We start from the raw sequence: 115,343 nt of genomic DNA, 5'->3' as shown, positions 1-115,343 counted from the left end.
CGATGGCGACCGCAGCGACGCATACACCCTCCGTCCGCGACCGGGTGTCGCCCGAGGAATGGCAGGCGCGCGTCGATCTGGCCGCGGCGTACCGGCTGGTCGCGCTCTACGGCTGGGACGACCTGATCTTCACCCATCTGTCGGCGCGGGTGCCGGGGCCGGAGCATCATTTCCTCATCAACCCGTATCAGCTGATGTTCGAGGAGATCACCGCATCGTCGCTGGTGAAGATCGACATGGACGGCCGCCCGGTGGGCGAGACGCCGTACATGGTCAATGCGGCCGGGTTCGTCATCCACAGCGCGATCCATATGGGCCGCGCCGATGCGGTGGCGGTGCTGCACCTGCATACGCCGTACGGCCAGGCGGTGTCGGCGATGGACGAGGGGCTGCTGCCGCACACGCAGACCGCGATGATCGCCCGCCACGATGTCGCCTATCACGCTTATGAAGGCATCGCGACCGAGCTGGAGGAGCGCGACCGGCTGGTCGCCGACCTGGGGACCAAGAATGCGATGCTCCTGCGCAATCATGGGACGTTGACGGTGGGCGAAAGCGTGGGTCAGGCGTTCCTGCGGATGTATTTCCTGGAGCGGGCGTGCGAGGCGCAGGTCCATATGCTGTCCGCCGGGCGGGCCGCGCTGAACACACCGCCGCAGGGGACACCGGAAAAGGTACAGGGCCAGTCGGGTGGGCCGGGCATGAAGATGCTGGCCGACCTGCTGGCCTGGCCCGCACTGCTGCGCAAGCTGGACCGGATCGACCCGGGTTTCCGGGACTGACGCCTGATCCCGACGACGACGCCCTATGAAGGAACCTGCATGTCCCCGATCACGACCCGCCGCGAGGGCGACATCCTGGTCGTCACCTGCCAGAATCCGCCGGTCAACGCACTGGGCCATGCGGTGCGCAACGGGCTGATGGCCGCGATCCTGGAGGGGGCGGGCGACGATGCGGTGCGCGCGCTGGTGCTGCGCTGCGCCGGGCGGACGTTCTTCGCCGGCGCGGATATCACCGAGTTCGGGCAGGAGCCGGTGTTCCCGCTGCTGCCCGAACTGGTGGAGGTGATCGAGGGCAGTCCGAAGCCGATCGTGGCGGCGATCCATGGAACCGCGCTGGGCGGCGGGCTGGAAGTGGCGATGGCGTGCCATTACCGGGTCGCGGCGCGCGCCGCGAAGCTGGGCATGCCCGAGGTGAAGCTGGGGCTGCTGCCCGGCGCGGGCGGTACGCAGCGGCTGCCGCGGCTGGTGGGCGTGGCGGATGCGCTGACGATGATCGTCGGCGGCAGCCCCGTGTCGGCCGAGCGCGCGCTGGAGATCGGGCTGATCGACCGGATGACCGATGCGGCGGAGCCGGCGGCGGATGCGCTGGCGTTCGCGCGCGACGTGGCTGGCCTTGCCCCGCCGCGCGCGTCGGAGAAGACGGATCGGATATCCGGGGCGGTGCGCGATCCGGCAATCTTCGACCGGTTCAGGCAGGCGCACGGCCGCCTGTTGAAGGGGCTGCAGGCACCCGAGGCGTGCATCGCGGCGGTGCGGGCGGCGGTGGAGATGCCGTTCGCGGACGGCCTGCTGCGCGAACGCGCGCTGTTCCGCGAACTGATGGACGGCGATGAATCGAAGGCGCAGCGGCATTATTTCTTCGCGGAACGCGCGGCAGGAAAGATTGCGGGGCTGGACCCGGCGATCGTCCCGCGTGCGATCGACCGGGTCGGCATCGTCGGCGCGGGCACGATGGGCGGCGGGATCGCTCTGAACTTCCTTTCGGCCGGGCTGCCGGTGACGTTGGTCGAGCGCGAACAGGCGGCGCTGGACCGCGGTGTGGCGACGATCGGCCGCAACTATGCCCGCAACGTCCAGTCCGGCCGGGTGACGGAGGCGGACGCCGCGGCCGCGCTGGCGCTGCTGACCCCGACGCTGGCGCTGGCCGACCTGGCGGACAGCGACCTGGTGATCGAAGCGGTGTTCGAGGACATGGGCGTGAAGACCGCGCTGTTCGCCGAACTGGACCGGATCGTGAAGCCGGACGCGATCCTGGCCTCGAACACCAGCTATCTCGACATCGATGCGATCGCCGCAGCGACGGCGCGGCCCCAGGCGGTGGTCGGGCTGCATTTCTTCTCGCCCGCCAACATCATGCGGTTGCTGGAGGTGGTACGCGGCGCGCGGACGGCACCGGTGGTGCTGGCGACCGCGATGGCGCTGGCGAAACGGATCGGCAAGATCGCGGTGGTGGCCGGCACGTGCGACGGGTTCATCGGCAACCGCATGCTGAAACCGCGACAGGACCAGGCGAACCGGCTGGTGCTGGAAGGGGCCAAGCCGTGGGACGTCGATCGCGTGCTGACCACATTCGGTTTTCCGATGGGGCCGTTCCAGATGGCGGACCTGGCCGGGCTGGACCTGGGCTGGGCGGCGGGGGCATCGCGTGGCGAAACGCTACGCGATGCGATGTGCGAGGCGGATCGCCGCGGGCAGAAGAACGGCCGCGGCTTCTACGACTATGATGCCGATCGGCGGGGCACGCCGTCGTCGGAAACAGAGGCGATCATCGCCCGCTATGCCGAGAAGCGCGGTACGCCGCAGCGCACGATCGGCGATGCCGAGATATTGGAGCGGCTGCTGTATCCGATGGTGAACGAAGGTGCGCGGATACTCGAGGATGGCATCGCGCAGCGGGCGTCCGACATCGATGTGGTGTGGGTGAACGGCTACGGCTGGCCGATCCGGACCGGGGGACCGATGTTCTGGGCCGACCTGATCGGGCTGGACACCGTGGTCGCGGGGCTGGAACGCCATGCGGGCGTGCTGGACGCGCGTGGTCCGTCTGCGATGCTGGCCGCACTTGCCGCGCGAGGTGGGCGACTGACGCGCTAAAGGTCGTCGGATCATGGGAACATCCGGCGGCGGGCCGCGCTGTTCCTCGCAGAGACCAGACGGGAACCAGCGCATGACCATCGACGCCCAGACCTTCATCGACGCCCTCCGCACGTTGGAGGAAGGAAGCGACGCCGGACCGATCGCGGCGCTGTTTGCGGATGATGCGGAGATTTCCAACCCGCTGGTCGAACATGGCGGAAAGGACGGTGCGGCGGCGTTCTGGACCGCCTATCGCGGGACGTTCGACACGATCCGGTCGGAATTCCGGAACGTCGTGCAGGGCGACAAGATCGCCTTGCTGGAATGGGTGAGCGAGGGCCAGGTGGACGGAAAGGACGTCCGGTACGGCGGGGTCAGCGTGTTGGAATTGTCAGAAGATACGATCGCCGCGTTCCGGACCTACTTCGATCCGTCGCAGATCGGTCGGGCCGTCAAGGCCGACGTCGGATAAGGTAGCGCCAGCCGGTCAGCGGCCGCGGGCCGGCGTCCCGTTGCTCAGGACTTTATCGATCGGGCAATCGAGCCTTATTCGACCGATCTCCGCCTTCAGCAGGTCGATGGGATTTGCGCATCGGTAGACCGGAACCGACTGTCCGAGGTGCGGGAAATACGATCAGCGCGGTTCGTATATCCGCCGGTCTACCTTTGCTGCGTTTCAGGCGGGCAGGCGTCATCGGCCCTGCCTCGCCCCGCCATTCCTATCTCGTCCTTTTCGCCAATTGATACCGCCGGTTGTTTCAGGTGTGTGGTCAGGCGGCGTCGATCCACAGGCGCGAGAGAGGGTATGAACGGAATGGAAACCCCCCTGCGGAGCGCCCGCGGCGTGCCAGCGGCGGCAGAAAGGCCGGGTGATATCTTTTGCGGACTGATGCTCGCGTCGCTGCTTTCAACCGTTTTGTGGCTGCCCTTGCTCTGGGGCCTGGGGCTGTTCGACTGAACCGCGACGCAGGGCCAGGCGGCATTTGGCTTGACGGGGATGCGCCGCACCCGTCATCGCTATGCCCATGATCGCACCGACCGCCGCGGCCGAGCTGGCCCATACGATACAGTTGGCGACCGCACCGGTCTTCCTGCTGACCGGGATCGCCGCGTTCCTGAACGTCATGGTCGGGCGGCTTGCGCGCGTGGTGGACCGCGCCCGCGCGCTGGAGACCCGGTTCACCCCCGTCGGCCATGCGGACCATGACCGACAGGTTTGGGAATTGCGCCTGCTCGACCGGCGGATGCGCGTCGTCAGCGTGGCCGTTTCGCTTTGCACGGCCAGCGCGGCGCTGATCTGCGGCGTGGTGGCCGGGCTGTTCTTCGCACGGTTGATCGGGATCGGTTTCGCCCGGACGATGGCGATCATATTCGCCATCGCAATGCTGATGGTGATCGGCGGGCTGACGATGTTCCTGTTCGAGGTGCATCTGTCGATGAAGAGCATCAAGATCCGTCACGAACTGCTGGAACGCGGCAAGACACGGGGCATGCGCTGGTGGTGATGACCCTCGCGACCGAGCGCCGGCTGCTGCAGGCGGTGGCGGCGCTGGCGTGCATCGTTCCCTTGACGGTCGGTGGCGAAAGCGTGTGGCGCGGCGTGGTGTATCTGAAAGGTGCGCCGATCCCCGTACCGCCCGACCTGGACAGTCATTTCCGCTATGTATCGGGTATCTTTCTGGGCCTCGGATTCGGTTTTGCCTATGCGATCGCGGCGATCGAGCGGCGGACCGCGATCTTCCGGATGTTGGGCCTGATGGTCGTGCTGGGCGGGCTGGCGCGGCTGTTGTCGCTGGTCGAGGTCGGGGTGCCGTCGGGCGGGCATCTGTTCGGGCTGTGCATGGAACTGGGCGTCGTCCCGTTGCTGATGCTGTGGCAGCGGCGGGTCGCGCGGCGGTTCCGGGCGAGCGTTCCGGTCGGTTCCAGGACATGACGGCTTCCGCCTGAACGATGTACTGATCCGTGCGTGGGGTTTCCGACAAGCTCGAACCAAAACGAACCGGAGGATGATCCCCTTGATACGGGCAAGCTCTAGCGGATCGCGGCGGGAACCGGCTCGGGCGAACGGAGCGCGGGGTCGGCCGCGGGATTGCCCGCGACCAGGGCGTCACCGCCGAGGACGCGGTAGAGCGTCACGAGATTGTCGGCGCGGGTAAGCCGCGTCGTGACCAGCTGCTGCTGCGCACTGTACAACGTGCGTTGCGCGTCCAGGCTGTTCAGGAAAGTACCGATACCGCCGCGGTAGGAGCGTTCCGACAGGTAGTAATTATCCTGCGCCGCCGCCGTCAGGTCGCGCCGCGCCGCCAGTTCGCGGTCGATGGTGCCGCGCCGGGCGAGCGCATCGGACACTTCGCGGAACGCGGTCTGGATCGTCTGTTCGTAGGTCGCGAGAGCCAGTTGCTGCTGCGCGCGGGCATAAGCCAGATTGCCGCGATTGGCCCCGCCGTCGAAGATCGGCACGGTGACGGTGGGTGACGCGTTCCAGTTGAACGCACCGCGGCTGAACAACGAACCGAGCGCGCCGCTGGCAAGGCCTGCGATGCTCGTCAGGCTGATCGACGGGAACAGCGCGGCACGCGCCGCGCCGATCCGGGCGTTGGCGGCACGCAGGTCATATTCCGACTGGACGACGTCGGGGCGGCGCAGGAGGATGTCGGAGGAAAGGCCGGCCGGCACCTCCGCCAGCAGGCCGTCGACGCTTTCGATCGACGCGGGCAGCAATGTAGGATCGACCGGCGCGCCGACGAGCAGGGTGAGCGCGTTGACATCCTGCGCCAGCGACGTCGTAAGTGCGGCGGTGTCGGCGCGTGCGGTGAACAGGATCGTTTCGGCCTGGCGCAAGTCGGTGCGCGGTGCGATGCCCCCCTGCAGCCGGGCGCGGGTCAGCGTGACCGAGCGGGCGGCGCTCGCCTCCGTCGCGCGGGCGATCGCCAGCAGGCTGCGGTCGGACCCATAGGTGAGGTAGGCGCTCGCCACCTCCGCCACCAGCGAAAGGCGGGTCGCGCGGGCGGCGGCCTCCGTCCCGAAATAGGTGGCGAGCGCGGCGCGGCTCTGCGACCGGATGCGGCCGAACAGGTCGATTTCGAACGCGCTGATTCCGGCGTTGACCGAATATTGGTCGTAGAAACCGCTACCGCCGCCGTTGGTGACGACGCCCGTGCCATTCCCGGTGCCGACCCCGCCAGTGCCAGTACCGGTCCCGTCGGGGCCGATGCCGCCCGTGCCCGTGCCGATGCCACCCGTACCGATGCCTTGGCCGAGGCCGGACGCGCCGCGGGAGCCATTGTCGCCGAACTGGGCGCGCGCGGTGCCGTCGATCTGCGGAAACAGCGCGGATCGTTCGACCCGGTAGAGCGCGCGTGCGGAGACGACGTTAGCGGCCGCGATGCGCAGGTCGCGATTATTGACGAGCGCCTGCGCGATCACGGCTTGCAACTTCGGATCGCGAAAGACATCCGTGTAGGACAGTGCGGGCAATGTCGTTTCGGTGCGACGCAGATAGGCGTCGCCGACCGGCCAGCCGGCGGTGACGGGGGCGGGCGCGCGTTCGTAGCGCGGTTCCAGGCTGCACCCGCCGGCGATCAGGCAGGCGAGCGGCAGCAGGGCGGCGGCGGTACGGGTCATGCAGGCTCCGGCTTTGCGGCGGCGGGCGGCGCGTCCGGGTCTCGATCGGACCGATCGTGGGTCCCGGTTCCGGTGTCGGCGGAGGCGCCGTGCTGCGGCCCCTTGAACACCCGCCGGACCAGCACAAAGAACAGCGGCACGAAGAAGATCGCCAGCACGGTGGCGGTCAGCATGCCGCCGATCACGGCAGTGCCGATCGCGACGCGGCTCTGCGCACCGGCCCCGGTCGATATGGCCAGCGGCAACACGCCGAAGATGAACGCCAGGCTGGTCATCAGGATCGGGCGGAGGCGAAGCCGGGCGGCGTCGATCGCGGCGTCGAAGGGCGACTTGCCGGCGCGCTCGGCCTGTTCGGCGAATTCGACGATCAGGATCGCGTTCTTGGCGGACAGGCCCATGGTGGTGAGCAGCCCGACCTGAAAATAGACGTCGTTCTCCAATCCGCGCAACGCGACCGCGATGACCGCGCCGACCAGGCCGAGCGGGATGACGAGCAGAACCGAAAAGGGAATCGACCAGCTTTCGTACAGGGCCGCGAGGCAGAGGAAGATGACGAGGATCGACAGGCCGTAGAGCAACGGCGCCTGGCCCGACGACAGCCGTTCCTGATAGGACAGGCCGGCCCAGGCGACGGACGTGCCGGGCAGGGTAGCGGCGATCTGGATCATCCGTTCCATCGCGTCGCCGGACGAATTACCGGGTGCGGCCTGCCCCTGGATCTCGTAGGCGGGCAGGCCGCTGAACCGGACGAGTGTCGTAGGCGCCTGCGACCAGCTGGTCGTGGCGAAGGCGGAGAAGGGCGCCATCTGGCCCGATGCGGTGCGGACGAACCAGCCGTCGAGATCGCTGGGCGAGGCGCGGTAGGGGGCGTCGCCCTGCACGTAGACGCGCTTCACGCGACCGCGATCGACGAAGTCGTTGACATAGACGCCGCCCCACGCGGCGCTGAGCGTCCGATCCACGTCGGTCTGCGCGATGCCGAGCGCACCGACCTTCGCCTGATCGACGGTGACCTGGAGCGTGGGCACGTCCTCCAGTCCGCCGGGGCGGACCGCGGCGAGGGTGGGATCGGCGGCGGCGGCGGCGAGCAGCTTGTCGCGTTCGGCCTTGAACTGCGCCTGCGGCATGCCGGAAGCGTTCTGCAATTCCATCGTGAAGCCGTTGGACTGACCCAGCCCCTGCACCGACGGCGGGGTGAGCGCCACGAATTGGACATCGCGGATCAGCGGCGCGACGCTCTTCGTCGCGCGTTCGGTAATTGCCTTGGCGGCGTTCTCGCTCCCCTTGCGATCGTCCCATGGGGCCAGCTGGACGAAGCCCTGGCCGACATTCTGGCCGGACCCGCCGAACCGGAAACCGGAAATGGTGAAGATGCCGGCCGCATTCGCCTTTTCCGAACCCAGGAAATAATCCTCGATCGATTTCGCGGCGGCCAGCGTGCGCGGCTGCGTCGCCCCGGGGGGCAGGGTGAACTGGATGATCGCCGACCCCTGGTCCTCGGTCGGCAGGAAACCCTGCGGCAGTTGCACGAACATCAGCGCCAGCACCGCGACGATACCGGCATAGCCCAGCATCGCGATCCGGCTGCGCGCGATGACGGCCTTCACGCCGCCGACATAGCGCCGGGTGGTGCGATCGAACATCGTGTTGAACCAGTTCGCGAATTTCGCGAACCAGCCCGCCACGCGGTTGCGCGGCTTTTCGTCCGTCTCGCGGCGGTGCTTGAGCAACGTGGCGGTGAGCGCGGGGGTGAGGACGAGTGCGACCACGACCGACAGGATCATCGAGGAGATGATCGTGATCGAGAATTGCCGGTAGATGACGCCGGTGGAGCCGCCGAAGAAGGCCATCGGCATAAAGACCGCGGACAGGACGAGCGCGATGCCGATCAGCGCGGTCTGGATTTCCGCCATCGACTTGATCGTCGCGTCGCGTGGGGAAATGTCGGGTTCCTCGTCCATCACGCGTTCGACATTCTCGACCACCACGATCGCATCGTCGACCAGCAGGCCGATCGACAGCACCAGCCCGAACAGCGTCAGCGTGTTGATGGAATAGCCGAACAGCGCGATGACGCCGAACGTGCCGAGCAGCACGACAGGCACCGCGATCGTCGGGATCAGCGTGGCGCGCCAGTTCTGGAGGAACACGAACATCACGACGATGACGAGGATGATCGCCTCGATCAGCGTCTTGACCACTTCTTCGACCGACAGCTTGATGAACGCCGTGCTGTCGCGCGGGAAGGTATAGCGATAGCCGTCGGGGAAGTTCTTCGACTGGCGGATCACCTCCGCCTTCACCAGTTCGGCGGTCTTGAGCGCGTCTGCGCCGGGTGCCAGCTGGACCGAGATGCCGGACGCGGGGTGGCGGTTGAACCGGCTGAGCGCATTGTAATTCTCCTGCCCCAGCTCGACCCGCGCGACGTTGGAGAGCAGCACCTTCGATCCGTCGGTCTGCGTCTTGACGATGATGTTGCGGAACTGTTCCGGCGTGGTCAGCCGCGTCTTGGCGGTGACCGTAGCGTTCAGCATCTGCGTGACGGGCGAGGGCGATCCGCCGATCTGGCCGGCGGCGACCTGCGCGTTCTGCGCCTCGATCGCGCTGATGACGTCGGACGGCATCAGCGCATAGGAACTCAAGCGATAGGGGTCGAGCCAGACCCGCATCGCATATTGCGCGCCGAACACGTTGGTCGCGCCGACGCCGGGAATGCGGCCGATCGGATCCTGCAGGTTGGCGACCAGATAGTCGGAGATATCACCGTTCGAGCGCCGGTCGGTTTCGTCATAGATCGATGCGAGCAGCAGGAAGTCGCTGTTCGATTTCGTGACGGTCAGGCCCTGCTGCTGCACCTGTTGCGGCAGGCGGGGCAGTGCCTGCTGGACCTTGTTCTGGACCTGGACCTGCGCGATGTCGGGATCGGTGCCCTTGTCGAAGGTGACCGAGATCGTGACCTGGCCCTCGGAACTGGATGTCGACTGGAAATAGATCAGCCCGTCGATGCCGGTCAGCTGCTGTTCCACGATCTGCGTGACGCTGGATTCCAGGATCGCGGCGGACGCGCCGGGATAGGTCGCGCGGATGCTGACCTGCGGCGGGGCGACGTCGGGATATTGTTCGATCGGCAACGTCAGGATCGCGCCGACGCCGGCCAGCATGATGACGATGGCGATGACCCAGGCGAAGATCGGGCGATCGATGAAGACGCGACTTATCATGCGCGTCAGGCGCCCTTGGACGGGTCGGCAGCCGCGGGGGTGGCCTGAGGACGGGGTTTCGACCCCGCCGGTACGGGCCGTATGCTCTGATCGGGTTTGAGCCGGCCGAGCCCCTCGACGATCACGCGGTCGCCGGGGCGCAGGCCCGCGGTGACGAGCCAGTTGCTGCCGACCGTGCGCGTGGTCTGCACGGTGCGCATCACGGCCTTGTTGCCCGGCCCGACGAGGAAGACAGTGGCCTGCCCCTTCGGATCGCGCGCGACGCCGGCCTGCGGTACGAGGATCGCATCGGTGTCGCTGCTCTGCGCCAGGATCGCGCGGACATACATGCCCGGCAAAAGGAGTCCGTCGGGATTGGGGAAGCGCGCACGCAGCGTGACGGTGCCGGTATTCTGGTCGACCGTGACCTCCGCGAACTGGACGGTGCCGGTGCGGCCATAATCGCTGCCGTCCTCCAGCTTCAGACGGACGGTGCCGCTGGTCGGCACGACGCCGCCGGATGCCAGCGCGCGGCGCAGCATGAGCAGTTCGGCGGACGATTGCTGGATATCGACGAAGATCGGGTCGAGCCGCTGGATGGTGGTGAGCGGATCGGCCTGCGACGCGGTGACAAGCGCACCGGTGGTGAACAGCGACCGGCCGATCCGCCCGGTGATGGGGGCGGGAACACGGGTGAAGGCGAGGTTGATCTGCGCGGTTTCCAGCTGCGCACGGTTCTGCGCGATGGCGGCGCGGGCCTGCGCGGCGGTGGCGGCGGCGTCGGTATAGTCCTGCTGTGCCACCGCCTCGATCCGGGCAAGCGGCGCCAGGCGATCCGCCCGGACCCGCGCGGCGGCCTCCGTGGCGCGCGCGCTGGCGACATTGGCCTCCGCCTCCGCCGTGGCGGCGCGGTAGAGCCGCGGGTCGATCTGGTACAGCGTCTGACCCTGTCGGACGATCGTCCCCTCCGTGAACAGCCGCGCCTTGATGACCCCCGAAACCTGCGGGCGGACCTCCGACGTTTCATAGGCCGACGTGCGCCCGGCGAGTTCGGCGACGAGCGGGACCGTCTCGGTGCGCACGACCACGAAGCCGACTTCCGGCACCTTGGGAGGGGCCTTCGCCGGTTCCTTCGATCCGCAACCGGGTAATGTCAGACCGGCCAGGGCCAGAACGGCAAGCATGCAGAAGGGTGGGGAAGCGGAGACGCCCCCGGCGCGCGAAACAGTCATGGTCGCAAGCATGGGTTTCCGCACCATCCGGGTCAATCGAAGTTCGGTTTCAGCGCTGACATAAAGCGGCCGAGCCGGCCGGTTGCCTGAACGCGGGCGAAAGTTCGTGAAGTCGTCACAAATAGCACGTCAAGCACAGTGCAATAGAAGTTCGAATACCGTGCAGAACAGATCTTTGAAACTAGGCGGGCCGGCGCTATCGCAGCATGGCCGCGACCACGACCGGCCCGCAAGAAAACGGGCCGCGCTCCGGGGGGGGAGGATGCGCGGCCCGCAATCTATGTCCGGTCCGAGGGGGGGTCGGAAGGGACATGATGCGAAGCGCATGAAATCCCGTCCGGTTCCGGCGGGCGTGATTTTTTTACGGGGATCGGATGCTCGCCTTTGGCGGCAGCACGCTGTACCGCGGCGCGACCCCCATATAGCTGGACCATGCCGCATGACCGACCGTCCGACCGGACGCCCCGACCGCCGGACCTTCGCGATCATCTCGCACCCCGACGCCGGCAAGACCACGCTGACCGAGAAGCTGTTGATCGCGGGCGGCGCCATCCACCTGGCGGGCGAGGTGAAGGCGCGCGGCCAGACGCGGCGCGCGCGATCCGACTGGATGAAGATCGAGCAGCAGCGCGGCATATCGGTGACGTCGTCGGTCATGACGTTCGAATATGACGGGCTGACGTTCAACCTGCTCGACACGCCGGGGCACGAGGATTTCAGCGAGGATACGTACCGCACGCTGACCGCGGTCGACAGCGCGGTGATGGTGATCGACGCCGCCCGTGGTATCGAGGCGCAGACCCGCAAGCTGTTCGAGGTGTGCCGGCTGCGGTCGGTGCCGATCATCACCTTCGTCAACAAGGTGGACCGCGAAGGGCGGTCGCCGTTCGACCTGATGGACGAGATTGCCGATCAACTCGCGCTGGACGTCGCGCCGATGATGTGGCCGGCGGGGTTGGGGGGTGAGTTCGAGGGGCTGTACGACGTCGCGGGCCAGCGGATGCTGTTGCCCGAGGGGCGGGTGGAGTCGGTCGACGGGCTGGACGATCCCAAACTGGACATGATGCTGTCGGAGCGGGCGGCGGCGCGGTTGCGCGAGGAAGTGGAGCTGGGCGTCGGCGGCTATGCCGCGTTCGACCGCGACAAATATCTGAGCGGCGACATGACGCCGGTGTATTTCGGATCGGCGCTGCGCGATTTCGGCGTGCCGGAGCTGATCCACGCGCTGCGCGATCTGGCGCCGTCCCCGCGGCCGCAGCCGGCGGACCCGGCGCCGATCAGCCCGGACCAGGACGGCGTCACCGGTTTCGTGTTCAAGGTGCAGGCCAACATGAACCCGCAGCACCGTGACCGCGTCGCGTTCATGCGACTATGTTCGGGCAAGTTCCGGCGCGGCATGAAGCTCAATCAGTCGGGCACGGGCAAGGCGATCGCGGTGCATTCGCCGATCCTGTTCTTCGCGCAGAGCCGCGAAGTGGCGGACGAGGCGTGGCCGGGCGACATCATCGGTATTCCCAATCACGGTACTTTGCGGGTGGGCGATTCGCTGGCCGAGGGTACGCCGGTGGTGTTCACCGGGCTGCCGAACTTCGCACCCGAGATCCTGCGCCGCGTACAGCTCATCGATCCGACCAAGACCAAGCAGTTGCGAAAGGCGCTGGACGACCTGTCCGAGGAGGGGGTGGTGCAGGTGTTCCACCCGGCGATCGGATCGCAGATGATCGTCGGCGTGGTGGGACAGCTGCAGCTGGAAGTGCTGATCAGCCGGCTGGAGCATGAGTACAAGGTCGATGCAAGGCTGGAGCCGTCGCCGTGGGACACCGCGCGCTGGATCGCGACCGATGCAGCGCCGGACATGGCCGCGTTCCAGTCGCAGCATCGCAGTGCCATGGCGACGGACCGCGACGGGCAGCCGGTGTTCCTGGCGAAGGATCTGTGGGATCTGAACTTCGTCAGCGGTCGATCGCCGACAGTGCGGTTTTCGGCGACCAAGGAGCGGGTTTAGGTCGGGTTGGTTCGACCTGACCCCTGACCCGTCCATGCCGAGCGAAGTCGAGGCACTCGCCCGAGCGTAGCCGAGGGGCGCTGTTGGCTTCTCCACTACGCTCAAAGGGTCCCTCGACTTCGCTCGGGACGGACGGTTTTGTGACAAGGTTCCGTAACATAATCTTCCGGCCATCGCGGTAGCAGGGGCGGTCACCCGAAAATTGCTGCACTGCAACGGAACAAACCGCGAGGCCAGCGTTCCTCCCCTTATGAACGACCCGCTTCCCCCGCCGCCCATCGACCTGATCGATGGGGCGAGCCTGTATCTCGATTTCGACGGGACGCTGGTTGAGATCGCCGAAACGCCCGATGCGGTCGTGGTGGAGGCGCGGGTGCCGGCGCTGCTGTCCGCGTTGTCGGTGCGCCTGGACGGGCGGCTGGCGCTGATCAGCGGGCGGGCGATCGACGGTCTGGCGGCATTGGTGCAGGTGCCGGGACTGGCGATCAGCGGCAGCCACGGTGTCGAGACGCTGTGGGGAGACGGGCGGCGCGACGGGCCGGCGCGGTCGGCGGGGCTGGACGTGGCAGTCGATGCGGTGCGTGCCTTTGCCGCCGCGCGCGACGGCGTGCTGGTGGAGGAAAAGCCGTTCGGCGTGGCGTTGCATTACCGCGGCGATCCGGCCGCGGCGGACGACGCACATGCGCTGGTGATGGCGCTGGCGGGCGACGCCGGGCTGGACGTGCAGACCGGCAAGATGGTCGTGGAGCTGCGCCCGGCCGGGGTCCACAAGGGGCACGCCCTGCGACGATTGCATGCCGAGGCGCCCTTTGCGGGGCACCGCCCGCTGTTCGTGGGTGACGACGATACGGACGAGGCGGCGTTCGTGGCGGCGGCCGGGCTGGGCGGCTGCGGCATATTGGTCGGGCCGCCGCGGGCCACCGCGGCACGATACCGGTTGGATGATGTGACGGCGGTGCGCCGCTGGCTTGGGGACATGCGATGACGAACGTGAAGACGAACCTGGACCTGTGGCCGATCGGCAATTGCCAGGTGTCCGCGCTGATCGACGATCGCGGGCGGTTCGTATGGGGGTGCGTGCCGCGGGTCGACGGCGATCCGCTCTTTTCCACGCTGATCGGCGGGGACGGGGCGGAGCGCGGCTATTGGGCGATCGATCTGGAAGGGGCGGTGAAGACGAGCCAGGCCTATATCCGCAACACGCCGGTCCTGGTGACACGTCACAAGGACGCGGACGGCAACGCGATCGAGGTGGTCGATTTCTGCCCGCGGTTCGAACAGGTCGGGCGGACCTATCGGCCGGTCGCCTATGCCCGCGTCGTGCGGCCGGTGGCCGGCGTGCCGCGGATCCGCATCAGGCTGCGCCCGACGCACGACTGGGGGACGGAGCCGGTCGAGACGACGAGCGGCTCGCACCACATCCGGTACCTGACCAACCCGCTGACGCTGCGCCTGTCGACCACCGCGCCGGTCGGGCGGATCGAGGCGGAGACGGTGTTTCGGTGCGAGCGACCGCTGCACCTGTTCCTGGGGCCGGACGAGAGCTTTTCCGGTGATATCGGCGCGACCGTGGACCAAATGCTGGAACGGACGATCGCGGAATGGCAGGGCTGGGTCCGTGGCCTCGCGACGCCGGTGGAATGGCAGGACGCGGTCATCCGGTCCGCAATCACCCTGAAGCTGTGCCAGCATGAGGAAACCGGGGCGATCGTCGCGGCGCTGACGACGTCGGTGCCCGAACATGCCGGGTCGGAACGCAACTGGGACTATCGCTACTGCTGGGTGCGCGACGCCTATTATACGGTGCAGGCGCTGAACCGGTTGGGCGCGCTCGACGTGCTGGAGGCGTATCTCGAATATCTCCGCAATATCGTGGGCGAGGCCGAGGGCGGCCATATCCAGCCGCTGTACGGCGTGCTGGGCGAGGCGAAGCTGGAGGAGCGGCTGGCGCCCGGCCTGCCGGGCTATCGCGGGATGGGGCCGGTGCGGGTCGGCAACCAGGCCTATGAACAGATCCAGCATGACGCCTACGGCCAGATCGTGCTGTGCAACGTGCAGGCGTTCGTGGATCGGCGGCTGTTCCGCATGGCGGGCATCGAGGATTTCCGCGCGCTGGAAAAGGTGGGCGAGCGTGCGTGGAAGTTCCACGACCAGCCCGACGCCGGACTGTGGGAGTTGCGCACCCGGCAGTCGGTCCACACCTATTCGGCCGCGATGTGCTGGGCCGCGTGCGACCGGCTGGCCAATGCGGCGCACGCGCTGAACCTGGAGGATCGCTGCCGCTTCTGGCAGGATCGGGCGGACAAAATCCGCGCCACCATCATGGATGCGGCGTGGCGCGAAGACACGCAGCGGCTGTCGGCGACCTTTTCCGGCGACGATCTGGATGCCAGCCTGATCCAACTGCTCGACCTGCGGTTCCTGACGCCGGACGATCCGCGCTTCCTGTCCACGCTGAATGCGGTGGAGGCCGGGCTGCGGCGCGGCAGCCACATGCTGCGATACGACAGCGAGGATGATTTCGGGCTGCCCGAGACGGCATTCAACGTCTGTACGTTCTGGCTGATCGAGGCGCTGCATTTCACCGGGCGGGAGGCGGATGCCCGCGCGCTGTTCGACGAGATGCTGGCACGGCGGACGGGGGCGGGGCTGCTGTCCGAGGATATCGACCCGGTCACCGGCGAATTGTGGGGCAATTACCCGCAGACCTATTCGCTGGTCGGGTTGATCAACTGTGCCGTCCTGCTGTCGAAACCATGGAGTGCCGTGCGATGAGCCGTCTGGTCGTCATATCGAACCGCGTGTCCGCCCCGACCGGGTCGCATTCCGGCGCGCAGGGCGGGCTGGCCGTGGCGTTGCAGGCCGCGCTGCAGGAACATGGCGGGATCTGGTTCGGCTGGTCGGGCGAACGGACCGACGCCTATACCGGCGAGATCAACTATACCGAAGGGTATGGCGTCACCACCGCGACGATCGACCTGGAAGACCAGGATATCGAGGAATATTATGACGGCTATGCCAACCGCACTTTGTGGCCGCTGTTCCACTACCGCATCGATCTGGCCGAATATGAACGTGGGTTCGCCGATGGGTATCAGCGCACGAACGAGCGGTTCGCGGACAGCGTCCGGCCGCTGATCGGCGAGGGGGACGCCGTCTGGATCCAGGATTATCACATGATCCCGCTGGGCCAGGAACTGCGCAAGCGGGGGGTGACGAACCGGATGGGGTTTTTCCTGCACATCCCCTGGCCGCCGCGTCGGCTGCTGTCTACGCTGCCGCATGCCGCCGAGCTGGCTCAGACGTTGTTCGCCTATGACGTGGTCGGGTTCCACACGCGCGAATGGCTGGAGAGTTTCCAGGATTTCGCGACGAAGGAGCTGGGTGCGACGTTGGGCGCGGGCGGCGTGTTGACGCTGGGCGACCGGACGGTGACCGCGATCGCATGCCCGATCGGCATCGACACGACCGAGTTCGTGGAGGCATCGCGCGGGGTGAATGCGCGGCTGGCCTATCGCCGGATGCGCGACAGCGCGGACGGGCGCGATATGATCGTGGGCGTCGACCGGCTGGATTATTCCAAGGGGCTGGAGGAACGGTTCCTGGGCTATGAACGGTTCCTGGTCGAGCATCCGGAACAGCGCAAGGAGGTGTTCCTGCTGCAGATCGCGCCGCCCAGCCGGGCGAGCGTCGAAAGCTACCGCAAGATCCGCAGCACGCTGGACGCGATGTCGGGGCGCATCAACGGGGCGTTCGCCGATACCGACTGGGTGCCGATCCGCTACGTCAATCAGGGCTATCCGCGCGACGTGCTGGCCGGCATCTACCGCGCCGCCCGGATCGGGCTGGTGACGCCGCTGCGCGACGGCATGAACCTGGTCGCCAAGGAATATGTCGCGGCGCAGGACCCGGAGGATCCGGGCGTGCTGATCCTGTCGCGCTTCGCCGGTGCGGCCGAACAGCTGACCGACGCGGTGCTGATCAACCCGTACAGTGCGGAGGAGATGTCGGACGCGATATCGATGGCGCTGGCGATGCCGCGCGCGGAACGGATCGAACGCTGGCGCGCGATGATGGATGTTGTCGAGCGGGAAGACGTGCTGTGGTGGCGCGACCGGTTCGCCGCAGCACTGCTGGCGGCGTGACTGGCATCAGTGCGACGGGTGGCGTCGGATCGCGCTGACGCCAGTTTGATTCACGCCGCAACGCTTCGTCCCGAGTAGGGACCGAGCCTGTCGAAAACACTGCGCAGGGTTCTCGACCGGCTCGAACCAAACAGGTCAGTCGGCGGCGCGATCAGGTCGCGTCATGGTTCGGGGACATGGCGTCACAAACAATGTGGCGCCCTCAGAACGCGTTGCGGTGGACGAGTACCTTGGCCGTGGCGACCAGGATGCGGATATCGCGCGCCAGCGTCCAGCCGTTCAGATATTCGAGGTCGGCCTGCAACCGGTTGACGAGGTCGATCCGCTCCAGCGTCGCGCCGCGGAACCCGCGGACCTGCGCCAGACCGGTCAGGCCGGGCTTGCTGGCGTGGCGGTGCCAGTAACGCTGGTCGACTTCCCAGAACAGCTGGTCGCCGGCCAGCGAGCCGAGCGCGTGCGGACGGGGGCCGACGAAACTCATGTCCCCTTTCAGAATGTTGAGCAACTGCGGCAGTTCGTCGATGCTGGTCTTGCGGATGATGCGGCCGACGCGGGTGATGCGGTCGTCGTCGCGCGATGCGGACCGGTTGCCGCTATGGTCGAGCAGCGCGGTCTTCATGCTGCGGAACTTGTACATGTTGAACAGGCGGTTGCCGCGGCCCAGCCGTTGCTGGACGAACAGCACGGGCCCACGGTCGTCCAGCTTGATCGCGATGGCGGTGGCGACCAGCACGGGCATGATCGCGACCATGCCGACCACCGCCAGGACAACGTCCAGCAGACGTTTCAGGACGCGGTTGGGCAGGCTGAGTGCGCCGGACGACACGACCAGCGTGCCGGACCCGGCGAAATAGCCGGTGCCGAGCGTGCCGAGCCGGGCGATGTCCGGATCGACGATTTCCCCCAGGATGTTCGCGCCCTTCAGCGCCATCGCCCAGGCCAGCCGGCGATCTTCCGCACAGGCGACCACGACGCGGTCGGCATGCTGCAGAAAGCGGCCGAGCCGATCGAGCATTAGCGGATCGCGGGCATCGGGGACCAGGCCGGCGACGGCGGCATCGACCAGCAGCACGCCCGGTTCGGCCGGTGCCTGCGCCCCGTCATGGATCATCACGATGCTGAGCGGCGAGGCGCCGTAGGCCCGGCGGGCGAGCCGATCGAAGATCATTCGTCCGACGATCAGCGCGAGCATCGAGACGGCGATGCCGATGCTGAACGCGATCCGCGAATAGTCGCCCGCACCGCGCAGGTAGAAGACGAGGAACGTCACCGCCGCGATGGCGATCATGAACGCGCTGAGCGCACGGCCGATGCCGTAGCGCCGCCGGACGAGCGCGCCGACGGAATAGGCGTCGTTGTTGACCGCGATCGCCAGGAAGATCGGTGCGACGACCTTCAACAGGTAGAAGCCGTTCGGCGCGAACGGCGTGTCGAACCGCAGGATGTTTGCGATGATGAAGCCAATCAGGATCGCACCGAGATCGACCGCCATCATGCCGAGCATCAGTTGCAGGCGCAGCCGTTCCTTCCGGCGCGGCATCAGCGGGCGCAGATAGCCGCCCCATTCCGGGTCCGATGCCGGTTCCTGTCCGGTGGGCTGCTGCTCCATGGTCAGGCGATCCACCGTTGGCCCGACGCGCGAGGGGGGCCGGGTTGCGGGGCGCCGTACGATAGAAGATCTGCCCTGCGTTTCATGCGGTCGTCATCCGTTCGCGCGTCCGGGGCGGTCCCGGGACGCTGCGTCCCGTTCCGTCGGGGATGGGTAGCGCGGACGGTGAAAATGGCAATATCAAAGCCGTGCCGCAGGGACCAACTGCCGCCCGGGATCGATCGGACGTTTTGTGCCATCAGCCCGCGGTGCCACGGTCGAGCAGGATATCGAGGGTGGCCCGCGCGATCCGGGTTTCCAGCCAGGCATCGGGCAGATGCGCGGGCCCGTCACGTTCAACCCGCTGCCATGCGGCGGCGAGCAGCGGGAAATCGAGCGTCCCGGCGATGCCGGCGATCCGGTGGGCCAGCGTGGCGATGGTCCTGCCTTCGTCCACGGCACAGGGATCGTCGGCCGTCAGCACGGCGGCGAGCCTTGCCCGGAAACGGGTCATGAGTGCGGCGACGCCGGCCGCGCCGACCAGCGGGGCCAGCCGCGCGACCGGGTCCGGCGGGGCGACGCCGCTGCGCGATGCACCCGCGATCCGCGCGTGCAGCGCCGCATCCGACGGTGGCGGATCGCCGGACGCGGTCGTGAGGACGGGCAGCGCCCCGCGCGGCGGGGGAAGGCGTCTGATTCGCATCGCCAGACTCGCGCCGTCCGGCCCGGACAGGTCGCCGAGCAGCCAGAGCAGGTCGTAATCGCGGGTTGCGGCATGGGCGACGGCGGCCGCGCCGTCGGTGACGGTGGTGAGTATCCAGCCACGATCCGCCAGTAGCATGACGGGCCTGGCGGCATGCGATCCGTCCGCCGTGGCGATCAGTATCGCATGACCCAACGGAATCGGAGGAAATGATTCCATATCCTGTCCCGCCTTCGGTTCGCCGCATCACTGCGAAATTAGACCTTTGTCTAACGTCTATGCCGTCGACAGACGGGCAGTATTCCGCGACTAAGACTGTGGTACGCTAACAGGCGGCATGGTGATATTGGGCAATAGAGGTAGTAATATCGCGTGGCAACATCGCGTATCCTCATAGCGGACGATCATCCCCTGATCGGTGATGCGTTGCACCTTGCCATTTCGGCACGGCATCCGGACCACCGGGTCGACATCGTCAGCAGCGTCACGGCGGCAGAGGCGGCTTGCCGCGACACGAAGGGGGTCAGACTGGTCCTGCTGGACTACCGCCTGCCCGACAGCGATGGCTTTTCCGGATTTTTCCGGTTGCAGTATCTGCTGGGTGACGTGCCGATCGCGATCATATCGGGGTTCGGCGACGCGAAGATCGTCGAGGCCGCCCGCGTACTGGGCGCACAGGGTTTCCTGTCGAAGACCCAGCCGCTCGACGTGCTGGCCGATCTGGTCGACCGGATGTTGCGGGGGGAGCGCGTGTTTCCGCCGGCGACCCGCCCCGCGCATGAGATCGAGGTGGCGCGCGAACGGCTGGAGACGCTGTCGTCCGCCCAGCGGCGCGTGCTGCTGGCGCTGGCGCGCGGACATCTGAACAAGCAGATCGCACAGGAACTGGGCGTGTCCGAAGCGACGATCAAGGCGCATCTGACCGCGATCTTCCGCAAGCTGGGCGTCCTGAACCGAACCCAGGCGGTGCTGTCCATCCAGCCGCTGCTGCGGACCACGGAGCAGGCCGGGTAGCGTGTCGGCGCCGCGCATCGGGTGACCGGCGGCATGGCCGGGCGATGAACGAGTCGTAGTTTGCGGTTCACGCAACCGTTTTGCCGAACCACCTGTTCTCCCGTCACTATCCACAACAAGCTGGAACAGACCCATGCGCAAGTTCATCGTCGCAGCCACGCTGGCCGCCATCGCCGTCCCCGCCATCCCGGTCGTGGCGCAGAGCCGTGAATATCGCGAGGACATCCGCGATGCCCGCCGTGATCGTCGCGACGACCTGCGCGACGCGGACAGCCGCAAGGACGTGCGCAAGGCGAACAAGGAATATCGCAAGGACGTACGCCAGGCCAACCGCGAGGAATGGCGCGAGGGTCAGCGGTACGACTATAACCGTCCGCCGCAGGGTGGCCGCTATTATGCCGACCGCTACTATCGTTCGGGCAACCAGTATCAGGCGCGCCGGCTGAACAGCAACGACCGGGTCTATCGTGGCCAGAACGGCAATTATTACTGCCGCCGCAACGATGGCACGACGGGTTTGCTGATCGGCGCGCTGGGCGGTGGCGTGCTGGGCAACCTGATCGCGCCGGGCGGATCGAACACGCTGGGCACCCTGCTGGGTGCGGGTGGCGGTGCCTTGGTGGGTCGTGGGATCGACCGGAACAATGTGCAGTGCCGCTGAGCGCCACTGGGTCAGGCCTAGCCTGACCCTGAGAGCGCAAAGCGCGGCCGGCGGGCTTTAGCCCGACCGACAGCACGGGCTTTGCCCGGGACCCCTTCCTTCCTTCTTTCGGTTGCGGCCGGGGGATAGTCGGGAGGGGTTTCTTTTTACGCTCCATCCTACCCCAAGCCACACCCCCTCTCCCAACCCTGTCCCCGCGGGGGAGAGGGCTTTCTTGTCCCACCCAGCCCCCGCGCATTCCCAAGCCTTTGCCCCTTACGCGCCCACCTGCTATCGCGGCGGAGACCCAATACTCCCGCCCAAGATCGGCCCCGCGTGACCCCACTTTCCTCGATCCGCAATTTCTCGATCATCGCGCATATCGACCATGGCAAGTCGACGCTGGCCGACCGCCTGATCCAGCGCACGGGCGGCCTGCAGGACCGCGAGATGACCGCGCAGGTGCTCGACAATATGGAGATCGAGAAGGAGCGCGGGATCACGATCAAGGCGCAGACCGTGCGGCTCGACTACACCGCCAAGGACGGCAAGGCCTATGTCCTGAACCTGATGGACACGCCGGGCCATGTCGATTTCGCCTATGAGGTGAGCCGGTCGCTGGCGGCGTGCGAGGGCGCCTTGCTGGTCGTCGACGCCGCGCAGGGCGTCGAGGCGCAGACGCTGGCCAATGTGTACCAGTCGATCGAGCACGACCACGAGATCATCCCGGTCATCAACAAGATCGACCTGCCCGCCGCCGAGCCGGAAAAGGTGAAGGCGGAGATCGAGGACCTGATCGGCCTGTCGACCGAGCATGCGGTGCTGGCGTCGGCCAAGTCGGGGATCGGGATCGACGAGATCCTCGAGGCGATCGTGGCGCATATTCCGCCGCCGAAGGGCGACGCGGCGGCGCCGCTGAAGGCGATGCTGGTCGACAGCTGGTACGACCCGTATCTGGGCGTCGTCATCCTGGTACGCGTGATCGACGGGGTCCTGAAGAAGGGCCAGCAGATCAAGTTCATGGAGGCGGGCACCGTCCATCTGATCGACCGGGTGGGAGCGTTCCGGCCGAAGATCGACGTGCTGGCGGAACTGGGACCGGGCGAGATCGGCTTCATCACCGCGCAGATCAAGGAAGTGGCGCAGACCGCGGTCGGCGACACGATCACCGATGCCAAGCGACCGACGGCGGAGGCGCTGCCGGGGTTCAAGCTGGTGCAGCCGGTGGTGTTTTGCGGGCTGTTCCCGATCGATGCGAACGATTTCGAGAAGCTGCGCGACAGCCTGTACAAGCTGCGGCTGAACGATGCGTCCTTCTCGTTCGAGATGGAGACGTCGGCGGCGCTGGGCTTCGGCTTCCGCTGCGGGTTTCTGGGGCTGCTGCATCTGGAGATCATCCAGGAGCGGCTGACGCGCGAGTACGACCTTGACCTGATCACGACCGCGCCGTCGGTCGTGTACCATATCAACCTGGCGCACGGCGCGGGGATGACCGAACTGCACAACCCGGCCGACATGCCCGATCCGATGAAGATCGACACGATCGAGGAGCCGTGGATCGAGGCGGTGATCTACGTGCCCGACGAACATCTCGGGTCGATCTTGAAACTGTGCCAGGACCGGCGCGGGATCCAGAAGAACCTGACCTACGTGTCGGGCCGCGCGCAACTGACCTACGAACTGCCGCTGAACGAAGTGGTGTTCGACTTCTACGACCGGCTGAAGTCGATCAGCCGCGGCTACGCGTCGTTCGACTATCACCAGATCGGGTACCGCGAGGGCGACCTCGTCAAGATGAACGTGCTGGTGAACAACGAGCCGGTCGACGCGCTGTCGATGATCGTCCACCGTTCCGCCGCCGAGGCCCGCGGGCGGCATATGTGCGAGCGGCTGAAGGACCTGATCCCGCGGCACATGTTCAAGGTGCCGATCCAGGCGGCGATCGGCGGCAAGGTGATCGCGCGCGAGACGATCGCGGCGCTGCGTAAGGACGTGACCGCCAAATGCTATGGCGGCGATGCGAGCCGGAAAAAGAAGCTGCTGGAGAAGCAGAAGGAAGGCAAAAAGCGGATGCGGGAATATGGCAATGTGTCGATCCCGCAGGAGGCGTTTATCGCGGCGCTGCGGATGGGGGATGAAGGCTGAGCGCCACGGGAACAGCATGGCTGTTTCCGAGAGCGCGAAGCCCAACCGGCGGGCGCCGAGCCCGGCCGACGACGTGGGCTTTGCCCACGGCCTTTGTTGTTTGTTTCTTTGGGTTTATTCTAAGGCGAGGACCTTTCCAGCCTAAAACCCTCTCCCCAACCCTCCCCCCGGAAGGGGGAGGGGGCTTGGTCATGCTTGCGATGATTGAGTGCGTCTGACTTCATGTCGGGACAGGGCGGCCGCAAGCTCTCCCGTCAGCTCGTCAGTAACCGCGCTTCTTGGCCTTGTAGTAGGCGTAGCCGGCACCGGCGGCGGCACCGATGATCGGGCCGATGAACGGCACCGGGATCGCGATGACTGCGCCGATGGCGGCGGATTTCGCCATGCTCTTGCCGAGGGTCTTGTCTGCCATCCGAGGGTCCTTTGTTCATGGTCCGCCGATTTGCGGCGTCGGACATGGGAACGATTGGCCGGCAGCGAGGGTCCGTGGCCCCACGGGTTTGTTGTCGCCCCCTCCCGACAAGAAGGGGCGACCAGATCCTTACTCCGCCGCAATCCCGGCGTGGCCGAACATGTCGCCGATCGCGACATCCTCGTTCGCGACGGGCAGGGCCGCACCGGCGACCTTGCGGCGATCGAACGAGTCCCACACGTCGTTCCACTGGCCACGCGTCGCGGCCTTGGAATATTCGGTTGCGCGAGCTTCGAAGAAGTTCGCATGCTCGACGCCGTTCAAGAGCGGGGCGAGCCAGGGGAGGGGATGCTCCTCGATCATGTAGATCGGCTTCATGCCGAGCTGACCCAGCCGCCAGTCGGCGATGTAGCGGATATATTTCTTGATATCCTTGGCCTTCATGCCCTCGACCGGGCCCATTTCGAAGACGAGGTCGATGAACGCGTCCTCGATCCGGACGGTCTTCTGGCACATGTCCATGATGTCGTCGCGGACTGCCGGCGTCAGGCACTGGCGTTCGTGGCAGAAAGCGTGGAACAGCTTGATGATGCCTTCGCAGTGCAGGCTTTCGTCGCGGACCGACCAAGTGACGATCTGGCCCATGCCCTTCATCTTGTTGAACCGCGGGAAGTTCATCAGCATCGCGAACGAGGCGAACAGCTGAAGCCCCTCGGTGAAGCCGCCGAACATCGCGAGCGTGCGGGCGATATCCTCGTCGCTGTCGACGCCGAACGTGTCGAGATAGTCGACCTTGTCCTTCATCTCCTTGTACTGAAGGAAGGCGTTATAGTCACTTTCCGGCATGCCGATCGTGTCGAGCAGATGGCTGTAGGCGGCGATGTGGACCGTCTCCATGTTGCTGAACGCGGTCAGCATCATCTTGATCTCGGTCGGCTTGAACACGCGGCCATACTTTTCGTGGTAGCAATCCTGCACCTCGATGTCGGCCTGCGTGAAGAAGCGGAAGATCTGCGTGAGAAGGTTGCGCTCATGATCGCTGAGCTTCTGCGCCCAGTCGCGGCAATCCTCGCCGAGCGGCACTTCCTCCGGCAGCCAGTGAAGCTGCTGCTGGCGCTTCCAGAAATCGAATGCCCAAGGGTACTCGAACGGCTTGTAGACACGGGAGGCGGAGAGAAGGGACATGGCGGTTCTTTCTGATGCGGACTGACGGACTAGAACAAGCTCAACTCACGGATTGCCGGATTATTGGCAGGCGAGGCACTCGTCATAGTCCTTCACGTCCAGTTCGATCTGGCGGAGGTCGATGCTGTTGTCGGCTTCCACCCCACCGGCGAAACCGGCGCGCTGGATGCTCTTGGAACGAAGATAATAGAGCGACTTGATGCCGAGTTCCCAGGCGCGAAAGTGGAGCATGAGCAGGTCCCATTTCTCCACGTCGGCAGGGATGAACAGGTTCAGGCTGGTCGCCTGGTCGATATAGGGCGTCCTGTCGGCGGCGAGTTCGAGCAGCCAGCGCTGGTCGATCTCGAAGCTGGTCTTGAACGTGTCCTTTTCCTCGGCCGAGAGGAAATCGAGATGCTGGACCGAGCCGCCCAGTTCCAGGATGCTGTTCCACACCGCGTCGCTGTTCTTCGACTTGGTCGCGAGCAGCTTTTCCAGATATGGGTTCTTGATCGACCAGGAGCCCGACAGCGTCTTGTGCGTGTAGATGTTGGCCGGGATCGGTTCGATGCAGGCGCTGGTGCCGCCGCAGATGATGCTGATCGACGCGGTGGGCGCGATCGCCATCTTGCAGGAGAAACGCGCCATCACGCCCTGGTCGGCGGCATCGGGGCAGGCACCGCGTTCGATCGCGAGCTGCATCGAGGCTTCGTCGGCCTGTGCGGAGATCTGCTTGAACATCCGCATGTTCCAGCTCTTCGCCATCGCGCCTTCGAACGGCACGCCGCGTGCCTGGAGGAAGCTGTGGAAGCCCATGACGCCGAGGCCGACCGAGCGTTCACGCTCCGCGGAGTAGCGCGCGCGCTCCATTTCCGGCTCGGCGCGGTCGATATAGTCCTGCAGGACATTGTCGAGGAAGCGCAGCACGTCCTCCACGAACCGCTTGTCGCCGTTCCACTCGTCCCACTTTTCCAGGTTGAGCGAGGAGAGGCAGCAGACCGCGGTGCGATCGCGGCCGAACTGGTCGCGCCCGGTGGGCAACGTGATTTCCGAGCAGAGGTTGGAGGTCGAGACCTTCAACCCGACGTCGCGCTGGAACTTGGGCATCGCGCGGTTCACCGTGTCGGCGAACACGATATAGGGCTCGCCGGTCTGGAGCCGCGTTTCGACGAGCTTCTGGAACAGCGAGCGGGCGTCGACCTCGGCGCGCTTGCTGCCGTCCTTCGGGCTGACGAGGTCGAAGCTGGAGCCCGACCGGACCGCCTCCATGAAGGCGTCGGTCAGCAGCACGCCGTGATGGAGGTTCAACGCCTTGCGGTTGAAGTCGCCCGAGGGTTTGCGGATTTCGAGGAATTCCTCGATCTCCGGATGGCTGACGTCGAGATAGCAGGCGGCCGAACCACGACGCAGCGAGCCCTGGCTGATCGCGAGCGTAAGCGAGTCCATGACGCGCACGAACGGGATGATGCCGCTGGTCTTGCCGTTCAGACCGACCGGTTCGCCGATGCCGCGGACATTGCCCCAATAGGTGCCGATGCCGCCGCCGCGCGAGGCGAGCCAGACATTCTCGTTCCACGTCTCGACGATGCCTTCGAGGCTGTCGGGGACCGAGTTCAGGTAGCAGGAGATCGGCAGGCCGCGACCGGTGCCGCCGTTCGACAGCACCGGCGTCGACGGCATGAACCACAGACGCGAGATATAGTCGTAGAGCCGCTGGGCGTGCGGCTGATCGTCGGCATAGGCCGAGGCGACGCGGACGAACAGATCCTGGTAGCTTTCGCCAGGCAGGAGGTAGCGGTCCTTGAGCGTATCCTTGCCGAAATCGGTCAGCAGCGCGTCACGGCTGTGATCGATCGTGACGACGTGAAGTTGCGGCCGGGCGCCCTGCTGCGAAACGGAGGCCGCCGGCGCATCCTGCGCGGGGCGTTCGTCCGCCAAGGGCGCCGTCGCGGTCTCGTTCGAAGAGGCGAAATCCATTATAGTCCCCGATTTATCCACAGCTTTGTTCACTAGAGATCGTGTCGGAAGGCTGAACGACGCACTAGGTCTTGTGTTTCCATGGCTAAACCGCCGCGCGCCGCAGATCAATCGGCCGAACTGTCCAAGGCCCCCGCGGAAACGGCGCGACGCGGCGGATTTCCACGCTTTCCGATCCTGTCAATCGGCCGAAAAATATATGAAGCGCACCGGAAGATCGTGGCGATTGGCGCGGCCGGTCGCGACGCGGTAAGGTGCTGCCACCATATCTGGGGAAGCGCCTGTCCATGATCACCATCCGCGAAGCCGACCTGATCGAGAGCGTCGCCGACGCGCTGCAATATATCAGCTACTACCATCCGATGGATTATATCCGCGCGCTGGGGGCGGCGTATGAGGCGGAGCAGGGCCCGGCGGCCAAGGATGCGATCGCGCAGATCCTGACCAATTCGCGGATGTGCGCGGAGGGGCATCGCCCGATCTGCCAGGATACCGGCATCGTCACGGTGTTCGTGAAATGGGGGCAGGATTGCCGGCTGGAGAGCGCATCGTCGTTGCAGGCGGTGATCGACGAGGGGGTGCGGCGCGCCTACCTGCACCCCGAGAACCGGCTGCGCGCGTCGATCGTGGCCGACCCGGCGTTTTCGCGGAAGAACACCAAGGACAATACGCCGTCGGTCGTGAACGTGGAGATGGTGCCGGGTGCCACCGTCGAGGTGACGGTGGCGGCCAAGGGCGGGGGATCCGAGAACAAGAGCAAGTTCGCGATGCTGAATCCGTCGGACAGCATCGTCGACTGGGTGCTGGAGATGATCCCGAAGATGGGCGCCGGCTGGTGCCCGCCGGGGATGCTGGGGATCGGCATCGGCGGCACCGCGGAAAAGGCGATGACGCTGGCCAAGGAATCGCTGATGGGCGACATCGACATGGCGACGCTGAAGCTGCGCGGCCCCGCCAACGAAACCGAGGCGATGCGGATCGAGATCTTCGACAAGGTCAATGCGCTGGGCATCGGCGCGCAGGGGCTGGGTGGGCTGTCGACCATCCTGGACGTGAAGATCGAGAGCTGGCCGACGCATGCGGCGTCCAAGCCGGTCGCGATGATCCCGAACTGCGCGGCGACGCGCCACGCGCATTTCACGCTGACTGGCGCGGGGCCGGTGTATCTGGAGACGCCGAACCTGGACGACTGGCCGAAGGTGGAGTGGACGCCGTCGAAGGAGTCGATCCGCGTCGACCTCGACACGCTGACCCCCGCGGTGGTGGCGACGTGGAAGCCGGGCGACCGGCTGCTGCTGAACGGCAAGATGCTGACCGGGCGCGATGCGGCGCACAAGCGGATCCAGGACATGCTGGCCAAGGGCGAGCCGCTGCCCGTCGAGTTTGCGGGCCGCGTGATCTATTATGTCGGGCCGGTGGATCCGATCGCGGGTGAGGTCGTTGGCCCGGCCGGCCCCACCACCGCGACGCGGATGGACAAGTTCACCGCCATGATGCTCGACCAGGGGCTGCTCGCGATGATTGGCAAGGCGGAGCGCGGGGTGGCCGCGATCGAGGTGATCCGCGAACGCAAGTCCGCCTATCTGATGGCGGTGGGCGGTGCGGCCTATCTGGTGGCACGTGCGATCAAGGGCGCGAAGGTCGTCGGGTTCGCAGACCTGGGCATGGAGGCGATCTACGAATTCGAGGTGCGCGACATGCCGGTGACGGTGGCGGTCGATGCGGAGGGGGTGAGCGTCCACCACACCGCGCCGCTGGTCTGGCGCGAGAAGATCGCGCGGATGGCGTTGGAGGGGGTCTGAGGTTTGTGTCGGGCTTGTCCTCGACCGAAGGGCGATCCCGGCTTTCGCCGGGATGAGTTACTCCCTTCTACGTCATCCCAGCGCAGGCCGGGATATCGCTTCGGTCGGACGACCTGCGCTCCGGACCACAGCCGGAAATACACCCCGCCCATGACGCGTTCCGGATCGTCGCGGCCGTCCGTGGCGTGGCGGCCATCCCCTTCGACCGCGAAATAGCCGAACGGCAGCCATGGCAGTTCGACCGCCGCGAACGCGCCGTAGTCGACCGACGTCTCATCGCCGCCCAGCCGGGTGCCGCCGACATAGTCGCCGGTGGCACGGATGCTGCGGGCTTGGGCGACGCGTGGGGCATGGCCCGGCCGGCGCGACCCATTTTGCGATATGGTGTGGCAGGCGCAGCGATCGGTGGCATGGACGCCGATGTGCCCCGGTGGCGGACCCGACCCGGTGGCGGGGCGTTCGTGCCCGACGGAGAGTGCGAGGATGGGTGTATGCAGCGGATCGGGAAGCGATTGGCGACCGGGCTTTTGTTCGCCGTGGTCGGGTTGTGCCTGGCGGTGGTGATCGTGCCGCGGTTCCTGGACCGGATTTATTATCGCGGGCCGGCGAGCGACCATTTCGACGGCGCGCGCTTCTTCAACCCCGGCGATCCGGCGGCGGGCGGCCGGCGGTCGGGGTCGATGCTGCGGTTCATGACCGGGCGGGATCGCGCGCCGTGGCCCGCAACGGTGCCGGTGACGCCGGGCCGCGCGCTGGCCGCGCTGACACCCTGCCCGGCGCGGACCGGCGGCGTGGTGCACGAGGCATGGGCGCAATGCGTGCCGGCGGCGGCGATCGATCCGCAGCGGATGGCGGTGACGTGGGTCGGCCATGCGACCGCGCTGATCCAGACGCAGCGGCTGGCGATCCTGACCGATCCGATCTGGTCCGATCGCGCATCGCCGGTGGGGTTTGCCGGGCCGAAGCGGGTCCGTGCGCCGGGCATCGCCTTCGACGACCTGCCGAAGATCGACGTCGTGCTGATCAGCCACAATCATTACGACCATCTGGACCTGCCGACGCTGAAGGCGCTGTGGGCGCGCGACAAGCCGCTGATTGTGACATCGCTGGGCAATGACGCCATCCTGCGCAAGGCGGGCATCCCGTCCGTGACGCGCGACTGGGGCGGCAGCGTGGCGGTGACGCCGGCGGTGTCGGTGGTGGTGGAACGCGTCCATCACTGGGGATCGCGGTTCGGCGTGGACCGCAACCGTGCGCTATGGTCCGGCTTCACGATCCGCCTGCCGGGCGGAAACGTCTTCTTCGCGGGGGACACGGGCTATGGCGACGGCAGCTGGACGCGGGAAGCGGCGGCGCGCGGCCCGGTGCGGCTCGCCATCCTGCCGATCGGCGCGTACGAGCCGCGCGGCCTGATGCGGGACGCGTATATGAACCCGGCGGAGGCGGCGGCCACGTTCCGCACGCTGGGCGCCCGCACCGCGCTGGGCGTGCATTGGGGGACGTTCCAGCTGACTGACGAGGCGATCGACGCGCCGCCGCGCGCGCTGACGGCGGCGTTGACGGCGGCCGAGCGGACGCGGTTCCGCGTGACGGAGGCCGGCGTACCCTGGGAAGTGGAATAGGCGCCCAGCCCAATGTGCGGCGTCTGGCGTTATCCGCCGTGCGCGTGCAGCATCCGGGGGGATCGTAGGAGGCCGGGTGATGCTGGGGGCGGCGCTGGGGATGATGGCTGGGATGGCCGCGGTCGCGATGGTCGTGCCGACGCCGCCGGCCCGGCCTGTCGCGGAGGCGGAGATCGTCGTCATCGCGCGCAAGCTGCGCACGGTCGGCATCGATTATGCGGTGCGCGGCCGGAGCCTCCAGCGGTGCGACATCACGCTATCAAGCGGCGATGTGCGGCTCGACCGGATCATGTGTTGCGATGCTGAGCGCCTGTGGGGAGACCGGGCGAGGTTCGCTGTCGCGGGCCAAATCCTGCGTGAACCGGCGAGTTGATTCGCTGGAGGACGGGAATGCGGTGCCCGTACCTGCGCCGGTGCTGGCGGCAACCCCGCCCGTACGCGGCCCGGTCACGATACGGACGGATCCGCCGCGACCGAACCCGATCGGGACGCCGGTGCGGCCACCGGACATCGTGGTCAGGGCCCGCAACCGTGCGGACGACGCGATCGAGATCGTCGGAAGACGTCCCGTCGTCGTAGCCGGGCTTTGGCAATTCGAACATGGGCCGCAGATCACATACGAAGCGCCCGAGGATGGCGACCAGAAGCGCATTCCGCCGACGATGACACCCGGGTTCATGACGAGGCACTGCATCGCCGATGTAAAGGTCGAGCAGGCGATTCGTCGCATGCTGGGCGACGACCCGGATCGTTCGCGGGAAAGGGGCTGTTCGCTGTTGCGAATCCGCATTGCGGAGGGACGGCTGAACGGTCGCCGCCAATGCGGCGGCATCTTCGGACAGGCCGACCGGACGGTCCGCGGTGTCCTGTCTCCGCCGACGCTCGACGTGCGTGGCTATGACGTCGTCACGTCGTCCCGTACGAATATGACCGGTGAAATGCGGTGGCGGATCCTCGGCCGGCGGATCGCGGCCTGCGCGGGCTGATCCGGCCGATCAGAACAGCCCGAGTGCGGCCACCTCCTCCGCGGTCAGGTCGATGCCGAAGACCAGACTGAGCCGCATGCGGTACACGCGCGGGTCGGTCAGGTCGGTGGTGATCGCCTCCGTGCCGTTGCGGCGGCGGTAGTGGCGGTCGGTCAGGCTGGCGAAGCCGCGCGGCAGGACGATGCTGACGAGCGCCATCGTCGTGAAGCGGTGGTCGGGCACGGTCGCGATGTGGTGGTTGCACTGCGCGATGTCAGCGGGCCAGACGCGGTCTTCGGTGAAACTGTACTGCCGGATCGGGCCGCCGCCGGCCTGCGGCACGCCGCGTGCGTCGGTGGCGTGCAGATCGCCGTCGCGCGTCGTGATCCAGCCGTGGACCGGGTCCGCGTAGAGACGGTGGACCGCGCCGTCCGGGCTGGTGGCGGCGGCCCCGTCGCGCAGCGGCATGGGCGGCGTGTACGCGCCGCCGAACCCGGCATCGGCGATCCAGGGTCCGTCCGGCAGGTCGACCAGCAGCAACTGGTGCGTGCGGGCGGGGACCGCAGCGTCGGTCGCGTCATCGGGTACGCCGAGCCAGACGCGGGCGAGCAGCGGGCGGACGACGAAGCCGAGCGCGGCGAGGGCGGCGGCGAACAGCTGATTATGTTCGAAGCAATAGCCGCCGCGCCGTGTCCCCACGAGCTTGGCGAAGATCGCGTCCGGCGCGACGGAGACGCCGCGGCCGAGCAGCACGTCGAGATTTTCGAACGGGATCGTCATGCGTTGCGCGCGCTGGACGGTGGCCAGCCCGTCGGCATCGGCCAGCGGCGGTTCGGCAAGGCCGATGCGCGACAGATAGGCGGGCAGATCGAACGGCGTATCGGTCATGGGCATTTGGGTCCGGCATGGGTGGCGACCTGATCCGCGACGATGCGCATCGGCCCTTTCGGCGTGGTGCCGGTCATCGTCATGTGCAGCGTGAAGCCGGCCGGCGTGTAGATGCCGGCCCGGACGATGCGAAGCGGCGCGCCGTCCTTTTGCGGGCAGAGCATGACATGATCGATCCGCCCGCCCGCCGCCACGGCGCGTTCTACCTGGCATCTGGCGTCCGGCTTCGGCACCAGCAGCGCGGCGATTCCGCCCTGCGCCTGCGCGGGGAGCAGGCATTTTTTCTCCGTCTGCGATCGGCCGCGTAGCATGCGGAGCATGAAGGCGGGCGTGCCGGGAATGACGAGGTCGACGCCGGTCGATTTCACATCCCAGCGCCCCGGCGCGATCGGCTGCGCAGGCAGGGCCGCAGGGGCGAGCAGAAGCATGGAGAGCAGGAGCGGGCGGGCGGGGCGGTGGGCCATGCCCCCACCCATGTCGCGGGACGGGCGACGAGACAAGAAAAACCCCGCGCGCCCCGGGGGAAGGGGGCGGCGGGGCCGAGGTGTTCGGTTCAGGGGATCGCGACGCTTTGCGCGCCTTGCGAACTGGGTAGGTCGGTCCGGCCGGTGATGTCGGCCGCCTGAGCCGACATTGGCACCGAAAAGGTTAATATTTCTGCTGCCGTTCGTAGAGCGATTTATAATGCTGGATCCGGGTGACGCGCAGGCCGGGCATGCCCGAACGATCGACCGCGCGCTGCCACCCGGCGAATTCCTCAAGGCTGAGCCCGTAGCGGTCGCAGACCTCGTCCACCGACAGCAGCCCGCCAGAGACCGCAGCCACGACCTCCGCCTTGCGGCGCACGACCCAGCGCGTCGTCTGCGGCGGCGGCAGGCTGTCCACCGTCAACGGTTCGCCGAGCGGGCCGATGACCTGTGCCGGTCGGATCTTCTGGTTCTCGATCATCACTACCTCAGAACGCTGGGCCTGTCGGGGGAGGCCTCACTCTCAATATTGCCGGTGTAAAGTGCGGGGATATAAGGAAGACTAAAATGGGAAGGTAAAGGCGACGGTCAGTTTTGTTTATCGTCGGTCAGGGTTTCTGCGGCGGAAACTTGATGGACAGGGCGGCATCGAAACTGCCACCCAGTGCCGCTGCCGCCCGCACCCAACCGGGTTCGCACAGCATCAGCACCACCAATGCGGCATCGCGCGACGGAAAGGCGGTGGTCGCATGGGCGATGCGTTCGGCCGCCATCGCGGTGACGCCGCGTGCCTGCGCCGCCGCGAGTCCGGCCACCACCGCGTGGTAGTCAAGCGTCGCGTCATCGCGCGGGCGGGCGCGGCTGCGCCGGTGAAAACCAAGGTCCATCCGCTGTCCAAATGGTGGTGCCGAACACCCTCTTAACCCGGCATGGTTTCGCAGAAGTAAAGGGCGGGGTCCCGATCACGCAGAAAATGCGCTATGGCCCGTCAATGGACGGAGAATTTCAACTGGGTGAAACCCTGCGCGGTCGGCGGATCGTGGTCGCGATGTCGGGCGGCGTCGACAGTTCGGTCGTGGCGGCTCTCGCCAAGGCGACCGGGGCGGAGACGATCGGCGTCACGTTGCAGCTGTACGATCACGGCGCGGCGGTGAAACGGGCGGGTAGTTGCTGCGCCGGGCAGGATATCCGCGATGCGCGCGCCGTGGCCGACCGGCTGGGCATCGCGCATTATGTGTTCGATTATGAGAGCCGGTTCCGGGACGACGTGATCGCCGATTTCGCGGACGAATATGCCCGCGGCCGCACCCCCATCCCGTGCGTCCGGTGCAACCAGGGGGTAAAATTCACCGACCTGTTCGGCATCGCGCGCGAGCTGGGCGCGGATTGCCTGGCGACCGGCCATTATGTGCGCCGCGTGATGGCGAACGGCGGCGCGCAGCTGCACCGTGCGATCGACCCCGCGCGCGACCAGAGCTATTTCCTGTTCGCGACGACGCAGGCGCAGCTCGACTATCTGCGCTTTCCGCTGGGCGGGATGCCGAAGGCCACGGTTCGCGCGATCGCGGCGCAGAACGGGCTGACCGTCGCGATGAAGCCCGACAGCCAGGATATCTGTTTCGTGCCCGACGGGGACTATGCCGGCATCGTCAAGCGGCTGCGCCCCGAAACGGCGGAGGCGGGCGAGATCGTCGACATGGACGGCCGCGTGCTGGGCCGGCACCGCGGCATCGCGCATTTCACGGTGGGGCAGCGCCGTGGGCTGGAGATCGGCGGCAGTCCGTATCCGCTCTACGTCGTGCGGCTGGAACCGGACGCGCGGCGCGTGGTGGCGGGGCCGCGCGCGGCGCTGGCGGTTGCGGGCGCGCGGATCGAGGATCTGAACTGGATCGGCGGCGACCATGCCGGGCCGTTGCTGGCCAAGGTGCGGTCGATGGCGAAACCGGTGCCGGCGTGGCTGGACGGCGACCATGTGCGGTTCGAACTGCCGGAATATGGCGTGTCGCCGGGGCAGGCGGCGGTCTTTTACGGCGGGGAACGGGTGCTGGGCGGTGGCTGGATCGCGGAGACGCAGGCGGCTGTGCAGGCGGCCTGACGGGCGGCGCGTCTCCACCCGTCCCGGCCGGTCCAGCCATTGCCGCAATGGGATTGACGAACGGCCGATGCCGACGCATCGCACGCCGGACACGCGAGCGATGACGGAGGCTCCCATTTCCCTTCCCCGTGACCGCGCGCAGACGATAGCAACGCGGGACATCGACCGGGTACGATCCGGCATGCGCATGCTGAACGAATGGCTGGCGGTGGGCGCGGCCGGTGCGGTCGGCTGGCCGTGGCTGTTGAAGAGCCTGGGTGATGGTGGCCCGACGGCGCGGGCGGCGTTGCTGGCGCGGACCGGGCTTGACGATGCGGCGCTGCCCGATCTGGGTAGCTGGCGCGCCGACGCGGATTTCCTGAACATCATCGCGGCCGAAATACTGGACCGGCGGCCGCGGACGGTGGTCGAACTGGGCGGCGGTACCAGCACGCTGGTCGCGGCGCACTGCCTGGACCAGATCGGCGGCGGACGACTGGTCAGCATTGACGGCAGCGAAGAATTTGCGGGCGAGACCCGCCGGCTGGTGGCGACGCGTGGGCTGGACGCGGAGGTGCGCGCAGCCCCGTTGGACTATCAGGACAATGGCTGGCCGGGAGCGTGGTATGCGCCGGTGCCGCTGCCGGACCGGATCGACCTGTTGATCGTCGACGGACCACCATGGTTCCTGCACCCCATGGTGCGTGGTGCGGCAGCGACGTTGTTCGACCGTATCCCCAGCGGCGGCACCGTTCTGCTCGACGACGCGGCCCGGCCGGGCGAGCGGTTGGTGGCGCGTCGCTGGAAGCGTGAATGGCCGGACTTCACGTTCGAACGGGTGAACAACACCGCCGGTACGCTGGTGGGACGTCGTCGGTAGGGGGATGATAGGGCGGAGGCAGGCACTTGCCTGATTTCCCGCTCGATCGGTCTGTACCTACATACAAACCTGCGCTCCAACCCGGCCGCTGATCGTTGGCACAGGTCGCGGACAGATCAGTTCAACTCCGATCAAGTTATGCGACTGAAGCCCAGGTCATCATGGTCTGATAATCTGGGCTTGATCACCCCTCGCCAGCCGTAGGTTCTGTTTCAGGGTTTTGGCTTGGGCTGGATGGGATCCGGGGTGGTTGTTGTCGCCGGCGGAGTGGCGGTCGTTGTCTGCGGATCGTTCGTTCCAGTTTCGAGCGAGTCCGTGGTCGCATCCGTGTCGCGCTCAACCGGTGCGGTTTCGATGGGCGGTCCGGCGGTCACGCTGTTCATAGTGGCGCTTTCGGAGGCGTTGCCGACCGGCGGCGTGGTCGCAACCTGCGCCATGGCGACGACCGGAGCGATAGCGATCAATGCGCCCATCAGATGACGGTTCTTCATGGGAAAATCCTTTCCGAGAATATCCGTGTGCTCAACGTCCGGAGAGAAGGTCAGTCGCTCGGTTCGTCCGTATATCGGTTCCGCTCGGCTCGAATATAACGCGGGCGTGGCGTTTCAGCCTACTTGCCCGCGGTGCAGCAGTTTCTGGTCGGCCAGGACAAGCGCCATCATCGCCTCCACCACCGGTGCGGCGCGGATGCCGACGCAGGGGTCGTGGCGGCCAGCGGTGGCGATTTCGGCGGCGGCACCGGTGCGGTCGATCGTTTCGACGGGCGTGAGGATGGACGATGTGGGTTTCAGCGCGACGCGGATCACCACCGGCTGCCCGGTCGCGATGCCGCCCGCAATGCCGCCGGCATGGTTTGCCAGGAACAGTGGCCGGCCGTCGGCGCCGGGGCGCATTGCATCGGCATTGTCCTCACCCCGCGACCGGGCGGCGGCGAACCCGTCGCCGATCTCGACTCCCTTGACCGCGTTGATGCTCATCATCGCGGCGGCGAGCTCACCGTCGAGCTTGGCATAGAGCGGCGCGCCCCAGCCGGCCGGAACACCCTCCGCGACGCATTCCACGACCGCGCCCAGCGAGGACCCGGCCTTGCGCGCCGCGTCGACCAGGACCTCCCAACGGGCGGCGGCGGCGGGATCGGGGCAGAAGAAGGGGTTGCGGTCGATCTCCGCATCGTCATGCGCGGCCCGATCGATCACGTCGCCGCCGATCTCGGTCAGGTAGGCGCGGATCCGGACCTCCGGTATGACGACGCGGGCGACGGCCGCGGCGGCGACCCGCGCGGCGGTTTCGCGTGCGGACGACCGCCCGCCACCGCGCGGGTCGCGGAAGCCGTATTTCGCGTCATAGGCATAGTCGGCATGTCCGGGCCGGTAGGCGACCGCGACATTGGCATAGTCCTTCGACCGCTGATCGACATTCTCGATCATCAGGCTGATGGGCGTACCGGTGGTGTGCCCATCGAACACGCCGGACAGGATGCGGACCGTGTCGGGTTCACGGCGCTGCGTGGTGAAACGCGATGTGCCGGGGCGGCGCTTGTCCAGCCACGGCTGGATGTCCGCTTCGGACAGGGCCAGGCCGGGGGGGCAGCCGTCGACGACCGCGCCCAGCGCCGGGCCATGGCTTTCGCCCCAGCTGGTATAGCGGAACATACGACCGAAAGTGTTGAAGCTCATGGTTTCAGCCCTGTTTCCTCCGGGAGAGCGGAGCAACGATGGGTCAAGCCGCAACCGTTTCACGAGGCCTCCCCGTCGGCCCCTCTCCCCGACCCTCTCCCCGACCCTCTCCCCGGAGGGGAGAGGGAGTTTGGTCACGCCAGCGCGATGTCAGGGGCGTCTTCGGCCTTCATGCCGATGACGTTGTAGCCCGCGTCGACATGGTGGATCTCGCCGGTCACGCCGGATGCGAGGTCGGACAGCAGGTAGACGCCCGCGCCGCCGACATCCTCGATCGTCACGTTGCGGCGGAGCGGGCTGTTCAGCTCGTTCCATTTCAGGATGTAGCGAAAATCGCCGATCCCGCTGGCGGCCAGCGTCTTGATCGGGCCGGCGGAGATCGCGTTGACGCGGATCTTTTCCGGCCCGAGGTCCATTGCCAGATATTTCACGCTGGCTTCCAGCGCGGCCTTGGCGACACCCATGACATTGTAGTGCGGCACGACCTTTTCCGCGCCATAATAGCTGAGCGTCAGGATCGACCCGCCGTCCGGCATCATCGCGCGTGCGGCGCGGGTGACCGCGACGAAGGAATAGGCCGAGATGTTCATCGTCGTCAGAAAATTGTCGAGGCTGGTATCGACATAGAGCCCACGCAGCTCGTTCTTGTCCGAAAAACCGATCGCGTGAACGAGAAAGTCGATGGTGGGCCAGCGTTCGGCGATCTGCGCGAAACTGGCGTCCAGCGCCGCCATGTCCGCGACGTCGCAATCGACGAGAAAGTCGGACCCGACCTCTTCGGCCAGCGGGCGCACGCGCTTGAGGAGGGCGTCGCCCTGGTAGGTGAAGGCCAGTTCGGCCCCCTGCGCGCGCAACGCCTTGGCAATGCCCCATGCGAGCGACCGATCATTGGCCAGCCCCATGATCACACCGCGCTTACCATCCATCAAACCGGGCATCGTCACTCCTTCGTCGTCACGCAACGGACGGCGGTCCCTCTATATCCGGGACGACCGTTTCCGCCAGTGCCGCATTGAGATGCGCCCCGACCACGATCCCGAGCCCGACCGTCCAGAAGAAGAACAACGCCACGATCGTGCCGGCAAGCCCGCCATAGGTCGGTTCGTAACCCCCGAGCGAGGCGAGCAGCATAGGCAGCAGCGCCGTGGTGCCCAGCCACCATATGGTGACCAGCAGCGCGCCGGGCCATTTCGGGCAGCTGCCGTAGCGATATTTGGACGGGGTGAGCGTCAGGAACAGCAGGTAGAGCGCGCCGAACATCAGCGCGGCGGGCACGAGCCGGGACAGGCCGACCCAGCCGGCGATATCCTGCGCCCATGGCAGCAGGCGGTAGATGAACTGTTCCGCCGCGGTCAGCACGCCCTGCGCCACGAACGAGATGAGCGCGAGCATCACCGAGCCGATGATGATCGCGACCGATCCCAGCCGGTAATGCCAGAAGGGCTGGCTGGACGTGGTGCCGTAGGCGCGGCGCAGGATGTCGCGGATCGTTTCGATGAACGAGCCGACGGTCCACAGCCCGACGAACGCGCCGAGCCAGAGCAGCGAACCGGTGCGCGCCTTCAGCACCTGCACGATCGGATCGCGCAGCAGGTCTGCCACGCCGTTGGGCAGGGTTTCGAGAAAGGAATTGACGGTGCGCAGGCCGTCGTCGCTGCGCCCCAGGATCGACGCGACGGCCAGCGCCACGATGAAGAAGGGGAACAGCGTCAGCAACGCCAGATAGGCGATGTTGCCGGCATGGATGAAGCCATCGGAATAGACGCCGATACCGACCCGTTTCAGCACCTCGAACGGATAGGTGCCGGGCCGGACCTTGTCGACCTGACGACCGAGGGTGTGGCGGCGGCGCGCGCGGGCCTCCGGCGATTCGGGCGAAACGTCGCCGAGCGACTCCGATGGGTTGCCTTCCGCCGGCTCGGTTGTCCTGCTGCGGTCCGTCACGCGTGTCCCCTCAAGCTTTCCGCAGTCGCGCAGGTGTATGGCGCTATACGCCCAGAGCGGCGCGCGGGTTGCGCGTGTGCGTTTCGCGCCGGCTTTCGGCGAACGCGATCAGTTCCGCGTCGTCCGCCGGCAGATCGACGGATAGCGTTACATATTGATAGCCCCGGCCGCCGCCCTTCTTGTGAAAGCCGCGCTCCTTCAGCCGCAGCGTCTTGCCCGACGTCGATCCCTTGGGCACCGAGAAGTTCACCGGACCGTCGACGGTGGGGACCCGGACGGTGGCGCCCAGCACCGCTTCCTCCAGCGTGACCGGCAGGGTCATGCGGATGTCGTCGCCGTCGCGCGTGTAGAAACGGTGCGGATCGATCGCGATCGTGACGATCGCGTCGCCGATGCCGCCAGGGCCTTCCTCGCCCTGGCCGGACAACCGCATCGGCTTGCCATCGACTGCATCGACGCTGAGCTTCAGGTCGATCGCCTTGCCGGTGGACAGGGTGACGCGTTGCGGGGCGAGCGATGCCGCATCCTCGAACGATACGGACAGGCGGTAGGCCATGTCCGCGCCCTTGGCCGGCGGCGAGCGGCGCGCGCCGAACCCGCCGGCCGGGCCGCCGGGGCCACGCCGGCCGCCGAACAGCCCTTCGAAGATATCGCCGAAATCACCGGCCTCCGGCGCGGCACCACCATAGCCGCCGGCGGTACCGGGTCGGCGCCCGCCCTGACCCTGGCCGCCGAACGGACTGCCGCCATAGCCGAACGCGGCCTTGGGCTGGCCGTTCTCGTCGATCTCGCCACGGTCATATTGCGCGCGCTTGTCCTTGTCGGACAGCAGGTCGTAGGCCTGCGTGATTTCCGAGAACTTCTCCGACGCCTTCGGATTGTCGCGATTGCGGTCGGGATGCAGCTCCTTGGCGAGCTTGCGATACGCCTTCTTGACGTCCGCCTCGCTCGCGCCGCGTGCCACGTTCAGCTTTGAATAAAGATCCGCCATGCGCCCCTTTCGCGCCCTTTCCGGGAAACGCCAACTGTTGCCGATATGTCACGCTGCAAAATGGGTGTGCTTCTTGGTCGTGCAAGGGCAAACTGTCCCGCCGCGGCATGATCGTCGGGGTCGAAAAGCGCCGACGGTTCGGATATGGCGATGGGCATGTCCACCGACCCGCATGCGCTGTTCGATATCTGGCTGGCCGATGCCACCGCATCCGAACCGAATGATCCGCAGGCGATGTGCCTGTCCACCGTCGCCGCCGACGGCCGACCGTCCGCGCGGATGGTGTTGCTGAAGGGGCATGATGCGGGGTTCGTCTTCTACACCAACCTGGAAAGCCGCAAGGCGGGCGACCTGCTCGCGACCAGGGTCGCGGCGCTGACGTTCCACTGGAAATCGCTGCGCCGGCAGGTGCGGATCGAAGGCGCGGTGAGCTGCGTGTCGGACGCGGAAGGCGACGCCTATTTCGCGACGCGCGGCCGTGATTCGCAACTGGGGGCGTGGGCGTCCGATCAGTCGCGCCCGCTCGACCGGCGCGAGACGTTCGACGACCGGTTCGAGGAGATCAAGGCGCGGTTCGACGGCGGCCCGGTGCCGCGCCCGTCGCACTGGTCGGGATATCGCGTGACGCCGGACCGGATCGAGTTCTGGCAGGACCGGGCGCACCGGCTGCACGAACGGCGGCTGTTCCGGCCGGACGGGCAGGGCGGCTGGACGGAAGGACTGCTATACCCATGACCCGGGCGAACGGCAGACTGACGTCGCGCGCGGCGCTGGCGAGCGTCGCGGTCGCATCGGCGCTGATGGTGCTGAAGGCGTTCGCCGCGTGGCATACCGGGTCGGTCGCAATGCTGGGGTCGCTGGCGGACAGCGGACTGGATCTGCTGGCGTCGCTGGTGACGCTGTACGGCGTACGGCTGGCCGCGACGCCGGCGGACGACGACCACCGCTTCGGCCACGGCAAGGCGGAGGCGCTGGCCGCCTTGTTCCAGGTTGCGCTCATCACCGCATCGGCGGCGGGCATCGGCTGGCGCGCGGTGGTCAGCCTGAACGGCGTGCAGGCGACCGACGATGCGGGGTTCGGCATCGCCGTGTCGGTGGTGGCGATCGTCGCGACGTTCGGGTTGCTGGCCTATCAGCGGCGGATCATCGCGCAGACCGGATCGGTGGCGATCCGCGCCGACAATGTGCATTATCAGTCGGATCTGCTGTTGAACCTGTCGGTGATCGGCGCGCTGGTGCTGGACCAGTATTTCCGCGTGAAGGGGGCCGACCCGCTGTTCGGGATCGCCATCGCGCTGTGGCTCGCATGGGGCGCGTTCCAGGCATCGAGCCAGGCGATCGACCAGTTGATGGACCGCGAATGGCCGGAGGCGGAGCGCGACGCGTTTCTTGAAGTGGCGGCGCGCCACCCGGAACTGCGCGGGATCCATGATTTCCGGACACGGCGATCGGGATCGCACGACTTCGCGCAGTTTCACATGTGCGTGGCGCGCGACATGACCGTGGCCGACGCGCATGACGTGATGGACGCGGTCGAGGACCGGATCCGCGCGGCGTTCCCCAAGGTCGAGATCCTGATCCACCTCGACCCCGAGGGGCATATTGACGAGCCGGACAATCCGCTGGTCGAGGCGGACGTGACGCCGCCGTGGTTCGGCAAGCGGCTGGGCGTCTGATCGCGGCAGACCCGCCGACCCGACACAGGAGAGATCGCCATGCCCCGTTTCACGCAGGTCGACGCCTTTGCCGACCGGCCGTTCACCGGCAACCCTGCGGCCGTCATCCCGCTCGATACGTGGCTGCCCGACACTGTGCTGACCGCGATCGCGGCGGAAAACAACCTGTCCGAAACCGCGTTCCTGCTGGCGACGCCGGGCGGCCCGGCGGACCATGAACTGCGCTGGTTCACGCCGACGAGCGAGATCGCGATGTGCGGCCATGCGACGCTGGCGGCCGGGCATGTGCTGCTGGGCGACGACCTGTCGCTGACCCACGTCCGGTTCGCGACGCGGCAGGCGGGTGTGCTGGAGGTGCGGCGCGCCGACGACGGCTATATGCTCGACCTGCCGGCAACCGGCATGACGGCGGCGACGGCAGGCGATGTTCGGGTGGCACCACTGCTCGCGGCGCTCGGCGTTGTGGATGCGCCGGTGTTCTTCTCGGCTCCGCCGGTGCAGGAAACCGCGGTGATCCTGTTGCCGGACGAGGCGGCGGTGCGCGCGCTGGCCCCCGACATGAAGGCGCTGGCGGCCATCCGCCTGATGGCGATCTGCACCGCGCCGGGCGACCGCACCGACATGGTCAGCCGGGTGTTCGTGCCGGCCTGGGGCGTTGACGAGGATCCGGTGACGGGTTCGGCGCATGCTGCGCTGGCACCCTGGTGGTCGGCCCGGCTGGGGCGGCCGGAGACGACGGCGCATCAGGCGAGCGCGCGCGGCGGCGACATGCGGTGCCGGGTGGCGGGGGACCGGGTCGTGCTGACCGGGCGGTGCGTGACGGTGATCGAAGGGGTCTTTGCGGTTTGAAACCCTTCTCCCTCTCCCCTGCGGGGAGAGGGGCTTGGCCTGAGCTGAAGTCGTCGCCTGCAAGAGTTGCTGACCGGGTGTGTCGCGAACTACGCTGTTTCGTTCTTGAATGGGCAGCCGCCAGGCCACGCCCCCTCTCCCGACCCTCTCCCCGTCGGGGGAGAGGGCTTCAGCTTACCGCCGGCTGATGCAGGCGCCAGCCGACCCAGAAGATCGCGGCATAGACCGCCAGCGCGCGGAAGCCGCCGGGCACGCCCGCAAGATAGGTCGCGCCGAGCAGCAGCGCGCCCACCATCGCGGCGATCTGCATCTGCGGACCGTAGAGCCGTTCGACCAGCATGCCGAAGACATAGCTGCCTGCAACCGCATTGGCTGCCAGCCAGATATAGGAATTCTGCGTATCGAGCGTTCCGGCGAACGGCATCTTCACAGTGGCGAAACCGCGCATCGATACGGGGAAGCAGTCCGCCGCGAGGTGAAAGCCGATGCCCAGCGCCAGACCGGCGGCAACCGGATGCAGCCGGCGATCGGCCAGGCAGACCAGCACGATCAGCATGCTGTGCGTCACCGCGCTGCGATGGCGCAACAGCGGCAGGAACTGGTCCGTATCCGGAAAGGTCAGCCCGGCCAGCGCCGCCAACGCCAGTGCGCCGGTCCCGCCCACCGGGCCGGGCATGAACCAGCAACAGGCCAGCGCCGACACCAGCAGCAACAGCGACGTGATCGCGTCAGTCCTGGAACGGATCGCGGACGAGGATGGTGTCGTCGCGTTCCGGACTGGTCGACACGAGCGCCACCGGGCAGCGAATCAACTCCTCGACGCGGCGGATATACTTGATCGCTTGCGCCGGCAGGTCGGCCCAGCTGCGCGCGCCGGCGGTCGATTCGGACCAGCCCTCGATCGTTTCGTAGATCGGCTTCACGCGCGCCTGATCGTTCGGGTGCGGCGGGAGATAGTCATAGTGCCGGCCGTCGAGATCATAGCCGGTGCAGATGCGGAGTTCCGCGAACCCGTCGAGCACGTCGAGCTTGGTCAGCGCGATGCCGGTAATGCCGGACACGGCGGCGGACTGCCGGACGAGCACCGCGTCGAACCAGCCACAGCGGCGCTTGCGGCCGGTGACGGTGCCGAATTCGTGGCCGCGCTCGCCCAGCCGCGTGCCGGTCTCGTCCTCCAGCTCGGTCGGGAACGGGCCGGAACCGACGCGCGTCGTGTACGCCTTGACGATGCCCAGCACGAAGCCCGGCGCGCTTGGGCCGAGGCCGGACCCCGACGCGGCGGTGCCGGCGACCGTGTTGGACGAGGTGACGAACGGGTAGGTGCCATGGTCGACATCGAGCAGCACGCCCTGCGCGCCTTCGAACAGGATGCGCTTGCCCTGCGCGCGCGCCTCGCCCAGCGTCCGCCAGACGGGGCTGGCGAAGGGCAGGATGACGTCGGCGATCTCGGCCAGGTCCGCGAGCAGCCGGGCGCGGTCGATCGGGGCCTCGCCGAACCCGGCGCGCAGCGCGTCGTGATGCGCGAGCAGCCGGTCGAGCTGCGGCCCGAGATCGTCCAGATGGGCGAGATCGCAGACGCGGATCGCGCGGCGGCCGACCTTGTCCTCGTACGCCGGGCCGATGCCGCGGCGGGTGGTGCCTATCTTCCCGGCGCCCGACGCATCCTCGCGCAGCCCGTCCAAGTCGCGGTGGAACGGCAAGATCAGCGGGCAGGTTTCGGCGATCTGGAGGTTGTCCGGGGTGATCGCCACGTCCTGCGCGGCGAGCTTCGCCACCTCGTCGCGGAAATGCCAGGGGTCGAGCACGACGCCGTTGCCGATGACGCTGAGCGTGCCGCGGACGATGCCAGAGGGGAGCAGCGACAGCTTGTAGACCTTGCCGTCCACGACCAAAGTGTGGCCGGCATTGTGACCGCCCTGGAACCGCACGACGATGTCGGCGCGTTCGGCCAGCCAGTCGACGATCTTGCCCTTGCCTTCATCGCCCCACTGGGCGCCGATGACGGTGACGTTGGCCATGCTCGGTGAGTCCTGTTCGTTGCCGGGTGCCCGCCCGTTCTGTTGCTGCGGGCAGAAGTAAAGCCGCGCCTTAGAGCGGTTCGGCGATCGCGCCAACCATGCGGTGCGTGCACCCGGCGGGCGTGTCGGCATCGGTCAGCGCGGCGACCGTGACCCAGCCTTCGGCGCGGAGCGCGCGGGCGGCGGCGGGATCGGACCCGAGCGGCACGAAGACGCGGCGCGAAGGTTCCTGCCCCAGCCCGGCATCGACCAGCGGATCGATGTAGAGCGAGAAGCCGACCGCAGGCTCGGCCGTGCCGTCGGCCTGCAGGATGGCATAGGATCCGCCGCGACCGACCTCGCCGCGCAAGCCTCCGGCGAACAGCGAGAAGCCGATCAGGCTCTGATATTCAAAGCCCTGCCGTTCGGTGGGATCGAGCGTGAAGGCGACGCGACCGTCGAGCGCGGTGGTGATCGCGGCGATCGCGGCGATCCGCTGGTCGAGGATCTCCCAGCGGCTGAGCGTGCGCAGCCGGGCGAGTGCCGCGGGCAGCGGACCGGCGGCCTGGAGCAGCGGCAGATAGTCCGCCGCGCCGATCCCCGCCAATGCGCCGGCATCCTTCGCGTCGAGCGCGTCGCGGAGCCGGCCGAGCTGGTCGGGGGCGACGGGCAGCGGGCCGGCGGCGAGCGTTTCGACCAGGTCGGGCAGCGTCAGGTCGATCGTGATGTTGGTAACGCCCGCGGCCTCCAGCGCCTCGATCGCGACGCGCAGGATTTCGACGATGGCAGGGACCGCGGCGGTGCCGATCAGCTCTGCGCCGGCCTGCGTCAGTTCGCGTTCGGGCCGCAGCTGCGTCGCGCGGAGCTTCAGGACGGGGCCGCCATAGGCGAGACGGAGCGGACGCGGGCGGTGACCCATGCGGGTGGCGGCAATGCGCCCGACCTGGCCGGTGATGTCGGGGCGCAGCGCCAGCGTGCGTTGCGACACGGGATCGACGAAGCGCAGCAGATCCTGCCGGCGCGCCGACTTCAGCCGGCCGACCAGTTCCTCCTCATATTCCGCGAGCGGGGGGGAGACGCGGTCGTAGCCGTGCCGCCCGATCGCCACGATGACGCGGTGGAGTAGGCGCGATGCCGCCTCCGCATGGGGCGGGAGGCGGTCGCGAAGACCTTCGGGGAGGAGGCCGTTGGTCATTTAATATCCTTCGGGCGTAGCAACCCTTCTCCCCAATCCTCTCCCCGGAGGAACGAGGGGGCCTGTCGTGTTCCGCCTTCCTGCCCCCTCTCCCCAACGGGGAGAGGGTTGGGGAGAGGGGGGGACGCAAGAGCTGCCAGTATGGAGTCGAGAACGCCCTCGCGGTTCCCCATCACGTCGGCATTGGTTAAGCGGATCACGCGGTAGCCCTGCGCCTGGAGAAACTCGGTTCGGGCGGCGTCATACGCCACTTGGGTCGCATGTGTATCCCCATCCAGTTCGATTGCCAGTTTTTGGGTGCGTGCCGCGAAGTCGAGGATGTACGAGCCGACTGGGACTTGGCGAGTGAACTTTGTGCCGGACAGGCGGCGGGCGCGGAGGAGTTTCCAGAGCGCCTGTTCCGGCGCGGTCTGGTTCGTGCGGAGCTGTTTGGCGCGGTCGGTCAGCGTCTCGGTGCGCTTCACCGTTGCTTCCCTCTCCCAACCCTCTCCCCGGAGGGGAGAGGGCCTTTCGGTAGCGGTTAGAACCGCAGCGTCTTTGCCACCTTCACGCCCGGCAGTGCCTTGACCTGGGCCAGCACGTCCTCCGACAGTGCGGAGTCGACCGAGAGCAGCAGGACCGCTTCGCCGCCGGCGGCGCGGCGGCCTAGGTGGAAGGTGCCGATGTTGATGCCGGCCTCGCCCAGCGCGCCGCCGAGGCGGCCGATGAAGCCGGGGGCGTCTTCGTTCACCACGTAGAGCATCGTGCCGGCGAGGTCGGCTTCGATCTTCACGCCGAAGATCTCGACCAGTCGCGGGGCGGCGTCGGCGAACAGCGTGCCGGCGACGGAGCGGTCGCCGTGCGGGGTGGAGGCGGTGACGCGGACCTGCGTGGAATAATTGCCGTCGCGGTCGTGGCGGATTTCGCGCACGTCGAGCCCGCGTTCCTTGGCCAGCGACGGCGCGTTCACCATGTTCACCGTGTCGGAATAGACCCGCATCAGCCCGGCCAGCACCGCACCGGTGATCGGCTTCTGGTTGAGGTCGGCGGCCGCACCCTCGGTCTCGATCGCGACCGCGGTGATCTCGCCCTCAAGCTGGCCGACGAGGCTGCCGAGCCGTTCGGCGAGCGCCATGTAGGGCTTGAGCTTGGGGGCTTCCTCCGCGGACAGGCTGGGCATGTTCAGCGCGTTGGTGACGCCGCCCGACATGAGGAAATCGGCCATCTGTTCGGCGACCTGGATCGCGACGTTGACCTGCGCCTCCGTGGTCGATGCGCCGAGATGCGGGGTGGAGACGAAGTTGGGCGTGCCGAACAGCGGCGATGCCTTGGCCGGTTCCTCGACGAACACGTCGAGTGCCGCGCCGCCGACCTGGCCGCTGTCCATCGCCGCCTTCAGGGCGACCTCGTCGATCAGGCCGCCGCGCGCGCAGTTGATGATCCGGACGCCGCGCTTGGTCTTGGCGAGCGCTTCGGCCGACAGGATGTTGCGCGTCGAATCGGTAAGCGGCGTGTGGAGCGTGATGAAGTCGGCGCGGGCGAGCAGTTCGTCGAGCGTGACCTTCTCGATCCCGAGTTCGATCGCGCGTTCGGGGGTTAGGAACGGATCGAACGCGACGACCTTCATTTTCAGCCCGCGCGCACGGTCCGCGACGATCGAGCCGATGTTGCCCGCGCCGATCAGGCCGAGCGTCTTGGATGTCAGCTCGACACCCATGAAGCGGTTCTTCTCCCACTTGCCGGCCTGCGTCGATGCGTCGGCTTCCGGAAGCTGGCGGGCGAGCGCGAACATCAGCGCGATGGCATGTTCGGCGGTGGTGATCGAGTTTCCGAACGGGGTGTTCATGACGACGACGCCGGCGGCCGAGGCTGCCGGAATGTCGACATTGTCAACGCCGATGCCGGCGCGGCCGACGACCTTGAGGTTCGTCGCGGCGGCCAGGACCTCCTTGGTCACCTTGGTCGAGGAGCGGATCGCGAGGCCGTCATAGCTGCCGATCATGGCGATCAGCTCGTCCTTGGTCTTGCCGGTGATCTCGTCGACCTCGACCCCGCGTTCGCGGAAGATCTGGGCGGCGCGGGGATCCATTTTGTCGGAGATGAGGACTTTTGGCATAGGGTTTCTGCCTTCTGCTCCCTCTCCGCGTTCCAAGAAGGGCTTGGGGGGGAGAGGGTCGGGGAGAGGGGAATGACGGGGAGGGCGGGGGCTGCCGGTGGCGTTGCTCCCCTCTCCCAACCCTCTCCCCTGGAGGGGAGAGGGCTTTAGACGTGTCAGGCCGTCGCTTGCGCGTAGGCCCAGTCGAGCCAGGGGCCGAGCGCTTCGATGTCGGCGGTGTCGACGGTGGCGCCGCACCAGATGCGCAGGCCGGGGGGCGCGTCGCGGTAGGAGCCGAGATCGTAGGCGGCGTCTTCCGCCTCGAGCAGGCTGACCATCTTCTTCTCGATCGCGGTGGCCGCGTCGTCGGACAGGCCGGCGAATTTAAGGCACACGCTTGTGTTTGAACGGATCGCCGGGTCGGCGGCGAGATGTTCGATCCAGGGCGTACGCTGCACCCAGGCGTCGAGCGCCGCGGCGTTGCGGTCGGCGCGTGCGAACAATTCGGGCAGGCCGCCGATCGACTGCGCCCATTCCAGGCTGGCGATATAGTCCTCGGTCGCGAGCATCGAGGGGGTGTTGATCGTCTCGCCCTTGAACAGGCCTTCGATCAGCTTGCCCTTGGCGGTCAGCCGGAAGATTTTCGGCAGCGGGCGGTCGGGCACGTAGCTTTCGAGTCGTTCGACGGCGCGCGGGCTGAGGATCAGCATGCCGTGGCCGCCCTCCGACCCCATGACCTTCTGCCAGGAGAAGGTGGTGACGTCGCACTTGGCCCAGTCGATCGCCTGCGCGAAGACCGCGGAGGTGGCGTCGTTGATGGTCAGCCCGGCGCGGTCCGCGGCGATCCAGTCGCCGTTCGGCACGCGCACGCCGGATGTGGTGCCGTTCCAGGTGAAGACGAGATCGTGCGACGGATCGATCGCGGCCATGTCGGGCAGTTCGCCGTACGGTGCCTTGACGACGACCGGATCGATCTTGAGCTGCTTGACCGCATCGGTCACCCAGCCTTCGCCGAAGCTTTCCCAGGCGGCGACCGTGACGGGGCGTTGGCCCAGCATCGTCCACATCGCCATTTCGACCGCACCGGTATCGGACGCGGGTACGATCGCGATGCGGTAGTCGGCAGGGACGCCGAGAATTTCGCGGGTGAGGTCGATCGCCTTGGCGAGACGCGCCTTGCCGATCTTGGACCGGTGCGAGCGGCCGAGCGATGCGGTGGCGAGTGTATCGACGGACCAGCCGGGCGGTTTCGCGCAGGGACCGGACGAGAAAAACGGACGCGCAGGTGCGGCGTCGGGACGTGCAGTCATATAGTCTCTCCTCACAGAGAGCACGCGCCGCGTTGGGGCGGCGTGGCCCGTCGCGGGGTTTAGGGGCTGGGGTGGGGGAGTCAAGCGTGTCGGGCTTGTTGGTGCAGTGCCAATGGCCCCAAAAACCAGTGGTCCGATCTAACGGATCCCCGCGGACGCGGGGATCCAGGTTGGTTTGCGGCGGTGAGGTTCGGGGTGGGTTCAAGCTGGACCCCCGCGTCCGCGGGGGAACGTGCTTGGTACGGCGATGTCCGTCGCAGAGTGCGGGGGGCAGTGGTGCGTGTGCGGTTTGCCGGGATTGGCTGTTTGGGGTGAGGCTCGGTCTTCTCAAGCCACCGCCCCTCTCCCCAACCCTCTCTCCGGCGGGGAGAGGGCTTTTCCGTGGCGACTGTGTCGGGCTGTGCATTTGTAAGGAAGTATGTCTCGGGGCGGTCGGGGGTCGCTTGGGGGTTCCTCGGTGGGCTAGATGCGGTCGATTGGTAGCGAGGAACCCCAAGTGACGGCACCCGGTCTGTTCAGAAGCTGGCGCAGCGACCTGCCCGCATCGATCGTGGTGGCGCTGGTCGCGTTGCCGCTGTGCCTGGGCGTGGCGCTGGCATCCGGGGCGCCGCTGTTCGCGGGGTTGATCTCCGGTGTGGTCGGCGGGATCGTCATCGGGTTCGTCAGCCGGTCGCCGTTGTCGGTCAGCGGGCCGGCGGCCGGGCTGACCGCGATCGTGCTGACCGCGATCGAGGCCGCGCCGAGTTACCAGACCTTCCTGCTGGCGGTGCTGCTGGCGGGCGTCATCCAGATCGGTTTCTCGCTGACCCGCGGTGGCGTGCTGGCGGAATTCGTGCCCTCGTCGGTCATCACCGGCATGCTGGCCGCGATCGGCATCATCCTGATCCTGAAACAGTTTCCGCACGCGATCGGTTATGACGGCGATTATGAGGGCAGCTTTCGCTTCTTTCAGGAGGACGGACGCAACACGCTGTCCACGATCGCCTACACCATTCGCGAAGAAGTGCTGGTCGGGCCGGCCTGGATCGCGCTGATCTCGATCATCTTCCTGTTCTGGTGGGAAAAGGCCAAGCCGAAGGACGGTCCGTTAAAGCTGCTGCCCGGGCCGCTGGTGGTGGTGGCGTTCAGCATATTCGCCAACATGGCGCTGTACCGGTTCGCCCCGCAATATGCGGTGCAGCAGACACATCTGGTGAACGTGCCGGTGGTGGCGTCGGCGCGCGAATTCCTGGGGCTGTTCCAATTGCCGGATTTCACCGCGATCGGATCCGGGTTCGTCTGGACGACCGCATTGACCGTGGCAATCGTCGCCAGCCTGGAATCGCTGCTGAGCGTGAAGGCGGTGGACGAGATCGATCCGAAGCGGCGCGTGACCGACAAGAACCGCGAACTGCTGGCGCAGGGTACGGGCAACATCGTGTCCGGGCTGCTCGGCGGCATCCCGGTGACGTCGGTGATCGTGCGCAGTTCGGCCAATGTGGGCGCGGGCGCGGACAGCCGGCTGTCGACCATCCTGCACGGATTCTGGCTGCTGCTGAGCGTCGTCGCGATCCCGTTCGTGCTCAACATGATCCCGCTGGCGGCGCTGGCGGCGATCCTGATCCAGACCGGGTACAAGTTGACCAAGCCGGCCCTGTACTGGCAGCGGTACAAGCAGGGATACCGCCAGTTCGTGCCGTTCTTCGTCACGGTGGTGGCAATCCTGTTCACCGATCTGCTGGAAGGTATCGCGATCGGGCTGGTCGTCGGCTTCGTCTTCGTGATCGCGCGCAATTTCCGGCAGGTCATCAGCTATGTCGAGACGCCGGAGGCCTGCATGGTGCGGGCGCGCCGTGACCTGTATTTCATCCACAAGCCGCAGTTGCAGGCGGCGCTGGAACGGGTGCCGGACGGGCGCGACGTGCTGATCGACCTGTCCAGCACCAGCTATGTCGACGACGACAATATCGACATCATCAACGCATTCATCAAAGGCGCGCCCTATCGCGACATCGCCGTGCTGGTGAAGGGCGACCTTTCGGGGCGCAGCGCGCGGCAGATCGATGCCCCGCTGAAAGAGGTGCGGTTCGCATGAAGGAAACCCAGCAACTGATCCTGGCCAACATGGCCTGGGCCGCCGAACAGCATGAGTTCGACCCGGAATTCTTCACGCGCCAGATGAAGGGGCAGCGGCCGGAATTTCTGTGGATCGGCTGTTCCGACAGCCGGGTCGCGCCGGACCAGATCACGCAGGCGCCGCCCGGCGGGCTGTATATCCACCGCAACATCGCCAACCTGGTCCATGTCGAGGACCTGAACCTGATGGCGGTCCTGCAATTCGCGGTCGAGACACTGGAGGTGAACGACATCATCGTGTGCGGCCATTATGGCTGCACCGGGATCATCGGTGCGCTGGACACGAGTGCGACGGGGCCGATCAGCGACTGGCTGGCCAATGTCCGGACGGTCCATGCCGACCACCGGGCCGAAATCGACGCGATGCCGGATCGCGAATCGCGGGTGAACCGTCTGGTCGAATATAATGTCCGGGCGCAGTTGCTGCATCTGGCCGCCACGCCGCCGGTCGCCGCGGCGTTCGCCGCCGGGCGCAAGCTGAAACTGCATGGCTGGGTCTACGACCTGCGCGACGGGTTGCTGAAGCCGCTGATGGATATCGACGCGCAGAGCGACCTGGATGCGCTCGCCAAGCTGGAGCGGGTGCTGCTGTAGCTCTTTGGCGGTTGCGGGGCGGCGCTGATCTGCTGGCGGGCGCAGCAGGATGACGGGGGCGGGAGTGCGCTTCCCGTCAACTTTGCAGCGTCGACCCGCCATCGCGATGGGCTGGCATGGTGGCAGGGTTCGCGGTAGGAGCGCCGGCCATCCATCCGAGCGGGATCGCACGCTTATGACATTCGCGGACCGGCCAGCGGCGCTGGGGCTCGATTTCGGTACCACCAACAGCGTGGTCGCGCTGGCGGGCACGGCGGGGACCGCCGACCTGATCGGCTATGCGGACCGTGGTGCGGTGTTCCGTTCCGCGCTGTGTTTCTGGCAGGACGCGGGCGCGCGTGGCGGGCTTGCCGTGGAGGCGGGGCCGTGGGCGATCGACGAATATCTGGAGGATCCGCAGAACAGCCGGTTCCTGCAATCGTTCAAGTCGGTGGCGGCCAGTGCGAGTTTCGAGACGGCATCGGTGTTCGACCGGCGATACAGGTTCGAGGAACTGGGCCGGACGTTTCTGGACCGGCTGGTGACGCATGGCGGTTCGCGGCTCGACGCGCCGTTGCCCGATCGGATCGTGGTCGGGCGGCCCGTGGAATATGCGGGCGCGCGCCCCGACCCCGCCTTGGCGCGGACGCGGTACGACGCGATGTTCGCAGGGTTCGGCGGGGCACGCGCCGGTGCCGGTGCCGTCCATTACGTGTACGAACCGCTGGGGGCGGCGTTCAGCTATGCCACGCGGTTGACGCACGCCGCGACGATTCTAGTTGCCGATTTCGGGGGCGGAACGAGCGATTTCTCGGTGGTGCGGGTCGCCGCACCCGGTGCCGCGCGGCGGTGCGCGCCGCTGGGCCATGCCGGTATCGGGATCGCCGGCGACCGGTTCGACTACCGGATCGTCGATCGGCTGGTCCTGCCGATGCTGGGGAAGGGCGGGCAGTACCGCTCGTTCGGCAAGCTGCTGGAGGTCCCGCGGAGCTATTATGCCGATTTTGCCGACTGGTCGCGGCTGGCGCTGATGCGCAACCGCCGGACGCTGGACGAACTGGCGAAGCTGGCCAAGGCGGCGGTCGATCCAGCCGCGATCGAACGGATGATCGCCGTGATCGATCACGAACTGGGCTATACGCTCTACGATGCGGTAGGGGCGTGCAAGCGCGCCCTGTCGACCGCGGAGAGCGCGCCGTTCCGGTTCCACGGCGGCGGCATCGACATTGAAGCGGTGGTGACGCGCGAGGCGTTCGAGGGCTGGATCGCCGAGGATCTCGACCGCATCGCGGCCACGATCGACCGGGCACTGGCGGAAGCGGGCGTGCCGGCGGACGCGGTCGACCGGGTTTTCCTGACCGGCGGATCGTCGCTGATCCCCGCGGTGCGCGCATTGTTCGACGCGCGGTTCGGCAGCGACCGGATCGCGACCGGCGGCGAACTGACGTCGATCGCTCATGGCCTCGCGCTGATCGGGCAGGAAGAGGATCTGACCGCCTGGGCGGCGTGACGCGGAATTCAGGTCGGGTTCGGTTTTATCCCGCCGTCACCCGCCATCCTGGACTTGCAGCCGAAAGCCGGCGCTTCACACGCAGCGCGCCCGACGCGGTAATCCGTCCCGAGGTTCGACGCCGCGGATGATTATGGCTGGTCGATCCTTAGTTCGGACCGGCAAAGCCCGCGTGTGAGGCGGCGTCGCTATGTTTGTTGACCTGGATTACCGAGGTCGTCCGGAACGTGGGGTGGTGGATCGGGGTGCGGCTCCCATATCTGTACCGCACGGTTGCCCGAGCATTGTGCATCCAGTTTCCAAGGATCTTGCCATGACCATTACCGCCCACGGCTATGCCGCGCAGGCCCCCGCCGCGCCGCTTGCGCCCTTCAGCTTCGAACGTCGCGATCCGCAGCCGAACGACGTCGCGATCGACATCCTGTTCTGCGGCGTCTGCCATTCCGACCTGCACACCGCGCGCGGCGAATGGGACGGGACGCTGTACCCCTGCGTTCCCGGCCACGAGATCGTCGGCCGCGTGGCCGCCGTCGGCAACGATGTCTCCAAGTTCACAGCCGGCGATATCGTCGGTGTCGGCTGTATGGTCGACAGTTGCGGCCAGTGCCCGTCCTGCACCGACGGAGAAGAGCAATATTGCGAGACGACGGGGTTCGTCGGCACCTATAACGGGCCGGACCCGGTGTTGGGCGGCCATACGTTCGGCGGCTATTCCGACCATATCGTCGTCGATCAGGGGTTCGTCCTGAAGATCGGCCATGACGAAAAGGATCTGGCCGCCGTTGCGCCACTGCTTTGCGCGGGGATCACCACCTATTCGCCGCTCAAGCACTGGAAGGTAGGACCGGGGCAGAAGGTCGGGATCGTCGGGTTGGGGGGCCTTGGCCATATGGGCGTCAAGATCGCGGCTGCGCTCGGGGCCGAGGTGTATGTCTTCTCCACGTCGCCGAACAAGCGCGACGACGCCAGGCGACTGGGCGCGACCGACCTGATTGTGTCCAAGGATGCGGACGCGATGGCGGCGCATGCCAACAGCTTCGACTTCATCCTGAACACGGTGGCGGCGAGCCACGACCTGGACGCGTTCACCGCGCTGCTGAAGCGCGACGGCACGATGACGCTGGTCGGCGTGCCCGAGCATGCGCATCCGTCGCCGTCGGTCGCCAACCTGATCTTCAAGCGGCGGGCGATTGCCGGATCGCTGATCGGCGGCATCGCCGAGACGCAGGAGATGCTCGATTTCTGCCAGGCGCACGGTTTGACCGCCGATATCGAGATGATCGATATTGCCGATATCGAGACCGCCTATGCACGAATGGTGAAGAGCGACGTCAAATATCGCTTCGTCATCGACCTGGCATCGTTGAAGACGGCAGCGTGAGGATGGCGGGGCCGGACCGGTGATGGTCCGGCCCCTTGCCCGTCTTTGGACGACGGGCCATGGAACCGTGCGGAACGGGAGGTAGCGATGCCGGGTGTTGGGTCGGAACGGGTGCAGCGCGTGCCCAATCGGTTGGTCGATCTGCGGATCGCCAAGGCGTTCCTCGACCCCGACGACTGCGCCTATCTGATCAGGGCGATCGATGCGGGGCGGCGGCCCTCGACCATCGCGGACGATGGCGGGGAGCCGGCGTTCCGGACGAGCGAAACCTGCGACCTGGACCCGCGCGATCCGCGTATCGGCGGGATCGACGCGAGGATCGCGGCGCTGCTGTCGATCGATCCGGCGCACGGCGAACCGTTGCAGGGGCAGCGTTACGCCGTCGGTCAGGAATTCAAGGCGCATACCGACTATTTCGAACCGGACGGGATCGATTATCACCGGTTCTGCGCGGTTGCGGGGCAGCGGACCTGGACGGCGATGATCTACCTGAACGAACCGGAGGAAGGCGGCGCGACGCGGTTCAAGACGATCGACAAGATGCTGCGGCCGGAAACGGGCAAGCTGGCCTGCTGGAACAATCTGGGCGCCGATGGGCGCGTGAACCCGGCGACGCTGCACCACGGGATGAAGGTGCGGCGGGGGGTGAAGTATATCGTGACCAAGTGGTTCCGCGAGCGACCCTGGGGATGAGCTTGGTGGGTCGGCACGCATGTTCTGAGCGGCCTCCGGAGAGGCGCGCTCAGGGGGATTGGTAGGTTTGGAGTTTGACGGCTTGGACGCCGGCTGAATGTCACGATCCTGTTCGGTTCGAGCCTGTCGAGAACTGGCACAGGGTTCTCGACAAGCTCGAACGGATCAGAAACTGAGCCGACTTAAGAAGGTTATCCCGCAGTTCGAGGCGCGTCTCGCCGCGTAGCCGCACAGTCTGCCGAGCGTGGGCGGGACTATGGCACTGACGTCCGGCTACGTTCTGGGTAAGTGGTGGATGTTCTCTCGTAATCGACCGTCAACCCAACGAACGCCGGAACTATTATCACTACGGACGAGTCTGACCCGACCGTAGTGATAATGGATCCTGACTTCCGTCAGGATGACGGTGGGAGCATGGCTCGTCGCCCGATGGGTATCGCGGCCGTCCCGCACGGCATCCCAGGGCTGAGCCGGGATGCCGCGCGATGGAACGGGGGTCAGTCCTAGAACTTCACCCCGACGCCGAGCGAGAAGGTGCGGCCGAGGTCATACTGGTTGATGAGGATGCGGCGATCGCCGAAGTCCTGCGATTCGCGGTAGTTGGTGCGCAGGAGGTTGCGCCCTTCCGCCTTGAATTCCAGCTGGGCGCCGTAGAATTCGAAACCCTGGCGGGCCACGAAGTCGAGCCGGATGCCGGGCCGTTCGACCAGGTCGGGCAGGCGGACGCCGGAGCTGACCGGGCCGCGGTTGGTGACGCGGTCGCTGGCATAGTTCACCAGCAGGGTCAGCTGCGACAGCTTTGCGGTATCCTCGACCCCGATCTGGAAGTTCACGAGGTGATCCGACTGGCCCACGAGGGCCGCGCCGTCGCGGAACAGCAGGTTCGCGGTCTGGAAGCGCGGGACGCCGCTTGACTGGATCGGGTCGGGGACCTGTTCGTCGCCGGCCTTGATCTTGGACTTGGTGTAGGAATAGTTCGCGACCAGGACGAGCCGGCGCGTGGCGAAGAGCGACCCGCCGAGACCGTCGAGCGGGATATATTTCTGGAACTCGACCTCGCCGCCGTAGAGCTGCGCCTCGGGTGCGTTCGAGAAGCCGGTCTGGAGACGGCCGTCGGACGTGAAGGTGGCGATCGCCTCGACCGGGTTCTTGATCTTCTTGAAGAAACCGGCGGCGCTGAACCGCTGGTCACGCGCGAAGAACCATTCGTACCGCGCCTCTGCGTTGTAGAGCTGCGAATCGACCAGCAACGGGTTGCCGATGAACTGGCGATCCGATTCGAAATCCTGGTAGATCTGCGGGGCAAGTTCGCGGAACTGCGGGCGGGCCAGCGTCTTCGATCCGTGCAGGCGGAGCTGCATGTCGGGGACGAAGTTCCACGTCACGGTGGCGGCGGGCAGCCAGTAGTTGTTGTCGAGATTGGTGGGTATCGACACCGCGCCGATCGGCCGGACCGTTTCGAGCGCGGTTTCGTAGCGAACACCGGCCGTCGCGCGCAGCGTGCTGCTCGCCTCCACCTCGGCCTGGACATAGCCGGCATGGACGCGCAGCGACGCCTCATATTCGGCCGCACCCTGCGCCGTCGACGTGTTCTGCAGCGTGATGCCATATTGCTGGATCGTGGCGTCGGACAGCAGGAAGTCGGGCCGCAGCTGCGACACTGTCTGGTTCAGCGGCGCGGCGTTGGGGCCGATATAGCGGAACGTGAAGCGGCTGGAGGTCCGGTCCGTGTCGTTATAGGCATAGCCGGCCGAAAGGCGGATCGGTGTCGCGCCGGTGATCTTGTAGCTGAGATCGGCGGCACCGCTCCAGAGGTCTTCGTTCAGGTTGCTGAAGGCGACCGTGGCGGACTGGTTGCCGCTGAGGCTGTTGACATAGTCCTTGGCCAGCACATTGTCATATTGGTACACAAACGCGCGCTCGTAGGGCGACTTGCGGAACGTGTTCGCATAGCTACCGCGGAGATCGACACCGAAATCGCCGAACTTGAACTCGCCCACGCCCTGCGTGGTGATGAGCTGGCGTTCGAAGAAATTGGTGTTCTGTTCGATCACGGTCGGGATGCCGGGGATCGCGGGGATGTTGACGTCCGTACCGGCACCGAGCCGGCTCTGCTTCAGCGTGTCGTGGATATACACGTTGGTGAAGCGGACGCGGTGATCGCCGAATTCGCCGCCGAGCCCGAGCAGGCCGTTCACGATCACGCGGTTGTCGGTCAGGACGGTGCGGAAGTCGCGCTGGGCATTGCCCTGCTGATCGTCGGTGGCCTGCTGGATCGCGTTACGCGTGCGCCAGCCATTGTCGATGCCGCCGGACAGCACCATGCCGATGCGGCCGCCGTCAATGTCCTTGGCGGTGCCGAAGTTCAGGTCGCCCGAGAAATTGGCGGGCACGTCGGTGTTGCGGCGGAGCAAGGTGGTGCGCGCGTTCGACAGGTTCAGGATCTGCGCGGAACCGAGCGAGGTGCCGTTGCGGCCGGCATCCTTGATCGCCTGCGGAACGTTGCGTTCGCCGTCGTCATAGCCGAGAAAATCGGTGTCGCTGCCATAATAGGTGTAGCCGAGGCGGCCGGTCGTCTCGGTATCGACGCCGAGCGACGTGCCGATCGAGAACGTCGTCTTTTCGGGAACGGCGCGGGTGGTGAGGTTGATGACGCCGCCACCGAATTCGCCGGGGTAGTTCACCGAATAGCTTTTCTGGACCAGCGCGCTCGCCACGATGCTGGTCGGGAAGATGTCGAGCGGCACGACGCGGCGCAGCGGTTCCGGCGACGGCAGCGGCGACCCATTGAGCAGCGACGAGGAGTAACGATCGCCCAGTCCGCGGACGTAGACGAAACCGTTGCCGACGAGGCTGAGCCCAGTGACGCGCTGAAGCGCGCCGGCGATGTCGCCTTCGCCGGTCCGCGCGATATCGGCCTGCGACAGGACCGACAGCACCTGCGACGTGTTGCGCACGACATTGGGGATGTAGCGGCCGGTGACGACGATTTCCTCGCCATCGGCGGGCGCCGTGGCGGACGGACGATTGGCACCGCCCGGCGTGGAGATTTCGACGTCTTCCTCGATCTGCGCGGCGCTCTGCGGATCCGCGGCGGCGGGCGTGGCCGGTGCGCTGGACATGGCAGGGGTCGACGACTGGCCACCGCCGCCCGACGCGGTCTGCGCCAGTGCGGCGGGCGACACGAACGTCGATGTGAGGAGAAGAAGGGTTCCGTAGGCGAGCGGCTTGGTCATCGTGGGCATCCTGTCCAGATCAGATATGCGCAAGGGCGGGCGACGCTTTCACGCCGCCCGCCCCGCGTTCAGCGCAGCTCAGGTCGTCGGAAGGGCCGTGCAGGCGCTGCTGCTCGCGCCGAACTGGGCGCGGTTGGAATTGCAGCTCCAGCCGCGGAACCAGCCGTCATTGGCGTCGCGGACCGCGCCGATATAGTTCGTCGACACGAAGAAGGACGAACCGGTGGGGTTGAGCGTGGCGGCGTTGAAGGCCGGACGTGCGGTCTCGTTGGCGCCGTTGACGTAGAGGCCGGCCAGCGTGGAGGTCGCCATCTGCAGGTTGTTGCTGCCGGCGTTGAAGAACGTCCCCTGCTGCGCATTGGTGATCGTCACGCCGCTCTGCGTCGTTTCGGCGAACGGTGCGGCGCAGGCGAAGCTGACCGAGTTGAACACGGGCGGGCCCTGGTCCTGCAGTTCGGTGTTGGCCGGACGGATGGTCGACGGGTTGGCCGCGTCGTTGGAGGCGACGGTGTTGAGGCAGGCCGTGGGGCTGACGACGACGCCGTTGACGAAGGTGAAGTCGGCACCGCCGCGCAGGCGGATCGCAGCGTTCGTCGCGGTCGAAGTGTGGATGAAGGTGAAGTTCGCCAGACGGCCGAACTGACGTGGCAGGGCGTCTTCGCTACCGTTCGAGTCGATTTCGATCGCGTAGTTGTCGGTCTGCGTGTTGTTCGGCTTCTGCGCCGCGATCACGAACTGGATGAAGCCCTGATAGCCGACGTCGGTGTCGAGCGAGTCGTCGTCCGCGCCGGTCAGCAGCAGGTAGCGCATGTTCACACGGCCGCCGAACACCTCGATCCCGTCATCCGAGCTGTTGTGGATCTGGACGTGGTCGATCGTCGTGCCCGAACCGACGCCGCCGAGTGTCAGGCCCTGCAACTCGTTGTTCGGGCTGATGACCGTGCCGGAGTAGCGGATCTGGACGTAGCGGAACACGCCGCTGGAGTCTGTTGCGACGTTGCCGCCGTACAGCGCGTTGCCAGTGCCTTCGACGACGTTCTCGCAGTTTGCGGCACCGCCGGCGACGCCCGCCAAGTTGCAGTTACTGATCGGGGCGCGGCCGGCCATGATGATGCCGCCCCACTGGCCCTGCGAATCGTCGGTCGTTAGGCCGCGGACATTCTGTTCCGACGTGAAGATGATCGGCAGCGATTCGGTGCCGTCGGCCACGATCCGCGAGCCGCGGTTGACGACCAGATAGTCGTTGTCCGAGTTCGTGGTGTTGGCATAGACGAGCGCGCCCGGCTCGACCGTCAGCGTCGCGCTGGCGCCACCGGTGGCGTTGCCCGCACCGCCGACGTCGACGCCGACGTCGACGCGGCTGTTGATTTCATAAGCCGTGCCGGCGCGGCGCGGCAGCGTGAGCGCGCCGGTGACCAGGCCGGGGATGCGGCAGGAGCGGTAGGCACCGATGACGCCGACGTTGGTGGTGCCGGTGGGGCAGTCCGCGGCAGGCGTGCCGGCCGTGGGGGTCGGCGTCGGGGACGTGGGGGTCGGCGTAGGCGTGGGCGTGGGCGTCGGGGTGATGATGACACCTTCGCCGGGCGATGCGACGTCATCGGCACCGCAGCCGGCCAGTGCCAGTGCGGATCCGAGCAGCAGGATGGACTTGAAGGATGTCATGATCGGCCCCTTTAGGTGTTCACGTAGCGGACGACGGGCCACCTCACACATGCGGGTTCCTCTGGTCGTTGCCGTGGTGCCTAGAAGCGGTTCGTGATGCTAATGTTACAGTGTCGTGCGACGAATGTGACAGCCGCGGTGCGACCATCGAACGGGCTAGCGGGGCTGGACCTGCAGTTCCTGCGTCTGGCCATCGCGGCGGATGCGGAACACCACGGTGCTGGAAATTGCGGCTTCCCGCGCCAGCGTCGCGATTTCGGCCGGGCCGTCGAACGCGCGGCCGTTGATGCCGGTGATGATATCGCCGGGTTTCAGCCCGGCCTTCGCGAACAGGGGTGGCATGGCGCGCACGGTATAGCCGCGGTGGACGCCGTCCGCCCCGGGGGTGAGCGCCGACTGGTAGACCATCGATTCGCGCAGTTCCGATGCGGAGGCCGGCTGTGCCACGGGCGCGGGCGGTGGCGGCGCGGCGGCCATGACGGTGGCGGGGCCGGGATCCGCCTTCGCGGCGGCCTCCGACTGCAGCGGCATCCAGAAGCGGGTGGCACCGGCGGTGAAGGTCGCCCGGTCGGCCGCCACGCCGGTCAGGCGGGTGCCAGGGACGACGTCGGTCCCGGTGGCGACGATGCCGCGCGTACCATCCGCCCGCGTGACCAAGATGCTGCCACCGCCGCCGCGCGTGGCGAAGGTGGCGTTGACCGACAGGCCGGGCACGCTTCCGCGCAGGATGGCGGTGGGCTGTGGGGGCGATGGCGGGGGGGCAGGCGGCAGGGGCAGGGTCGCCGGAGGCGGGACGGGTTCGGGGAGCGGCGGGAGCGACGCGGCCGGCGACGGTTCCGGTGCAGGTTCGGATACCGGAGCGGCGGCGTAAACCGCGATCGCCAGCAGCGCGACCAGGCCAGCGCCGATCGCGACGCGCCGACGGGTCGCGGGGTCCGCCGGCAAGCGGTTTGTCGGAAGGATGCGCGCCACCGGGGCGACGTATGACGTTATGATGACCGAACGGTGACGGGCGCCACGTCGCGATCCGGCCGGGCCGCGGCGGTCAGCACGCGGGACAGGATGCCGCACCACCGGTCGATGCCCGGTCGGTCGGCCAGCAGATCCTGCCGCACCTCGAATTCGACATAGGGCAGCCCGGCGGCGAAGGCGTGGCGCGGCACGCTGTAATCGATGCGGTCCATCTTGTACGGTTCGTTGTCGCCGACGGTCAGCAGCGGGTCGGATTTCAGCAGCGCCAGCACGCGACGTGCGAACCGGTCATTCGCGCCGTCGTGCAGGATGCCGACATGCCAGGGGCGGGGCACGCCGCCCATGACAGGCGTGAAACTGTGCAGCGCGACAAGGATGGTGGGCTGGCCGGCGGCGGTGCGGCGCACGATCTCGGCGGCGATCGCATCCTGATAGGGGGCGTGGATTTCCGCCACGCGGGCGGCGCGGGCGGCATCGTCCAGCCCATGATTGGCGGGGACGGGCGTGCCGTCGCTGACCGGCACGACGGCGTTGGGCGTGGCGCACGGATCGGGCGCGCGGTTGCAATCGATCACGAGCCGGGAATAGGCCTGTTCGATCCAGACCGCATCCAGATGCCGCGACATCTGGGCGCCGAGCACGCCGATCCCGATATCCCAGCCGATGTGGCGCGCGCGTTCGGCGGCGGACACGCCCAGGTCACCCAGGCTTTGCGGGATGGCGTTTCCGGCATGATCGCCTATCAGGAGGAACGGGGCGCCCCCGGACGGGTTGTGAACGATGACCGGCCGCGGATCGTCCGCGGACAACAGGGTATTCCATGCAGTCGTCGCCACGTCAGATCCCGCCATATCCGATCCCTCCACGTCCGATCCGTGTGCCATGCCGTTCCTGACCATCGCGCATAGCACCCGATATGCCTATCGCCAGCCCGTATCGTTCGGCGAACATCGCATCATGGTGCGCCCGCGCGAAAGCTATGACCAGCGGTTGATCGCGGCGCGGCTCGATATCACGCCCGAACCTGCCGAACTGCGCTGGATCCACGACGTGTTCGGCAATTCGGTGGCGATCGCACGGTTCGACCGCCGGGCGCGCGAGCTGCGGTTCGACAGTGTGGTGCGGATGGAACACAGCCCGGTCGTCGATGGCCTGGTGCAGGTCGAACCCTATGCCCGCGCATTCCCGTTCACCTATTCCAGCGAGGACATGCCGGACCTGCTGCGGTCGATCGAGCGGCAGCATCCGGACCCGGAACGGATCGTGGACAGCTGGGCCCGCGGCTTCGTGTCCGACGACCGGCGGACCGACACGGCCGGCATGCTGGCCGAGATGACCGCGACGATCCGGCGCGAGTTCACCTATGTTCCGCGGTACGAACAGGGGACGCAGACGCCGATCGAGACGTTGCGCACCCGACAGGGGACCTGCCGCGACTATGCCGTGCTGATGATGGAGGCGGCGCGCGCGCTGGGCTTCGCGGCGCGGTTCGTATCCGGTTATGTCTACAGCCCGTCGCGCGGCGAGGGCCGCGTGGGCGGCGGGAACACGCATGCGTGGGTCCGCATCTTCCTGCCCGGATCGGGCTGGGTCGAATATGATCCGACCAACGGCATTGTCGGCAATCGCGGCCTCATCCGCGTCGCCGTGGCGCGCGATCCGATGCAGGCGGTGCCGCTGTCCGGCAGCTGGGCGGGGTTTCCCGGCAGCGATACCGGCATGACCGTCGACATCGGTGTCGATCTGGACGACGATGCGACACTCGCAATCCCACATGCGCCCAAGGGAGACGTGCCACCATGCTGATCCGCACCGGTTACGACATCAGTTTCGCCGCGAACCGGCCCACGCCGATGATGGCGATGCTGAGCATCCACCCCTCGCGCAGCCGCGACCTGACGACGCCGCACCGGATCACGTCCGACAAGCAAGTGCCGATGTACGATTATGTCGACAGTTTCGGAAATGTCTGCACGCGCCTGACGATCCCGGCGGGCGGGCTGACGTTGTCCGCGGATTTCGTCGTCGAGGACAGCGGCCTGCCGGACCGGGTGGTGCCGGACGCGCCCCAGGTGCCGGTGGCCGAGTTACCCGACGATATCCTGCTGTTCCTGCTGGGCAGCCGATATTGCGAGACGGACCGGCTGTCGAACACGGCGTGGAACCTGTTCGGCAACACGCCCCCCGGCTGGGCGCGGGTGCAGGCGATCGTCGAATTCGTGCATGGCCATATCGAGTTCGGATACCATCACGCGCGGTCGACCAAGACGGCGTGGGATGCTTTCCAGGAAAAGCGCGGCGTCTGCCGCGATTTCGCGCATCTGGCGGTCACGCTGTGCCGGTGCATGAACATTCCGGCGCGCTACTGCACCGGATATCTGGGCGATATCGGCATCCCGCCGGTCGAAGGCCCGATGGATTTCAGCGCATGGTTCGACGTCTACCTGGGCGGCGAATGGTACACGTTCGACGCGCGGCACAACCGGCCGCGGATCGGCCGCATCCTGATGGCGCGCGGCCGCGACGCGACCGATACCGCGCTGACCACGGTATTCGGACCCGCCACGCTCAGCCGGTTCGACGTCCATACCGACGAAATCACCGCGGAAGGCCAGGCCGGTGGCAGCTAACCCGTTGCTGGCCGATTGGGATACGCCGTTCGGCGCGCCCCCGTTCAACGCGATCCGGCCCGCGCATTTCCTGCCCGCGCTGGAGATCGCGATGGCGGAGAAGATGGCCGAGATCCGCGCCATCGCCGACGCGACCGGCCCGGCGACGTTCGATAGCGTGATCGCCGCGCTGGAACGGTCGGGCGCGGCGCTGTCGAGGGTGCGGCGCGTGTTCTGGACGCTGTCGTCCGCGCACGGCGAACCCGGCATCCGCGCGATCGAGGCGGAGATATCGGCGCGCATGTCGGCGCATGGCACGGCGATCGACCATGATCCGGCGCTGTTCGCGCGGGTGGCCGAAGTGTGGCGAGGCCGCGCGACGGCGGGACTGACCGCCGAGCAGATCCGGTTGACCGACAATGTCTATCACGGGTTCGTGAATGGCGGGGCCGGGCTGGCGCCGGCGGACAAGGCGCGGTTCGCGGCGATCGACGCGCGGCTGGCGGCGCTGTCCGTGGCGTTCGGGCAGAATGTGATGGGGGCGGCGGGCGACTGGTCGTTGCTGACCGAGGCGCATGAGGTCGGCGGCCTGCCGCAGGCGGTGTGCGATGTGGCGGCGGCGCGCGCGGCGGCCGAGGGCATGGCTGGTCGATACCGCTTCACGCTGGACCGCGGCGATTTCGAAACGGTCACGACGTTCGCGACCGACCGCGTCTTGCGCGAAACGATGTGGCGTGGCTTTACCCAGCGCTGCGACGGCGGCGCGCACGACAACAACCCGCTGGTGGCGGAGATCGTCGCGTTGCGGCGCGAAAGTGCGGCCTTGCTGGGCCATGCGACCTATGCCGACTACAAGCTGGCGGACAGCATGGCGGCGTCGCCGGATGCGGCACACGCGCTGCTGATGCGATTGTGGGAACCGGCGCGGGCCAAGGCGATCACGGAGACCGCGACGCTGCAATTGCTGGCCGACCGCGACGGCGTGACGATCGCGCCGTGGGACTGGCGGTTCTATGCCGAACAGGTCCGGCGCGAAGCCTATGCGCTGGATGCCGGAGCGGTGCGCGCGTTGCTGAGCGTGGACGGCGTGCGGGATGCGGCGTTCGACGTGGCGGGGCGGCTGTACGGGCTGCGCTTCGTGGAGCGGCCGGACATCGCGGTCTACCACCCCGACATGCACGCCTGGGACGTGCGCGATGCGGCGGGCGAGGCTGTCGGGCTGCTCTATACCGATTATTTCGCGCGGCCGACCAAGCATGGCGGCGCTTGGATGGGGTCGCTGCGCGTGCAGGAGCGGATCGATGGGCCAGTGCTGCCGATCGTCTATACCGTCGCGAATTTTTCCAAGGCACCGGTGGCGGCGGACAGTCGGGTGTCGCTGGACGAGGCGCGGACGCTGTTTCACGAATTCGGCCATGCGCTGCATGCGCTGCTGTCCGACGTCACCTATCCCAGCCTCGCCGGGACGGCGGTGGCGCGCGACTTCGTCGAATTTCCCAGCAAGTTCATGGAGCACTGGATCGTGGCACCGGAGGTGCTGCGCGGGTTCGGTATGGACGACGCGATGATCGCGGCGATCGGTGCGGGCGACGGGTTCGGGCAAGGCTTCTCCACGGTCGAACTGACCGGATCGTCGATCGTGGACCTGGCGCTGCACCGCGCGACCGGTCCGGTCGATGCGGCGGCGTTCGAGGCGGAGATGCTGGCCACGTTGAGGATGCCGGATGCGATCGTGTTGCGGCACCGGTTGCCGCATTTCACGCATGTCTTCGACGGTGGCTATGCGGCGGCCTATTACAGCTATCTCTGGGCCGAGGTGCTGGACGAGGATGCGTTCGACAGCTTCGCCCAACCGGGTCGGTTGTTCGACTGGACGCTGGCGAAGCGGTTCCGCGACGAAGTGCTGGCGCGTGGCGACAGCCGCGATCCGATGGAGTCCTTCGTGGCGTTCCGCGGGCGGACGCCGGATGAGGCACCGCTGCTGCGCCAGCGGGGACTGGTGGGGTAGGCTTTTTCTTGGCCCCTCCCCTTCAGGGGAGGGGGTTGGAATGGGGCTGACCTCGTCATTGCCGCCATGCTGTCGGTGCGGTGCTGTTGCCCCCACCCCAACCCCTCCCCTGAAGGAGAGGGGCTTACTGTTGCGTTCGCGACGAGATCCCGCTCACGACAGTCGTCATCTCGGCGGAGGCCGGGATAACGGTTTGGGGCTGGTTGTAAGCGGTCTCTACCGGCCGAGCATCGTCTCCGCACGGACGACGCGATCGAACGTCTCGGCATCGACAAGGCCCGACGCCAGTGCCGCCTCACGCAGGGTCTGGCCTTCGTGGTGCGCGGTCTTGGCGATCTTCGCGGCGTTATCGTAGCCGATTTCGGGGGCGAGCGCGGTGACCAGCATCAGCGAGCGGTCGAGCAGCGCGGCGATGCGATCGCGGTCCGGCTCCAGTCCGTCGAGCGCGCGCAGGCGGAAACTGTCCATGCCGACGCTGAGCAGGTCGATCGAGCGGAGGACCGCAGCGCCGATCAGCGGCTTGAACACGTTAAGTTCAAGATGCCCCTGCAACCCGCCGATCGTCACGGCCATGTGATTGCCCATGACCTGCGCCGCCACCATGGTCAGCATCTCGCACTGGGTGGGATTGACCTTGCCCGGCATGATCGAGCTGCCGGGTTCGTTTTCGGGCAGGTGCAGTTCGCCGAGGCCGCAGCGCGGGCCGGAGCCGAGCAGGCGGATGTCGTTGGCGATCTTGGACAGCGACACGGCCAGCACGTTCAGCACGCCGGACAGTTCGACCAGCGTGTCGTGGCTGGCGAGGGCTTCGAACTTGTTGGGTGCGGTTTCGAACGGCAGACCGGTGAGGTCGGCGAGTTCGGCCGCGACGGCGGGGCCAAAATTGGCGGGCGCGTTCAGGCCGGTGCCGACCGCGGTGCCGCCCTGCGCCAGACGGTGGAGGCGCGGAAGGACGGCCTCGACCCGCGCAATGCCGTCGGCGATCTGCTGGGCGTAGCCGGAGAACTCATCGCCCAGCGTCAGCGGAGTCGCATCCTGCAGGTGGGTGCGGCCGATCTTGACGATGGCATCCCAGGCCTGCGCCTTGCGGGACAGTTCGGCGTGGATCGCGTGCAGCGCGGGCAACAACGCGTCGTGGACGGCGCGCGCGGCGGCGATATGAAGCGCGGTCGGGAAGCTGTCGTTCGACGACTGGCCCTGGTTAACGTGATCGTTGGGGTGGACGGGGCTCTTGCCGCCGCGTGTTCCGGTCACGACCTCGTTGGCGCGGCCGGCGATCACCTCGTTGACGTTCATGTTGGACTGAGTGCCGGATCCGGTCTGCCAGATTACCAACGGGAATTCGTCGTCCAGCTTGCCGCCGACGATTTCCGTGGCGGCGCTCTCGATCGCGTCGGCGACGGCGCCGTCCAGGCCATGGAGCCGGTTGACACGGGCGGCCGCCTGTTTGACGAGCGCCAGCGCGTGGACGATGCCGATCGGCATGCGTTCCGGCGCGCCGAACGGGAAATTGGCGATCGACCGTTCGGTCTGTGCCCCCCAGTAGCGGTCGGCGGGAACTTCGATGGGGCCGAAGCTGTCGGTCTCGGTGCGGGTCTGGCTGGTCATGCCAATGAAGCGTTCGGGGGCGGGATGGGTTGCATCCTGCTGGTGGTGTCGGCCCGGCGCTGGTGCCTGCGATCCTGGATCAAGGTGCTTTTCGGGAGGACGACGGGCAGGTTGTGCTGCCCGATCGACCGTCATCCTGACGGACGTCAGGATCCATTGTCACAGCGGTCTTGGCTGGCGCTGACGACGTCGTGATGGATGCCGACGTTCGCTGGAGTGACGGTTGGCGGGTGGTAGCGGATAGGCGGGGAACCACGGGACCGGGTATTGTAGCGGTCGTCGGTCACCCGCGGCGTAGTGATAATGGATACTGACGTCCGTCAGGATGACGAGGGAGGGGCAGGACGGAATGGAGCGGGTATGACGCGCGGTTCGGGCGCTACTCTTCCGTCCACGTCTTCCCGTTCAAACCTACTTCTTTCGTGTGAAGTCCACCGAGACCACGTTGCTGCCGTCCTCGATCGGTTCGGCCACGGGCACGTCGTTGCCGGCGGGGGTCTGTTCGACGGCGTCGTCGTCGCCCTGCGCCTGGAACTGGAGCGCGAAGTTGACGGCGGGATCGACGAAGCCGGTGATCGCGGCGAACGGAATGACGAGGCGCGAGGGGATCTGGTTGAACGACAGCCCGACCTCGAACCCGTCGGAACGCACGATCAGGTCCCAGTAGCGGTTCTGGATGACGATCGTCATCTCGTCGGGAAACCTTTCGATCAGGTGGCGCGGGATGTCGACGCCGGCGGCGTGCGTCTTGAACGTGATGTAGAAATGATGATCGCCGGGCAGCCCGCCACCGCGTTCGACCTCGCCCAGCACGCGTCCGACCACGGCGCGCAGCGCCTCCTGGACGATCTCGTCATAGGGAATCAAACTGTCGGGCGCGGTCTCGGTCATGGCTCGCTTGGTGAACGCGGGGGGCGGCGGGGTCAAGCGTTGCGTGGGCGTAGCGCTACGCTATAGCGGGCGGCATGCGCACAGCCACCGTCCACCGCAAGACCAGCGAAACCGAAATCCGGGTCACCCTGAACCTCGACGGGACGGGGATCTACCATTGCCGCACCGGCATCGGGTTCCTCGACCATATGCTGGAACAGCTGTCGCGCCATTCGCTGATAGACATCGATGTCGCGGCGACGGGCGACCTGCATATCGACCAGCATCACACGACCGAGGACGCCGGCCTGGCGATCGGCGAGGCGCTGACCCGTGCGCTGGGCGACCGCAAGGGGATCCAGCGCTACGGCCATGCCTATGCCCCGATGGACGAGACGCTGAGCCGGGTCGCGATCGACATTTCCGGCCGGCCGTTCATGGTGTGGCGGGCGGCATTCTCGCAGGCCAAGCTCGGCGATTTCGACACCGAGCTGTTCGAGCATTTCTTCCATTCGCTGGCGCAGACGGCGGGCATCACCCTGCACGTCGAGACACTGTACGGGCGCAACAACCACCATATCGTCGAGAGCATCTTCAAGGCGGCGGCGCGCGCGCTGCGCTTCGCGGTGGAGGTGGACCCGCGCAAGGCCGATCAGGTGCCGAGCACCAAGGGTACGCTGGGCGGCATCTGACCGCTGGGAGACTTGTCGATGTTCGTGCTGACGCTGACCTATGTGGCGCCGCTTGACGCGGTGGACGCCGAGATGGACGCGCATGTCGCCTGGCTGAAGCAGGGCTTCGCCGCCGGGGTTTTCGTGGCGGCGGGGCGGCAGGTTCCGCGGGCCGGCGGCGTCATCCTGGCGCTTGGCGAACGCGCGCTGATCGAGCGGCTGGTCGAGACCGATCCGTTCGCGACCGCCGGGGTCGCGACCTATGCGATCACCGAGTTCCGCGCGACGATGGTCGGCGACGGCTATGCGGGGTTGCAGGCGTGACGCTGGCGCTGATCGACTATGGCGCAGGCAATTTGCGATCGGTGGAGAATGCGTTGCGCGCCGCTGGGTGCGACGACCTGGTCGTGACCGCCGATTCCGATGTGGTGGCGGCGGCGGACCGGATCGTGTTGCCGGGCGTCGGCGCGTTCGGCGCGTGCATCGGCGCGCTGCGGGCGATCGACGGGATGGAGCAGGCGATGGCGGCGGCGGTGCAAGATCGCGGCGTGCCGTTCCTGGGCGTGTGCGTGGGGATGCAGCTGCTCGCCACGCAGGGCGAGGAACATGGGGTCCATGCCGGGCTCGGCTGGATCCCGGGCAGCGTGTCGGCGATGGTGCCGAGTGCGGCGGCGCGGGTGCCGCACATGGGCTGGAACGATGTCGTGCCGGCGCGGCCGCACCCGATGCTGACCCCGGGCGAGGCGTATTTCCTGCACGGTTACCGGTTCGACGTGGACGACGCCGCCGACGTGCTCGCGACGACCGCGCATGGCGGGGCGGTGACGGCTGCCGTGGCGCGCGACACCGTGATCGGCGTGCAGTTCCATCCCGAAAAGAGCCAGTCCTACGGGCTGGCGTTCCTGTCGCGTTTTCTGGAGTGGCGGCCATGAGCATCATCATCTTTCCCGCGATCGACCTGAAGGGCGGGCAGGTCGTCCGGCTGGCCGAGGGCGATATGGACCGTGCCACCGTGTATGGCGACGATCCCGCGCAGCAGGCCGGGGCCTTTGCGGCAGCCGGGGCCGAATGGGTGCATGTCGTCGACCTGGACGGCGCGTTCGCGGGCAAGGCGGTGAATGCCGCCGCGGTCGAGGCGATCGTTGCCGCGTTTCCGGGCAAGGTGCAGCTGGGCGGCGGGATCCGCGATCGGGCGGCAATCGATCGCTGGCTGGCGCTGGGCGTGGAGCGCGTGGTGATCGGCACCGCGGCGTTGGAGGATCCCGAACTGGTGCGGGCGGCGGCGCGCGACTTGCCCGGCCGGATCGTGGTGGCGGTGGACGCGCGCGAGGGGATGGTCGCGACGCGCGGCTGGGCGGATCTGTCCGACGTGCCGGTGGCCGACATGGCCGAGCGGTTCCGCGATGCGGGGGTGGCGGCGCTGCTGTTCACCGATGTCGGCCGCGACGGCATGATGAAGGGATGCAACATCGAGGCGACCCGGACGCTGGCCGGCAAGACGCGGATCCCGGTGATCGCGAGCGGGGGCGTGACCGATATCGGCGACGTGCTGGCGCTCGCGCGGGTCGCATCGGAGGGGATCGAGGGGGTCATCACCGGCCGCGCCCTGTATGACGGGCGGCTGGACCTGGCCGAGGCCTTGCGGGTCGCGCGGGCGTGATGGATTCGCTCCGTACCTCCGCGCAGGCGGGGGTCCAGTTCCGCGTTCTGACCTGGACCCCCGCCTCCGCGGGGGTGCGGTTGGCGTTTGGGTCTTCTGCTCCCTCCCCCCACCGGGGGGAGGGCTTTACGTCATGACGGTCCGCACGCGGATCATTCCCTGTCTCGATGTCGCCAACGGGCGGGTGGTGAAGGGGGTCAATTTCGTCGATCTGGCCGATGCCGGCGATCCGGTGGCGCAGGCGCGGGTCTATGACGCGGCGGGTGCCGATGAACTGTGTTTTTTGGATATCGGGGCCACCCATGAGGGGCGGGGCACGATATTGGACGTCGTCGCGCGGACGGCTGCGGTGTGTTTCATGCCGCTGACCGTCGGCGGCGGGGTGCGCAGTGCGGCAGATGCGCGCGCGCTGCTGCTCGCCGGCGCGGACAAGGTCGCGGTGAACAGCGCCGCGGTGGAGCGCCCCGAACTGGTCGCGGAGATCGCCGACCGGTTCGGGGCGCAGTGCGTCGTCGGGTCGATCGACGCGCGGCGGTCGGGCGACGGGTGGGAGATCTTCACCCATGGCGGACGGCGCGGGACGGGGATCGACGCGGTGGCGCATGCGGTGCGGCTGGCCAAGCTGGGCGCGGGCGAGCTGCTCGTTACGTCGATGGACCGCGACGGGACGCGCGACGGATACGACCTGGCGCTGACCCGGACGATTGCCGACGCGGTCAACGTGCCGGTCATCGCCAGTGGCGGCGTGGGCACGCTCGACCATCTAGTCGACGGGGTGGTCGAGGGGCATGCGAGCGCCGTGCTGGCCGCATCGATCTTCCATTTCGGGCAGCATACGATCGCGGATGCGCGGGCGGCGCTGGCGGCGGCGGGGTTGCCGGTCCGGCGCTTGACGGACGCGACCGCGGCGGGGAGGGTGGACGCATGACCGAGACGCTCGCCCGCCTGGAAGCCACCATCGCCGCGCGCCGCGGGGGCGACCCGGACGCATCCTATGTCGCGCGGCTGTTTTCCAAGGGCACGCCCAAGATCGCGCAGAAGGTGGGCGAGGAGGCCGTCGAGACGGTGATCGCGGCGGTGGCGGGCGACCGGGCCGGCCTGGTCGGCGAGGCGGCGGACCTGCTGTTCCATCTTGCCGTGCTGCTGGCCGATGCGGATATCCCGATCGCCGCGGTTATGGCCGAGCTGGACCGGCGCGAGGGGCTGTCCGGTCTGGTCGAGAAAGCCGCCCGCACAGAGGACTGACCGCCATGCCGATCGACGCGACGTTGCCCTATGACGACGACAATATCTTCGCCCGCATCCTGCGCGGCGAGATCTCGGCCAAGCGCGTGTACGAGGATGCGCATGCGCTGGCGTTCCACGACATCGCGCCCCAGGCACCGGTGCATGTGCTGGTGATCCCCAAGGGGCGCTACGTGTCGTGGGACGATTTCGCCACGACCGCGGGGGATGCCGAGGTCGCCGGGTTCGTGCGGGCGGTGGCCACGGTCGCACGCGAACAGGGGCTGGTGGAGCCGGGATACCGGTTGCTGGCCAATGTCGGCGGGGACGGAGGGCAGGAGGTGCCGCACCTGCACGTCCACCTGTTCGGCGGTCGCCCGCTCGGCCGTATGGTGGCGGAATAGCTGGCCTCTGCGCGCCGTTGCTTAAGGTGTTGCGTGACGTGGAATAGCAGCTAGTCTTTCGCTTTTAAACCGGAGCGGATCAACCGCGCGTACCGGGAATGGGGGACTGGTCAGAATGATATTCGGGCGCGTGAAGTCGCTGGACGCCATCCTGGCGACGGCGGAGCGAAAATCGCTGCATCGATCGCTGGGGGCGTTGCAGCTGACGCTGCTGGGGGTCGGCGCGATCATCGGCACCGGCATCTTCGTGCTGACGTCGGAGGCCGCGCAAAAGGCGGGGCCGGGGATGATGATCAGTTTCATCATTGCGGGCGCGGTCTGTGCGGTGGCGGCGCTGTGCTATTCCGAACTGGCGTCGATGGTGCCGGTCTCGGGCTCCGCCTACACCTATACCTATGCGGCGATGGGTGAACTGCTCGCCTGGACGGTCGGTTGGGCGCTGGTGCTGGAATATGCGGTGGCGGCCAGCGCGGTCGCGGTCGGCTGGTCCGGCTATTTCGTCGGGCAGATGCGCGGCTGGTTCGGCATTGAAATGCCCTTGTCGCTGGTCGCCGGGCCTTATGCCGGGGGGATCATCAACCTGCCCGCGGTTGTCATCGCGCTGGCCATCACGGCCCTGCTGATCGTCGGCACCAGCGAAAGCGCGAAGGTGAACGCGGTGCTGGTCGGGATCAAGGTGACCGCGCTGACGCTGTTCATCGTGCTCGCGCTGCCGGTGATGCGGATGGAGAATTTCGAACCGTTCGCGCCGCAGGGCTGGATGGGGGCCGGCGGATCGGGCGTGATCGGTGCGGCCGCGTCGATCTTCTTCGCCTATGTCGGGTTCGACGCGGTATCGACCGCAGCGGAAGAGACCAAGAACCCGCAGCGCAACGTGCCGCTCGGCCTGCTCGGCAGCCTGGCGATCTGCACCATCTTCTACATGCTGGTCGCATCGGGCGCGATCGGATCGCCGTTGGGTGCGCAGCCGGTGCTGAACGCGGCCGGCCAGTGGCTGGCCCCGGGTTCGACCGAACTGGCCGCCCGCTGTGCGACGATCAGCGCCGCCGGCGTCGAACCGCTGGCCTGCTCCAAGGAAGCGCTGGCACATGTGCTGCGGGAAATCGGCTATCTGAAGGTCGGTAACCTGATCGGACTGGCGGCGTTCCTCGCGCTGCCGTCGGTCATCCTGGTCATGATCTTCGGTCAGACCCGGATGTTCTTCGTGATGTCGCGCGACGGGCTTCTGCCCGAGAAGCTGTCGACGATCCATCCGAAGTGGAAGACGCCGCACATCATCACGGCGATCACAGGGATCGGCGTGACGCTGGCCGCGGCGTTCCTGCCGGTCGGCAAGCTGGCCGATATCGCCAATGCGGGCACGCTGTTCGCGTTCCTGATGGTGGCGGTCGCGGTCCTGCGGCTGCGCAAGACGCATCCGAACGTGAAGCGTGCGTTCCGCGTACCGGCGGTGTGGCTGGTGGCGACGCTGACGATCCTGGGCTGCATCGGCCTGTTCCTCGCGCTGCCGGCCGATGCGCAGCTGGTGCTGCCGCTGTGGGGCGCGGTCGGGCTGCTGCTGTACTTCGCTTACGGGTACCGCAAGAGTCATGTCGCACGCGGGCTGGACGTGGTGCCGGATGCACCGAAGGCACCGGGCAAGTTCTGAGGGCGGGTCCGCTCGGCCGGTTCGCGCGGGGGGGCGCGGACCGGCGGATGGCCGGACGCTCTGGTTGCTTAGCCTTCATGGCCACGAGGCCGACGCCCTTCATGGTTCAAGGCGGAGGCGATTGACCAAGCGGCACGGACAGCCGGTCGGTTCAGCGCGGCATCGGGACGGCCGGGTGCGTGTCCGCTTCCATCCTGTCGATCGTCGGCGCGATCGTCCCAAGCGGCTGGCTTCATCGTAAAAGCTGGTTTGTACATCCAGAGAGCGGCGTCATGCGTCCGCAGGGCGTCGAGCCGGCTGCCCTCCACCGTTCGGTAGCCGAACAACGGTATCGCTTGGCAAGATCGTTCCGACGCGCACAGTCGTTGTGATAGTGGATCCCGGCCTCCGCCGGGATGACGGTGGGAAGCGTGACACCGCCGTGTTCGTCGTCATCCTGACGAGGGTCAGGATCCATTATCACTCCGTGTTTGGCCGGATGTTTCCATGCTCGCGCAGGACAGCGACAGCTACGGTTGCTTGACCGCCCGCCTTCATGGAGGGGGGCCTCTGCTCCCCCCTCCCAGTCCGTCAAAACCTCAGCCCAGGCGGGCGGCGACGAGGGTCTTGAGGTCGGTTTCGGGGCGGGCGCCGTAGTGGCCGATGACTTCGGCAGCGGCGACCGCGCCCATCGTCAGGCTGTCCGCGATCGAGCGGCCCTGCGCCTGGCCGGCGAGGAAGCCGGCGGCGAACAGGTCGCCCGCGCCGGTGGTGTCGACGATCCGGTCGATGGGCTCGGCCGCGACTTCGTGGCGGGTGGTGCCGCCCTCGACCGCGATTGCGCCGTCGGCACCGCGCGTGACGACAAGCAACGGCACGGACTTTGCGATCTTCGCCAGCGCGGCCTCGAAATCCTCGAGCGCGGCGAGCGCCAGCAGTTCCTCGTCATTGGCGAACAGGATGTCGATGTCGCCGGCCTCGACCAGCGCCACGAAATCGGCATGGTGGTTGAGGATGCAGAACACCGCCGACACGCCGAGCGCGACCTTGCGGCCGGCGGCGCGGGCGACGCGGATCGCCTCCTGCATCGCGGCGCGTGGTTCGGCCGGATCCCACAGATAGCCTTCCAGCAGCAGCACGGCTGCCGATTCGACGAGCGTGCGATCGACCGCGCTGGTCGGCAGGAACTGCGCCGCACCCAGGAAGGTGTTCATCGTGCGCTGGCCGTCTTCGCTGACGAGCACCAGGCAGCGGCCGGTGGGGACGGCGGGGTCGCTGGCGGGCACGTCGAACGCGATGCCCTGCGCGCGGATGTCGTGGACGAATACGGCGCCCAGCTGATCGTCGGCGACCTGGCCCACGAAGCCGCACGATGCGCCCAGCATGGCCGCACCGGCCAGCGTGTTGGCGGCCGATCCGCCGCTGACCTCACGCCCCGCGCCCATGCCGGCGTACAGGCTTTCGGCGCGCGGTGCGTCGATCAGCTGCATCGCACCCTTGGTCATGCCTTCCTGCGCAAGGAACGTGTCATCGGTGGCGGCAAGAACATCGACGATGGCGTTGCCGATCGCGAGGATATCGATCGTGGGGGCGGTCAAGGCGGTCTCCGATGGTCTGGATCAATCCGGTCCGCGCCTAGGCGGCGGGGACGGGGTTGTCGAGCGTTGCCGGCGGCGACCCGTCGGGGTCGGTCCGGCGGGCAGCTCATGCGCGTCTTGGCGGCGCGGATAGCGTATGAGGGGCGCCTCTCCCCAGAACCGAGGATCCCGTGCATGAAACCACCGATCGGCCGCGATACGATGATGTGCATGTCGCTGTCCGCGCGGCCCGGCAATTTCGGGTCGCGGTTCCATAACCATCTCTACGATGCGCTGGGGATCGACGCGGTCTACAAATCCTTTTCAACGACCGATCTTGCCGGCGCGATCGGCGGTATCCGGGCGCTGGGAATTCGCGGCTGTGCGGTGTCGATGCCGTTCAAGGAAGCGGTGATCGCGTTGCTGGACGATCTCGCCCCGTCGGCGCGGGCGATCGATTCGGTCAACACGATCGTCAACGACGCCGGCCGGCTGACCGGGCACAATACCGATTACGGGGCGGTCCGGACACTGGTGCAGCGAAGCGGTATCGCCGCCGATACGCCGTTCCTGCTGCGCGGCAGCGGCGGGATGGGCAAGGCCGTCGCCGCCGCCTTGCGCGATGCGGGGCAGACCCGGGGCACGATCGTCGCGCGCAATCCTGCGGCCGGGCAGGCGCTGGCCGGGCAATATGGCTTTGGCTGGGTCGCGGAACCGGCCGATGCGCCGGAGGCCGCGATGCTGGTGAACGTGACGCCGATCGGCATGCGGGGCGGCAACGAGGGCATGCTGGCGTTTCCGGACGCGATGATCGCGCAAGCCGTGCTGGTGTGCGATGCGGTGGCGGTGCCGGCCGAGACGCCGCTGTTGACCGCGGCCGCGCGGCACGGCGTCGCGCGGATCACCGGGGCGGAGATCGCGGTCCTGCAGGCGCTGGAACAGTTCGTGCTGTATACCGGTCGCACGCCGACGACGGCGCAGGTCGCTGCAGCGGCCGCCTTTGCGGCCGGGAACGAGACGGTCAGCGGCGGCTGAGCGCGGCGAGGCAGGAGGCGCGGTCGAAATCGCCCCCGGCCGGGGTGCGGGCGTCGACCCAGGTCACGACAGCCTTTCCATTGCCCTTCGCATAAAAATACGCGTCCAGCACGCAGGCGGGGCCAACGAACTGCAACCGCCGGCCGCGGTCCTCGCGCTGGTCCTGGTCGGGGGTGCCGAGCAGTGCGATGACGGCGTCGGCATCGCGCCCCATCACCCGTTCCAGTCCGGCCGGGTTGATGACGGTCGCACGCGGCCGTTCGGGCGCGGTACCAGGCGTTACCGGCACGGTGGCGCAGCCGGACAACAGCGCGAGCAGGGCGAGGGTTCCACCGGCACCATGGCGCGCGGGCCGGGTCTTCAGGATCATCGCCGTCTCCGGTGGTACAGATGGGTCGCCATCGCGGCCCCCAGGACGGGCGCCAGCAGGTTGACGACCGGAACCACGAACAGCACCGCCGCGACAAGCCCCATCGGCAGGCGAAGCCCGCGTGTCGCGGCCAGTTCGGGCTTTATCGCGGTGGACGGCAGGTGCCGCACCGCCACCATCTCCCACAGATCCCGACCCAGGGCGACGCCGTTGACCGCGACGACGAGGAGCAACGGCCCTATACCGGTGACCAGCAGGACGATGTAGAACGGTGCGGCGAGCAGATTGTAGCCGAGCAGGCGCAGTGCGGACCGCAACCCCATCGCCGCACCGCGCGCCCAGCCGGGCGCGCGCGCCGCCGTGGCCGCCGCCGGATAATGCCGCCGCTCGACCGCCGCGACGATCTCGTCGGAGAATGCGCCGGCAACGCCGATCGCGATGGCGGGAAACAGCAGCCAGACCGCGACGACCAGGATCAGCAGCGTGCCGACCGTGCCGAGATCGCGCGTGCAGAGTTCGTAGGTAGCGACTGCGATGCAGCTGTCGGTGCCGACGATCCAGCCGTGCAGGCCGTAGCCGACCCCCGCGAACAGTAGCAGCGTGAGGAACAACGACAGCCCGAGCACGCGCAGGATCGCCCGGTCGCCCAGCTGTCGGATCGAAAGGAGGAGGGCGGCGATCATCGCGGTGTAGGTGCCTTCGTGCGGGAAGCCGAATGGAGAAGCGACGCGTAGCACCGGCCGCCGCTCCGCTCTAGCGATGCGCGCGCGATTACGCTTGTCGGACGGCCGTGCGGTCGGTTTAACCGGATTGCGGCTTTCCGGCCCGGACAGGCGCGGGCGGGAGCAAGGCCGATCCTGCTATCGGAGGCTTCATGATCGTCGTCGCACTGCTTCTTTCCGCATTGGCGGGGCAACCGGCCGGTACCGACGATCGGTCGGCTTATGACCGGGCGTTCGAAGAGGGGTTCCGCGGTGCGTTTCGTCCGCACTTCATCGAAAGCTGCGTCGCCTCGGCAAAGCCTGCGGTCGCCGTCAAGGTCGACATGACGCCGATCTGTACCTGCATGGCGGACCGGATGCTGGCGACCAGGACGGTGGCGCAACTGAAGCAGCCGATCCCCGCCGACGAGCAGCAGGCACTGGCGCTGGACTGTATAAGGGCGCATCCGCCGCAGCCGGCCGCCGCCAGACCGTGAGCCGCAGCCCCGCCGCGATCCGATCGATCGAACGGCGGAATGCGTCGTTCCGGTCGGGGCCGGCCTGCGGTTCTTTCCGCCGCTCGCGTCCGAGCCGTATCCGTGCGCGGTCGCGGATGTGATGCCCGCCGCGACGGACGCGCAGACGTTGCCGAGCGGCTGGCCTAGGCCTCCGTCGGCTCGATATAGTGCGGCACGAAGCGGGCGAGGTTGCGGGTGACGGCGTGGTCGTCCTCGCGGATGCCGATGCCGGCGGGGCGGTCGCCGACGATCCAGGCGCCGATCACCGGGTAGCGGCCGTCGAACGCGGGGGGCATGTGTAGCGCCTGGCGGATATGGCCTTCGGCACCATAGCCTTCGTCCAGCGCGGTTTCGGCAACGCCGGCGCGGACCAGTTCGATATTCGCCCCTTCGCGCGAGAACAGCGGCTTGCGGACATAGTCTTCGCCCAGCGCCAGGGCGGCGGGGTCGTCGTCGAAATAAGCGGGCAGGAGGTTGGGGTGATCGGGGTGGCGTTCCCAAAGAAGTGGCAGGATGCCCTTGTTGGACAGGATCGCCTTCCACGCCGGTTCGATCCAGCGGACGCTCGCGCCGGCCAAGCTGGGGGCATAGGGTTCGCGGAGCATGTCTTCCCACGGATACAGCTTGAACGCGGCCTGGATCTCGTCGCCGGCGTCATCGACGAACTGACCGGTTTCGTTCAGGCCGATCGCGTTCATCGCGACGAACTTCGGTTCGATCCCGACCTGCGTCGCAAGATCCTCGAAGAAGCGGACCGTCTGACGATCCTCGACCGATTGCGGTTCGGCGGCGAAGTGGACGTAGCCGCCGGTCGGAAAGATCGCCTTGAACCGATCGCGCAATGCCTCGAACAGCGAGTTGAACTGATCGCTGCCCGCCGGGAGCGTGCCGGTGGCGAGCCGTTCCTCCAGCCAGAGCCACTGGAACGTGGCGCATTCGAACACCGCGGTCGGCGTGTCGGCGTTATATTCGTACAGCGTGGGCGGACCCGCGCCGTCATAGGCGAAGTCGAACCGACCATAGAGCGAGGGATCGCGGCGCGCCCAGCTGTCGCGCACGAACTGGCGATGCGCGCGCGGGATGGCGAGCCGGTCCATGAGCGTGTCATGGCGGCAAACCTCCTCGACCAGATCGAGGCAGAGACGGTGCAGCCCCTCGGCGGCGGGTTCCAGGACGTCGTCGATCTCGGCCAGCGTGAAGGCGTAGGCGGCGGTCTCGTCCCAATAGGGTGCGCCGTCGGTGGCGTGATAGACGAAGCCGATTGCGTCGGCCTTGGCCTGCCAGTCTGGACGGGGGGTGAGGGGGATGCGGCGCATGTTCGGTGTCCTTCACCTCATCTTCCGTTCGGTTCGAGCCTGTCGAGAACCTTCACCGCGGAAGGGGACGTTGTTCTCGACGAGCTCGAACCGAACGGCGGTCTGCGGGCGTGGGTGGGGCCGTTCTCGACAGGCTCGAACCGAACGGGGAGAGGTGGGGTCCGACCGGTGAGGGCCTACTCCGCCTTGTCCGTGTCGCGGGTCGCCTCCAGCCGCAGCGGTTCCGCCTTGGGTGCGGACAGCCGCGCCAGCACATCGTCGGCGGAGGACTGGCCCGGCGCGATGCCGGCGAGGCGGAGCTTCTCGTCGAGGTCCGCGCCGGTGCGCATGTCCTCCAGCTCGTTTGCGGCATTGATCCGTTCACCGCGGATCGCCTGGCGTTCGCGGATCCGGGCCAGGCTGTCGGCGGCGGAGCCGAGCGAGTTGCCCGCGCCCGAACCGCGCGCGGCGACGGAGGCCTGCGCCTTCTGGACGCTCTCGTTGACCTTCACCACCTCGACCTCGCGGCGGAGCTGTTCGATCTTGCGATCGGTCGCGGCGATGGTGGTGTGGATCTTGCCCTCGGCCTCCTTCATCGCCTCGAGCTGCGGGGTCTTGAGGGCGATGTCCTGTTCCAGGTCGGCGACGCGCTGCGCCACCTGGCGGGCGAGGTCCATATTGCCCTTGTCCATGGCCGCCTTGGCGGAGACGAGATATTTCTCGACCTGCGCGCGGAAGCTGGCGACTTCCTGTTCCAGTATGCGGCGGCGGGCGACGAGGCCGGCCATGTCGTCGCGGGCCTTGCCTTGCGCATTGTCCGCGTCGCGGATTTCCTGGTCCAGGATGCGCAGCGCGTTGGCATCGACGATCGCGCTCGACGCCTCATGTGCGCCGGCGCGGCCCAGGGTGAACAATTTGCTCCAGATGGCCATGGACGTGCTCCGGCTTCAGTTCGAGGAAGGGACGAAGGCTTCGCGCAACGGCCCGGCGGCCTCAATCGCGTTTTCGGCGAGCGTGCGAAGTTCGATGATGACGGTGTCGAGCGGGCTGCTGGTCGCAAGTTCGCCGAACAGTTCGTAATAGTCGCGGCCGTCGACCGCACCGATCCCGAAGTTCGACAGCGGCACGAGCTTCTGCGTCTTGAGCAGATATTCATTGAACGCCGCGCGCTCATGCTGTTCGTCGCAGGGCCAGAGCAGGACGGAGGCGGCGACCTGCGCGTCGGAGACGTTGACGAACAGTTCCAGGTCGCCGTGCTGGTGCATGGTGACGAGCAGCACGGGGTCGCTGCCTTCGATCAGGTGCACGCTGAATTCCCCGTCGGCCACGGGGGCGCTGCGGTCGAGTGCCGCCTTCAGCGAGCGGACGGTCCAGGCGGTGTCGGTCATGGGGCAGGCTCCGCGGTTTGGTCGCGCCGTACATAGGGGGTTGCGGGCAGCTGGGGTAGTGGGTCCGTGCGCGCGGTGTGCGACGAAGGCGCGCGGAACGCGGTCGTCATCGCGGCGTAGGCCGGGATCTCGCCTGGGCTGGGGGGTGGGCGCTTCATTAGAGGGAGATCCCGGCTTTCGCCGGGATGACGGTTTGTTGAGGGCGAGGGGCCTCGCCGCCCTGCGCACGACGCGGCCCGGCAAGGGCTTTGCTTCGTTCACGCCGCGTTCTATGCGTGACACCGGGCGCATTGGAGTCTCCTGCATGTTCGATCGTCTGTTCGGCCGCGCGAAGGCGGCGGAAAATGCGCTGCCGGTGATCCGCAACGTCACGCTGGGGCGGACGGTGATGCTCGATCCGCTGGCGTGGCGGCGGTTCGGCGACATGCTGAAATTTCCGTTCGACCGCGATACGTTGCAGATCGTGGCGCAGGGTCTGGTCGAGCTGACCGACGGCAGTTTCGTCCACCGTTTCTATACCGAGGACGACATCATGTTTCAGGCGGTGTCGACCGACCGGGCGGGGCAGGACGTCAGCGACGTGACGTTGTTCGCACCGTGGGACAGCGCCTATCCGGGGTCGGCGTCGGAACGCGCGCCCTGGATCAGGCGGCTGTCCGCGCCGGTGTTCACCGCGCCGGGACTGCCGGACTATCAGCGGTTCTGGTTCGGGCCGGATGCCCCGGTGCAGGATCCGGTGACGTTCTGGGAGGATATTCACGACGACCGCGACGGCGTGGTCGACCGGCGGATCTTCCAGAAATGCATGCTGTTCGCGCGCGACCTGGACGGTGCGGATGCCCGCGAATTGTTGCTGGCGATCGAACAGCAGAGCGAGGCCGGCGAGGTGTCGTTCGAGATCATGCTGGGCGTCGCGCTCGAACTGGGCGAGTTCAAGGCCTGAACCGGATCGAATCAAACGGGGGAATGACGATGTTCGAGAGCTATGGTTTCGGGGCGAGTGCGGCGGCGTTCCTGATTGCGTTCGCGGCGGCCGGGGTGCTGACGATCGCGTTCAAGCTGATCTACCAGGCGGCGACGCCGTATAACGAGCGCACGCTGATCCGCGAGGGCAATGTCGCGGCCGCACTCACGCTGGGCGGGGCGCTGATCGGCTATGTCCTGCCAGTCGCATCCGCGCTGGAACATACCGTCACGCTGCTGGAGTTCGCGGTCTGGGCACTGCTGGCCGGCGTGATCCAGATCGTGGCGGTGACGGTGGTGCGGATGATCGTGATGCGCGATTTCAGCGACCGCATCGTGCGCGGCGAAATGGCGGCCGCGGTCTATATGGCAAGCATCTCGATCAGCATCGGCGTGCTCAACGCCGCATGCATGACGGCCTGAGGAGGTAGCGGCGATGAAGCGTTCCCGGACGATCGTGCTGACATCGTTGATGGCGGGCGCGGGCGTTTCGCTGTCCGCGTGCGACGGCGACGATCCCGGCGGCAAGCCGGTGGAGGCGACCAGCTATACGTCGGTCGCCGCGTGCAAGGCGGATGCGCAGATGACGCCGGCGGCCTGCGACAAGGCCTATGCCGATGCGCAGAAGGCGAACGAGACGAACGCCCCGCGGTTCGACCAGCGCCAGAGCTGCGAGGCGCAGTACGGCGTCGACCAGTGCGTGCCGCGCAACAACGGCAGCTTCTTCACGCCGTTGCTGACCGGGTTCATCGTCGGGCAGGCGCTGGGCAATCTGGGCGGCGGGGGGTATCGCGGTGCGCCGATGTATCGCGATCGCTACGGCAGCTATTATGGCGGCGGCGGCGTGCCGTTCGGGCGCGATTATGTCAGCGGGCGGACGCGGATCGGGTCCAACGCGTTCAACCCGGCGGTGCGCGCGCCGACCCGTATCCAGTCGCGCAGCTCGGTGATCTCGCGTGGCGGCTTCGGCGGTGGCGGCGGCGGGCGCAGCTTCGGCGGGTAGGTTTGGGGCTGCCGGATGTCCGTTGCGCGGAGTCGACGCCGACATTCAGGCTGGGGCAGATGTAGCGTTCGACCGGTGGCGGAGTGACAATGGATCCCGGCCTCCGCCGGGATGACGGTCGTCAAGATGCATGGTGGGCGAAGGCTGAACAGGTCTCTTGGCCTGCTCGCCCGGTGAAACCAGCACTGCCTTCGAAGCCGTCATCCCGACGGACGTCAGGACCCATTATCACTACGGGCGCAGATCATGGGCATCTGCGAGGTTCGAAACTTCGCGCAGTCGCAGAAGCGACGGCGCGGAAGTTTCCGAATCACATCCTTACTTGCGAGCCTTGCGGGCGGCGTATTTCGCGTCGCGGGCGGCCTTCTGGGCGGCCTTGCGGTCGGCTTCGGACATCTGGGCTTCTTCGGCGGCCTTCTTCTCGGCTTCTTCGCGGATCGCGCGTTCGGCCTTGCGGACTGCGTCGATCTCGGCCTTTTCGGCAAGCTTGACGGCACGGCGCTCGGCTTCGCGGGCGTCCTTGGCTTCCTGCGCGGCCTTCTTCTCGGCGATCAGCGCCGGATCGGGCGCAGCCTTGTTCTTCATCGCCTCCAGCGCCTTGGTCTTTGCGGCGGCGGCGGCGCTGCGACGGTCGGTGAAATCGGGATTATAGGTCTTCATAAAAGCGGGTCTGATGCCTTTGCAGCGATGGGGACGGGTGTGCCGCCGGTTACGGGGCGGCCCCTATCATAATATGTGTCGTTCGGCCAATTCCGCCAGCGCGTTCACCGCATCGGCCAGTCCGTCGGCATCGGTCGGCCCGGTGACGCGGGTCGCGGCATCGCGTACCGCCTGCGGTGCCTGACCCATCGCGATCGACGTACCGGCCCGTGCGAACATCGGCAGGTCGTTCGGCATGTCGCCGGCGACGGTGACGTCGGCCAGCGCCACGCCGACCGCCGCGCACAGCGCGGCGACGCCATCACCCTTGTTGGCGGCAAGCGCCGTGATGTCGAGGTAGTAGGGTTGCGAGCAGGCAATCGTGGCCGCGGGGCCGTGCGCGGCGATCAGGTCCCGCTCCACCCCGGCGACCAGCGGTGCATCGTCGCTGACGCCGACGATCTTGTCGATCCGGTCGATGACGGCCGTGAAGTCGTCGGTATAGATCGGGTCGATCGCCGCGGCGATCCGCTCGCGCTGCGCATTATGGTTGCCTTCCGCGCTGGCGAACCACTTGCCGTCCGCGAAGACCCAGCGGTCGACGTTCGCGGCGCGCAGGCGGTCGAGCGTATCGGCGGCGACATCGGCGGGCACATGGGCCGCCGACAGGATCGTGCCGTCGGGCATGAAGATCGTCCCACCGTTGAACGCGCCCATCGGCAGGTCGATACCCAGCCGTTCGCCATGCGCGATCATGCCGGACGGCGGCCGCGCGCTGATGAGCGTGACGGGCACGCCGGCGGCGCGCAGCCGGTGGATCGCGGCGACGGTGGGTTCGGTCAACACCTTGTCCTTGCGAACCAGGGTGCCGTCGATGTCGGAGACGAACAGTCGGGTCATGCGGACCTTCCGATGGCGTGCCAGGCGCGGCCGTCGCGTGCCAGCAGTGCGGCGGCGGCATCCGGACCGTCACTCCCGGCGGCATAGGGTTCGGGTTCGCCGCCCGCCGCCCAGGCGTCGAGGATCGGCTGCACCGCTTCCCAGCCGGATTCGATCTGGTCCGCGCGCTGGAACAGCGTCTGGTCCCCGGTCAGCATATCGTAGAGCAGCGTTTCGTAGCCTGTGGTGTGGCCGAGCCTGAAATGATCGGCATAGGCGAAGTCAAGGCTGACGGGCACGGGCTCGATCACCGGTCCGGGTTTCTTGGCGAGGATGTCGATGCTCAGTCCCTCGTCGGGCTGGATCTGGATGACCATCCGGTTCGGTGGCAGGCGGGCGTCGTCGGCGCCGGCGAACTGCGCATAGGGGACCGGCTTGAACTGGACGACGACCTCGGTATCGCGTGCGGCCAGCCCCTTGCCGGTGCGCAGGTAGAAGGGGACGCCGGCCCAGCGCCAGCTGTCGACCATCAGCTTCACCGCCACATAGGTTTCGGTGCGGCTGTCGGGCGCCACGTCCGGTTCGGCGCGGTAATCGAAGACGTCCGCATCGCCCGCGCGACCGGCCGTGTACCGGCCGCGCACGGCGACGGTGGCGACATCCTCGGGTTTCGGCGCGCGGATGGCGGCGATCACCTTGGCTTTCTCGTTGCGGATCGATTCCGCATCGAAGCTGTTCGGCGGTTCCATGCCGACCATCGCCAGCAGCTGGAACAGATGGTTCGGGACCATGTCGCGCATCGCGCCGGTCCCGTCATAGAACTTGCCGCGCGTGCCGACCGTCACGGTTTCGGCGGCGGTAATCTGGACATGATCGATGTAGCGGTTGTTCCACACCGCCTCCACCACCGTGTTGGCGAAGCGCGCGACGAGGATGTTCTGGACGGTTTCCTTGCCCAGAAAGTGATCGATCCGGTAGATCTGGCTTTCGTCCAGATGTTGCAGGATGTCGGCATCGAGCGCCTGCGCGGACGGCAGGTCGTGGCCGAATGGCTTTTCGATCACGACGCGGCGGAACGCGTCGTCAGTCTGCTCCAGCAAGCCCGCCGTGCCCAGGCTGGCGATGATCGGGCCAAAGAAGCCGGGCGCGGTGGCGAGGTAGAAGGCGGCGTTGCCGGTGATCTGGTCCTTGAGTGCAGCGAAAGTGGCGGCGTCCTCGAAATCGCCCTTCAGATAGGTGATGCGGTCGCGCAGTTTCAGCCAGTCGGGGTCCTGCGCGCCGGCCTTGTCGCCGTTCGCGCCGCCTTCGCCGTCGGCCTTGCCGATGAAGTCGTCCAGCCGATCGCGCAGATGATCGTCGTCGCCGTCATGGTGGCTGACGCCGACGATGCGGAAATCATCGCCGACGAGGTCGCCGCGGACGAGGTTGACGATCGCGGGCACCAGCAGCCGGCGAGTGAGATCGCCCAGCGCGCCGAAGATGACGAGCGTCGCTGCCGGCGCCCGTTCGGCCACGGTCATTGCGGCATTTCCACATGGCCGCCGAAGCCGAACCGCATCGCCGACAGCAGCTTGTCGCCGAACGTGGTGTCGACCCGGCTGCGGTAGCGCGCGAACAGCGCGGCGGTCAGGACGTTGGCGGGCACCTTCTCCTCCATCGCGGCGTCGATCGTCCATTGCCCCTCGCCCGAATCGGCGACGTGGCCGCTGAACTGCTTCAGCTCATGATCGTTGGCGAGGCCGATCGCGGTCAGGTCGAGCAGCCAGGAGGAGATGACGCTGCCGCGCCGCCAGACCTCGGCGATGTCGGGCAGGTTCAGATCGAACCGTTCGTCCTCCGCCAGCTTGTCGGACGCCTTGCCCTTCAGAATGTCGAAGCCCTCGGCGTAGGCCTGCATCAGGCCATATTCGATGCCGTTGTGCACCATCTTGACGAAGTGGCCGGCACCGGCGGGACCGGCATGGATATAACCGCGTTCCGCACGGTCGTCGGTCGCCTCCCGCCCATGCGTCGGCACGACCTCGCCACGGCCGGGGGCGAGCGCGTCGAAGATCGGATCGAGCAACCGGACCGCATCGTCGCTGCCGCCGATCATCATGCAATAGCCGCGTTCCAGGCCCCATACGCCGCCGGACGTGCCGACATCGACATAATGCAGGCCCTGTTCCGCCAGCGCCTTCGCACGGCGGATATCGTCCTTGTAGAAGCTGTTGCCGCCGTCGATCACGATGTCGCCGGGCGCGCAGAGTGCCGCGATGGCCTCGACCGTCTGTTCGGTGATCGGGCCGGCGGGCAGCATCGACCAGAAGATGCGCGGGCCGGCGAGCTTGCCGGCCATGTCCTCCAGCCCGGACGCCGGGGTGGCACCGTCGTCGGTCAGGGCCGCCACGGCCTTCTCGTCGCGGTCGTAGGCAACGACTTCGTGGCCGGCGCGCATCAGGCGGCGGGCGATGTTGCCGCCCATGCGGCCGAGGCCGATGATGCCGATCTTCATGGGGATGCTCCTATCATTCAGGATCGTACTTCGGCGTGGGCGGGGACCTTGGGGCAAGGGTGCGTCCAGGCCCCGGTCTCCGCCGGAGTACGGTCAAGGTCGTTCTATGTCCGGTCAGTCGGCGACGCTGGCGATCACCAGCGTTTCGAGCCGTTCGATCGCGGCGTCATGCTTCAGGTGGACGCGCATGACGCGCTGGCCACGTTCCACCAGCACGTCGAGGTCGCCGCGGGCCTGGGCCAGCTGCACGGTGCCGAAGCTGGCCTTGCGGCCGGGAACGGCAACGTCGTCGGACGGGGTGCGGGTGATTTTCAGGAAGCTGCCTGTGCGTGGACCACCCTTGTACGCCTGACCCGTCGAATGGAGGAAACGTGGGCCGAAACCGGCCACCGTCGCCACCTGACGCGCATCGCGCACCGCCGCCCGCATCCGCGCGATTGACGCGGCATGCGTGTCGTTGCGTTCGATATAGGCGAGGAACCCGGCATAGTCGCCGGGCACGAGGCTGGCGAAATGCGTCCGGAGCAGGACCGCGGGATCGGTCGGCGCGAATTCCGGATCGCCCGGCGCGAAGATGCGCAGGTCGGCATCCTCGTACAGCGGGGTTTCGGGTTCGAGCGCACCGGTCGCCTCATAGGCATCGACCAGCTTGCGGGCCTCCACCTTGGCGGCTTCCACATCGGGCTGATCGAACGGATCGATACCCAGGACCGCGCCCGCGACGGCGGTGGCCATTTCCCAGCGGAAGAACTCCTGCCCCAGCTGCATCGGGTCGGCGACGCTGATCCGCACAAGCGGATGGCCGCCCTCGGTCAGCGCCAGCAGCGTCGATTCGAGCGCGTCGTCGCTGTCGCCCGCCAGATGGAGATGCACGAACAGACGGTCGGTGCCGTAGCTGTCCGCCGAGCCGAGCGGTTCGAGGTCGACGGGGACGATGCCCTTGCCTTCCTTGCCGGTCGATTCGGCAACGAGTTGCTCCAGCCAGCTGCCGAACGCGGCGAGGCCGGGGCTGGGCAGGATGGTCAGCTTGTCACGGCCGGCAAGCGCGGCCTCGCCCAGGATCGCGCCGAGCCGGAGCCCGGGGTTCGTGTTCGGCGGGCTGTCCGGACCGCAGGCATGGACCATCGCCTGCGCCGCGGTGAAGAAGGCGGCAATGTCCACGCCCATCATCGCGGCTGGCACCATGCCGAAAACCGACAGGACGGAATAGCGCCCGCCGATCGTGGGATCGCCGTGGAAGACATGACCAAACCCGTCCGCCTTGGCCGATGCCTCCAGCTTCGACCCTGGGTCGGTCACCGCGACGAAATTCTTGACGTCGGCGCCGGGCAGGCTGCGGAAATAGGCCTCCAGCAGTTGCGGCTCCAGCGTCGAACCCGACTTGGAGGACACGAGGAAGGCGGTGTTGCCGGCATCGATCAGCCCGGCGACGGTCGCGACCTGCGCCGGATCGGTGCTGTCGAGCGCGTGGAAGCGCGGCGCATCGGCGGCGCGAGGGACGATCTGCCCGATCACCTCCGGCCCGAGGCTGGACCCGCCCATGCCGAGCAGGACGACGTCGGCCTTGCCCTTCGTCGTGCCCTGAAGGTCTTCGAGCGCGTCGGTATCGACCTGTTCGCCCTTGCCGGCCGCCAGCCAGCCGAGCCACTTGGCTTCGTCCTTGCCGGTCCAGAGCGTTGCATCGCCCGCCCAGAGCCGGCGGCTCCAGGCGTCCTTGCGCATCGTGCCGAGCCGCGTTTCGACCGCTTCGTCAAGCGATTTGGGCAGCGTTGCGGTCATGCCGTTGAGCCGGTCGCCCAGCACCTTCTCGCGCTTGCCGGCCACCGCGCCGAGCAGCGAGTCGGCCGCATCGGCGAACAGCGTGACACCTGCGGTGACCAGCCCGGTCGTGACATCGCCCAGCTTCAGCTTGAGCCGTTCGGCCTCGGCCATCACATGTTCGGCATCGGCCACGTCGTCGGTCAGTTGCGGGGTAGCGTCGCCATGGTCGCGAAACGCATCCATGGTGGCGGGCGGCATGGTGTTGACCGTGTCGGCCCCGATCAACGTCTCGATATAGAGGACGTCGCTATACGCCTTGTCCTTCACGCCGGTGGAGGCCCAGAGCAGCCGCTGGACCTGCGCGCCCTTGGCCGCGAGCGCCTTCCAGCGGTCGGTTTCGAGGATTGCGAGATAGTCCTGATAGGCAAGCTTGGCATTCGCGATCGCGACCTTGCCGCGAATCGCCTTCAACGCGTCGGCATCCGGGTCGCCCTTGGCGATGCGCTCGTCGATCGTCTTGTCGACCAGCGCGTCGATGCGGCTGATGAAGAAGCTGGCGACGCTGGCGATGGCGTCGATCGGCTTCCCGTCGGCAACCCGCGCCTCCAGCCCTTCGAGATAGGCCATGGCGACCGCGCGGTAGGCGTCGCGCGAGAAGAGCAGGGTCACGTTGATGCTCAGCCCGTCCTCGATCAACTGGCGAATGGCGGGGACGCCTTCCTCCGTGCCGGGGACCTTGACCATCAGGTTGGGGCGATCGACCGCAGCGGCAAGGCGGTGCGCCTCCTCGATCGTTTCGTGCGTGGATTTGGCGAGGTAGGGCGAAACCTCGAGGCTGACATAACCGTCCTTGCCCTGCAGCCGGTCATAGACCGGGCGCAGATCGTCCGCCGCGGCCTGGATATCGGCGATCGCGAGGCTTTCGTAGACGGCGACGACGGAAGAGTCGCCCTTGTCCAGATAGGCGGCCAGGCCGTCGTCATAAGCGTCCGAATGGCCGATCGCCTTCTCGAAGATCGACGGGTTGGACGTGACGCCGGTCAGGCCGTCTTCCGCGATCAGTTTGCGCAGGCCGCCATCGGCCAGGAACTTGCGATCGACGAAATCGAGCCAGACGGCCTGTCCGGCCTGTTCCAGTGCGTTAAGCGGACCCGTCATTTTCCGTTCCCCTGCATCACTTCATGCGCGACCTTCACGACATTTTCGACCGTGAAGCCGTACTTCTGCTGTAACTTCACCAACGGTGCGGATGCGCCGAAGGTGGACATGGTGATGGTTGCGCCATCATGCCCGACATAGCGGTCCCAACCCATCGAGCCGGCCTGTTCCACGGCCACGCGGGCGCGGACGGCGGGCGGGAAGATCGAGTCGCGATATTCGGCGTCCTGATGTTCGAACAATTCCCAGCTGGGCATCGATACGACGCGGGCGCGGACGCCCTCCGCCCGGAGCTGTTCATAGGCTTCGACCACCAGCGAAACCTCGCTGCCGGTGCCGATCAGGATGACGTCGGGATCGCCGCCGCCCGCCTCGGCCAGGATATATGCCCCCTTCAGCAGACCATCGGCGGACGCATATTTCGCACGGTCGAGCGTGGGCAGCGCCTGGCGCGAGAAGATGAGCGCGCTGGGCCGGTCGGACTGCTTCAGCGCGGCGGACCAGGCCTGTGCGGTCTCGTTGGCATCACCCGGACGGATGGTGACGAGCCCGGGGATCGCGCGCAGCGTGGCGAGATGTTCGATCGGCTGATGCGTCGGGCCATCCTCGCCTACCCCGATGCTGTCATGCGTGAACACGAAGATCGTCGGGACCTCCATGATCGCGGCCAGCCGGATCGGTGCGCGCATATAGTCGGAGAACACCAGGAAGGTGCCGGTGTAGGAGCGCAGATAGCTGAGCGCCATGCCGTTGGCGATCGACCCCATCGCATGTTCGCGGACGCCGAAATGCATGTTGCGACCGCCGGGGGTGGTGGCGGTGAAGCTGCCCGCGCCGTCGAACTTCAGGTCGGTCTTGGTCGACGGCGACAGATCGGCGGCACCGCCCATCAGGCTGGGTACGCGCTTGGCGATCGCGTTCAGAACCTTGCCGCCGGCGTCGCGGCTGGCGATGCCCTTGGCATCGGCGTCGAACACCGGCACGTCGGCCGCCCAGTCGTCCGGCAGTTCGCCCTGGCGCATGCTTTCCAGCTGGGCCGCCAGTTCGGGATATTTGGCGCGATAGGCCGCGAAGGTCGCGTCCCAACTCTCGCGCAGCGGACGGCTGCGCTCGATCATGCTGTGCGCGAAATGTTCGGCCACGCCTTCCGGGACGTAGAAGTCCTTGTCTTCCGGCCAGCCATAGGCCTTCTTGGTCTCGCGGATCGCGTCGGCACCCAGCGGTTCGCCGTGCGCCTTTTCGCTGTTCGCCTTGGGGCTGCCCCAGCCGATGACGCTGTCCACGACGATCAGCGTCGGCGCGTCGTGCGTGTCGCGGAACGTCTGGAACGCCTCGGCCAGCGCGACCGTGTCGTTCGCGTCGGCGACATGCAGCGTCTTCCAGCCATAGGCGCGGTGGCGGGCGGCTACATCCTCGGTAAAGGCAAGGTCGGTATGACCTTCGATGCTGATCGTGTTGTTGTCATAGATCCAGCAGAGGTTGGACAATTTCATGTGACCGGCCAGCGAGGCGGCCTCCGCCGTCACGCCTTCCATCATGTCGCCGTCACCGCAGAGCGCATAGACGTCATGGTCGAACAGCACCGCATCGTCGCGGTTGAAATGCGCCGCCAGATGGCGTTCGGCGATGGCCATGCCGACCGAGTTTCCGCAGCCCTGACCCAGCGGGCCGGTGGTCGTCTCGACACCGGTGGTGAAGCGATATTCGGGGTGGCCGGGCGTCTTGGAGGACAGCTGGCGGAACCCCTTAATGTCTTCCAGGCTGACCGCGGGTTCACCGCTCGGCTTCCCGTCGGCATCGATCTCCTTCACGCCGGCCAGGTGCAGCAGCGAATAGAGCAGCATCGACGCGTGGCCGACCGACAGCACGAACCGGTCGCGATTGGGCCAGTCGGGACGGTCCGGATCGTAGCGCAGGAACTGCGACCAGAGCGTGTGGCCGACCGGGGCGAGTGCCATCGGCGTGCCGGGATGGCCGCTGTTCGCCTTCTGCACCGCGTCCATCGACAGCGTCCGGATCGTGTCGATCGCGAGTCGCTCCGGAGAGCCGTCTTCGTGAAGGCCGGTGGCGGAGGTGGTCATGGCGCGATCCTTGGCACGGCCGCCGGGGGCACCGAACGGCACCGGGCGGGATTAAGATATCGTGCGGGGAACGGTGGGCGGGCTGAACTGTTCCTGCCCGCCGTCACGCCCCGACACGTAGTCAGGGCCGGTCGTCCCAGAACACGGTGCCGTCAAGTGCGAAGCATGCATGATCGATCTCGTGCAGGAAAAGGCCGTGGCCGAGCAGGCCGGGAATGGCGGACAACGCGACCGCCAGCCCCGCCGGGTCCGCAATCGGGCCGAAGGCGGCGTCGGCCAGCAGATTATCCTGGTCGGACCGCGCGATACGCAGGGTGGCCGAAGCACCGAGTTCCGCCAGCCGGCGCAGCACGAAGGCGCGGGCGAAGGGCAGGATCTCAACCGGGATCGCGCGGTCGAGCTGCCCGACGCGTTTCGACCCGTCCGCAATGGCGATCATCCGCGTACTGGCGGCCGCGACGATCTTTTCCCGCAGCATGGCGCCGCCGCCGCCCTTGATCGCGCGGCGGCATGGATCGATCTGGTCCACCCCGTCGATCGTCAGGTCGACCCCTGGCACGTCGTCGAACGGCAGGACGGTGATACCGTGCGCTCCGGCCAGCATTTCGGTCGCGCGCGACGTCGCGACCGCGGTGATGCGCAGCCCGGCGCGGACGCGTTCGCCGAGCGCCATGATCGCATGCGCCGCGGTGCTGCCGGTGCCGAGCCCGACGAGCATGCCGGGCCGGACCTCCGCGGTGGCGGCGAGGGCGGCGGCGTGTTTGTCGGCGTCGGCGGTCATGGGGATGGAATGGGTGGGGGGGGCGGGGGTTCCGCGTCCGTTGTGGTGGTGCGGTCCGCGCCACACCGGCGTCACGAGCCGCCTCACCGACGGGAGATCCCGGCTTTCGCCGGGACGTCTGGGGCCAGGGTGCCGGTTACGCCGCCAGGCCGCCTATGTCGGTGAGTGCGTCGAGATGGTGGTCGGCGTCGCCGAACAGCGTTTCGATCGCGGTCAGCCGCTTGAAGACGTGCCCGATCTTATATTCCGCGGTGATGCCGATGCCACCGTGCAACTGTACCGCCTGCTGCCCCACGAAGCGGGCGGCGCGGGCGACCTGGACCTTGGCGGCGGCGATGTTGGCGGCGCGGACGGCCGGCGGCTGATCGAGCGAGACGGCCGCGAAGATCGCCATGCTGCGCGCCAGTTCGAGCTGCATCAGCATGTCGACGGCGCGGTGCTGCAACGCCTGGAAGCTGGCGATCGGGACGCCGAACTGCTTGCGCGTTTTGAGATATTCGGTCGTCAGGTCGAGCGCGGCAGCCATCGCGCCGACCGCCTCGGCACAGAGCGCAGCGTTGGCGGCCTCGATCGCGCGGGTCAGGTGGGCCGCACCGTCGCCCGCGATCCGTTCGGCCGGGACGTCGTCCAGCCGAACCGTGGCGACGCGGCTGCCGTCATAGCCGGCCTCCGCATGGACCGAGACGCCCGGGGCGGCGGCATCGACGAAGAACAGGCCCGTTTCGCCGGTGCTGGTGCGGGCCGAGACGATCAGTTCGTGTGCGTCGCCGCCGCCCAGCACGGCGATCTTCTCGCCCGTCAGCCGATCGCCAACCGCCACCGTCGCGCGGGCATCGACGGCGTAACGCGGCCCGCGCGGTTCGGCGAAGGCGACCGCCAGCCGGTGGTCGCCCGCGACGATCCGTTCGATCCGCGCCGCACGCTGGTCCCCGCTCGCTGCATCGCCCAGGATCGTGCCGGCCAGCACGATCGCCGACAGATAGGGTTCGACGACAAGTCCGCGGCCGAATTCCTCCATCAGGATCATCGTTTCGGTCCCGCCGCCGCCGAAACCGCCGTCCGCCTCCGCAAAGGGCAGGCCCAGCAGGCCGAGTTCGGCCATGGCGGACCAGATCGCCGGATCGCGCCCGCCGGGCATCGCCAGCATCCGGGTCCGATCCTCGAACCCGTAACGCTCCGCCACGAATCGGGCGACGCTGTCCTTCAGCAGGCGCTGGTCGTCGGAGAAGTCGAAATCCATGGTTCAGAGCCCCAGCACGGTCTTGGCGACGATATTGCGCTGGATCTCGTTCGATCCGCCGTAGATCGAGACCTTGCGCATGGTGAAATAATAGGGCGCGGCGGCGGACAGCCAGCGATCCTCGACGGCCTCGTTGCGGCCATGACCGCCATCGGGCAGCGCGAGGCCGGCGGGTCCGGCCAGCGTCATCATGATTTCGGTCATGCGTTGCTGTACCTCGGTGCCCTTCACCTTAAGGATCGAAGCGGCGGCGCCAGCGCCTTCTCCACCGTGGCCGCTGTCGGCGGCGACGACCCGCAACTGGGTGAGTTCGAGCGCCTTCAGGTCGATCTCCGCCTCCACCAGGTCGCGGAGCAGGCGGTCATGTTCGCGCGGCGTCAGGCGTCCGTCGGCGGCCATCTCCGCCGCGGTGTCGCGCGCCCAGCGCAGCCGTTCCTTGGACAGCCCGATCCGCGCAATGCCCGACCGTTCGTTGCCGAGCAGATGCTTGGCATAGTCCCAGCCGCGATTTTCCGTGCCGATCAGGTTTTCCGCCGGCACCCGAACATCGTCGAAGAAGACTTCGTTCACCTCATGATGATCGTCGATCGTGCGGATCGGGCGGACGGTGATGCCGGGCGACGTCATGTCGATCAGCAGGAAGCTGATCCCCATCTGCGGCTTGGGCGCCTTCGGATCGGTGCGGACGAGTGCGAAGATCCAGTCGGCATGCTGGGCCAGCGTGGTCCAGATCTTCTGGCCGTTGACGACATAGTCGTCGCCGTCGCGGACCGCGCTGGTCTTGAGCGAGGCGAGGTCGGAGCCGGAGCCCGGTTCGGAGAAGCCCTGGCACCACCAGATGTCGAGATTGGCAGTGGGGGCGAGGAACTTCGCCTTCTGCGCGTCCGTGCCGAAGCGCTGCAGGATCGGGCCGATCATGGCGACGTTGAAGGAGAATTCCTCCGGCGCGCGGGCGAGCGACAATTCCTCCTGGAAGATATATTTCTGCGCCGGGGTCCAGCCGCAGCCGCCATGTTCCGGCTGCCATTTCGGCACGGCCCAGCCGCGCGCGTTCAGGATCCGCTGCCACCGCACGATCTGTTCCTTCGTCAGGTCGGTCCGGTCGGCCACCGCGGTGCGGATATCGTCGGGCAGCTCGGCTGCCAGAAAAGTGCGGACCTCGTCACGGAACGCCTGTTCCTCGGGCGTGAAATCAAGGTTCATGGCAACGGACTCCGTCTTTTCATCGTATAGCGGACATAAACTCCCCTTGCCGTTTACGGAAGCGTAAAGGTTGTACCCTTAACGTGCGACATTTGGCACGCTCGCTTTTCCGAACCGGCAGGGCTAGGCACGAATGGTGATACGGATGAGCAAGACCCGGACGGCGCTGGTGCGATATGGTGTGGAAAGCGCGCGGCTGAGCCCGACCGAGACGCGCACGGCACGGATCCGCGAGGGGCAGTCCGTGATCGCGATCGAGGCGGCAGCACTTTCGCGGCTGCGCGAGGTGCTGGATGATTCGTTCGCCGACGCGGTCGAACTGTTGCTGACCCTGCCGGGTCGCGTGATCGTGACCGGGATGGGCAAGTCGGGGCATATCGCGCGCAAGATCGCCGCGACGCTGGCGTCCACCGGTACGCCCGCACTGTTCGTCCACCCGGCCGAGGCGGCGCACGGCGACCTGGGCATGATGATCGCGGGCGATGCGCTCATCATGCTGTCCAACTCGGGCGGGACCAGCGAACTGAAGCCGATGATCGGGCATGCCGCGGCGCTGAAGATGCCGATCATCGCGATTTCGGCGCGGCGCAACTCCACGCTGATGCGGGCAGCCGCGATCCGCCTGCTGCTTCCCGCGGCGGTGGAGGCGTGCCCGGCGAACATCGCACCGACCACGTCGACCGCGATGATGCTGGCGCTGGGCGACGCGCTGGCCATGGCGACGATGCGCGAACGTGGCCTGTCCCGCGACGGGTTCGAGGCACTGCACCCCGGCGGCACGATCGGCCTGCGGCTGATGCGCGTCGCCGCGGTGATGCATAGCGACGCCGAGATGCCGGTCGTGCCAACCGACATGCCGATGCGCGAGGTGGTCCTGACCATGACGCGCCTGTCGTTCGGCATCGCCGGCGTGGTGGACGGGAATGGGCGGCTGATCGGCGTCATCACCGATGGCGATCTGCGTCGCCATGTCGAGGCGCTGATGACCGCCACCGCGGAAGAGGTGATGACGCGCGACCCGATCACGATCGGCGCGGTGAGTTTTGCCGAGGATGCGCTGGCGCTGATGAACGATCACAAGATCACGGCGCTGTTCGTGACGGGCGGCGACAATGCGGACGGGCAGGACGTGCCCGTCGGCGTGGTTACTATCCATGATTTCCTGCGACTGGGGCTGGCATGAGCGACACCGGGGCGAATGTCGCGACCGAAGCGGGGGCGGACGTGACGCGGGTGGCGATCGTGGTGCCGGCGCGGCACGCATCGACCCGATATCCCGGCAAACCGCTGGTCGAGATCCGCGGCGCGACCGGGGCCATGCGCCCGCTGATCCGGCGCAGCTGGGACGCCGCCTGCGCGGCGGCAGCGGACATGGCCGGGAATGTCCGGATCGTGGTGGCGACGGACGACGGACGGATCGCGGACTGCGCAAACAGTTTCGGTGCGGAAGTGATGATGACGCCGGAGACGTGCGGCAACGGCACCGAACGCTGCGCCGCGGTGCTCGACCGGATCGGCGACGACATCGAGATCGTCGTCAACCTGCAGGGCGACGCGTTGCTGACCCCGCCCTGGTTCCTGTCCGCGCTGGTCGACGTGCTGCGCGCCGACCCGTCGATCGCGGTCGCGACGCCAGCCGTGCGCGCGACGCCGGCGGTCCACCGCCGCCTGCTGGACGATCAGGCCGCGGGACGGGTGGGGGGCACCACGGTGGCCACCGCGGCAGACGGCCGGGCGTTGTATTTTACCAAGGCGATCATTCCGCATGTCCCGGACGGGCGGATCGGCGATCCGGACCTGCCGGTGTTCCTGCATGTCGGCGTCTATGCCTATCGCCGGGCGGCGCTGGCGCAATATGCCGGCCTGGCCGAATCCGTGCTGGAAGGGCTGGAGGGGCTGGAGCAGTTGCGGTTCCTGGACGGCGGGGTGCCGGTACAGGTGGTGGAGGTCGATCCGCGGGGCTGCGAGTTGTGGGAATTGAACAATCCGAGCGACCTGGCACCGATCGAGGTGCAGCTTGCGGTGCGGGGAATGGCATGATCGACGCGACGGGAACCACCACGACGCTGTGCGGCCGGCCGGTCGGGCTGGCGCATCCGCTGTTCCTGATCGCGGGGCCGTGCGTGATCGAAGGCGAGGCGATGGCGCTGGCGACGGCCGAACGGCTGCGCGCGATCGCGGACCGCCTGGACATCCTGCTGATCTACAAAAGCTCGTTCGACAAGGCGAACCGGTCGTCGGGCAGCTCGTTCCGCGGGCCGGGCCTGCACGAAGGGCTGCGGATCCTTGAAAAGGTGCGCGCCGAAACCGGGTTGCCGGTGCTGACCGACGTGCATGAGGTGGCGCAGGTGCGTGCCGTGGCGGACGTGGTGGACGTTTTGCAGACACCCGCGTTCCTCGCCCGCCAGACCGACCTGATCGAGGCGGTGGCGGCGTGCGGCAGGCCCGTCAACATCAAGAAGGGCCAGTTCATGGCCCCGAACGACATGGTGCATGTGATAGCCAAGGCACGCGAGGCAGCAGCCGCAGCGGGCGTGTCGGACGACGGCCTGATGGTGGCCGATCGGGGCACCAGTTTCGGCTATAATAATCTGGTCAGCGACATGCGCGGGCTGGTCATCATGCGGAATACCGGTTGTCCGGTGATCTTCGACGCGACCCATTCGGTACAGCTGCCCGGCGGGCAGGGCGCGACCAGCGGGGGGCAGAGCGAGTTCGTCCCCGTACTGGCGCGCGCGGCGGTGGCGGTCGGGATATCCGGGCTGTTCATGGAAACGCACCCCGATCCGGCCAACGCAAAGTCCGACGGCCCGAACGCGGTGCCGCTGGACGCGTTCGAGGCGCTCGTCGGTGGGCTGGTCGGGCTGGATGCGTTCGTGAAGGGTTGAACCAGTCTATCAGGCGAATGTCAGCGTTCAAACGGACGCCGATTACGGTAAATCGGCCGACTGCCCCTGAAGTACCGGATCAGGCAGTCGGCCGATCGATGTTACCGGGTGATAGCACGCGCCGTGATGAACGGTGAGAACAGCTGGTTTATGACATTGATGAGCTTGGCAGGCTGATTGGCGCGCGCGTTGGCAATATAGATGACATCCTTGTCGCGCATTGTAACGCGTTGCGAAAGGAAATAGCTTTCCGGCTTCATCAAGTTGAGCCTGTACAGCTTTGGCAGGCTTCCCGCATTGCCGTCGAACGCGCTTTCATACCGAAAGAGGAATACGGCTGATGGATCCGCCTGTGCATCGTTCGGGCCGCCAGCGCGCGCCAGTGCTTCCGCCAGCGAAACGTCACCGTTTTCGAAACTGATCTGGGATGCTCGACCGGACGCACCGAACACAGTGTACGAACGCGGTCGGCGAATGAGTTCCAGTCGGTCGCCAGCCACCAGCACGAGATCGTCGGGTGCGCCGGACCGGATCAGGCTAAGCCGCTGTTCAACCGAGCGGTTGCCGCGCGTAAATCGCAGGATCGTGTCCTCGGTCGTTCCGGCTCCGCCGCCGGCCGAAGCAATTGCGTCCAGCAGGCGTTCACGCGAGAGCGTAAGTTCGAGCCGACCCGGTCGCCGAACATCACCGCTGACATAGACCGTATTCGAAACATTGGATCGGATCGTCACCAGGGCCTGGGGACTTTGCGATTTCCCACGGAGCCCCTGCTCGACGAGGCGTTGGATTTCGGAGGGGGTAAGCCCCGCCACGCCCAGCCGCCCGATATAGGGAAGCCGGATCGTTCCTTCCCGATCGACCACGATCGCCGGAAAATTCTCGGCTCTGGCTGACGGTACCATTGTCGCCCCCGCCGGTGAACCCATGCCTGCGCCGGCGCCGGCGCCGGCCCCGGCCCCTCCGAAAAGAGATACGCCGACTTCGTATATGCTGACCGCGAGCGTGTCGCCCGGCCCGACGACGTCCGTTCGCGTATCCTGCGCCAATGGCGCGAGTCTGCCGGTGCCGTCGCTTGCCGGGGCCTGCGCAACGGCCCTGATCGTCGATGGATCAAGGTTCGTGATCGAAAACTTCAGCTGTTCGCCGCTCTCCATCGCGCCACGTTCGATCGCGGCAGCGGTGGGGCCGCTAGATGGCAACGTCGCGCAACCGGCGAGCGCAAGGCCTGAACCGGTGATCAAAAGCTTGCGCGTAGTCGAGCGGAACGAATCAAGCAGCATGCGTACAAAACCTCATAACGCCTGCCAGCCGCGGGCGCAGCGATGGTGGCAGGGGGAATGCGACACTTTTTAGAAGGAAAGCCTGCTGAGCGCCACGAATTTACCGTAGCCCTTCGGGGCGACGAGCGAAACGTTCCGGCAACGCGCCCTGCGCCCGGCCCATCGTGCATTTTTTCCAGCGAAGCGGACCGCCAAACCGAAAAGACGCTCGGCAAGATCCACAACAGCCGCCCGGACCGACTCACGGCACGCCAACATTGCGTCGTCGCATACCATCCGCGCTATCGGACCGCGGGTGCTCCGGATGATGTGGCCCGCTTTCGGGCCTGCATCCGACGTGTCGCAGATTTCCGATAACGGCCACGAGCGGTGCGTCGATGCCCTGCACAGGGCAGTGCGGTCCGGAAGCCAATTCGCTTGTCCTGTCGCGACAAACACTTATCGGTCTTGGCCATGCCGTCGACACGTACCGATCCGAACCCGGCGCAAACCGTAGTCGGAAGGGCCAATATATGGCTCAAGATCCGTATGCATCTGGATGCGGCATGCCTGTCGCCACGCGCCTACCTGACTGCAATCTGGTGGCGCCTTCGCGGCAAACGCTTGCGCGCGCGTGCTCGGCTATCGCCGCTGCTAGGGCAATCGCCGCTCGCCTATCGGCTTTGGCTGGCAAATGAGGCGCCGGTTGGTAGCGATCACCGCCCCGGCCCTCGGATCGTCGCGCTTATCGATTGCCGCGCGGGATCCGACGCGACAAGCGAAACCCTGCGCAGCCTTGATCGAGAAGGCATTGGCGCGCTTTGCGTCGGTACGGCGGAAATCCCGGATGCCGCTGCTGCATCTTGTGCGATCGTCTGGACCGACGATCCGTGGCTGATGCCGCTGAACGCCGGCGACGTGCTGGCGGCGGGAACCGCAAATGCCTATCGGCGGGCGATTGCGAACGTAGCGGGTCCTCGAGTCGTCTATGCGGACGACGATCTGCTGGACAGCGCGGGGCGACGTGACATCCCGCATTTCAAGCCGGACTGGAATGCGGAACTCTTCCGCTATTTCGACTATCTAACCGGGGCCTGCATCGTCCGCACTTCCGAGTCGGCGTTGGCGCAACTGTCCGGCCCCGATTGGTCCGCGCAGCTTGTTGCGTCCGCGGCGCAGGGCGGAACTGAGCCGCCGGTCCACGTTCGGCGCGTCTTGCACCATCGGCAAGTTCGTCCCGTACCTCGTGTACCCGTACGGCTCGAAGCGACAGCCTGGGCCGGAGCCCTGCCAACGGTGACTGTCATCATTCCCACGCGCAACCGCGTCGATCTGTTGCGCACCTGCCTGCAGGGACTATCGATCACCGATTATCCCGGTATCGAAGTGATCGTGGTCGATAACGACAGTGATGATCCCATGACGCTGGATTATCTTGCGACGCTAGACCCCACACGCCACCGCGTGCTGCGCCATAGCGGACCATTTAATTTTTCCGCGATGAACAATCGCGCGGCGCGCATGGCGGACGGGGATCTGCTCTGCCTTCTCAACAACGACATTGCGGTGATCAGGCCCGACTGGCTTGCGGTCATGGCGCGCCAAGCACTGCGTGCGGAGGTCGGTGCGGTCGGTGCGCGGTTGCTTTACCCGGATGGCCGTATCCAGCACGCCGGAGTGGTGTTGGGCGTCGGAGGCGGAGCGGCGCACGCACACCGTCTGCTACATCCGCAAGATGACGGCTATTTTCACCGGCATTCGCTACCGCAATTCGTCTCGGCTGTTACGGCGGCGTGCCTGGTCGTCCGTCGTGACCGTTTCATGGCGGTGGGGGGGCTGGACGAAGTGAATTTCGCTGTAGCCTTCAACGACGTCGATCTGTGCATGCGGCTCAACCAACGTGGATGGCAGTCGCTGTATGAACCGCGTGCCACGCTTTTCCACCACGAATCGGTATCACGCGGGTTCGATCGCGATCCGGCCGGCGCGGCGCGGCTTGCCGGCGAGTTGCAGGCTCTCAAAGCGGCATGGGGGACCGACGGAGGCGTCGATCCGTTTCATCATCCCGAGCTGAGTTCGTTCAGCGAACGTTTCGTCGTGCGGTCGTAGCGCGTGCGACATGACCATCACTACGTCCCTGGATCCGTGACCCGGCTGGAACTTCCCAACGTCACGCTGTGCGCAGTCACTTCGGTGAATGTCAGCGCTACGTTGCGTGCGCTGGAATTCTGCCTGGACCAGGTCGCCTTTGCGGATTGCCTGTTGCTGACTGATGCCGATGTTCAGCCTTCACGTCCGGACATGCGCATCGTGCCGATCGATCGACTTGCTTCGTCGGCAGCCTATTCGACGTTCATGATGTCGCGCTTGGTCGACCATGTGGACACCACCCACTGCCTGGTGACGCAGTGGGACGGCCATCTGCTCAACGCCGAGCGCTGGCGTCAGGAATATCTCGACTACGACTATATCGGCGCAAGCTGGCCGCAATTCACAGACGGCCACGATGTCGGAAACGGCGGCTTTTCACTACGCAGTCGTCGATTGATGGAAGCGTGCCGCGCACCGCAGTTCAGGATGCTCCACCCCGAGGATATCGCCATTGGGCGTACCAACCGCGAATGGCTGGAAGGAATAGGCATGCGGTTTGCGCCACGCGCAATTGCAGACGCGTTCGCGGTCGAGCGAACGGGTAATCTCGAAACTGCGTTCGGCTATCACGGCGTTTTCAACATGCCCCGTGCAATCGGCGTGGACGCCTTCTGGCAGGTTTACCGGACGCTTGACGACCGCCGCACGCTCGGTCCCGATTTCGGCGCGGTCCTGCGTGTTCTGGCGCGCGGGCGCGGGGGAACCGCACGCGCCCTCCAAATGATCAAGGACCGTGCGCGCGGCGCACCGCGCGGATAAGGCCGACGATGTCGGTTGGCTCTCCGATCGAAGGACCTGCGGATCACGCCATGTCCAGCCGCCCGCAATGATGAGGACGTAGGAACTTTCATGTCGACGAACCCATTCCCCGGCATACCGCTTGTCGAATCGCCGCTTTTCTCCTCGCAGCTGCCGGGTCTGGCGCTGACCGCGGACGAGGCACGGATTGCAACGGACCTGCATAATGTGGGTTATGCGGTACTCGATTTTCCGGACGACCAGATCGACGCCCGTATCGAGCGGATCAAGGCCAACCTCGGCCCACGCTATGGTATCGCGTTCGACGACAGGCTGAGCGACAAGACGGCCGGCGAACGTCGCGTTCAGGATGCCTGGAAGTTCGACGAGGATGTCCGTGCGATCGCGTCGAACCAAGTAGTGCTGGAGTTGTTGGGGAAGCTTTACGGACGGAGCGCCTTTCCTTTCCAGACGCTGAATTTTCCGGTCGGAACACAACAGGAAGCCCATACCGATATGGTGCATTTCTCAAGCCTTCCCGAACGGTTCATGTGCGGGGTCTGGCTGGCGATGGAGGACGTCGGCCCCGACGCCGGTCCGGTCTTCTACCTGCCAGGTTCTCATCGGTGGCCCAACATGACCAACGCGCTGATCGGGCGGCGCGGCTACGGCCGTTCCTTGACATCGGCACAGCAGCCCTTTGCGGAGGGATGGCGTGCGCTATGTGCGCATTACGGCGTCGCGCCGGAGCCGTTTCTCGCCCGCAAGGGCCAGGCGCTGATCTGGTCCGCCAACCTGCTTCATGGCGGAAGTCATCAGGTGGATCGGACGCTGACCCGTTGGTCTCAGGTGACGCATTATTATTTCGATGACTGCATCTATTATACGCCCGCCTTTTCCGACGAGGCGCTCGGGCAGTTGGATCTGCGCAAATTGACCGCGATCAGCGACGGGCTTCCCCGTCCGAACATGTATCTTGGCGAGGTAATCGCTGAGAAACGAGTGGGGCGTGCGTACGGGACGTCGCTTAGGCGCTGGCTTTCGAAGCATCTGCGTGGGTAGGCTTGTCGCGTCATAGTCCCGGACGATACTGCTCGGATTGCGGGTCGAGCTTCGGATGATGGGTCGGATCCGCGAAACCAACGGTCTGCCAGCGTTCCTGGAATTTCAGGAGCTCTTGGTGGTAGCGGGTTATATGCTCGGGGGCGAAATCGAAACCCCGCGACTTGCTTTCATGGTGGATCAGGACCGCTTGGGATGCGTAGATGTTATGCCAGCCTGCCGCCCGAAGTTTCAGGCATAGATCCACATCGTTATATGCGATCGCGAGGCTTTCGGCGTCCAGCCCGCCGACTGCGTCGAACTTGGCCTTTTCGATTACCAGGCAGGCCGCAGTGACCGCGGTTGCACACCGCGTAATCAACGACTGGGCGAACCAGCCGGGTTGCCCGTCAGCCAAGGCGCGGTGGGCGTGTCCTGCGGCGTCTCCTATTCCCACCACTACGCCGGCATGCTGCACGCTGCGATCGGCATAGAGCAATCGGGCACCAACGGCAGCTACGCCCGGCCGGATTGCTTGAGCAATCATTTCGCGTAGCCATGACGGATCTATAATTTCTACGTCGTTGTTCAGGAGGCATATATAGTCGCCGCCTGCGTGCGTAACGGCATGATTGTTTATGGCCGAGTAATTATACGGATGCGGCCAACGGACAATCTTTACGCGCGGATCCCGGGAAATTTCGTTGAAATACGTGATTGACGCGGGTTCTGTGCTGTCATTATCCGCGATAATCAGCTCTAGTAATGGATAATCGGTCGCGTGCAGGATGCCGTCGACGCATGTGCGCAACAGGTCGATCCGGTCTCTGGTCGGTATGACGATACTGACCCGTGGAAGCGGATCAGGCAAAGGCCAGTGAAGGATCAGGGTTCCAAACGGACCGGTCGTCACTGGAACGCCGACATGGTTGGCAACCAGGGCGGCGCGTGCCGATGATCCACGCTGCCAGACGTCCGGCGGTGTGGTGGTCGCAACATATGGAACGTGTCGAGCCGGTGCGGCATCGGGACATGCCAGAAGTTCGATCAGGATGCCGTAGACGGCGATTTCATCGGGCCATCCGGCATCCACGGCAATATTCCGAGCGGCTTCCACCGGGATGGCGCATGCCATGGATAGATAGTCTTGCGCGAGGAACAGGTCCCGGTCCCATTCGGGTTTCAACCACGGCGTCGTCCTGCTACCACTTGCCCCATATTCATCTTGGTCGGCATAGAAAACGGCATTGGTCGCCGCATCCCGAATCGCGTGTGCATAAGCCAGAAGCGCACCCAGGGTCAGAACGCAGTCGGCCGGAAGCGGAACGACATATTGCGCAGCCGTTTCTTGCAGGATCGCCTTCAGTCCTGCCGCTCGAGACGCCACGGAGACGGGCCAGAAGTGGATCCTTCGATCGTCGGCGTGGCGCGCGGTTACCGTGGGGGGCTCAGTCTCCGTCGTGGTGAGGTAAAGCTCCCAGTCTTCGAAACTTTGCCTGACGAGCGACGATAGCGCGTCGTTCAGTGGGTTTGATCCTGTCAGGTGCACATGAACGGCCAGGCGCGGCCCGTCGATCGATGCCTTGGATCGGAAGGTTTCAGGTTGGTGGATCGCCAGCCAGAGGCGATAGCTGTTCGGCAGTGGCGTGACCGCGCGGCGGAATTGCGCAAGTGCGCGTACCCGCCGACCAGTCAACCACCACCATGCGATCCGTGCGGCCGCACCGGGATCCCTTGGAAGCAAGGCCACAAGGCCACGGAGATAGGGAAGCATCATAAGCGTTCCTTCCAGCTTGGCTTGAGGGAACGCCCATGACGGGCAGCGGTCAAACGGTTCGGGCTACCGGCCGTTAGGCGACGGGGTTGGACGGGGCGCCGATCGCGCCGCCGATCACCTGACTGTACAGACTGCCATATGTCTCGACGAGCGGCGTCATGTCGTATTTGTGGCCGAGCTCGCGTGCGCCTTCGCGAAGCGCGTCCCGCAGGCGATCATCAAGGACTGCTTCCATGGCATCTGCAAATGCGGTGACGAATGTCGGCGTATCCCGGACGGCCTTCATAACCACCCCGCCGCAGATGCCGGCATCGTTTCGCAGCATGGCGCTGATCTCGCCCACGTCGCTTGCCACGATCGGCGTACCGACCTGGAGCGCCTGGATGATGCATAGCGGATAGGATTCCCCAGCAAATCGCGTCGGTACGATTGCCACGTCGCTCATGCGGTACAGGCCGTGGATCCGCGACTGGTAACCCAGGAAGCTGATATCGGGATCGTTGCCGTGCGTCTTGCGGTGCCGATCGGGCTCGTCGCCATCTCCGACCAGGCAGAGGTGCATCGGGCGGTTGGGATGCCGCCGACGAAGTAGCTTGAATGCCTCGATCGCCGTACGCCAACCTTTCCGCTTGATGCCGCGCGCGACAAGCGTGAAGACGACCGCATTTTGTGCGATGCCCATGTCTTCGCGGGTTTTCGGAAACGGCAGGGGATCGATCGGCATTGCGTTTGCCATCTTCGTGAAACGATCAGGTGCGATGCCCTGATTTTCCAGGGGAACGAGATTCTTGTCCGCGGTGTAGACGAAGTGATCGACCGACTGCGATATCCGCGCCATCATTTCGGAGGGTATGTCGGACGCCTCATATGATCCGTGCAACGTCACGACATAGGGAATCTCGGGATCCAAGTTCCACATGTGATAGAAGTGCATTTCCGCACCAACGGTGTGGGAGTGGATCAACGATATACCAGCCTGGCGAATGAACCGGTCGCAGCCATACTCGGTAACCCAGGCGGCATCATAGACAGAGATTGCCGGATTGAGCGATCCGCGCATGTGGACGTTCACTTCGTCCGAGACGAAGATAAGCATCGACACAATCCACCCGGCATCGACGAGGCTGTTGGCAAGCTGGATCGGGAAACTTTCCCCGCCGCCCGGTACAAATCCCAACATGGAAATCAGGATGTGGCCGCGCTGGCGGGTGACTGCCAGCATCCTGTCGAGATTACAGTGCAGGTCGAGAGGGCCGTGCTCGCTTTCCAGTTTGAAATAACGATATTGTTCAAGAATGTTGTTGTAGAATTTTATGACTGTCGAATGCGGAATGTCCCAAGTCTTGCGCATTTCGATCATTACGCGTTCGAGCTCGGTATAAAAACCCGTTCCTGTAAACGAGCTGGAGGACGTGTTCAGTCCATGACGCCTGAAGTAGGATATTGCTTCCGGATCCCAGGCGATCTGGCCGCCGGCTGCAATCTGCAGATACAGATACCAGTCGCCGACGACCCGGTAGCTGGCTGCCTGCTGCCAGACGGCCAGAGATACGGGTGCGCGCCGGAAAAGGCAGCCGCCGACATTCGCGATCAGGTTGCTGACGCCGAAGCCATGGGCGAACCAGTCCGCTGCAGGACGAACGAGGGGCGTGTCCCATATCCCCGCTTCGGCATGCTCCCGGTACGTGTCCAGCCAAAGGTTAGGCGACCCTTCGATATCGGTTTCCAGGATCCGGCCGAATGCCATCTGGACGGTATCATCGGCAAAATACGGGACCAGTTTTGCAACGAAGTCCGGCTCGCAGAAATCGTCGCTCTCGCAGATCCAGACAAGCTCGCCATCGGCGCTGCCCACGCCCTTGCGCCACTGACTGAAAACCCCGCCCGAATTGGTTTCGTTGTACATCCGCTTGATGCGGCCCGGATAACGGGCGGCGTACTCGTCGATGACTTCACGACTATTGTCGCTGGAGCAATCGTCCAGGACGGTGATTTCGATATCCGGGTAGGTCTGGTTCAATATCGAGTCGAGACGTTGCGCCAGGAACCGACCGTGATTATAGTTGGGAACCAGCGCTGAAACTTTTGGCGCATACTGCTTCCGCGCCATTTTTACACGGAACGATATGGATGCGCGAAGCTCTTTCTTGCCGTGTAGTGCCCAATGAACAAACGGGTTCATTCCCGAATTTGCAATGTCCGTATAAAGATCGAGATAGAATTTTGTCGAGAAATCCGGGCTTGGGTTTCGACGTTCCAGCCACCCGACAGTCATGTAATGCGTAAACGGTTCGACCCCCGAAATTCGTACTTCCGGATTTTCCGCTAGATAATAGGCGCTATCGAATTCGGTACGTAGTCGAGCAATGTCTCCCTCGGACAAACCATGGAAGGCTTCGTCGACGCTGAGCGGTCTGATCGCCGCCAGATTTGCAGTCGTTTCCCCGCCCGAACCCGAACCGATGGAACCGGCGAGTGCCGGAAAGTCGATTGCGGGAAGCTTCGATGCCGCTGAGGCCTCGGCCGGCGTCGGGGCCGCCTCGTCGCGCGTTTCGCCGGCGAACGCGTCGGGGAAGAGGTGATGGAAGAATGGATGCAACCCCGAGCCCAAAAGTTCGGGATGCTTCAGTATATACTCAATCGTCTGGAATGATGTATTCGGATTCCGACCCTGTCGCCATCCCTCCGTAATGTAATGTCTAAACAGGTCGACATTCTCTGTCGGAATATCGGGATTGCATTTAGCATAATAGCCAAAATCAAATCCTTGGTGCACCATCCCGCGTTGAGCGGCATCCAGTTTGGACCAGCCCCAATCGGTTTCGCCCTTATCGAAATCCATATCTGTTCTAAATCCCCATGACTCGATAAGGCGAGGCGGGTCACCCGAAAACCCGACTTGCCGCGTAACTGGCAGCAAATCACACGATTTTCAATCCGTGCGTGGCATCCCGGCAGGGCTGGACAGCCGGGCGGCCTCCGCGGGTAACTGGCGAAGTGATGGGTTGCAGGGTAGTTGCGGGGGTAGGCAGCCGATGAGGAGCGCGAGCGGCATGACGATCAGATCGACGGACGGCGGCAAGCCGATCACGGGCCCGCGTCCGCGGTGGCAATCGGCCGTCGTGTGCGGCGCGCTGCTCGCGACAGAAGTCGTTGCCGGACAGGGGGTTCATGCTCAAACGGCTGGCGTGAAGGCCGTTTCGGCGGCCATTCCGTCGGTTTCCCTGGATAGGCGCACGGTCATGATCGGTTCGGACCTGTATCCGCGCATTTCGGCACCCAGTGATCAGGCACGGTACGATCCGGCCAGCATCATGATCGCGAACACGGTAGGGGCAAAGACCGGTCTGTTTGGCGCAGCGGCGCGAGAGGGTCTGACTTGGGCAAATCGCTATGTGCCCGGGACCGACCTGCCCGGGATCGTGCAGCTCTATTCGTTGTCGACATCGGGAAACTATGGCGGATTTTTCGGAGCCCGGTCCAGCGACAACACGAGCCAGCGTTCCGAAAACGTCATCGGAAGCATCAGCCTGGTCGTTGCCGACAGCGATAGACCGCACCTCCACTGGGCGCATTATTCCGAGGGATATGTCCCGCGGGGCAAGACCGCATTCCGACTGCTGATCAACGACGAGAATTCAATACAGAATGAAGGTAGTCCGGCACCTTCCGCCGACCCGTATGATTTCAACCCGCAGCATCTGCTCAACAATATGAGGCTGGATTGCGGGATCGGGACGAGCGGCGCGCAGAGTTGTACCAATCCGTTGTCCATATTGAATAACGGCGCACGGTATCGTGCCGGGATCATATTCGGCGACAACTCGATTGAGCTGCGCGACGGCGCGGCGGCGGCGATCGCGTTTCCCGCCGGCTACGGAATGTCCTGGTTTGGATCGGCAGGTGTCCAGACCTGGCGCCTGTTCGCCACCGCACGCGCCGCAGATGCCGGTACCGTCAGATTGGCGGACGACGCGTTTTCAGTCACGGTCGGCCGAACGACGACGCCTGCGCTGCGTGTCGAGAAGGGTGCGATCCGTACGCCTGCAGTAATCGCAGCAGGTACCGTGCCGGTCATGGGAGGCACGTGTCCGGTACGTGACCAGCGGGGTGGCAATACCGCCGGGACGTTCGTGTTGGCCGGGGACTGCGCCGGCAACACGATCGTGATTGGATTATCCGACAGCGCGCCTAATGGCTGGACATGTTTTGCATCTGACATGACGCGCGGTGAAGCGACACTGCGCGAAACGTCGTACAGCCGGACCAGCGCAACGATCGCGGTCGCCCGCGCGCGGCGATCCGATTCGATAGTTTTTTCCTGCACCGGATTTTGAACATGACCGATTCAGGCTGTTGCAACTTCGGGCGATACATCGTCCGGAACATCATAATCGGTCCGAGGTGCAAATGACGTTAGTCGGTGTGTTTGGCGCAAATGGCTTCATCGGCCGCCATCTGACCCGTGCACTCGTTGGGCGGGGCCACAATGTCGTTTGCTTTGCGCGACAATTCCCGCTGGATTTCCAAGCGGAGTTCGGTGCTACGGTCGATATGCGGCTGATCGACCTGCATGACGACATCCAGACCCATACCCGCATCCTGGGCATCACGCATGTCGTCCAGCTCATTAACTCGTCAAATGCGGCGATGGGAAACAGGAAAGTCGTCGCCGACATTCACAGCAATCTCATCCCTCATGTCAATTTCATCAACTCCTGCATCCAGTCCGGGGTGCAGTCGTTCACGTTCCTGTCGTCCGGGGGCACGGTTTACGGTCGCCCGCAGACGGTTCCGATCGTCGAGGATCATCCGACGTTCCCGCTGAATTCCTATGGGCTTACGAAGCTCTTCACGGAACAATATCTCCGCATGCTCGGGCATGACGCCGGGATGGGATATAATATCCTCCGGGTTGCCAATCCGTTCGGCCCGGGGCAACTCGGCGCGGGCGGACAGGGGTTGATCGGCACCATCCTTCGAAAGGTGAAGGACGGCGAGCCGCTTACCATTTTTGGCGACGGCCTGAGCGAGCGCGACTATCTCTACATCGACGACACGATCGATGCGATCGTCCGTGCGGTCGAAACCAAGCCGATGAACGACGTCGTGAATATCGGGAGCGGGCAGGGACGTTCGATTCTGGCCGTACTGGCAGCGGTCGAGGCGGCCCTCGGTGCACCGATCGCGCGTACCCATATCGCGGACCGGGCGACCGACACTCCGTCCAACATTCTCGACCCGAGCCGGGCGGAGCGGCTTTTGGGCTGGAAGACTTTCACGCCATTCGAGACCGGGGTGGCCGAGACCGTGGCGTGGAATCTCAACCATGGTGGTCCAGCACCGCGTCAGTCCTGACGGACCGCTTTTCAGTTTTAGTACTTCGGCAGCGGTCCGGCCATTCGGCGCGGCAGCGAGCCTTGCAAGGCACCGATCGATCGCGCAAAGCGGCTGGGAAATTGCCGATGTGTCTGGAAGGGCCGACCAGAGGCTGGCAACGGAGAGCTACATGCACGATTCTGCGTTTCGCATCGGCGAGCTGGTTATGCGTACATATTGCGATCTACCGAACGCCGCGGTTCTGGAAGTCGGGTCGCTGAACGTAAACGGTTGCCTCCGCGACGCCGCTCACGCAGGTACCCGATATGTGGGTATCGACCTGGAGGAGGGGCCCTCCGTCGATCTCGTGCTGACGCCTGGTGACGACTTTCCGGTTGAAGACGAAAGTTTCGACCTCGTCATGGCGTCTTCCGTGTTCGAACATGATTCCCGGTTCTGGGACACGTTCGTGCGTATGTGCCGGGCCGCCCGGACTGGCGGACACATTTATGTCAATGCCCCCTCGAACGGCACGGTGCACCGGTACCCGATGGATTATTGGCGCTTCTATCCGGATGCAGGCCTCGCACTTGCGGACCATGCCCGCGCGGAAGGGCTTGAAGTCGATCTGGTCGAAAGCTTCATCGGAAACCGGCACAACGATGTCTGGAACGATTTCGTAGCGGTTTTCAGAAAAGGGCCAAGTGCCGAAGCACTGAACACGGCGTTCGTTTATCAGCGCTATCCGTCACGTAATGCGCGGACTTGGCAGTCGCGCGCCGTCTATAACGAAAGTGATGCTTCCGAAGATATGACGCTGATCGACGAACTCGGTCGTCGATGCGAGACGCTGTCCGGTCAAGAAGGCGAACTGGAGCAACTGCGGACCGCACTTAAACTCGAAGAAGGGAAGCGGCAGTCGCTCAATGATGAGATTGAGCGGCGTTCAGCGACGTTTGCCGAGGCGGAGATGGACGGCGATCGGACCACGCCGACCGACGGAGAACTGGCAAGTCAGTTGTCGACGCTGGAAAGCAACCTTCGGCAACGGCAGGAGGAAATCGAGCAGGCGTGGGCTCTTGCCGATCGCATGACCGCAGAGCGCGATCAGTTGCAGGACCGGGTCAATGGGCTGCATGCGGAGCAGGAACGGGTAACGGCCAAGCTCGCAGACGCTGATCGATGGGTCTTCAGCCTGGCGGGCGAGCGTCGCGCGCTGGAAGACCGTCTCGCCGCGGTTCAGTCGAAACTGGAACGGGCGACGCGAACGATCGGCAAGATGGACGCGGCGCTGAGGTCCAAGCCGGCCGTGGCGCCTAGCCGGAACGCCGAGAACGATCGCATACTGGCTGGACTGGCGCGGCTCGATCAGATCGAGACCGTGCCAGCCCTGCTTCACAGGCAAGTGGAAGACTTGACTCGTGAGTGGGATGCGGACGGCGGACTCGAACGGCATCCGCTTTCCGGGGTTGCTGCTCTGCTTCGAAAGGTCGCGCAATCGACCCTGACGTCCAGCGCAGAAACGGATGCGTTGCGTAGTGCCGTCACGATGCTGACCGAGCAGAAATCGGCGTTGCACAAAGATATACAAATGCTTCTGCAGCGGATTGAGGAAGGTCGTCCGGTCGATCAGAACGCGCAAACCAGTATCGCCCATCTGACCGAAAGCCTGGCGGCATTGCGGGTCGACGCGCTGGAGTATCACGGTACGGCCGCGCGGGCCGTCGAGCAGCTGGAGGGGCTGAAGGCGGAAAACAAGCAGCAGGCTCGCAAGATCCGCGCCCTGGAGGATGCCGTCATACGCAAGGACCGCGACCTGAACTGGTTTCGGCGACTGTATGCGCGGCTAAATTCGCGCGGAAGCGCCTGGGCCGCGCTGTTGCCACCCGCAATGCGGGCGAACCGCATCACTGCGATGCTCAAAAAAGACGGTCTGTTCGACGGCGAGGCCTATCTGGCAAAATATCCGGACGTCGCGGAGGCAGGCATTAATCCGCTGCGTCACTACGTCATGCATGGAATGGCCGAAGGGCGCCATACGGAAGGCCCGGCGTAAGTCCGAACTTGTTGCCCGCCGCCCCAAAACGGGCGGCGGATTTCACCTAGCGTTCAGAGCTCCGTATAGACATCCACCGCCAGACTGACGTCGTCATAAGCTTCCGCCTGACCGTTGTGGATCACATAAGCGCGATTACAGAATTGTCGCACAACGTCCGTGCTATGTGATGCAAGGATCATGGATCTATCCTTGCGCTTTTCAAACAACTCATACTGGCATTTACGTTGAAAGTTCTGATCGCCAACAAGAATGATTTCATCGATCAGGTAGCAATCGAATTCGATCGCCAACGAAAGTGCAAACGCCAAGCGTGCGCGCATACCGGACGAATAAGTCTTCACCGGCATCCTGAGCTGCCGCCCCATCTCGGTAAAGTCTTCTACGAAAGCCTTCATTTCCTTATATTCGCGATCGTAGATGCGCGCAATGAAACGGGCATTATCGTATCCGGTCAGGCTACCCTGAAAGCCACCGGCAAAACCCAGTGGCCATGACAATGACATCGTACGCTTGATGTTTCCCGAAGTCGGCATTTCGACACCGCCGATCAGTTTGATCAAGGTACTCTTGCCGGCGCCATTGCGGCCAAGCAGCGCTACCCGGTCCCCCGGGTTGACGACAAGGTCGACGTTTCGAAGCACCTGCTTGTACGAAGCGCCATGCCTGTATGACTTGCAGATATTGTTGCAGATGATCATTCGACGGCCAGGGTCCGCCGCACATGGCGGCATAGTGCAAGACCTATCACAGTGGCGACGATCGAGCAGCCCAACGGGTTCCAGATGTTATAGTAAGCCGTGATCTGATCACCCCAAATGCCCTTTCGCATCATCTCCATAGCGTTCACGAACGGCGACCAGAGCAGATACTCCCGCATCGTCGGCGTCAACCAAGAGGCCATCGTGAACAGTCCCGAAAACGGGATCATCACATATGTTGTCACGGGAATGAATTTTTCAAGAACTTCCGACATCTCGGATAGCGGCGCTACGATGAAGCAAAGCGACAGGACGAAGAAGGCATAGAGCATAAACCCGCCAACCAGCAGTCCGGGATTGGTAGGGATCGGAAATTCATCGAACAAGACAAGGATGCTTGCGATGAATACGTACGCCATCATGCTGCCGATCAATTCGATAAGAAACCGCACGAAGATGAAGTCGAGAACTTTCACCTGACGGTGATACATCAAGCTGCTGTTGGCAATGAAGACACTGACGCTGCGTGAGACACCATGCCGGAACAACGTAATCGGAATATAGCCTGTGATGACGAAGGCGATGATGCCTATGCCATGCTCCTCAGGTCCCTTCATGAAGCGCCAGATCGTCGCGACCAGTCCGGCGAACAGCAACGGCTCCACCATGATCCACAGGAAGCCGATGTTCTCCCGACCGAACCGGGTGTGAAGTTCGCGTATCATTAGCGCATGGATAACGCGCCCTTGAATACGCCAACCTTCCCTAAATCGCCTCAAGGTGTCCTCGGCCATCCTCAATCTTCCGGGGCGTGCTCTAGAATGCCAACGATGAGCATCCAGCCGATGAAATACAGACAGGTCAGGACTGCCGCGACCACGATGATGCTGAGCATTCGACGCGGAAGCAGCGGCATGTCCGGTTGGTTCGCATCGACGATACGCTCCAGGTAGAATTGCTGCCGCTGCGCATCGTTACGGGCCTGTACTAGCGCTGCGCTCGCTACGTTAAGGCTCTCGGTCGCGAACTCCTGCTCGACAAACAGGCCTTCGTAGCCGCCGAGCTTCGAAGCTATGCCGCCATTCGAGCCAACAACCCGACCGTCCTGCGACGCAATCTGCACCGATAGCGCGTTGATCTGGTTGCGTAGCGTCGGAATCGCAGGGTTCTGGGGCGCGGCGCGCCGCATGAGGTCGAGCTGTGCCTGTAAAGTGGCGCGGGTCGCAATGAGGCCATTCGAAATTTCGATTACCCCCACCGCCTGCTTTGCAGGATCGATGAGTTGCTGGGCGTTTCGATAGCCAGCCAAAGCGACGCGAGCCTGTTTCGCCCGCACCCGAGCCAAGTCTACCTGCCGCTGGGCCTCGGTAATCGCCCTGTTCTGCGCGCGCATGTTAAGGCGATTTACCATCGCTTCGCTGATATTCAGCAGGTTGCGATTGATCGCGTAGGCGTCCTGAGGGGTGAAAGCCTTCGCCGTCAGGATTGCGGTTCCGCTCTCGGTGTCGAGGCGCGCATCGACCATTTTCGAATAATATTTGTACAGATTCTCGAACGAATTGTCCTGGAAAGGACCTGGAAAGCGCGACAGCAGATCCCCCCGGCCCGTAAACCGCGCGCGGATGCCAGCGGTTTGCTCCAGGGCCCTGAGCGCGTCGCGCGATCGAACGAATTCCAGGATCTCGTTTGCCTGCTCCTGTCCACTGGACAATCCGGTCGTCTGGATCAGGTTCGCCAGTGACGAGAGCTGCGGTCGTTTCTGATCGGGGCTCTTGATGACGAAGCGTGCCTCGGACACATAAATATCCGATGCGAACAGGCCATAATAGAGCGCCGCGAGGATCGTCGGAACGATAACGAAAATGACGAACCAGCGCCGTTTTTTCACCCATGCGGCGAACGGGGAACGACGATGCTCCGTTGGCGCGTCGATCGGGACGGATAGCTCGACGCTCATCGCACTCTCGCAGTTCGAAAGAAACACCGGGTCGCTTTGTTGGGATAATCGGCCATCGCGGCTGCGCTAGGCCAACCCGGCACGCGGTGCAAGCGTGCCGCAACGGATGGGTGCCGATCCAGCCCTCTCCCCGGAGCGTCGACGCACATGGGGACGGGGCCATCGGGGCGTCCACTTGAAACCGGCCCTTGGGCCGGGCCGTCCGACGCTATTGTTCATTTGCAGCACACGATGCTAAGCGGCGTGTCACCTTATCCGGATGTCGAGTTCAGTCAGCAATGCAGCGGAAAACCTACACGGTCGGATCGACCCGGGTGGAGTTCTATTCACTCTACGGGACCGTAATGACGGACGAACGTGGTGGGCGCGCTGTTGGGCAAGCTGTCGTTTCCATCGGGTCGAGTCGAGACGCGACCGCCTGAGATGAACA

101 protein-coding genes are annotated in these 115,343 nt (G+C 66.2%); 51 read left to right on the top strand and 50 right to left on the bottom strand.

Annotated elements, in window-relative coordinates; genetic code table 11:
* Positions 1–2: 2 nt before the first annotated feature.
* From BKY59_RS14555 to BKY59_RS14535, 5 genes are all read left to right on the top strand, one after another.
* Entirely contained in the window at positions 3–782 is a 780-nt protein-coding gene (locus BKY59_RS14555) for a class II aldolase/adducin family protein (RefSeq protein WP_076072819.1), read from the top strand.
* 39 nt (positions 783–821) lie between these two features.
* The gene (locus tag BKY59_RS14550) at positions 822–2,876 is read left to right on the top strand and encodes a 3-hydroxyacyl-CoA dehydrogenase NAD-binding domain-containing protein (protein WP_076072818.1); all 2,055 of its coding nucleotides are present in this window, start codon (positions 822–824) and stop codon (positions 2,874–2,876) included.
* Positions 2,877–2,949: 73 nt separating this feature from the next.
* Entirely contained in the window at positions 2,950–3,330 is a 381-nt protein-coding gene (locus tag BKY59_RS14545; protein WP_076072816.1) for a nuclear transport factor 2 family protein, read from the top strand.
* A 553-nt stretch (positions 3,331–3,883) separates the two neighbouring features.
* Positions 3,884–4,363 (top strand): DUF2721 domain-containing protein, encoded by a 480-nt coding sequence (locus BKY59_RS14540; RefSeq protein WP_076072983.1) that lies wholly within the window; start codon positions 3,884–3,886, stop codon positions 4,361–4,363.
* Positions 4,363–4,791 carry a DUF4345 domain-containing protein gene (locus tag BKY59_RS14535; protein ID WP_076072982.1) on the top strand — a complete coding sequence of 143 codons (429 nt, stop codon included), beginning with the start codon at positions 4,363–4,365 and terminating at the stop codon, positions 4,789–4,791. The genes BKY59_RS14540 and BKY59_RS14535 overlap by 1 nt, the downstream gene beginning before the upstream one ends.
* A gap of 98 nt (positions 4,792–4,889) precedes the next feature.
* Here BKY59_RS14535 and BKY59_RS14530 read toward each other — a convergent pair whose 3' ends face one another.
* From BKY59_RS14530 to BKY59_RS14520, 3 genes are read right to left on the bottom strand one after another with little or no spacing between them, the layout of a single operon-like run.
* Positions 4,890–6,482 carry an efflux transporter outer membrane subunit gene (locus BKY59_RS14530; RefSeq protein ID WP_076072814.1) on the bottom strand — a complete coding sequence of 531 codons (1,593 nt, stop codon included), beginning with the start codon at positions 6,480–6,482 and terminating at the stop codon, positions 4,890–4,892.
* The gene (locus BKY59_RS14525) at positions 6,479–9,703 is read right to left on the bottom strand and encodes an efflux RND transporter permease subunit (RefSeq protein WP_076072813.1); all 3,225 of its coding nucleotides are present in this window, start codon (positions 9,701–9,703) and stop codon (positions 6,479–6,481) included. The genes BKY59_RS14530 and BKY59_RS14525 overlap by 4 nt, the downstream gene beginning before the upstream one ends.
* Before the next feature lie 5 nt (positions 9,704–9,708).
* On the bottom strand, positions 9,709–10,914 hold the full coding sequence (locus BKY59_RS14520) for an efflux RND transporter periplasmic adaptor subunit (RefSeq protein WP_076072981.1): 1,206 nt from the start codon (positions 10,912–10,914) through the stop codon (positions 9,709–9,711).
* Positions 10,915–11,353: 439 nt separating this feature from the next.
* On the opposite strand from BKY59_RS14520, the gene BKY59_RS14515 reads away from it, so the two are divergent.
* The 4 genes from BKY59_RS14515 to BKY59_RS14500 all read left to right on the top strand — a co-directional run bounded on the left by BKY59_RS14515 (position 11,354) and on the right by BKY59_RS14500 (position 17,064).
* Positions 11,354–12,919 carry a peptide chain release factor 3 gene (locus tag BKY59_RS14515; protein ID WP_076072811.1) on the top strand — a complete coding sequence of 522 codons (1,566 nt, stop codon included), beginning with the start codon at positions 11,354–11,356 and terminating at the stop codon, positions 12,917–12,919.
* 250 nt (positions 12,920–13,169) lie between these two features.
* A complete protein-coding gene (otsB, locus tag BKY59_RS14510) occupies positions 13,170–13,904 on the top strand; it encodes a trehalose-phosphatase (protein WP_076072809.1) in 735 nt (244 codons plus the stop codon).
* Positions 13,901–15,694, top strand: a complete 1,794-nt coding sequence (locus BKY59_RS14505; RefSeq protein WP_076072808.1) for a glycoside hydrolase family 15 protein — start codon at positions 13,901–13,903, stop codon at positions 15,692–15,694. Before otsB ends, BKY59_RS14505 begins: the two co-directional genes overlap by 4 nt.
* The gene (locus BKY59_RS14500) at positions 15,691–17,064 is read left to right on the top strand and encodes an alpha,alpha-trehalose-phosphate synthase (UDP-forming) (RefSeq protein ID WP_076072806.1); all 1,374 of its coding nucleotides are present in this window, start codon (positions 15,691–15,693) and stop codon (positions 17,062–17,064) included. Before BKY59_RS14505 ends, BKY59_RS14500 begins: the two co-directional genes overlap by 4 nt.
* Positions 17,065–17,266: 202 nt before the next feature.
* Here BKY59_RS14500 and BKY59_RS18145 read toward each other — a convergent pair whose 3' ends face one another.
* Together BKY59_RS18145 and BKY59_RS14490 are read right to left on the bottom strand one after the other, a co-directional pair.
* The gene (locus BKY59_RS18145; RefSeq protein ID WP_083672165.1) at positions 17,267–18,673 is read right to left on the bottom strand and encodes a sugar transferase; all 1,407 of its coding nucleotides are present in this window, start codon (positions 18,671–18,673) and stop codon (positions 17,267–17,269) included.
* Between the two features lie 238 nt (positions 18,674–18,911).
* A complete protein-coding gene (locus BKY59_RS14490; RefSeq protein ID WP_129586405.1) occupies positions 18,912–19,574 on the bottom strand; it encodes a hypothetical protein in 663 nt (220 codons plus the stop codon).
* 153 nt (positions 19,575–19,727) lie between these two features.
* Between BKY59_RS14490 and BKY59_RS14485 the strand changes: the two genes are divergently transcribed.
* The 3 genes from BKY59_RS14485 to lepA all read left to right on the top strand — a co-directional run bounded on the left by BKY59_RS14485 (position 19,728) and on the right by lepA (position 23,154).
* The gene (locus tag BKY59_RS14485) at positions 19,728–20,369 is read left to right on the top strand and encodes a response regulator transcription factor (protein ID WP_076072803.1); all 642 of its coding nucleotides are present in this window, start codon (positions 19,728–19,730) and stop codon (positions 20,367–20,369) included.
* Between the two features lie 133 nt (positions 20,370–20,502).
* Positions 20,503–21,030, top strand: a complete 528-nt coding sequence (locus tag BKY59_RS14480) for a glycine zipper 2TM domain-containing protein (RefSeq protein WP_076072802.1) — start codon at positions 20,503–20,505, stop codon at positions 21,028–21,030.
* Between the two features lie 315 nt (positions 21,031–21,345).
* Entirely contained in the window at positions 21,346–23,154 is a 1,809-nt protein-coding gene (gene lepA, locus BKY59_RS14475; protein ID WP_076072800.1) for a translation elongation factor 4, read from the top strand.
* A 262-nt stretch (positions 23,155–23,416) separates the two neighbouring features.
* On the opposite strand, the gene BKY59_RS17820 is transcribed toward lepA, so the two are convergent.
* The 3 genes from BKY59_RS17820 to BKY59_RS14465 all read right to left on the bottom strand — a co-directional run bounded on the left by BKY59_RS17820 (position 23,417) and on the right by BKY59_RS14465 (position 26,707).
* Entirely contained in the window at positions 23,417–23,566 is a 150-nt protein-coding gene (locus tag BKY59_RS17820) for a hypothetical protein (RefSeq protein ID WP_165374864.1), read from the bottom strand.
* Positions 23,567–23,695: 129 nt separating this feature from the next.
* Positions 23,696–24,751 (bottom strand): ribonucleotide-diphosphate reductase subunit beta, encoded by a 1,056-nt coding sequence (locus tag BKY59_RS14470; protein ID WP_076072799.1) that lies wholly within the window; start codon positions 24,749–24,751, stop codon positions 23,696–23,698.
* Between the two features lie 60 nt (positions 24,752–24,811).
* Complete coding sequence (locus BKY59_RS14465) at positions 24,812–26,707, bottom strand: ribonucleoside-diphosphate reductase subunit alpha (protein ID WP_076072797.1); 1,896 nt, start codon at positions 26,705–26,707, stop codon at positions 24,812–24,814.
* Positions 26,708–26,994: 287 nt separating this feature from the next.
* On the opposite strand from BKY59_RS14465, the gene BKY59_RS14460 reads away from it, so the two are divergent.
* The 4 genes from BKY59_RS14460 to BKY59_RS14445 all read left to right on the top strand — a co-directional run bounded on the left by BKY59_RS14460 (position 26,995) and on the right by BKY59_RS14445 (position 31,117).
* Positions 26,995–28,509: a fumarate hydratase gene (locus BKY59_RS14460; RefSeq protein ID WP_076072796.1), complete on the top strand. Its 1,515-nt coding sequence runs from the start codon at positions 26,995–26,997 to the stop codon at positions 28,507–28,509.
* 185 nt (positions 28,510–28,694) lie between these two features.
* Positions 28,695–30,131, top strand: coding sequence for an MBL fold metallo-hydrolase (locus tag BKY59_RS14455; protein ID WP_076072794.1), 1,437 nt, complete (start codon positions 28,695–28,697; stop codon positions 30,129–30,131).
* Positions 30,132–30,210: 79 nt separating this feature from the next.
* The gene (locus BKY59_RS17815; protein WP_076072792.1) at positions 30,211–30,504 is read left to right on the top strand and encodes a hypothetical protein; all 294 of its coding nucleotides are present in this window, start codon (positions 30,211–30,213) and stop codon (positions 30,502–30,504) included.
* Complete coding sequence (locus BKY59_RS14445; RefSeq protein ID WP_076072791.1) at positions 30,488–31,117, top strand: DUF3617 family protein; 630 nt, start codon at positions 30,488–30,490, stop codon at positions 31,115–31,117. Before BKY59_RS17815 ends, BKY59_RS14445 begins: the two co-directional genes overlap by 17 nt.
* A gap of 9 nt (positions 31,118–31,126) precedes the next feature.
* On the opposite strand, the gene BKY59_RS14440 is transcribed toward BKY59_RS14445, so the two are convergent.
* From BKY59_RS14440 to BKY59_RS14425, 4 genes are all read right to left on the bottom strand, one after another.
* On the bottom strand, positions 31,127–31,984 hold the full coding sequence (locus BKY59_RS14440; RefSeq protein ID WP_076072789.1) for an arylamine N-acetyltransferase family protein: 858 nt from the start codon (positions 31,982–31,984) through the stop codon (positions 31,127–31,129).
* Positions 31,981–32,448, bottom strand: coding sequence for a DUF3617 domain-containing protein (locus BKY59_RS14435; protein ID WP_076072788.1), 468 nt, complete (start codon positions 32,446–32,448; stop codon positions 31,981–31,983). The genes BKY59_RS14440 and BKY59_RS14435 overlap by 4 nt, the downstream gene beginning before the upstream one ends.
* 184 nt (positions 32,449–32,632) lie before the next feature.
* Complete coding sequence (sciP, locus tag BKY59_RS14430; RefSeq protein ID WP_076072786.1) at positions 32,633–32,932, bottom strand: CtrA inhibitor SciP; 300 nt, start codon at positions 32,930–32,932, stop codon at positions 32,633–32,635.
* A 127-nt stretch (positions 32,933–33,059) separates the two neighbouring features.
* Positions 33,060–33,338, bottom strand: a complete 279-nt coding sequence (locus tag BKY59_RS14425) for a hypothetical protein (RefSeq protein WP_076072785.1) — start codon at positions 33,336–33,338, stop codon at positions 33,060–33,062.
* 104 nt (positions 33,339–33,442) lie between these two features.
* Here BKY59_RS14425 and mnmA point away from each other — a divergent pair, with 104 nt between their 5' ends.
* A complete protein-coding gene (mnmA, locus tag BKY59_RS14420; RefSeq protein ID WP_076072783.1) occupies positions 33,443–34,546 on the top strand; it encodes a tRNA 2-thiouridine(34) synthase MnmA in 1,104 nt (367 codons plus the stop codon).
* Positions 34,547–34,646: 100 nt separating this feature from the next.
* Positions 34,647–35,405 carry a class I SAM-dependent methyltransferase gene (locus BKY59_RS14415; protein ID WP_165374863.1) on the top strand — a complete coding sequence of 253 codons (759 nt, stop codon included), beginning with the start codon at positions 34,647–34,649 and terminating at the stop codon, positions 35,403–35,405.
* A gap of 212 nt (positions 35,406–35,617) precedes the next feature.
* Here BKY59_RS14415 and BKY59_RS14410 read toward each other — a convergent pair whose 3' ends face one another.
* The 5 genes from BKY59_RS14410 to BKY59_RS14390 all read right to left on the bottom strand — a co-directional run bounded on the left by BKY59_RS14410 (position 35,618) and on the right by BKY59_RS14390 (position 40,016).
* Positions 35,618–35,896, bottom strand: coding sequence for a hypothetical protein (locus BKY59_RS14410; protein ID WP_076072780.1), 279 nt, complete (start codon positions 35,894–35,896; stop codon positions 35,618–35,620).
* 114 nt (positions 35,897–36,010) lie between these two features.
* On the bottom strand, positions 36,011–37,081 hold the full coding sequence (gene aroC / locus BKY59_RS14405; RefSeq protein ID WP_076072779.1) for a chorismate synthase: 1,071 nt from the start codon (positions 37,079–37,081) through the stop codon (positions 36,011–36,013).
* A gap of 134 nt (positions 37,082–37,215) precedes the next feature.
* Positions 37,216–38,019 (bottom strand): enoyl-ACP reductase FabI, encoded by an 804-nt coding sequence (gene fabI, locus BKY59_RS14400; RefSeq protein WP_076072777.1) that lies wholly within the window; start codon positions 38,017–38,019, stop codon positions 37,216–37,218.
* Between the two features lie 16 nt (positions 38,020–38,035).
* Positions 38,036–39,025, bottom strand: a complete 990-nt coding sequence (locus BKY59_RS14395) for a YihY/virulence factor BrkB family protein (RefSeq protein ID WP_076072776.1) — start codon at positions 39,023–39,025, stop codon at positions 38,036–38,038.
* A 43-nt stretch (positions 39,026–39,068) separates the two neighbouring features.
* Positions 39,069–40,016 carry a DnaJ C-terminal domain-containing protein gene (locus BKY59_RS14390; protein WP_076072774.1) on the bottom strand — a complete coding sequence of 316 codons (948 nt, stop codon included), beginning with the start codon at positions 40,014–40,016 and terminating at the stop codon, positions 39,069–39,071.
* Between the two features lie 156 nt (positions 40,017–40,172).
* On the opposite strand from BKY59_RS14390, the gene pdxH reads away from it, so the two are divergent.
* From pdxH to BKY59_RS14375, 3 genes are read left to right on the top strand one after another with little or no spacing between them, the layout of a single operon-like run.
* Positions 40,173–40,751, top strand: coding sequence for a pyridoxamine 5'-phosphate oxidase (gene pdxH, locus BKY59_RS14385; RefSeq protein ID WP_076072979.1), 579 nt, complete (start codon positions 40,173–40,175; stop codon positions 40,749–40,751).
* Entirely contained in the window at positions 40,748–41,692 is a 945-nt protein-coding gene (locus BKY59_RS14380; protein WP_076072772.1) for a cation diffusion facilitator family transporter, read from the top strand. The genes pdxH and BKY59_RS14380 overlap by 4 nt, the downstream gene beginning before the upstream one ends.
* 39 nt (positions 41,693–41,731) lie before the next feature.
* On the top strand, positions 41,732–42,541 hold the full coding sequence (locus tag BKY59_RS14375; protein ID WP_076072771.1) for a PhzF family phenazine biosynthesis protein: 810 nt from the start codon (positions 41,732–41,734) through the stop codon (positions 42,539–42,541).
* 169 nt (positions 42,542–42,710) lie between these two features.
* Here the strand turns inward: BKY59_RS14375 and BKY59_RS14370 are convergent, their stop codons facing one another.
* From BKY59_RS14370 to BKY59_RS14345, 6 genes are all read right to left on the bottom strand, one after another.
* Positions 42,711–43,253 (bottom strand): hypothetical protein, encoded by a 543-nt coding sequence (locus BKY59_RS14370; RefSeq protein ID WP_076072769.1) that lies wholly within the window; start codon positions 43,251–43,253, stop codon positions 42,711–42,713.
* Between the two features lie 16 nt (positions 43,254–43,269).
* Positions 43,270–44,559: an adenylosuccinate synthase gene (locus tag BKY59_RS14365; protein ID WP_076072767.1), complete on the bottom strand. Its 1,290-nt coding sequence runs from the start codon at positions 44,557–44,559 to the stop codon at positions 43,270–43,272.
* Positions 44,560–44,629: 70 nt separating this feature from the next.
* Positions 44,630–45,733, bottom strand: a complete 1,104-nt coding sequence (locus BKY59_RS14360; RefSeq protein ID WP_076072766.1) for an ATP phosphoribosyltransferase regulatory subunit — start codon at positions 45,731–45,733, stop codon at positions 44,630–44,632.
* Positions 45,730–46,197, bottom strand: a complete 468-nt coding sequence (locus BKY59_RS14355; RefSeq protein WP_076072764.1) for a DUF559 domain-containing protein — start codon at positions 46,195–46,197, stop codon at positions 45,730–45,732. Before BKY59_RS14355 ends, BKY59_RS14360 begins: the two co-directional genes overlap by 4 nt.
* A gap of 56 nt (positions 46,198–46,253) precedes the next feature.
* Positions 46,254–47,828 (bottom strand): phosphoglycerate dehydrogenase, encoded by a 1,575-nt coding sequence (gene serA / locus BKY59_RS14350; protein WP_076072762.1) that lies wholly within the window; start codon positions 47,826–47,828, stop codon positions 46,254–46,256.
* A 155-nt stretch (positions 47,829–47,983) separates the two neighbouring features.
* Positions 47,984–49,117 carry a phosphoserine transaminase gene (locus BKY59_RS14345; RefSeq protein ID WP_076072761.1) on the bottom strand — a complete coding sequence of 378 codons (1,134 nt, stop codon included), beginning with the start codon at positions 49,115–49,117 and terminating at the stop codon, positions 47,984–47,986.
* A gap of 496 nt (positions 49,118–49,613) precedes the next feature.
* Here BKY59_RS14345 and BKY59_RS14340 point away from each other — a divergent pair, with 496 nt between their 5' ends.
* The 5 genes from BKY59_RS14340 to BKY59_RS14320 all read left to right on the top strand — a co-directional run bounded on the left by BKY59_RS14340 (position 49,614) and on the right by BKY59_RS14320 (position 55,389).
* Positions 49,614–51,191, top strand: coding sequence for a SulP family inorganic anion transporter (locus BKY59_RS14340; protein WP_240500118.1), 1,578 nt, complete (start codon positions 49,614–49,616; stop codon positions 51,189–51,191).
* Complete coding sequence (locus BKY59_RS14335) at positions 51,188–51,826, top strand: carbonic anhydrase (protein WP_076072758.1); 639 nt, start codon at positions 51,188–51,190, stop codon at positions 51,824–51,826. Before BKY59_RS14340 ends, BKY59_RS14335 begins: the two co-directional genes overlap by 4 nt.
* Before the next feature lie 175 nt (positions 51,827–52,001).
* A complete protein-coding gene (locus BKY59_RS14330; RefSeq protein WP_076072756.1) occupies positions 52,002–53,315 on the top strand; it encodes an Hsp70 family protein in 1,314 nt (437 codons plus the stop codon).
* 313 nt (positions 53,316–53,628) lie between these two features.
* A complete protein-coding gene (locus tag BKY59_RS14325; protein WP_076072755.1) occupies positions 53,629–54,696 on the top strand; it encodes an NAD(P)-dependent alcohol dehydrogenase in 1,068 nt (355 codons plus the stop codon).
* A gap of 87 nt (positions 54,697–54,783) precedes the next feature.
* Positions 54,784–55,389, top strand: a complete 606-nt coding sequence (locus tag BKY59_RS14320) for a prolyl hydroxylase family protein (RefSeq protein ID WP_076072753.1) — start codon at positions 54,784–54,786, stop codon at positions 55,387–55,389.
* A 503-nt stretch (positions 55,390–55,892) separates the two neighbouring features.
* On the opposite strand, the gene BKY59_RS14315 is transcribed toward BKY59_RS14320, so the two are convergent.
* From BKY59_RS14315 to BKY59_RS14300, 4 genes are all read right to left on the bottom strand, one after another.
* Positions 55,893–58,625, bottom strand: a complete 2,733-nt coding sequence (locus tag BKY59_RS14315; RefSeq protein ID WP_076072751.1) for a TonB-dependent receptor domain-containing protein — start codon at positions 58,623–58,625, stop codon at positions 55,893–55,895.
* A gap of 78 nt (positions 58,626–58,703) precedes the next feature.
* Positions 58,704–60,287, bottom strand: coding sequence for a hypothetical protein (locus BKY59_RS14310; RefSeq protein WP_076072750.1), 1,584 nt, complete (start codon positions 60,285–60,287; stop codon positions 58,704–58,706).
* A 156-nt stretch (positions 60,288–60,443) separates the two neighbouring features.
* Positions 60,444–61,259: a PDZ domain-containing protein gene (locus tag BKY59_RS14305; RefSeq protein WP_076072748.1), complete on the bottom strand. Its 816-nt coding sequence runs from the start codon at positions 61,257–61,259 to the stop codon at positions 60,444–60,446.
* A gap of 17 nt (positions 61,260–61,276) precedes the next feature.
* On the bottom strand, positions 61,277–62,143 hold the full coding sequence (locus BKY59_RS14300; RefSeq protein ID WP_206362079.1) for an N-formylglutamate amidohydrolase: 867 nt from the start codon (positions 62,141–62,143) through the stop codon (positions 61,277–61,279).
* On the opposite strand from BKY59_RS14300, the gene BKY59_RS14295 reads away from it, so the two are divergent.
* From BKY59_RS14295 to BKY59_RS14285, 3 genes are read left to right on the top strand one after another with little or no spacing between them, the layout of a single operon-like run.
* Entirely contained in the window at positions 62,142–63,065 is a 924-nt protein-coding gene (locus BKY59_RS14295) for a transglutaminase family protein (protein ID WP_076072747.1), read from the top strand. The genes BKY59_RS14300 and BKY59_RS14295 overlap by 2 nt on opposite strands.
* Complete coding sequence (locus tag BKY59_RS14290) at positions 63,059–63,889, top strand: transglutaminase-like domain-containing protein (RefSeq protein WP_076072745.1); 831 nt, start codon at positions 63,059–63,061, stop codon at positions 63,887–63,889. The genes BKY59_RS14295 and BKY59_RS14290 overlap by 7 nt, the downstream gene beginning before the upstream one ends.
* Complete coding sequence (locus tag BKY59_RS14285; protein ID WP_076072743.1) at positions 63,879–65,876, top strand: M3 family metallopeptidase; 1,998 nt, start codon at positions 63,879–63,881, stop codon at positions 65,874–65,876. Before BKY59_RS14290 ends, BKY59_RS14285 begins: the two co-directional genes overlap by 11 nt.
* A 216-nt stretch (positions 65,877–66,092) precedes the next feature.
* On the opposite strand, the gene fumC is transcribed toward BKY59_RS14285, so the two are convergent.
* Entirely contained in the window at positions 66,093–67,484 is a 1,392-nt protein-coding gene (fumC, locus tag BKY59_RS14280; protein WP_076072742.1) for a class II fumarate hydratase, read from the bottom strand.
* 411 nt (positions 67,485–67,895) lie between these two features.
* Positions 67,896–68,375 (bottom strand): SspB family protein, encoded by a 480-nt coding sequence (locus BKY59_RS14275; RefSeq protein WP_076072740.1) that lies wholly within the window; start codon positions 68,373–68,375, stop codon positions 67,896–67,898.
* A 74-nt stretch (positions 68,376–68,449) separates the two neighbouring features.
* On the opposite strand from BKY59_RS14275, the gene hisB reads away from it, so the two are divergent.
* The 8 genes from hisB to BKY59_RS14235 all read left to right on the top strand — a co-directional run bounded on the left by hisB (position 68,450) and on the right by BKY59_RS14235 (position 73,961).
* Positions 68,450–69,046 (top strand): imidazoleglycerol-phosphate dehydratase HisB, encoded by a 597-nt coding sequence (gene hisB, locus BKY59_RS14270; RefSeq protein ID WP_076072739.1) that lies wholly within the window; start codon positions 68,450–68,452, stop codon positions 69,044–69,046.
* Between the two features lie 18 nt (positions 69,047–69,064).
* Positions 69,065–69,349, top strand: coding sequence for a YciI family protein (locus tag BKY59_RS14265; protein ID WP_076072737.1), 285 nt, complete (start codon positions 69,065–69,067; stop codon positions 69,347–69,349).
* Entirely contained in the window at positions 69,346–69,957 is a 612-nt protein-coding gene (hisH, locus tag BKY59_RS14260; protein WP_076072736.1) for an imidazole glycerol phosphate synthase subunit HisH, read from the top strand. Before BKY59_RS14265 ends, hisH begins: the two co-directional genes overlap by 4 nt.
* Complete coding sequence (gene hisA, locus BKY59_RS14255; RefSeq protein ID WP_076072734.1) at positions 69,954–70,685, top strand: 1-(5-phosphoribosyl)-5-[(5-phosphoribosylamino)methylideneamino]imidazole-4-carboxamide isomerase; 732 nt, start codon at positions 69,954–69,956, stop codon at positions 70,683–70,685. The genes hisH and hisA overlap by 4 nt, the downstream gene beginning before the upstream one ends.
* A gap of 133 nt (positions 70,686–70,818) precedes the next feature.
* Positions 70,819–71,613 carry an imidazole glycerol phosphate synthase subunit HisF gene (gene hisF / locus BKY59_RS14250; RefSeq protein ID WP_076072733.1) on the top strand — a complete coding sequence of 265 codons (795 nt, stop codon included), beginning with the start codon at positions 70,819–70,821 and terminating at the stop codon, positions 71,611–71,613.
* Complete coding sequence (locus BKY59_RS14245; protein WP_076072732.1) at positions 71,610–71,930, top strand: phosphoribosyl-ATP diphosphatase; 321 nt, start codon at positions 71,610–71,612, stop codon at positions 71,928–71,930. The genes hisF and BKY59_RS14245 overlap by 4 nt, the downstream gene beginning before the upstream one ends.
* 5 nt (positions 71,931–71,935) lie before the next feature.
* Complete coding sequence (locus BKY59_RS14240) at positions 71,936–72,313, top strand: histidine triad nucleotide-binding protein (protein WP_076072731.1); 378 nt, start codon at positions 71,936–71,938, stop codon at positions 72,311–72,313.
* Positions 72,314–72,428: 115 nt separating this feature from the next.
* Positions 72,429–73,961, top strand: a complete 1,533-nt coding sequence (locus BKY59_RS14235) for an amino acid permease (RefSeq protein ID WP_076072730.1) — start codon at positions 72,429–72,431, stop codon at positions 73,959–73,961.
* Positions 73,962–74,539: 578 nt separating this feature from the next.
* Here BKY59_RS14235 and BKY59_RS14230 read toward each other — a convergent pair.
* Positions 74,540–75,538: an adenosine kinase gene (locus BKY59_RS14230; RefSeq protein WP_076072729.1), complete on the bottom strand. Its 999-nt coding sequence runs from the start codon at positions 75,536–75,538 to the stop codon at positions 74,540–74,542.
* Positions 75,539–75,712: 174 nt separating this feature from the next.
* On the opposite strand from BKY59_RS14230, the gene BKY59_RS14225 reads away from it, so the two are divergent.
* Positions 75,713–76,552: a shikimate 5-dehydrogenase gene (locus BKY59_RS14225; protein WP_206362078.1), complete on the top strand. Its 840-nt coding sequence runs from the start codon at positions 75,713–75,715 to the stop codon at positions 76,550–76,552.
* Here the strand turns inward: BKY59_RS14225 and BKY59_RS14220 are convergent.
* Both BKY59_RS14220 and BKY59_RS14215 read right to left on the bottom strand, forming a co-directional pair.
* Positions 76,539–76,922, bottom strand: coding sequence for a hypothetical protein (locus BKY59_RS14220; protein WP_076072728.1), 384 nt, complete (start codon positions 76,920–76,922; stop codon positions 76,539–76,541). The two genes, BKY59_RS14225 and BKY59_RS14220, sit on opposite strands and share 14 nt — an antisense overlap.
* Positions 76,919–77,605 (bottom strand): EI24 domain-containing protein, encoded by a 687-nt coding sequence (locus BKY59_RS14215; RefSeq protein WP_076072727.1) that lies wholly within the window; start codon positions 77,603–77,605, stop codon positions 76,919–76,921. Before BKY59_RS14215 ends, BKY59_RS14220 begins: the two co-directional genes overlap by 4 nt.
* A 191-nt stretch (positions 77,606–77,796) precedes the next feature.
* Here BKY59_RS14215 and BKY59_RS14210 point away from each other — a divergent pair, with 191 nt between their 5' ends.
* The gene (locus BKY59_RS14210) at positions 77,797–78,120 is read left to right on the top strand and encodes a hypothetical protein (RefSeq protein WP_076072726.1); all 324 of its coding nucleotides are present in this window, start codon (positions 77,797–77,799) and stop codon (positions 78,118–78,120) included.
* Positions 78,121–78,284: 164 nt separating this feature from the next.
* On the opposite strand, the gene BKY59_RS14205 is transcribed toward BKY59_RS14210, so the two are convergent.
* From BKY59_RS14205 to BKY59_RS14195, 3 genes are all read right to left on the bottom strand, one after another.
* On the bottom strand, positions 78,285–79,457 hold the full coding sequence (locus BKY59_RS14205) for a glutathionylspermidine synthase family protein (protein WP_076072725.1): 1,173 nt from the start codon (positions 79,455–79,457) through the stop codon (positions 78,285–78,287).
* Between the two features lie 176 nt (positions 79,458–79,633).
* Complete coding sequence (locus BKY59_RS14200; protein ID WP_076072724.1) at positions 79,634–80,368, bottom strand: PspA/IM30 family protein; 735 nt, start codon at positions 80,366–80,368, stop codon at positions 79,634–79,636.
* A 15-nt stretch (positions 80,369–80,383) separates the two neighbouring features.
* Positions 80,384–80,824: a YjfI family protein gene (locus BKY59_RS14195; RefSeq protein ID WP_076072723.1), complete on the bottom strand. Its 441-nt coding sequence runs from the start codon at positions 80,822–80,824 to the stop codon at positions 80,384–80,386.
* Between the two features lie 304 nt (positions 80,825–81,128).
* On the opposite strand from BKY59_RS14195, the gene BKY59_RS14190 reads away from it, so the two are divergent.
* Genes BKY59_RS14190 through BKY59_RS14180 form a run of 3 tightly spaced genes read left to right on the top strand, consistent with a single transcriptional unit; the run spans position 81,129 to position 82,790 of the window.
* Positions 81,129–81,767 carry a DUF2491 family protein gene (locus BKY59_RS14190; protein ID WP_076072722.1) on the top strand — a complete coding sequence of 213 codons (639 nt, stop codon included), beginning with the start codon at positions 81,129–81,131 and terminating at the stop codon, positions 81,765–81,767.
* A gap of 23 nt (positions 81,768–81,790) precedes the next feature.
* Complete coding sequence (locus BKY59_RS14185) at positions 81,791–82,210, top strand: DUF350 domain-containing protein (protein ID WP_240500117.1); 420 nt, start codon at positions 81,791–81,793, stop codon at positions 82,208–82,210.
* Positions 82,211–82,223: 13 nt separating this feature from the next.
* Positions 82,224–82,790 carry a DUF1190 domain-containing protein gene (locus tag BKY59_RS14180; protein WP_076072720.1) on the top strand — a complete coding sequence of 189 codons (567 nt, stop codon included), beginning with the start codon at positions 82,224–82,226 and terminating at the stop codon, positions 82,788–82,790.
* Between the two features lie 318 nt (positions 82,791–83,108).
* On the opposite strand, the gene BKY59_RS14175 is transcribed toward BKY59_RS14180, so the two are convergent.
* The 9 genes from BKY59_RS14175 to BKY59_RS14135 all read right to left on the bottom strand — a co-directional run bounded on the left by BKY59_RS14175 (position 83,109) and on the right by BKY59_RS14135 (position 95,026).
* The gene (locus tag BKY59_RS14175) at positions 83,109–83,450 is read right to left on the bottom strand and encodes a DUF6481 family protein (protein ID WP_076072719.1); all 342 of its coding nucleotides are present in this window, start codon (positions 83,448–83,450) and stop codon (positions 83,109–83,111) included.
* A gap of 66 nt (positions 83,451–83,516) precedes the next feature.
* Entirely contained in the window at positions 83,517–84,329 is an 813-nt protein-coding gene (locus tag BKY59_RS14170; RefSeq protein WP_076072718.1) for a Cof-type HAD-IIB family hydrolase, read from the bottom strand.
* A complete protein-coding gene (gene zwf, locus BKY59_RS14165) occupies positions 84,326–85,828 on the bottom strand; it encodes a glucose-6-phosphate dehydrogenase (protein WP_076072717.1) in 1,503 nt (500 codons plus the stop codon). Before zwf ends, BKY59_RS14170 begins: the two co-directional genes overlap by 4 nt.
* Positions 85,825–86,802: a phosphogluconate dehydrogenase (NAD(+)-dependent, decarboxylating) gene (gene gnd, locus BKY59_RS14160; protein WP_076072716.1), complete on the bottom strand. Its 978-nt coding sequence runs from the start codon at positions 86,800–86,802 to the stop codon at positions 85,825–85,827. The genes zwf and gnd overlap by 4 nt, the downstream gene beginning before the upstream one ends.
* A gap of 114 nt (positions 86,803–86,916) precedes the next feature.
* Positions 86,917–89,721, bottom strand: a complete 2,805-nt coding sequence (locus BKY59_RS14155) for a bifunctional transaldolase/phosoglucose isomerase (protein WP_076072715.1) — start codon at positions 89,719–89,721, stop codon at positions 86,917–86,919.
* Positions 89,718–91,802 (bottom strand): transketolase, encoded by a 2,085-nt coding sequence (tkt, locus tag BKY59_RS14150; RefSeq protein WP_076072975.1) that lies wholly within the window; start codon positions 91,800–91,802, stop codon positions 89,718–89,720. Before tkt ends, BKY59_RS14155 begins: the two co-directional genes overlap by 4 nt.
* Before the next feature lie 121 nt (positions 91,803–91,923).
* Entirely contained in the window at positions 91,924–92,583 is a 660-nt protein-coding gene (gene rpiA, locus BKY59_RS14145) for a ribose-5-phosphate isomerase RpiA (RefSeq protein ID WP_076072714.1), read from the bottom strand.
* A gap of 136 nt (positions 92,584–92,719) precedes the next feature.
* Positions 92,720–93,823, bottom strand: coding sequence for an acyl-CoA dehydrogenase family protein (locus BKY59_RS14140; RefSeq protein WP_076072712.1), 1,104 nt, complete (start codon positions 93,821–93,823; stop codon positions 92,720–92,722).
* A gap of 3 nt (positions 93,824–93,826) precedes the next feature.
* Positions 93,827–95,026, bottom strand: coding sequence for an acyl-CoA dehydrogenase family protein (locus BKY59_RS14135; protein ID WP_076072711.1), 1,200 nt, complete (start codon positions 95,024–95,026; stop codon positions 93,827–93,829).
* A 145-nt stretch (positions 95,027–95,171) separates the two neighbouring features.
* Between BKY59_RS14135 and BKY59_RS14130 the strand changes: the two genes are divergently transcribed.
* Genes BKY59_RS14130 through kdsA form a run of 3 tightly spaced genes read left to right on the top strand, consistent with a single transcriptional unit; the run spans position 95,172 to position 97,914 of the window.
* A complete protein-coding gene (locus tag BKY59_RS14130; protein ID WP_083672161.1) occupies positions 95,172–96,209 on the top strand; it encodes a KpsF/GutQ family sugar-phosphate isomerase in 1,038 nt (345 codons plus the stop codon).
* Positions 96,206–97,066 (top strand): 3-deoxy-manno-octulosonate cytidylyltransferase, encoded by an 861-nt coding sequence (locus BKY59_RS14125; RefSeq protein ID WP_076072709.1) that lies wholly within the window; start codon positions 96,206–96,208, stop codon positions 97,064–97,066. The genes BKY59_RS14130 and BKY59_RS14125 overlap by 4 nt, the downstream gene beginning before the upstream one ends.
* Positions 97,063–97,914, top strand: coding sequence for a 3-deoxy-8-phosphooctulonate synthase (gene kdsA, locus BKY59_RS14120; protein ID WP_076072708.1), 852 nt, complete (start codon positions 97,063–97,065; stop codon positions 97,912–97,914). Before BKY59_RS14125 ends, kdsA begins: the two co-directional genes overlap by 4 nt.
* 101 nt (positions 97,915–98,015) lie before the next feature.
* Here the strand turns inward: kdsA and BKY59_RS14115 are convergent, their stop codons facing one another.
* On the bottom strand, positions 98,016–99,194 hold the full coding sequence (locus BKY59_RS14115; RefSeq protein ID WP_076072706.1) for a polysaccharide biosynthesis/export family protein: 1,179 nt from the start codon (positions 99,192–99,194) through the stop codon (positions 98,016–98,018).
* Between the two features lie 453 nt (positions 99,195–99,647).
* Between BKY59_RS14115 and BKY59_RS14110 the strand changes: the two genes are divergently transcribed.
* The 3 genes from BKY59_RS14110 (at position 99,648) to BKY59_RS14100 (ending at position 103,124) form a co-directional block, all read left to right on the top strand.
* Positions 99,648–101,282 carry a glycosyltransferase family 2 protein gene (locus BKY59_RS14110; protein ID WP_076072705.1) on the top strand — a complete coding sequence of 545 codons (1,635 nt, stop codon included), beginning with the start codon at positions 99,648–99,650 and terminating at the stop codon, positions 101,280–101,282.
* 36 nt (positions 101,283–101,318) lie between these two features.
* Positions 101,319–102,083: a DUF5672 family protein gene (locus BKY59_RS14105; protein ID WP_276205523.1), complete on the top strand. Its 765-nt coding sequence runs from the start codon at positions 101,319–101,321 to the stop codon at positions 102,081–102,083.
* A 90-nt stretch (positions 102,084–102,173) separates the two neighbouring features.
* Positions 102,174–103,124 carry a phytanoyl-CoA dioxygenase family protein gene (locus tag BKY59_RS14100; protein ID WP_076072703.1) on the top strand — a complete coding sequence of 317 codons (951 nt, stop codon included), beginning with the start codon at positions 102,174–102,176 and terminating at the stop codon, positions 103,122–103,124.
* A 10-nt stretch (positions 103,125–103,134) separates the two neighbouring features.
* Here BKY59_RS14100 and BKY59_RS14095 read toward each other — a convergent pair whose 3' ends face one another.
* Together BKY59_RS14095 and BKY59_RS14090 are read right to left on the bottom strand one after the other, a co-directional pair.
* Complete coding sequence (locus tag BKY59_RS14095) at positions 103,135–104,880, bottom strand: glycosyltransferase family 2 protein (RefSeq protein ID WP_083672160.1); 1,746 nt, start codon at positions 104,878–104,880, stop codon at positions 103,135–103,137.
* A gap of 73 nt (positions 104,881–104,953) precedes the next feature.
* A complete protein-coding gene (locus tag BKY59_RS14090) occupies positions 104,954–107,722 on the bottom strand; it encodes a glycosyltransferase (protein ID WP_076072700.1) in 2,769 nt (922 codons plus the stop codon).
* Positions 107,723–107,933: 211 nt separating this feature from the next.
* Between BKY59_RS14090 and BKY59_RS14085 the strand changes: the two genes are divergently transcribed.
* From BKY59_RS14085 to BKY59_RS14075, 3 genes are all read left to right on the top strand, one after another.
* Complete coding sequence (locus BKY59_RS14085; RefSeq protein ID WP_076072699.1) at positions 107,934–109,217, top strand: hypothetical protein; 1,284 nt, start codon at positions 107,934–107,936, stop codon at positions 109,215–109,217.
* Between the two features lie 73 nt (positions 109,218–109,290).
* Positions 109,291–110,238: an NAD-dependent epimerase/dehydratase family protein gene (locus BKY59_RS14080; protein ID WP_076072697.1), complete on the top strand. Its 948-nt coding sequence runs from the start codon at positions 109,291–109,293 to the stop codon at positions 110,236–110,238.
* Positions 110,210–112,255: a methyltransferase domain-containing protein gene (locus BKY59_RS14075; RefSeq protein ID WP_083672159.1), complete on the top strand. Its 2,046-nt coding sequence runs from the start codon at positions 110,210–110,212 to the stop codon at positions 112,253–112,255. Before BKY59_RS14080 ends, BKY59_RS14075 begins: the two co-directional genes overlap by 29 nt.
* 53 nt (positions 112,256–112,308) lie before the next feature.
* Here the strand turns inward: BKY59_RS14075 and BKY59_RS14070 are convergent, their stop codons facing one another.
* Genes BKY59_RS14070 through BKY59_RS14060 form a run of 3 tightly spaced genes read right to left on the bottom strand, consistent with a single transcriptional unit; the run spans position 112,309 to position 114,913 of the window.
* Positions 112,309–112,956, bottom strand: a complete 648-nt coding sequence (locus tag BKY59_RS14070; RefSeq protein ID WP_076072694.1) for an ABC transporter ATP-binding protein — start codon at positions 112,954–112,956, stop codon at positions 112,309–112,311.
* Positions 112,953–113,750, bottom strand: a complete 798-nt coding sequence (locus BKY59_RS14065; RefSeq protein ID WP_076072692.1) for an ABC transporter permease — start codon at positions 113,748–113,750, stop codon at positions 112,953–112,955. The genes BKY59_RS14070 and BKY59_RS14065 overlap by 4 nt, the downstream gene beginning before the upstream one ends.
* 2 nt (positions 113,751–113,752) lie before the next feature.
* The gene (locus tag BKY59_RS14060; protein WP_076072972.1) at positions 113,753–114,913 is read right to left on the bottom strand and encodes a KpsE/RkpR family capsule polysaccharide export protein; all 1,161 of its coding nucleotides are present in this window, start codon (positions 114,911–114,913) and stop codon (positions 113,753–113,755) included.
* Between the last annotated feature and the right edge of the window lie 430 nt (positions 114,914–115,343).

This window comes from Sphingomonas montana (assembly GCF_001956315.1).
Classification (GTDB): Bacteria; Pseudomonadota; Alphaproteobacteria; order Sphingomonadales; family Sphingomonadaceae; genus Sphingomonas_R; species Sphingomonas_R montana.
This window is presented reverse-complemented; position numbering and strand designations above follow the sequence as displayed.

Coding starts and splice junctions, on each gene's coding strand:
- BKY59_RS14555 (WP_076072819.1), top strand. CDS start 3: ATGGCGACCGCAGCGACGCATACACCCTCCGTCCGCGACCGGGTGTCG.
- BKY59_RS14550 (WP_076072818.1), top strand. CDS start 822: ATGTCCCCGATCACGACCCGCCGCGAGGGCGACATCCTGGTCGTCACC.
- BKY59_RS14545 (WP_076072816.1), top strand. CDS start 2,950: ATGACCATCGACGCCCAGACCTTCATCGACGCCCTCCGCACGTTGGAG.
- BKY59_RS14540 (WP_076072983.1), top strand. CDS start 3,884: ATGATCGCACCGACCGCCGCGGCCGAGCTGGCCCATACGATACAGTTG.
- BKY59_RS14535 (WP_076072982.1), top strand. CDS start 4,363: ATGACCCTCGCGACCGAGCGCCGGCTGCTGCAGGCGGTGGCGGCGCTG.
- BKY59_RS14530 (WP_076072814.1), bottom strand. CDS start 6,482: ATGACCCGTACCGCCGCCGCCCTGCTGCCGCTCGCCTGCCTGATCGCC.
- BKY59_RS14525 (WP_076072813.1), bottom strand. CDS start 9,703: ATGATAAGTCGCGTCTTCATCGATCGCCCGATCTTCGCCTGGGTCATC.
- BKY59_RS14520 (WP_076072981.1), bottom strand. CDS start 10,914: ATGACTGTTTCGCGCGCCGGGGGCGTCTCCGCTTCCCCACCCTTCTGC.
- BKY59_RS14515 (WP_076072811.1), top strand. CDS start 11,354: ATGACCGACCGTCCGACCGGACGCCCCGACCGCCGGACCTTCGCGATC.
- otsB (WP_076072809.1), top strand. CDS start 13,170: ATGAACGACCCGCTTCCCCCGCCGCCCATCGACCTGATCGATGGGGCG.
- BKY59_RS14505 (WP_076072808.1), top strand. CDS start 13,901: ATGACGAACGTGAAGACGAACCTGGACCTGTGGCCGATCGGCAATTGC.
- BKY59_RS14500 (WP_076072806.1), top strand. CDS start 15,691: ATGAGCCGTCTGGTCGTCATATCGAACCGCGTGTCCGCCCCGACCGGG.
- BKY59_RS18145 (WP_083672165.1), bottom strand. CDS start 18,673: ATGGAGCAGCAGCCCACCGGACAGGAACCGGCATCGGACCCGGAATGG.
- BKY59_RS14490 (WP_129586405.1), bottom strand. CDS start 19,574: ATGGAATCATTTCCTCCGATTCCGTTGGGTCATGCGATACTGATCGCC.
- BKY59_RS14480 (WP_076072802.1), top strand. CDS start 20,503: ATGCGCAAGTTCATCGTCGCAGCCACGCTGGCCGCCATCGCCGTCCCC.
- BKY59_RS17820 (WP_165374864.1), bottom strand. CDS start 23,566: ATGGCAGACAAGACCCTCGGCAAGAGCATGGCGAAATCCGCCGCCATC.
- BKY59_RS14470 (WP_076072799.1), bottom strand. CDS start 24,751: ATGTCCCTTCTCTCCGCCTCCCGTGTCTACAAGCCGTTCGAGTACCCT.
- BKY59_RS14465 (WP_076072797.1), bottom strand. CDS start 26,707: ATGGATTTCGCCTCTTCGAACGAGACCGCGACGGCGCCCTTGGCGGAC.
- BKY59_RS14460 (WP_076072796.1), top strand. CDS start 26,995: ATGATCACCATCCGCGAAGCCGACCTGATCGAGAGCGTCGCCGACGCG.
- BKY59_RS17815 (WP_076072792.1), top strand. CDS start 30,211: ATGCTGGGGGCGGCGCTGGGGATGATGGCTGGGATGGCCGCGGTCGCG.
- BKY59_RS14440 (WP_076072789.1), bottom strand. CDS start 31,984: ATGACCGATACGCCGTTCGATCTGCCCGCCTATCTGTCGCGCATCGGC.
- BKY59_RS14435 (WP_076072788.1), bottom strand. CDS start 32,448: ATGGCCCACCGCCCCGCCCGCCCGCTCCTGCTCTCCATGCTTCTGCTC.
- sciP (WP_076072786.1), bottom strand. CDS start 32,932: ATGATCGAGAACCAGAAGATCCGACCGGCACAGGTCATCGGCCCGCTC.
- BKY59_RS14425 (WP_076072785.1), bottom strand. CDS start 33,338: ATGGACCTTGGTTTTCACCGGCGCAGCCGCGCCCGCCCGCGCGATGAC.
- mnmA (WP_076072783.1), top strand. CDS start 33,443: ATGGACGGAGAATTTCAACTGGGTGAAACCCTGCGCGGTCGGCGGATC.
- BKY59_RS14415 (WP_165374863.1), top strand. CDS start 34,647: ATGACGGAGGCTCCCATTTCCCTTCCCCGTGACCGCGCGCAGACGATA.
- BKY59_RS14410 (WP_076072780.1), bottom strand. CDS start 35,896: ATGAAGAACCGTCATCTGATGGGCGCATTGATCGCTATCGCTCCGGTC.
- aroC (WP_076072779.1), bottom strand. CDS start 37,081: ATGAGCTTCAACACTTTCGGTCGTATGTTCCGCTATACCAGCTGGGGC.
- fabI (WP_076072777.1), bottom strand. CDS start 38,019: ATGCCCGGTTTGATGGATGGTAAGCGCGGTGTGATCATGGGGCTGGCC.
- BKY59_RS14390 (WP_076072774.1), bottom strand. CDS start 40,016: ATGGCGGATCTTTATTCAAAGCTGAACGTGGCACGCGGCGCGAGCGAG.
- pdxH (WP_076072979.1), top strand. CDS start 40,173: ATGTCCACCGACCCGCATGCGCTGTTCGATATCTGGCTGGCCGATGCC.
- BKY59_RS14380 (WP_076072772.1), top strand. CDS start 40,748: ATGACCCGGGCGAACGGCAGACTGACGTCGCGCGCGGCGCTGGCGAGC.
- BKY59_RS14375 (WP_076072771.1), top strand. CDS start 41,732: ATGCCCCGTTTCACGCAGGTCGACGCCTTTGCCGACCGGCCGTTCACC.
- BKY59_RS14365 (WP_076072767.1), bottom strand. CDS start 44,559: ATGGCCAACGTCACCGTCATCGGCGCCCAGTGGGGCGATGAAGGCAAG.
- BKY59_RS14360 (WP_076072766.1), bottom strand. CDS start 45,733: ATGACCAACGGCCTCCTCCCCGAAGGTCTTCGCGACCGCCTCCCGCCC.
- serA (WP_076072762.1), bottom strand. CDS start 47,828: ATGCCAAAAGTCCTCATCTCCGACAAAATGGATCCCCGCGCCGCCCAG.
- BKY59_RS14345 (WP_076072761.1), bottom strand. CDS start 49,117: ATGACTGCACGTCCCGACGCCGCACCTGCGCGTCCGTTTTTCTCGTCC.
- BKY59_RS14335 (WP_076072758.1), top strand. CDS start 51,188: ATGAAGGAAACCCAGCAACTGATCCTGGCCAACATGGCCTGGGCCGCC.
- BKY59_RS14330 (WP_076072756.1), top strand. CDS start 52,002: ATGACATTCGCGGACCGGCCAGCGGCGCTGGGGCTCGATTTCGGTACC.
- BKY59_RS14325 (WP_076072755.1), top strand. CDS start 53,629: ATGACCATTACCGCCCACGGCTATGCCGCGCAGGCCCCCGCCGCGCCG.
- BKY59_RS14320 (WP_076072753.1), top strand. CDS start 54,784: ATGCCGGGTGTTGGGTCGGAACGGGTGCAGCGCGTGCCCAATCGGTTG.
- BKY59_RS14315 (WP_076072751.1), bottom strand. CDS start 58,625: ATGACCAAGCCGCTCGCCTACGGAACCCTTCTTCTCCTCACATCGACG.
- BKY59_RS14310 (WP_076072750.1), bottom strand. CDS start 60,287: ATGACATCCTTCAAGTCCATCCTGCTGCTCGGATCCGCACTGGCACTG.
- BKY59_RS14295 (WP_076072747.1), top strand. CDS start 62,142: ATGCCGTTCCTGACCATCGCGCATAGCACCCGATATGCCTATCGCCAG.
- BKY59_RS14300 (WP_206362079.1), bottom strand. CDS start 62,143: ATGGCACACGGATCGGACGTGGAGGGATCGGATATGGCGGGATCTGAC.
- BKY59_RS14290 (WP_076072745.1), top strand. CDS start 63,059: ATGCTGATCCGCACCGGTTACGACATCAGTTTCGCCGCGAACCGGCCC.
- fumC (WP_076072742.1), bottom strand. CDS start 67,484: ATGACCAGCCAGACCCGCACCGAGACCGACAGCTTCGGCCCCATCGAA.
- BKY59_RS14275 (WP_076072740.1), bottom strand. CDS start 68,375: ATGACCGAGACCGCGCCCGACAGTTTGATTCCCTATGACGAGATCGTC.
- hisB (WP_076072739.1), top strand. CDS start 68,450: ATGCGCACAGCCACCGTCCACCGCAAGACCAGCGAAACCGAAATCCGG.
- BKY59_RS14265 (WP_076072737.1), top strand. CDS start 69,065: ATGTTCGTGCTGACGCTGACCTATGTGGCGCCGCTTGACGCGGTGGAC.
- hisA (WP_076072734.1), top strand. CDS start 69,954: ATGAGCATCATCATCTTTCCCGCGATCGACCTGAAGGGCGGGCAGGTC.
- hisF (WP_076072733.1), top strand. CDS start 70,819: ATGACGGTCCGCACGCGGATCATTCCCTGTCTCGATGTCGCCAACGGG.
- BKY59_RS14245 (WP_076072732.1), top strand. CDS start 71,610: ATGACCGAGACGCTCGCCCGCCTGGAAGCCACCATCGCCGCGCGCCGC.
- BKY59_RS14240 (WP_076072731.1), top strand. CDS start 71,936: ATGCCGATCGACGCGACGTTGCCCTATGACGACGACAATATCTTCGCC.
- BKY59_RS14235 (WP_076072730.1), top strand. CDS start 72,429: ATGATATTCGGGCGCGTGAAGTCGCTGGACGCCATCCTGGCGACGGCG.
- BKY59_RS14225 (WP_206362078.1), top strand. CDS start 75,713: ATGAAACCACCGATCGGCCGCGATACGATGATGTGCATGTCGCTGTCC.
- BKY59_RS14220 (WP_076072728.1), bottom strand. CDS start 76,922: ATGATCCTGAAGACCCGGCCCGCGCGCCATGGTGCCGGTGGAACCCTC.
- BKY59_RS14215 (WP_076072727.1), bottom strand. CDS start 77,605: ATGATCGCCGCCCTCCTCCTTTCGATCCGACAGCTGGGCGACCGGGCG.
- BKY59_RS14210 (WP_076072726.1), top strand. CDS start 77,797: ATGATCGTCGTCGCACTGCTTCTTTCCGCATTGGCGGGGCAACCGGCC.
- BKY59_RS14205 (WP_076072725.1), bottom strand. CDS start 79,457: ATGCGCCGCATCCCCCTCACCCCCCGTCCAGACTGGCAGGCCAAGGCC.
- BKY59_RS14200 (WP_076072724.1), bottom strand. CDS start 80,368: ATGGCCATCTGGAGCAAATTGTTCACCCTGGGCCGCGCCGGCGCACAT.
- BKY59_RS14195 (WP_076072723.1), bottom strand. CDS start 80,824: ATGACCGACACCGCCTGGACCGTCCGCTCGCTGAAGGCGGCACTCGAC.
- BKY59_RS14190 (WP_076072722.1), top strand. CDS start 81,129: ATGTTCGATCGTCTGTTCGGCCGCGCGAAGGCGGCGGAAAATGCGCTG.
- BKY59_RS14185 (WP_240500117.1), top strand. CDS start 81,791: ATGACGATGTTCGAGAGCTATGGTTTCGGGGCGAGTGCGGCGGCGTTC.
- BKY59_RS14180 (WP_076072720.1), top strand. CDS start 82,224: ATGAAGCGTTCCCGGACGATCGTGCTGACATCGTTGATGGCGGGCGCG.
- BKY59_RS14175 (WP_076072719.1), bottom strand. CDS start 83,450: ATGAAGACCTATAATCCCGATTTCACCGACCGTCGCAGCGCCGCCGCC.
- BKY59_RS14170 (WP_076072718.1), bottom strand. CDS start 84,329: ATGACCCGACTGTTCGTCTCCGACATCGACGGCACCCTGGTTCGCAAG.
- zwf (WP_076072717.1), bottom strand. CDS start 85,828: ATGACCGTGGCCGAACGGGCGCCGGCAGCGACGCTCGTCATCTTCGGC.
- gnd (WP_076072716.1), bottom strand. CDS start 86,802: ATGAAGATCGGCATCATCGGCCTCGGCCGCATGGGCGGCAACATCGCC.
- BKY59_RS14155 (WP_076072715.1), bottom strand. CDS start 89,721: ATGACGGGTCCGCTTAACGCACTGGAACAGGCCGGACAGGCCGTCTGG.
- tkt (WP_076072975.1), bottom strand. CDS start 91,802: ATGACCACCTCCGCCACCGGCCTTCACGAAGACGGCTCTCCGGAGCGA.
- rpiA (WP_076072714.1), bottom strand. CDS start 92,583: ATGACCGCCGACGCCGACAAACACGCCGCCGCCCTCGCCGCCACCGCG.
- BKY59_RS14140 (WP_076072712.1), bottom strand. CDS start 93,823: ATGGATTTCGACTTCTCCGACGACCAGCGCCTGCTGAAGGACAGCGTC.
- BKY59_RS14135 (WP_076072711.1), bottom strand. CDS start 95,026: ATGAACCTTGATTTCACGCCCGAGGAACAGGCGTTCCGTGACGAGGTC.
- BKY59_RS14130 (WP_083672161.1), top strand. CDS start 95,172: ATGAGCAAGACCCGGACGGCGCTGGTGCGATATGGTGTGGAAAGCGCG.
- BKY59_RS14125 (WP_076072709.1), top strand. CDS start 96,206: ATGAGCGACACCGGGGCGAATGTCGCGACCGAAGCGGGGGCGGACGTG.
- kdsA (WP_076072708.1), top strand. CDS start 97,063: ATGATCGACGCGACGGGAACCACCACGACGCTGTGCGGCCGGCCGGTC.
- BKY59_RS14115 (WP_076072706.1), bottom strand. CDS start 99,194: ATGCTGCTTGATTCGTTCCGCTCGACTACGCGCAAGCTTTTGATCACC.
- BKY59_RS14110 (WP_076072705.1), top strand. CDS start 99,648: ATGCCGTCGACACGTACCGATCCGAACCCGGCGCAAACCGTAGTCGGA.
- BKY59_RS14100 (WP_076072703.1), top strand. CDS start 102,174: ATGTCGACGAACCCATTCCCCGGCATACCGCTTGTCGAATCGCCGCTT.
- BKY59_RS14095 (WP_083672160.1), bottom strand. CDS start 104,880: ATGATGCTTCCCTATCTCCGTGGCCTTGTGGCCTTGCTTCCAAGGGAT.
- BKY59_RS14090 (WP_076072700.1), bottom strand. CDS start 107,722: ATGGATTTCGATAAGGGCGAAACCGATTGGGGCTGGTCCAAACTGGAT.
- BKY59_RS14085 (WP_076072699.1), top strand. CDS start 107,934: ATGACGATCAGATCGACGGACGGCGGCAAGCCGATCACGGGCCCGCGT.
- BKY59_RS14080 (WP_076072697.1), top strand. CDS start 109,291: ATGACGTTAGTCGGTGTGTTTGGCGCAAATGGCTTCATCGGCCGCCAT.
- BKY59_RS14075 (WP_083672159.1), top strand. CDS start 110,210: ATGGTGGTCCAGCACCGCGTCAGTCCTGACGGACCGCTTTTCAGTTTT.
- BKY59_RS14070 (WP_076072694.1), bottom strand. CDS start 112,956: ATGATCATCTGCAACAATATCTGCAAGTCATACAGGCATGGCGCTTCG.
- BKY59_RS14065 (WP_076072692.1), bottom strand. CDS start 113,750: ATGGCCGAGGACACCTTGAGGCGATTTAGGGAAGGTTGGCGTATTCAA.
- BKY59_RS14060 (WP_076072972.1), bottom strand. CDS start 114,913: ATGAGCGTCGAGCTATCCGTCCCGATCGACGCGCCAACGGAGCATCGT.